This is a genomic window from Listeria kieliensis (genome assembly GCF_003369925.1).
Classification (GTDB): domain Bacteria; phylum Bacillota; class Bacilli; order Lactobacillales; family Listeriaceae; genus Listeria; species Listeria kieliensis_A.
The window spans coordinates 980415-1095757 of sequence record NZ_LARY01000002.1 but is presented as its reverse complement, the minus strand read 5'-3'; the positions used below and the strand labels follow the sequence as shown (position 1 = coordinate 1095757).

Sequence of the window (115343 nt, the reverse complement as noted above, 5' to 3'; positions counted from 1 at the left end):
AGGACTCACTCGATTTTCTTCGATAAACTTTAATCTTTTTTTCCGACCAAACACTAACAACTCCTCCTTCTCTTTTTATCTTTTTCATGAATATATGCTATTCACATTCATAATTTTAGCACCCACTTGCTGCATATCAATCAGTCATTTAAACGTAAATTAATTCCGGGCAGCTACTTTTTGTCTATTTTTTGTCTGTTTTTTATTTATTGTACAAAGTTTCCTCATCTTCAGAACTTAAACGTCAGTAGAAAATTTTTAGATAGTTATCTTTTTGTTATAAAAACTAATTTTATAATAAAAAGATATTAGTTTTTATTGTTAAATCATCATATAATTTTCGGTCGGATCCACATCAAAAAGCCGCCCAAAGTTAGCTTACCAAGCTAGCTTTGAGCGGTTTTTTAAAATTAATATCCTCGCAAAAAAATGAGTACTGCCGTAAGCACTACAAATATAACCAAAGCAATTAAGTCTATCCAATGCCAGTGCAACAATCTGAATTTGGTGCGCCCTTTGCCACCATCATAACCGCGAACTTCCATCGCATCTGCTAAATCTTCCGCACGATTGAATGAACTAACGAACAGCGGAATGAAAATCGGAACAACCACTTTCATTTGCTCGAACAGATTGCCTTCTCCGAACTCTATGCCACGCGCTCGTTGCGCTTTCATGATTTTATCTGTTTCTTCCATGAGCGTCGGGATAAAGCGAAGCGCAACGGTAATCATTAAAGCAATGTCTGCGACCGGAACTTTGAGATACTTGAGTGGCCGCAATAAATATTCAATGGCATCTGTTAAATCCATTGGCGTTGTCGTTAATGTAATGACTGTAGATAGGATGATAATAAGCGTGAAGCGGATGAACACGTAGATGCCATTTATAATTCCAAAAGATGAAATCCGGAAGGGGCCAAATTCAAAATAAATGACGCCTCCGCTTGTAAATAGCATTTGCATGATGACGGTGAACAATATTAGCCAAAGCAGCGGCCGCACGCCTTTGATGAACACTTTGACTTTGATTCCTGTTAGGAAGATGACGCCGAAAGTAAAAGCAATCATGAGCGCATAGGCATAAGGATTGTTCGCTAAAAATAGGATCGCAATAAAGTAGAAGCCGCCAAGCAGTTTTGTACGTGCGTCTAATGCATGGATCCAGGATTCTCCCGGGACAAAACGGCCAAATATGAGTTTATCAATCATTTGAATGGTCCTCCCTTCCAATTAAAATAGATATTTAACAAGGATGCTCGCCGCAAGTAGTACGACAAGCGACGCATTGATGAGTACAAAATTTTGGATCGCTACTACGAAGGTTTTTGATTTAACTTGTTCTTGGTTGAATTTTTTGAGATTGCGATAAACGAGTGGGATCGTAAGTAACACAAGGAGCATAATTGGACTTAGGTAGCTCAAAATGACTGCAGCAACCACGGCCGCAAACGAAGCGTAATAAAGCGTGTTGAAAAGGAGTACCCCCATTTTCCTGCCAATATAATACGGTAGCGTATAGCGGTGGTTACGGATATCTTCATCGAGATCGCAAAGGTTATTTGCCAGCATGATGTTCGCAATCGTGAAAATGCACGGAAGCGACACAACACCAATTTCAATGATTCGAAGCAGGTTGAAGCGAATATCGATCCACTCCCCTCGCCACAATAAGTTAGCAACGCCCGCATCATATGCGCTCATGTAAACAGCTAAAAAGAAAATGCCAAATCCCATTGTTACGCCTGAAAATACTTCGCCAAGTGGCATGCGTGATAGCGGAACTGGCCCAAATGTATATAAAATGCCGATGCAAAAACAAACAAAACCAATTAGAAGCACTAGCAAATCCGTTCGGAATACGAGCCAAACGCCAAGTCCTGTCGCAATGAAAAACATGGTGAAAATTAATATAAGCACATTTTTTTGCGGAATGTTCATTTTGCCGATCACGTTACTTTCAACCCGAAAATCGTAATCATGATTGTCTGTTGCTTTGCGGTAGTCCATATAATTGTTGATCGCTGTTGTGGTTAAATCAAAAATCAGCATGGCTACAAAGAAAATAAGCGTGTTCTGTAGGTTGATCGTCTGTAACTGATAAAAGACAAACAATGTGCCAAGAACAAACGGGTAGACACTTGCAATTTTTGTTCTGATTTCGACCAGCTCTAAAAATGCCTTGATAGACACTGGATTCCCTCCCCTTTTACTCCTTAAAATTGATCTTTTTCCACTATAACTTAAAAACCACCGAAACGCTATCCCTTCCGAACGAAAAACCCCTAGAGTTAGACGCCTAACTCTAGGGGTTTTTTGTTATTCCAACTCGGAAAGAATCTTATTTTTCTACTTTGTTGTAAACTTTGATTGTTGCTGTGTTTCCATTTTGTGCTGCGTTGATAAGTTGTTCAGCGTAAATCTTGAATTGTTCAGAAGAGTGAGTAGCTCCAGAAACTGTATCTACTTCTCCTGCTTCTTGCTTGTCAACTAAAGATTTGTTAAGCGCTGGGATGTATTCTTTCGGACCAGTGCCTTCTTTGTCTTTCATCGCTTTTTCATAATCAGCATCATCTGTTTTCTTTTGACCGTCTTTGTTTACATAGTTGTAATCTGATTTAGAGATTTTACCATCTTTAACAGTCATTGAGAACACTGTGCGGTAACCATTCGAATAGTTTTGTTCTTCTAATTTGTATGTTCCGTCTTGCATTTTTTCACCGTTATTGATCTTGATTGTTGTTGTGTCACCACGTTGTGCTGCTTGGATCAATTGGTTTGCATAGTTGATGAATGTATCTGAAGAATGTGTTGCGCCAGAGACTACTTCTACTGCTCCAGCCGCTTGGTTTTTCACAAGAGAATCGTTAAGTTCTTTCAAGTATTCTTTCGGACCAGTTTTTACTTTAGCTTTCATTGCTTTTTCGTAATCTGCATCTTCAGATTTCAACTTGCCATCTTTATTTTTATAGTCATAATTTGCATCCGTAATTTTACCATCTTTTACTTTGATGGACATGAAGCCTTTCCAGCCTTTATCATCATAGTTTTGTTCTTCTAGTTTGTATGTTCCATCTGTCATTGTTCCGTCAGTTTTAGCATCTGCGGATTTCTTTTGTTCTTGTTTTGTATCGTTGCTTGATTTCTTGTCAGAAGAATTGTTGTCATTTCCACAAGCTACTAACAACATGCTGGATGCCACTACAGCAGTAAGCCCCATTGCAACTTTTTTCAATTCCATAATTTGCTCCCACCTTATACTAATAAAGTTTGTGATAACGCGAGCAAGAAAACCTAATTTGAAAGCGTTTATCACGATTACAATCAAATCATACCATCATAGGCAGGTCTTTGTCTATACACAATAAAATAATCTAATTTATAGAATTTTATGGAGAATAAACCAAATGAAAGGAAAAAGCTTTTGTTTCTTGAAAATCATGGTAAATAATAAACAAAACAGCCATTATACCTATTGACTTTAAGGTATTTGCTCCCATAAAAAATGACTTATTTCCAACAAAGAACTATTTTTTTGTTTTTATGATCTTTTCTAAAAAACGGTCTAGACAAGCGTCTATGGAATCTGTTACACTATGTTAGGCTATTATTATACTTTTACATTGCACTAATTTGTTTGTTTGTGAATAAAATAACAAGGAGTTGAGAACGCATATGCCTGAAAAAAATATTGTTCTTATAGGGGCAGGGTATGCAGGTGTACACGCAGCGAAAAAGTACAAAAGAGATCAAGATGTGAAAATCACTTTGATCGACCGTCATTCTTACCATACAATGATGACGGAACTTCACGAAGTTGCTGGTGGACGCGTTGAACCAACAGCCATTCAATATGACTTACGCCGTTTGTTCAATCGCACGAAAGTAAATCTGGTGACGGACAATGTCACAAACGTAGATCACGACAAAAAGGTTGTTACAACTGAACACGGAAGCTATCCTTATGACTATCTCGTGCTTGGTATGGGTGGAGAACCAAATGACTTTGGTACGCCGGGCGTAAAAGAAAACGGATTCACACTATGGTCTTGGGAAGATTCGGTTCGCTTGAGAAAGCATATTGAAGAAATCGTAACGAAAGCAAGCCGCGAACAAGACGTCGAAAAACGCAAAAGCTATGCTTCGTTTTGTAGTTTGTGGTTCTGGTTTCACTGGAATCGAAATGGTCGGCGAATTGCTTGAATGGAAAGATCGTCTTGCAAAAGATAATAAGATCGACAAAGACGAAATTGAATTGATCGTCGTTGAAGCGGCTCCAACAATTCTAAACATGTTAGAACGTCGCGATGCTGACAAGGCTGAGAAATACATGGTGAAAAAAGGCATTAAAATCCTTAAAAGCGCTGCGATCGTTGAAGTTAAGCCAGAAAGCATTGTTTTAAAATCTGGCGAAGAGCTTCCAACACACACTCTCATTTGGACTGCTGGTGTTCGTGCTAATTCGGATACTAAAGATTACGGAATGGAATCGGCACGTGCTGGACGTCTTAAAGTCAACCAATACATGGAAGCTGAAAAATACGATAACACTTATGTAATCGGGGATTTAGCTTACTTTGAGGAAGAAGAAGGCAAACCCACTCCACAAATCGTTGAAGCTGCTGAACAAACTGGGATGACTGCTGCAAAAAGTATCATCGCTGAAATTAGTGGCGGAGACAAAACGCCTTTCCAAGGAAAATATCATGGCGTGATGGTTTCAATCGGTGCTAAGTACGGAGTGGCGAACCTTTCTGGAATGCATCTTTCTGGCTGGTTTGCGATCTTCATGAAACATATGGTCAACTTGTACTACTTCTTCGGAATCCGGAGCGGTTATTACATGTGGCAATATATCATGCACGAATTCTTCCACATTAAAGATCGTCGCAATATTTTCCGCGGCTGGACTTCTCGTTATGGAAATGTCATTTGGAGCTTGCCGCTACGTGTTTATCTAGGTTGGTTCTGGATTGATGAAGCGCTTGCGAAGATCTACGGTGAAGGAACTTGGGATAAAGTTAGCTTAACAAACCTTAAACCGATGTTCCAAGGCCTTGGACCTGATTCTTGGCTAACAGCAACCACTTCGAAAATGCCTTTTGATTGGTTGAAAGCTGCCGCTACATCAGGCGCGAGCCAAGCTGCTGGTGACGCTGCCGGAGATGCTGCGCAAAATGTGACAACGCCTATTTTGAGTCACATGTGGGGCTGGTTCGAATGGATTATAAAGCTTGTAATGCCAAACCAAGATGTTGCTGTGTTCATGCAAAAGGTTGTTCCTTTCATCGAACTTGCAATCGGCCTTGCTCTTGTAGCTGGATTATTCACTTGGCTTGCAAGCGTTGGAAGCATGGGCTTCCTAGTCATGTTTACACTGAGCGCTATGCTTGGATGGGACAAATTCTGGGCGCTTCCTGCTTCGTTCGCAATGCTAAATGGTGCAGGTCGCACATTTGGATTAGATTATTGGGTTGTTCCTTGGTTCCAAAAACACCTTGGCAACTTCTGGTACGGTAAACCTCGTGCTGTTTACCGGGATTCAGACAGGAAATAACGGATAACTTTGAACAAGGAGCGAAGTCCCATTGGTGGATTTCGCTCCTCTTATTTTCTTCATAGATTTAAAATAAAAACGGTATATTTTTCCGCTTAAATCCTATACAATGAGAGGGATAGGAAAATGATTGGAGGAGGGAAGCAAGTGAAACCTTATTTAAAAATGATTCGCCGTTTTGATATTGTTCTTGTCGTTTTGCTTACATTGCTTTCTTTTTTACCTCTAGCTATTTTCTCATACGTTAAAGCAAACGAGCCGAAAAGCATAGCGAATCAAGGACTTACTGCTGTCATTACGGTAGATGGCAAGGAATATAAAAAAGTGGCTTTAACTGGGCATACTGGTACAGAATCCTTCACCATTACACAAGCGGATGGTGATTCAAACACGATCGAAGTCAAAGATGAACAAATTCGAATTTCTAAAGCTACTTGCGGCGACCAAGTTTGTGTTCGAACGGGCGCTATTACTAAACGTGGGGAAACGATTGTTTGTCTGCCTCACAAACTTGTCATCGAAGTGAAGGCAACGGATGGCGATTCAAACAACAACAATGATGACGACGATATGATTATTTCTTCTTGATTGTTTAGGAAGAAAAAAGGAAAGTGAACTTTATGACGAAAAATAAGCGCCTTGTTTATATTGCACTGCTCGCAGCACAAGCTGTTGTTATTAGCTTACTAGAACGAGCTATTCCCTTCCCCTTTGCATTTGCACCAGGAGCAAAACTCGGACTCGCTAATATTATTACTTGTATTTCGCTCTACACACTCTCAACGAAAGATACTTTTATGATTATTATTATTCGCCTCGTGCTTTCCACTTTACTCGGCGGAACTATTTCTACGTTTTTGTACAGCGCAGCTGGAGCTCTACTTAGCTTTATCGGCATGTGGGCGGTACAAAAATTAGGCCCTAAAAATGTCAGCATCATTGGGGTCAGCACGACCGGAGGAATCCTGCACAACGTTGGTCAACTAGTTGTCGCAAGCTGGATCGCGGGTTCTTGGAGCGTTATGCTTTACTTACCTGTCCTTTCCTTTATCGGTATTCTTTCGGGAATCGCGGTGGGAATCGCGGCTAATTATTTGCTGCAAAACGTTGAAACCCTGCGCGTATTTTTAAGTGCTAAACAAGAACAGCGCACACTCGAATAAATAGAAAAAAGGAGTTTCGCTATGCAACTTCATTCCATGTGGGAACATTATCCAGAACTAAAAACCGATCTTGCCGACGTGCTTCAAACAATCGAGGAAAATATTCAAATTCGTGATAAACGCGTTGAGGAAAACATCAAAGCACTGATTCACGCTGGTGGCAAACTACTTCGACCGGCTTTTGCCTTGCTTTCAGCGAACCTCGGTCCGGATTACGACCGGGATCGCGCTATCTCTGTTGCGGCTGCTCTCGAAGTTCTACATATGGCAACGCTCATTCACGATGATGTGGTGGATGAGTCTTCGATTCGGCGTGGCAAGCCAACTATTAATTCAAAATATGGCAATCATTATGCCGTTTACACGGGCGACTATTTATTCACCATTTGTTTTAAGATTTTATCGAAACACTCGGATTCGATTTCGAACATTGAATTCAGCAGTAAAAACATCGAGAAAATTTTGATGGGTGAGCTCGATCAAATGCGCACGCGCTACGATTTAAATGTGTCCGTAAAGGCCTATCTCGCGCGCATTTCAGGGAAAACGGCGCAGCTGTTTGCCCTGAGTTGCTATTCTGGCGCAGTTTCTAGCAAAGCTCCTCGCGCACTTGCGATCAAAGCTTGGAATATCGGGCATTACCTCGGCATGGCGTTTCAAATCATTGACGATGTTCTGGACTATACGAGTACAGACGACGGCCTCGGAAAACCTGTGCTAAACGACGTTCTCCAAGGCGTCTACTCGCTGCCGCTCATCTATGCTATGCGTGGCCATAAGCAGGATTTTGAACCTCTTCTTGGCAAGAAAGCGGAGATGACAGACGCGGACCTCCGCGAACTAACAACACTTATCAACCGCTATCAAGGCACGGCGCAGGCATTTGAGCTCGCAGGTAAATACACGAAAAAGGCCCAAAAAGAAATCGCTAAGTTGCCGGAAGGTGCCTATCGCGATCAACTTTCGGCGCTAACAAACGAAATTTTAACCCGCCAAATTTAGGCGTAAAAAAGGAACTTGGCGGATGCCAAGTTCCTTTTTGTTAGTCCTCGATTTCCTTCAAGCGCTTGAAACGTTCAGCAAGCATCGGATGCGCTTCCACCGTTTTCACGCCATTTGCTTTCGCAGCAAAACTTGCAAAGTTGAGCCCCGCTCCAAATAACTGCAAAGCCGCATTCCCAAGATCGCCTGCTTTCAATGCTTTTATACCGTCATCTAGGAAATGATTACTTTCATCCAGATGGCAATCTGGCAAGTATTTCTCCCCTTTTGCATAGAGTTCAATATTCAAAAGCACTTGATCTGCCGTTTCCTGCGAAATGTCTGCATCTAGTGCAAGTAGCATATCGTTAATAGGTTCAACTAGCTGCGCATAGCCACCGCCAAACTCCGCACATTTTGCTTTGATTTGTAATCTTCTTTCTTCTGCTGTCATCCTTTACCCCTACCTTTCCTTTTCTCTATCAAGCATACGCCTGTCAGAGCCGGAAAAGCAACAAAAAAGCCGGGAAGCATAAATGCTTCACCGACTTTTATAGAACAAATAAAATTATTATTTGTCGATTTTAGCTACAACACCAGCGCCTACTGTACGTCCACCTTCACGGATTGAGAATTTAGTACCTTCTTCAATCGCGATTGGAGCGATAAGTTCAACTGTAATTGTAATGTTGTCTCCAGGCATAACCATTTCAGTACCTGCTGGAAGTTCTACAACACCAGTTACGTCAGTTGTACGGAAGTAGAATTGTGGGCGGTAGTTTGAGAAGAATGGAGTGTGACGTCCACCTTCTTCTTTAGTTAAAACATAAACTTCAGCTTCGAACTTAGTGTGTGGAGTAATCGATCCTGGTTGAGCAAGAACTTGTCCACGTTCGATGTCTTCACGAGCAACCCCACGAAGAAGTGCACCGATGTTGTCTCCAGCTTCAGCATAGTCAAGAAGCTTACGGAACATTTCTACACCAGTAACAGTTGATTTAGAAGTGTCTTTGATACCGATGATTTCAACTTCGTCACCAACTTTAATTTGTCCACGTTCAACACGTCCAGTTGCAACTGTACCACGACCAGTGATCGAGAATACGTCTTCGACTGGCATCATGAATGGTTTGTCATGATCACGTTCTGGAGTTGGAATGTAAGAATCAACAGCATCCATTAATTCATGGATTTTGCCTTCCCATTCAGCGTCTCCTTCAAGAGCTTTAAGTGCAGAACCTTTGATTACAGGAATGTCATCGCCAGGGAAGTCGTATTCGCTTAGAAGTTCACGAACTTCCATTTCAACTAGTTCAAGTAGTTCTTCGTCATCAACCATGTCGCATTTGTTTAGGAATACAACGATGTAAGGAACACCTACTTGACGAGATAGAAGAATGTGTTCACGAGTTTGTGGCATTGGGCCATCAGCAGCAGATACTACTAGGATAGCTCCGTCCATTTGCGCAGCACCAGTGATCATGTTTTTAACATAGTCAGCGTGTCCTGGGCAGTCAACGTGTGCATAGTGACGGTTAGCAGTTTCATACTCTACGTGTGCAGTAGAGATAGTGATACCACGTTCGCGTTCTTCTGGTGCACCATCGATTTGGTCATAAGCAGATGCTTGTGCCATTCCGTCTTTAGATAGAACTGTAGTGATAGCTGCAGTTAGTGTAGTTTTACCATGGTCGACGTGTCCAATTGTTCCAACGTTTACATGGGGTTTTGAGCGGTCAAATTTTTCTTTTGCCATTTTAATAAAATCCTCCTTAATGTTTAAAAAAATGATATTTAATAGCTGCCAAGTGAATTTCACTCGGCAAGTACTTCCTAATTAAAGTTATACTTGATGTCGGTCAGAAATGCAACGATTATTCTTCGCCTTTGTTTCCGCCGTTTTTCTTGATGATTTCTTCAGTAATTGCTTTAGGTGTTTCTTCATAGTGGTCAAATTGCATTGTGTAAGTTCCGCGACCTTGAGTCGATGAACGAAGGTCTGTTGCGTAACCAAACATTTCTGCAAGTGGAACGAAAGCACGAACAACTTGTGCGTTTCCGCGAGCTTCCATGCCATCTACACGACCACGGCGGCTTGTAATGTTACCCATGATATCCCCAAGATATTCCTCTGGGATAACAACTTCAACGCTCATAATTGGTTCAAGAAGAACTGGGTTACATTTCTTAGCAGCGTTACGAAGCGCCATGCTAGCAGCTACTTTGAAGGCCATTTCGTTGGAGTCAACGTCATGGTAAGAACCATCAAATAGTTTTGCTTTAATGTCGATTAGCGGATAACCTGCAAGGACACCATTTTCAAGTGCGCCTTCAAGACCTGCTTGAACAGCTGGAATATATTCACGAGGAACAACCCCACCGACAATCGCATTTTCAAATTCGAAGCCTTTACCTTCTTCGTTAGGTTCGAAGTGAATTACAACGTGACCATATTGTCCACGACCACCAGATTGACGAACAAATTTACCTTCGACGTCAGCTGCAGAGCGGAATGTTTCACGGTAAGATACTTGCGGAGCCCCAACGTTAGCTTCAACGCGGAATTCACGTTTCATACGGTCAACTAAGATATCAAGGTGAAGTTCACCCATACCAGAGATGATCGTTTGACCAGTTTCCGTGTTTGTTTCAGTACGGAAAGTTGGATCTTCTTCTGCAAGTTTTGCAAGAGCTTGACCCATTTTATCTTGGTCTGCTTTCGATTTAGGTTCGATTGCAACCGAGATAACTGGTTCTGGGAATTCCATGGATTCCAAGATAATTTGGTTCTTTTCATCACATAGTGTGTCCCCAGTAGTAGTGTCTTTAAGACCTACAGCTGCAGCGATATCACCAGCGTAAACAATATCAATTTCTTCACGGTGGTTAGCGTGCATTTGTAGGATACGACCTACACGTTCACGTTTACCTTTTGTTGAGTTTTGTACGTAAGAACCAGAGTTCAAAGTACCAGAGTAAACGCGGAAGAAAGTTAGACGGCCAACATAAGGGTCAGTCATAACTTTAAATGCAAGAGATGAGAATGGTTCTTCATCGCTTGCGTGACGTTCAGATTCTTCACCATCAGGTAGAGTACCTTTGATAGCAGGAACGTCAGTTGGAGCTGGAAGGTAGTCAAGAACTGCATCAAGCATTGGTTGAACACCTTTGTTTTTAAATGCAGTACCACAAACGACTGGGTAAAACTCAACAGCTAGTGTTCCTTTACGGATCGCAGCTTTAAGTTCGTCTTTTGTGATTTCTTCACCTTCTAGATATTTCATCATAAGTTCCTCATCAAGTTCAGCAACTGCTTCGATAAGTTTACCATGATATTCTTCAGCAAGATCTTTCATATCTTCAGGAATTTCTTTGATATGTGGATCGTTTCCAAGGTCATCTTCATAGTACAATGCGTGCATATCAATCAAGTCGATGATACCAGTGAAAGTATCTTCTGCACCGATTGGAAGTTGAATCGGATGAGCATTAGCTTGTAAACGTTCATGCAAAGTTCCTACAGAATATAAGAAATCCGCGCCAATTTTGTCCATTTTGTTGACGAATACTACACGAGGAACCCCGTAAGTAGTAGCTTGACGCCAAACAGTTTCTGTTTGCGGTTCAACACCAGATTGTGCATCTAGAACAGCAACCGCACCATCAAGTACACGAAGCGAACGTTCAACTTCAACTGTGAAGTCTACGTGTCCCGGTGTATCAATGATATTTACACGGTAACCTTTCCACTGAGCTGTTGTTGCAGCAGAAGTGATCGTGATACCACGTTCTTGTTCCTGCTCCATCCAGTCCATTTGGGAGGCACCTTCATGCGTTTCACCAATTTTGTGAATACGCCCTGTATAGAAAAGAATACGTTCCGTAGTAGTGGTTTTACCAGCATCAATGTGCGCCATAATCCCAATATTACGTGTCTTTTCTAAGGAGAACTCTCTTGCCATGTTGTCTTTCTCCTTCCATAAAACATTTTTTTAAACGGCTAGCCGAGTTTCAAAAAAGAAAGCAGCAGCCAATTTCTGATTACCAGCGATAGTGAGCGAATGCACGGTTTGCTTCCGCCATTTTGTGTGTATCTTCGCGTTTCTTAACAGATGCACCAGTGTTGTTCGCTGCATCCATGATTTCGCGAGCAAGACGAAGTTCCATCGTTCTTTCTCCACGAAGACGCGCATAGTTTACTAACCAACGAAGACCAAGAGTAGTACGACGATCAGCGCGTACTTCAACTGGAACTTGGTAGTTCGCACCGCCGACACGACGAGCTTTTACTTCAAGAACTGGCATGATGTTTTTGATCGCTTGATCGAAAACTTCCATAGGATCGTTTCCAGTTTCTTCTTTAATGATATCGAAAGCAGCGTATAGAATCGCTTGGGATTTTCCACGTTTACCGTCAACCATCATTTTATTGATTAGACGAGTTACAAGTTTAGAATTGTAAATCGGATCTGGCAAAACGTCACGTTTAGCAACAGGACCTTTACGAGGCATTGGATATCCTCCTTTCATAAATGGAATTTAAAATAAATCTATTATTTTTTAGGTTTTTTCGTACCGTATTTAGAACGGCTTTGAGCTCTATTTTCAACACCAGCTGTATCAAGAGCACCACGTACGATATGGTAACGTACCCCTGGTAAGTCTTTTACACGTCCACCACGAATAAGAACAACGCTGTGCTCTTGCAAGTTGTGTCCGATACCTGGGATATAAGCTGTAACCTCGATTCCGTTACTCAAACGCACACGAGCATATTTACGAAGCGCGGAGTTCGGTTTTTTCGGAGTCATTGTACCAACACGAGTACAAACACCACGTTTTTGCGGAGAATTTACATCAGTAAGTTCACGCTTGAAAGTGTTTAGTCCCTTGTTAAGTGCTGGAGAGTCAGATTTTTTCGATTTAGATTGACGCGGTTTGCGAACTAATTGGTTAATAGTAGGCATTGGATGGGTTCCTCCTTTCCTTTAGTAGTTCCACACATCCAGGTGGTTCATTTTTTCGAAAAAATAAAAGTGCTGTAGATGATCTACAACAATTTTCATTTTCAAGACCTCTATAGAAGAGGCACCTTGATTATGATAGCACTTTGAGCCGTGGGTGTCAAGAGATATTCCCGATCTAAACAAATAGACTTGCCTTGCTCTGAAATCATTTTTAGGTATCGTCTCTAAAATTTATTTTTTTATTGAGAGTTCAAAATATAGACATATTTTGTTTGAAATATGATACTAAGTTCCTTATTTTTTAATACCATCCAATTTTTTTTACTAATACGCCGAAAAACATTTAGACTATATCCGATCTATAAAATATAAACATTTATTTTTTTACTTTTTCAGAAAATTTGCAATGATTGTTTGGATAAGTTATTATGTTGAGGTAAGCGAATTATTATAATGAATCCTCGCACTCTTTTACACTCATGAATAATCATAGACTAGGATAATTTATATGAATATTAAGAAAATTATACCGTTTTTAGTGCTTTCCTTATCACTCCTTGGCTTTGGCTTCGCTACTGATGCTTTAGCCAGCAATCATGGTAATACATCATGGGGAAATGAATATAGAATATGGAGTCCAGATGATCATACCCCCGCACGCAAAAAAGATAATCGCACTGCTTACTACAACAAAACAACCTCTGGATCGACATACATCAATATCTGGGCAGCTTTATATGATGGTCGAGATGTTTCAGGCGGTCGAATATATCGAAGCTATCCAGGAGGGCAAGCAACCTTTCTTTATAATTTAGCCGTCGAAAGATATGGATCTGGCGTCTCTGTGAGAATAGATTCACGTCGATTTGCTAACGCTCATGCTCGAGGAGTATGGAGTCCTGACTCTGTCAGATAAGCACTACTAGAGGACAATCATATAATAATTTGCTTATATAATAAACGAAAGAAGTGAAATCATGTTCAAATTCATCCTTAGACGGATTAACAGACGTTATATTTTTGCTTTATTATTACTCATTTTACTGATTCCCCTTTTACAAATTTATCCTTCCATTCACTTAGCAACAGAAAATAAGTTCTTTGACTCTCCTTATACTAAATGGATGTCAATTGATCCTTTCAATACGATGTCCGCTGTCTTTTTCATCTTACTCCCTTTAATTGCAGCTCTCCCGGCAGGAATACTCTTACGAAAAGATATAGACTCTGGTTTCGTCTATCAAAGCCTTATTAAAGCAAATATTAGGCAAGTGTTGGGAAGCTATCTTAGCATCTCTTTCGGTTTGGGCTTTATTGTCATTCTTATCCCATTGGCTGTTAATTTAGGCTTATATTTTCTTTTATTTCCAAATATCATCCCTGATAACTTGCTTAATTCAAACCTCTTGATCATCCACCAAAACACCTTATTTGTTTCACTTTATTATTCACACCCGCTTCTCCACGCAATACTATCTATCATGTGGTCAGCTTTTTGGGGGGGATTATTCTCTTTATTTGTCACAGCAAGTTTATTATGGATAAAAAATTCATTCATCGCACTCATGTCAGGGCTTATCTTGCAAATTGCTTTGTTAATTATTTCTTCCTTTTTGCCCACACTTGAAATTGGGAGTTTTGCTCCATTTGAGTTCACAAGGGAAACGGCTCTTACCACAAACATTCAATGGCTCCCTATCTTAGTTATTCTTTTCGCCCTCATTTGCTATAGTGCCTATTTTATTTTTCGAGGAGTGAGAAAACGTGTCTTTTGGTAAACTTTGGAAACAGCAAATAACAAAATCCAAACTCTTTACTCCACTCTACATTGGCCTAGGCGTTCTAGTGATTCTCTATTCTTTTTCGTTTATTCCTGTTTATCTAGGTGCAGATGATCTCAGCTCAGCATTCCAGTCTATTTTTAGCCGCTTTTTATTATTTATCGTTTATTTCAATGTTAGTTTAATCGCGAATTTGTCTGTTCTGCATTTGCAAATTAATGATATCGCCTTTACGCAAAGCAGGAAAACTTGGCTACAGCAAGCCTGTCTTCAGCTCTTTCTTGTTAACTTACTTATTTGGATAACTTGGTTATTCTCAACCATTATCAGTTTTATTTTTTCAAGCAGATTTCCCGCACTTACCAGTTTCGCTACAAGCTTTGTCTTGAAAAGTTTAACGCTTTTTCTAAGTCAACTTATTCTAGCCAGTCTTTGCATTTTATTATATTTTGCATTTCGCTCTAAGCTACTTACTTTCATCGCAGCTTTCCTTTTCAACATTATTTGCTTTGCTTTATCGCTTAACGAGCTTCCTTCAGTGATTTACGAATATATCGGAATGAAAAACTTACTGCAAGAAATTGCTACTTTATTTATCACAACAGGCATTATGATCGTTATTTTACTTTGCGCATATGTCACATTAATGAAAAAGGATATTTTATGAAATCACTAATCAAAGTACAATTTTATTATTTTGGGCAGCTTATCCAAAAACGTTTCCTCTACTTGCTGGCAGTTATTATCCTTACAGAAATTATTGTGGCTATTCAGTTAAAAGATAACCCACAAACTTCTATTTTTAGTTTGTTTTTTTATGGGACTTCATTTCACGACGTTGCTTCGAATCGAGTTCAAATCCCAGTTCTTTGGTTCTGCTTCTTCACGATTCCCTTATTTATGATTAGCAATAGCTTGCAAATTCTTTGGGACAAACATTCCATTCAACTGCGAGGCAAGGGATTCAGTCAATTTGAATTTGGGCTAATCAACGTATCCTTTCTTTATTTGATTGCGCTCACCTATGCGGGTATCACTTTTTTTATTTTGGCTTTTTGTCAAAAACTAATAACCGGAACGCATGCTTGGCTACAAATAGCTGAAACTAGTCAACCCTTTTTGTTTTTCTTCATTCTTTTGGGGATACTTTTAGTTTTATTGTTTATCCAGCAAATTTGTTCGTTATTCAGTCCTGTTGTTGGTATTGTTGTTCCGATAATCATTTTGATTGTTTCCATTTATACAGGTACGAAGTGGAACTTACTAAATTTAACTATGTTAGCTCGATTTCCCTACTATTCTAATTTCGATTGTTTCTATATTTATATTGTGCTGTTCATCTTGAACATATCGTATTTAATAATTTACAAAAAGAAGAGTTTATAAGGAGGTTCTTTAATGACCTATATCACACTAAATCATGTTTCAAAAACACTAAAAGGAACACCTTTATTACAGGACATCTCTGTTTCTATCAACAAGGGAGACATTGTGGCACTAGAAGGCATTAATGGTTCTGGCAAAACTTTAATTATCCGTGCAATACTCGGATTGATTAAAACATCTGGAGAAATTAAAGTAGATGGTAAGCCTGTCCATATCGGTGAAAAATATCCTGTAAAAGCTGGTATTCTGATTGAAAACCCTAGTCTCATTGAAGAATTTACCGCTTTGACCAATCTAGAACTACTAGCAGACTTACAAGACAATGTGACACAAGAAGATATCATTTCACTTTTAAAAGAATTTAATCTCCCTTTTCAAGGAAAACAAAAAGTGAAAAAGTTTTCTCTTGGTATGAAGCAAAAACTTGGCATTGCACAAGCTTTAATTGGGAATAGCGAGCTCATTATTCTCGACGAACCTACTAACGCTCTTGATCAGACAAGCATTCAAAACTTAATTCGCTATATAAAAAAATTAAATCAAGAGTTAAATATTACTTTTATTATCGCTTCTCACGATTTACCATTTATTGAAGCTCTAGCTACCAAACATTTCATTGTGAAAGAAGGAACTGTAAGTGAAAAATAAAAAAGGGCTCATTTTTGCTTCTATCCTTCTCGCTATTATCATCTTGAGCCTGGCAGGATATCGTTATCATGTCGTTAATCGGACTTACAAAAGCGCACATTTCGTCACAGAAAAAATCGTTCCTCTCCAACAAGAAATTCAAACTAAAAATGTTCATTTCAAAGTGCTTGATACAAACAAAAAACAAGCAGGCGATCATGTAACCGTTGATGTCCTTGCATCTATTAAGCTGTTGGGGTTAAATGATTACGGCTTTAAGAAAAACAATAAAAATTTTGTTGAAAATATCTGGTTAAATATTCCTTATTTTGATCCGGGAGTGGCAGCAGAAGTGTATACAGAAGATGGGAAACGCTTTGTCAGTAAGGACCTTTCTCTTTTACAAGAAACAAAACTTAAATTTCATTTTGATGTGACTAAGCAAGAAATCAGCCACCAAGATGAGCCTATGCGTTTTAGTTTCCTTGTTCCTGAAAAAGAAAAAACCTTTATAAAGTACTCGGTTCTTGTCCCTTAACGGACATATAAATATTCGGATTTCCATAATTTTGGAGATCATAAAAGGAGGCTTTGTGTATGGTATCATGCACAAAGCCTCCTTTTTTCGCCTATCTAGCTAGATTATTTCTTCTCCTTCAATTTCTTGTACATGATCACGAACAAGAAGATAAGTCCTACTGCGAGTAGTATGTGGCCTAGGCCGGCTATGCCGGAAACCGCCGCTCCTGTTTCTTGCCCAAGTACTGTCATTGTGCCATGGAAAGTTAGTAAGCCCACAGTAAGTAGCAAGCCTGCATTGTAAATGTAATAGAAGGCATTGAATTTTTTGCTCGACATGATTCCGAAATTTTTCTCAAGTAGTAGCACGATTAAAAACATGAACATGCCAAGCATCAGTAAATGTGTGTGCAAAACAGAGAGTTGCGTTTCTCCCGTGAAACCCGTATATTTCGTGATTTCTCGGTAGTAAATCCCTGAGATAAGGCCTAGAATACAATAGAAAAGCGATGTTGTTAGCAGTTTTTTCATAAATTAGTTGCTCCTTTTTGTTTAGCGTAATCCTCTTAGTTTTTGATATAAATCTTTGGCGTAATTATCCGTCATTCCGCAAATAAAGTCTGTGATAAGCAGCAAACGCAGATACAACTTCACGGTTTCGTCTTGGTCCGCTGCGTTTTTACGATAGCAGCCTAAATAGTTATCCGAAATGAGTGAAATTAACCGCTTATCTTTTGCCGTTTGTTTGCCTTCTTCACTATCAAAATATAAAACGGCTGGAATGTAACTGTCAAGTAGCGCCGAGATGATTTCACTTCCCGCAATTTCCGACTCGACAACGCCTTGATTCGTGTAAATATACGTACGAGATAGATATTGTAAGACTTGAACGAGCTGAGAAGCTTCAGACGCATCTAACAAGGAGTCATCAAATTCACCTTTCATGATGGCTTCGTAGTTTTCATAAAAGACTTCGAGCGCGCGGTTAATAAGTTGACCACGCACATTCGAGGCCAGCCATTGTTGCGCAATAAAAGCTTCTTCTTGACCCTCGTAGCGATCTGCTTTTTTCTTAAGCTCATTAAAGCAGGCTGACGTGACCCAGTTATGCTCATCAAATTCTTCAAAGCCCCGTAAAATTTGCTGAATCGTCACCGTCCCTTTTTTCACACCATCTTCCAAATCGGCGTTCAGGTAGGCGATATCATCGGCTACTTCTAGCAAGAACGTGAGCGGGTGGCGCTTGTTAAAGGCGCCCGTTGCGGCTGTCACCTCTTTAAATATGGATTCGTCCGCGTAAAAGTATCCTAGTTTTTTACTGCGAGTTCGTTTTTTATTAATTTTGAGCGAAGAAACCGGGTATTTGATTACACCGTTCAGCGTGGCATGTGTCAAGTTAAGTCCATATTCGTCAAATAAGTAGTGAAGCTTGGAAACAACACGCAAAACCTGTGCATTCCCTTCAAAATGATAGAAATCTTCCTTCATTTGCTTGGTCAAAATGGTTGTTAACTTCTTCCCGCCATATTCGAGGCGCTCCAAGTTTTCTTTGAACCATTCGCGGATGGATTCTTCACCAAAGTGACCGAACGGCGGGTTTCCCATATCATGCAGCAATCCCGTGCAGGCTAGGATATCCGCAATTTTTTCGGCGTGTTCAGGCTTAAAACTCGGATCTAGCTCATCTTCCACAATTTTATGTGAGACCATATTTCCCATCGATTTAGCAATCGTTGCGACTTCAATCGAATGCGTTAAACGCGTCCGCACAAAGTCACTTTTTTCAAGCGGGAAAATTTGTGTTTTATCTTGCAAACGCCTAAACGAAGCACTCATTACGATTCGTTGATAGTCATTTTCAAAAGCATTTCGAATATCCGTGCTTTTACTGCGTGTAACAGAGGATTCACGCCGGCGTTTATCATTTAAAAGTGTATCCCAATCCATTTAGCATCCCTCACTTTTCAAGGTTTCTCTCTTACTATAACAGAAAAAGTAAGATTTTGCGCTCCACATAAAATCTCGTTTTCACCCCACATTTTGAGAAACCATCAGAAAATTTGCTATACTTGTCCTATAAAAGGCTAAAACATGAGGTGATTTTTTTGACAGAAGCTTTAAAAATTATTATTGGCGCTGGCGAAACGCGCTACCCAGGCTGGATCGCAACACAGGAAAATGAACTTGACTTACTCGACGTAGCAAGCTGGAACCGGCAGTTTTCTGCGAGCAGTATTGATGCCCTTCTGGCCGAGTACGTCTTTGAACATCTGGATGTCGAAGAGGGCATTCGCGCTGCCAAAAATTGTTTTCATTTCTTAAAGCCTGGCGGATACCTCCGTGTGGCTGTTCCTGATCGAAATTTTCGGAATCAAGCTTATCAAGAACTTGTCCAAATCGGCGGACCCGGACCCGCCGATCACCCGGCCGCTAGTCATAAAATTGTTTACAACGCTGAACAATTGACAGCCGTTTTTGAAGCCGCCGGATTTGTTACTCATTTATTAGAATACTGCGATTCGGATGGAGACTTTCACTTCCATTATTGGAATCCAGATGATGGCTTAGTCGGACGCTCATTTCGTTATGATACGCGAAATAGTGCCGAAAAACTTGGGATGGTATCGATCATTTTGGATGCACATAAACCGCTCGTTATAAAACCCTAAATTTTACAAATCAACTGTGTCTATAGCGAGCAAAAGCGGGTATAGGAGAGAAAAAGGCACATCTGAAAGGATGAGAAAAATGACGACTTATAGCCGCATTTTAGTTGGTGTTGATGGTTCCAACGAGGCCGAGGCGGCTTTCCGCCGTGCAGCAAAAATGGCTGCTAGCGATGAAGCCGTGCTTGGAATCGCTTTTGTCGCAGATATCCGCCGTATTGTCCCGCTAATTGACTATGAGCAAACCTTTGTTCACAAGGCAAGAAGTTACGGGGAAGAGCTTGTCGGAATTTATGAGAATGAAGCAAAAAAAGCTGGAGTCAAACAAATTGAAACCTTTGTTCAATTTGGCACTCCAAAAAGTACATTCGTGAAAAAAATTCTAGCTGATTTCCATGCCGACCTTGTACTTGTTGGCGCAACTGGGCTGAGTTCAACGGAACGAATGATACTTGGAAGCGTCACGGAATATGTTGCCGAAAACGCGCCTTGTGATGTAATTGTGGTTCGCAGCGAAGCTTGGAATGAAAAAAAGAAAACTATATAAAAATACTGAGCGAATAGTGGATCTTTATGGAACGTTACTTAAAATCTGCTAGCATCGCTCAGTGTTTTTGTATGCCCATAAAATGTCCCAAGCCCCCTCCCTATTTCTTGCGGAAAAGGTTATAATAGAGAGGAAAATAAGATTACGCGAGGAGGATTTTGATTTATGTCTGCTTTAACTGTTGCTATTGCCTCTGATCACGGCGGAATTGAGCTCCGCAAATCGATCGTTCATCTACTGGAATCGCTCGGAATCACTTATCAGGAATTTGGCCCGGAAACGCCGGAATCTGTGGATTATCCTGAACTTGCTTTTACGGTTTCCGAAAAGGTCAAAAGTGGCGAAGTCGATCGTGGTATCCTCATCTGCGGGACTGGCGTTGGTATGAGTATCGCTGCAAACAAAGTGCCGGGAATTCGCTGCGCTCTCGTCGGAGATACATTTACCGCACACGCGACTCGGGAACACAATGATTCAAATGTAATCGCACTCGGAGCCCGCGTCATCGGACCTGGCCTCGCTTCTGATATTGTAAAAATTTGGCTGCATACTGAATATGAAGGTGGCAGACACGCAAATCGAATCGACCAAATTAAAGCGTTCGAGCGCGAGCATCTCTAAATTCATTCGAGATATCCACAAGTTATCAACAGGATCAAATTCTGTGAATAATTTGTGGATATTTCTTTTTCATACGTTCCAAAAGCAGGTATTTCCCTCAATAAAGCCATTTCTCTCTGTATATTTTTGTATAAAAATACCTATTTGCACGCTAAAAAGCCAATCGTTTACTCACAAGTTATCCACATTTTCCACAACTACCATCCACAATCCCTTTCTCAGCCATCTTTTTAGTTTGTGGATAACTTTTTCAGATTCACTTCTTTTGCTTCATTTTCATAAAAAAAGTCGCCCAATCAAATTTACGATTGGGCGGCTGTTTTTCTTAACTACTTATTTTTCTTTTCGAACACGAACTTGTAGTAAAATACGTAATGCAAGTAAAACGAGAGCAAGACCAATTGATCCATAGAGGATAGTATCCCAAAGCATATCACCTGTTGAAGGCATTTTGCCCTTGTTTCTTGCCGCTTTAGTTGGTTTCGTTTGTGTCACAGTGTATTGCGGTGCTTGTTTCACTGGTTTTTCTTTCACAGTTCCATTTTTTTCCGGCTGAGGTTTTGAAGGATCAGCTGGTTTTGAAGGTAGGACGGCTGCTTCTTTTGGTTTCACCGTTACGTTTACCTCTACTTGAACACCGTCAAAGCTGTAAACGACTGGATAAACTCCTGCTGTTGTTGTGTCCACTTCGCCAGTTACCGTCACTTCTGCAAACGAAACTTCTTTTCCGTCTTTATCAAGGGCGCCGTCGAAGTTATCTGCTGCTGCCCACAAATCACCTACATAAATCTCAGAATCGTGCGCGTTCACTTCTGTAAGATCATCTTTGACTGTTATAACCGCCGTCGCGCTCCGCCCATTGGCACTATAAGTCACTCGGTATTCGCCGCTTTTTGTCGTATCTACCGATCCACTGACTTTAATTTTTTCGGGGGAAAACACTGGATCGAGCTTTCCGTCTTTGTCAGCTGTAGATTCAAAATTATCCTCAGCATTCCAAGTATCTCCTACATAAAGAACCGAATCTTTAACGTGCACAGCGCTTTGATCTGGCTTCACCGTTACAGTAATCGTCTTCGAAGCATCTGCCACGCTATAAGTGATTTCATAAGTTCCTGGTGTTGTTGTATCCACTTGGCCAGTAACTTTCACAGAATCAAAGTTCGGAACTTCATTTCCATCTTGATCTGTTGCTGAAATAAAATTATCTTGCGGGCTCCAACTGTCGCCCTCATAAATTTCAGAATCCTTAGCCTCAACAGAAGCATAACTTGTACGCCATTTTGCATAAAGCGTTTTGTTCAGTGCTACATCTTGTGAGAAATCAAACGGTGTCGTTCCTTCTTTATCCACATACCAACCATCAAACGCGTAGCCAGGTCGAATGTTTGGCTCGATATTTTCGATTTTCGCATAGGGATCATAGTTGCGAGTGTGTTTAGCGCCGCCTTCATAGTTTTCATCATAAGTAATGACAGTCCCTACAGGCATAACCCCATAAGCAGAAATAGTCTTACCATTTCCTAGTGTTACCACAAATGGAACAGCTGTCCCACGAATTTTAATATCATTCTCTCCTGTTTTCCAGTTATACACATTAACATTGGCAAGGCTTGTCATTTTCAGCGTCACATCTAGTGACCCAACCTCGCTTTGCTTAGCTGATACAAAATCATAATTCTGGAAAGCGGTAAATTTTTGAACAGTGACAGAAGAAAGTCCAACTTCGCCAACCTTAATGATATCTTTAATCGTAACTAAGTTATCACCTTTTGTTGGGTCATCATACATAAATTGGGTATCTAGAATATAATTATTGGAACTTGTATTTTGGAAATAGCCTTTCCCCGCTACAGCAGAATAATCTCTAATGGCATTGTCACTAACATTTAAGAACTCCAAATTAGGCAAATTTTTCAGACCTGCTACACTGCTCAGCGCCGTATCTGTTGCAGAAAACGACGTCAACTTCGTTAAATTCTTAAGCCAAGCAGCACTTGGATCATCCAAGTCACCCATCTGTCCAATAGTCAATTTTTCTAAATTTGATAATTTCCCAAGCCCAGTCAGGCCTGCACGAAGTCGATTGTAGGATTGATAATTAGCCGTACGTGTATTAATAAAAGTCAGCGATAAACTTTTAAGTGTCGTTACATTACCAATCGGTGAAAAGTCTACATCTTGTTGAATTTCCACTCTCTCGCCAGAACTGGTTGTAAGGATATCATCTGTCCCTGTAAAAAAGACTGTATTTAGTTTTAAATCTTGCAAACTAGACAATTTCCCAATTTGCGTTAAAAAGTCTGCCGCTGTGGTTAAATATGTCACTTGCAACGTCTCAAGTCCTGTTAGATACTCCAATCCTTCAAAAGAATTAATTTTTAATTGCTTCGTTCTTGTTCCTTGTACATTTAGGAATTTAATACTGGCAAGTTCTTCCTTTGTTGCTGAATAGCCGCCCAGTTTCCCTAAACTTTTATTAACGACTTTACGGAACTCTACATCTGGAATCAAATAATCATTGTTGACTTCCTTTGTTTCTGGCTTTTGTTCCGCTTTTGGCTTAGCAGTCGCATCTTCTTTTATTTCCGATTTAACATTTGGCTTTGCTGGTTCTTTTTCTTGTGTTTTCTTCGGAACAGATACATTCGCTTCCTTTAAATTCGCTTGTTCGCTAATTGTATCTTTTTGTTCTACTGCAGTTTCAAGAGCTGAACTTTCATTTTTTTGTGTTTCTATAGGTTGTTCTTGAACTTCTTCAGCTTTTACTTGCCCTTGCAGCGAAAACGGAAAGAGAAGCAATACACATAAACTTAAGATGACTACCTTTTTCATTTACCCTCAACCCTTTTCCTTTATTTTAAAATTCCAAATACATAGAAAAAAACTCATTCAGTATTTACCTGAGTGACGTCCACATTCCCCCAATATTGATGTCCCAAAAATTCTCAAAGAACATACTCATATTTGATTATCTTGCTCCCCTCACTCTATCAACTCGTTTCTTTAAAGTCTATCTCATTTGCTCAAAATATTTTTATTCGACACATTTTAGACAAATTTTGTTCACCATTTAGACACAATTAAAAAATTAAGTATTTTATTTTACGAACGTTTATTCAAGAAACAAAAAACAGAAACCAACTGAATTGATTTCTGCTTCCGCTCTTATTCTTCTTCTGTCATTCGATAGCCTACGCCCACTTCCGTTCGAATATAGCGTGGCTCTGCCGGGTTTTCTTCAATTTTCCGGCGAATATTACTCATATTGACTCGTAAGGCTTGATTTTCATTCGCGTAAGGACCCCAAATTTCACGCATGATGAAATCGTGCGTTAAGACTTTTCCTGCGTGAGAAGCAAGCAAGGCAACAATCTTATACTCAATCGGCGTAAAGTGAACTTCCTTATTCCTTAAAGTAACTTGCCGCTTCAAAAAATCAATCCGTAAATCCGCCAGCTGAAAGGTCGTCACTTCCCCATCTTGTCCGCTTGCAGGATGGTTACTGCGATGACGAAGCGCTGTTCGGATTCGCGCAAGCAGTTCGGAAGTTCCAAAGGGCTTCGTAATGTAGTCATCAGCGCCTAAATCAAGTGCCTCTACTTTTTCTCGCTCATGAAGCCGAGCCGACACTACGATCACGGGGATGCTTGACCAAGCACGAAGGGATTTTAATAGCTCAAGCCCATCCATATCAGGCAATCCCAAGTCTAGCAAGATGATATCTGGCGTGTGTGATGCCGCCATACTCAATGCCTCTTTCCCCGTTTTCGCACTCAAAACTTTATAGTCGCTCGCTTCTAATACAGCTTGAATAAATCGGCTAATGCCTTCTTCGTCTTCAACTACGAGTACGAATTGATTAGTCCCCATCCGCGTTTCCTCCTAAGGGCAGTGTGAAACGGAAAATCGTTCCGCCGCCTGGATTTTCTAGTGCTTCCATTTTACCACCATGCGCTTGAATAATCGACATGCAAAGCGAAAGCCCAATTCCAAGTCCGCGTGACTGATCCACTCGGCTCGCTTCTAGCGCAGAAACTCCGTCAAAAAGATGCGTCCTTTTTTTAGGCGGGATTCCTTTTCCATCATCTTTCACCGTAAACTGCACCTCATTTTTAGCAAGCATCGTCGTGACCCAAACGCGCGCCGCTTCCCCGCCATGCCGCAGTGCATTTTCCATTAAGTTAATTAAAACTTGCTCAATCAGTGTGCCATCCATGCGTACAAAAATGACTTCATTTGGAACTTGTACGTTGATTTCGCGTCCAGGAAACCTTGCGCGCACACGCTCGACCGCTTCGCCTACAATTTCTTCAACCGCTTCATTTTCGGGTTTTAACGTAAATTCTTCATCACTAATGCGCGTGACTGACAGCAAATTTTCCACCATCCGAATCAGCCACTCGGAATCTTCTTTGATATCTCGCACCAGTTTCGTCTTCATTTCCCCATCTAGCTTCGTTTCGTTTTCAAGTAGCGCCGAGCTCGCACCAAGAATGCCCGTAAGCGGTGTACGTAAGTCATGTGACACGGCTCGCAACAAGTTGCCACGCATTTTTTCTTTTTCCGCCGCAACTAAAATTTCATTTTGCTCATCCGAAAGTTTTTGTTTGAGCAACGCTAGCGCAATTTGCGATCCGATCATTCGCAAGAAATTCCGATCCTCCTGCGAAATGGCGTCTTTTTCACGACTGACGTATAAGCCGATGACGCCAAGCACCTGACCTTGCGCAATGACTGGCATATAGTAACCCGCCGCACCACTTAGCGTATCCGTCGATTTCCCAGCCGCTTTTCCGTTATGAAACACCCAGTGAACAACCGCTTTCTCCGATTCCGTAAGCAGTTCCCCAGCTTTCGCTTCATCTTCTGCCTGCAAGAAAACTGCATTTGACTCGTTTTCAGGATCTTTTGGGTAAAAAACAACAGATCGCGCGAACAACCGCATCATGTAATTAGTCGACAGCTCGAGGATGGCTTGTATATTTTGCGCGGCTAGCAGCTTACGATTTAATTCGTATAAAATCTCGGTGTGCTTCTCTCGGATGACCGCTTGTTTGGCCAAGTTTTTGATTCGAACGGTAAGTGCGCTCGTTGTGAGCGCTACGATCAGCATGATGCCATATGTGACGGGATAGCCGGCTTGGATGGTATCGAAGGTGTAAAGCGGTCGCATGAAGAAAAAGTTGAACATCAAAACGGCAAAAAACGATCCGATGATGCCATAAAGGTAGCCGGTCGTTATACGTGAAAGGATGACAATCGCTAAAAGGTAGACCATGATGATATTTTGGTCGCCGATCCCGAGGCGTAGCAAGACTTCAGATACGAGCGTTGCTAGGACGAGCGCAAATAGCATCTTGAAGGTATCGCTCCAACTAATTGTGTCACGCAAAGAAAACCGCGTCCCCCGTTTAGTTTTTTCTGGCGCAGTTTTCACCATATGAATTTCGGTTTTATCTAGCAAACGAAACAGTGTATCTTCCAGCTCTTCACCCAAAATCCGGTTGTGCTTTTTCGACTTGCCAATCACGATGTTTGTTACCCCGGATAGCTTCGCGTATTCGGAAATCGCGGTCGCAAGCTCGCTGCCTGTTATGGTAACGGCTTCTGCCGAAAGTTCTTCTGCAAGTTCCATGTTTTCGCGTAGCCGCTCTATTTCTTCTTTCGAAAGTGATTTGCCACTTGCAACGTGTAAAGCGGTGAAGGAACCATGGAAAGCTTCTGCGGCACGCGCTGTCCAGCGAATGAGTTTTTTGGCGGACAAAGAGGCATCAACGCATACGAGCCAGTTGGTTTCGCCGCGGCATGCTTCTTTTTGATTGGAAGAACTAATTCGGTCGGCTGCCTTGCGTGTTGCCATTTCCCGTAAGATGCGTAAATTAGGCTTCGTGAAAAAATGCGTGAGCGCCACTTGGATGCTATCTTTGAAATAAATTTTCCCTTCTTCAAGCCGCTTAATGAGTTCATCCGGCTCAATATCGATCAAACGAATTTGGTCTGCTCGGTCAAAAAACCAATCCGGGATGGTTTCTGTCATTTCACTATCCGTTACGCCCGAAACAAGGTCGTTCAAGCTTTCAATATGCTGCACGTTGACGGTCGTATACACGCTGATGCCCGCATCTAAGAGTTCACTCACATCTTGATACCGCTTGCGATTTCGCATGCCTTCGGGATTGTTATGCGCCAGTTCATCCACAAGTACAACATCCGGATGCTCATCCAAGATGCCATCCAAATCAAGCTCCGCTAAGTCGATGTCGCGGTGGCGAATCGACTTGAGCGGGATTTGAGGAAGCCCTGCTGCAAGCTCGGCTGTTTCTTTCCGCATATGCGGTTCCAGATAGCCAATCCGGATGTCCACACCGCGCGCGAGTTCCTCGCGCGCATCGTTTAGCATCGCGTAAGTCTTGCCAACGCCTGCTGCATAGCCAAAATAAATTTTTAGCTTGCCACGTTTTTCATTTTGCCCATCCCGGTTTCCTGATTCCAAAGCGGGCTCCCCTCCTTTATCCATTTTGATCGAGTTCTAAATTAACAGCCAGTACATTCACGACTGGTTCACCGATAAAGCCAAGCAAACGCTTCGTCGTGTGCTTCCGGATAATTTCTTCGACTTGCTTAGTGGAAATCCCGCGTTCATTCGCAATCCGCTTCGCTTGATATTCCGCCGCCTCAACTGAAATGTGCGGATCAACCCCACTCGCAGAACCCATTACTAAATCGGCAGGGACCGGAGCGTCTTGGTTTGGATCAAGCTGTTGCCATTTTTTCGCACGCTCTTCCCGCTCAAGTTTAGCTTCTTGGCTAGTTGGATTCAAATTCGAAGCTTCTTCATTTGGCCGGCCAAGCAAGTATTTAGGATCCGTGAAGGTCTGACCTATTAATGTTGAACCTTTGTTTCCTTCTATTATACTTCCATTTGCTGAATCATGGAAAGCAGCTTGCGCGATCAAAGTCACAACCGCCGGATATGCCACACCGCAAACCAGTGCCAAAAACAAAAATGCCAACAAAGCCTGTTTCATCAAAACTTTCATTTTCTCGCCTCCTAAGAAATCCCGATCGCCGTAAGTAGCATGTCAATCGCTTTAATCGCTATAAATGGTGCAATAATGCCACCTAGTCCGTAAATTAAAATATTCCGTCCCAGTAATTTTTGTGCTGGAAGTTCGCGATATTTCACACCCCTTAACGACAACGGAATCAAGCAGACAATGATAAATGCATTGTAGATCACAGCTGATAAGAGCGCTGTCACTGGGCTCGTTAGTTGCATCAAATTGAGCACTTCGAGTTCAGGATAAATCCCGTAAAAAAGCACGGGGATGATCGCAAAATATTTAGCGATATCATTTGCGACACTAAATGTCGTAAGCGCACCACGTGTCATCAAAAGCTGCTTCCCGATTCTCACAATATCAATCAATTTCGTTGGACTAGAATCAAGATCGACCATATTCCCTGCTTCTTTTGCCGCTTGCGTGCCCGAATTCATCGCCACCGCCACATCCGCCTGCGCAAGTGCCGGCGCATCATTCGTGCCATCACCCGTCATCGCGACTAGGTGGCCTTCCTTTTGATATGAACGAATCAAATCCAGTTTCGCTTCTGGAGTCGCCTCCGCCAAAAAGTCATCCACACCAGCTTCTGCCGCAATCGCTGCCGCTGTCATGGGATTATCCCCCGTAATCATGATCGTTTTAATCCCCATGGCGCGCAAATCTTGAAACTTCTCCTTGACGCCATTTTTCACGATATCTTTTAAGTAAACCACGCCGAGCACCTGCTTATTCTTCACAACAACAAGCGGCGTCCCACCAGCCTGCGCAACTTTCGCAACGAGTTTCTCACACTCTGCCGGATAAACCGATCCAACCGATTCGACATATTGTTTCACCGCATCCGCGGCACCTTTCCTAACTTCATCGCCGCCAAAATTCGTGCCGCTCATCCGCGTTTTCGCCGTAAAAGGAATAAACTCCGCTTCCGACTGTGAAAGCTCCCGCCCGCGAATATCAAAGCGTTCCTTGGCAAGCACCACGATGCTCCTTCCCTCAGCCGTTTAATCAGCTAATGAGGAAAGCTGCGCCGCGTCTGCTAATTCGCGCTCCGAAACATCCTCTACGGGCAAAAATTCACTTGCTCGCCGGTTTCCGAGTGTAATCGTACCCGTCTTATCCAGCAAGAGAACATCCACATCTCCAGCCGCTTCAATCGCCCGACCACTCATCGCGAGAACATTTGCTTCATTCAAACGACTCATCCCCGCGATCCCAATCGAAGAAAGCAACGCACCAATCGTTGTTGGGGCGAGACAAACAAGTAGCGCAATAACATTGGTGAGTGAAATCGCTTCGCCCTTCCCAGCAAGCTTACTTGAAAACTCCGTAAATGGAATGAGTGTCGCTGAAACCGCCAGAAAAATAATCGTCAGTGTGACAAGTAAAATTTGCAAAGCGATTTCATTCGGCGTTTTCTTTCTTGCAGCACCTTCTACCATCGCAATCATCTTATCAAGAAAACTTTCCCCCGCTTCAGCCGTAATCCGAATCACGAGCCAATCCGAAACGAGCGTTGTCCCTCCAGTGACAGCACTTCTATCTCCACCCGACTCACGAATCACAGGAGCCGATTCCCCGGTGATTGCACTTTCATCGACCGAAGCCGCTCCCGTAATGACCTCACCGTCCATCGGGATTTGTTCTCTCATCTTCACTAATACTACGTCATTTTTCTTGAGTTCATTTGAAAGCACTTCCGTATAAAGATCGTGATTTTCCGGATCTTGCAATTTCCGCGCTGAAACGTCTTTCCTTGCCCCGCGCAAACTTCCTGCTTGCGCCCGGCCGCGTCCTTCTGCAATCGCCTCCGCAAAATTTGCGAAAAGAACCGTAAACCATAAAAGAAGTGCAATCACAAATGTATACCAGCGCGCCCCATCTTGAATGCCGAAAAAACCAAGGAAGTAGAGAATTGTCGTTAAGACTGCTCCTAAATACACCACAAACATAACTGGGTTTTTAATTTGAATTCTTGGCGACAGCTTAAAGAAAGACTGTGCCGCTGCATCCGTATAAATTTCTTTTTTCTTCATCTTCAAGTCCTCCTACTTACCAGCCGTGAAAAAATCAGCAATTGGTCCAAGCGCCAAACTCGGCAAGAAACTAAGGGCGCCTACTAGTAAAATAACGCCAATCAAAAGTCCTGCAAACATCCCATTTTTTGTCGAAAGCGTCCCGCTACTTTCAGGAACCACTTTTTTCTGTGCCAGATTTCCTGCCAAGAATAAAGTCGCAATCAGTGGCAAGAACCTTGCAAGAATCATAATGATTCCGCCAATCCAGTTGGTAAAAGCGGTGTTTGCAGAAAATCCCGCAAAGGCGCTCCCGTTATTGTTTCCCATAGACGTAAAGGCATATAGGATTTCGGAAAAACCATGGGCTCCTGAATTGGTTAGCCAGCTCGTTGCGGCTGGTAAAAGCACGGCTGCAGCAGTCCCAAACAACGTGAGAAGCGGTGGTCCTAAAATGATTAAGCAGACCATCTTCATATCAAATGGCTCGATTTTTTTGCCTAGGTATTCGGGGGTCCGCCCAATTAAGAGTCCCGCAATAAAGACCGTTAAAATGACAAAGGCGATCATGCCGTAAAGTCCGCTTCCGACGCCACCGAAGACAATTTCCCCAAGTTGCATCATAAAGAGTGGCACAGCTCCGCCAAGCGGCGTTAAACTGTCATGCATGGCGTTTACCGAGCCATTCGAGGCAGCGGTCGTGGCGACACCAAATAGTGTCGAGCCTGAAACACCAAAACGCGCTTCTTTCCCTTCCAGATTCCCAGCTGAATCTGCTACACCTGCCGTGTTAGGCAAACTAAATTGTTCAGCGGCTGTCATGGCAACGAGTCCTACTGAAAATAAAATCAGCATTACTGTAAAGAGCACGCGTCCTTGTTTCGCATCTTTCACGGCACGTCCGAATGCAACAACAAGCGCTACCGGAATCAAAAGAATCGCAAGGATTTCTAATAAGTTGCTAAAAGCGGTTGGGTTTTCAAATGGAAACGCCGAATTTGCTCCGAAAAAGCCGCCGCCATTGGTCCCAAGTTGTTTAATTGCAATTTGACTTGCGGCTGGCCCAAGTGGAATCAGTTGTTTCGCTCCTTCTTGGAGTGTTTCCGTCGTCACATATGGTGCGAAACTTTGCACAACCCCTTGCGAAACAAGAAGAATAGCCAAAACGAGCGACAGCGGAACGAGCAAGTACAATGTGACTCGAATCAAGTCCTGCCAAAAGTTCCCGACCGAATGTGTTTTTTTCAAAATAAAACCGCGCACAAGCGCAAACAATACGGCGATCCCTATTCCCGCCGAGACAAAGTTTTGCACCGTGAGTCCGAGCGTTTGCGAGAGGTACGAAAGCGTGCTTTCCCCAGAATAAGCTTGCCAGTTTGTGTTTGTGACAAAACTTGCTGCCGTGTTAAAAGCAAGCCCGAGCGACATCCCTTTTTGATGCTCGGGATTAAGCGGCAGCACACCTTGAAGCATGAGTATCGCCATTAAAAAAAGCAAACCCACTCCGCTGAATAAAACGACGGATGCGGCGTATCTTTTTGCACTCATTTCTTCTTCCGCATTTTTCCCAATCATTTTGTACGCCAACTTCTCAAGTGGAGCGATTACTTTCGTTAAAAATACAGGCTTAAATGTTAGAATCCGGTAAATATAAATCCCAACTGGTATCGCAAGCGCTATTAATAGTAGAAGAAAAACGATATCTTGCATCACAATCCTGCTCATATGTCTTCACCTCGAAACAGGATATAAAATAAATAAACCATCAAACCTACAGTGATGCAGATCATGATTCCAGTTAAAACAGCCACTTTTCCCACTCCTTTAAATCCACACTTTTTCTACGTATCCATCCTAACAAAAAGCATATAAAGACAGTGTTAAGGTCTTTTGCAATGGTATAAAGATTTCGTTAAGACATCCGTGTAACTTTTACACAGTTGTTTTTGTATGTGTAATGCAAAAACATTTTTGAAAACGCTATTATTAAAGCCATTTCAGGGTTTTTAAAAGTTGGCACGGAAGTTGCATATATAGTTAATATAAAATGAAATTTTAGGAGGTTTTGATTTTGAAAACCATTATGTTAGTTTGTTCCGCTGGAATGTCAACAAGTCTTCTGGTAACCAAAATGCAAAAAGCAGCTGAGGCAGAAGGTCTTGAAGCAAATATTTTCGCTGTCGCTGAAGCAGAAGCAGCAAATCACTTTGATGAGATTGATGTCTTAATGCTTGGACCACAAGTTCGTTTCCTTGAAGGGAAAATGAAAGAAAAACTTGAACCAAAAGGTGTACCAGTTGGCGTTATCGATATGACGGATTACGGTACAATGAATGGCGAAAAAGTTCTTGCATCAGCTAAAGAATTAATGAAGTAATTTTTGTTAGCAAACAACGTCTTTTGACGAGTTGTTTCTATAAATAATAAATAACGATCCAAGTTGGATCACAAAAAAGGAGAGTATTAAAATGAATGGTTTTATCGCTTTTATGGAAAAACACTTTATTCCATACGCAGCTAAAATCGGTGGGCAACGTCACTTAGTTGCTGTCCGTGACGGATTCATCGCGACAATGCCGCTAATGATTCTAGGATCATTCGCAGTACTAATTAACAACTTACCAATTCCTGGTTATTTAGATTTCATGAATAATATTTTCGGCGAAGGAAAATGGCAAAACTTCGGCGGAAACATCTGGAATGGTACATTTGCGATTCTTGCACTTTTAATTGCTTTTACAGTAGCTTATAACCTTGCCAAATCTTATGATAAAGATGCGTTGTCTTCTGGTGTCATCTCAGTTGCCACTTTCTTCACGATTGGCGCAATTGCTCCTGATGATAAAGGGATCCCAGGAGTTGGCGGACTTGGTTCTATCGGTCTTTTCTTAGCTCTTATCGTTGCTATTTTATCTACTGAAATTTTCACACGTTTAAGCGGAAATCCAAAATTAATCATCAAAATGCCTGACGGTGTTCCGCCAGCAGTGTCTCGTTCATTCGCAGCACTATTCCCATCGATGATTACAGTTTCAATCTTTGCTTTAATTACAGCTCTTTTCCAAGCAATTGGAATTACAAACCTTGTAAATGAATTCTATAAACTTATTCAAGAACCGTTCATGGGACTTGCAAACTCATGGGGCGTAGCACTTCTACTTGCGTTTATCTCTGCATTCCTATGGTTCTTCGGCTTGCACGGTGCGAACATCATCGACCCGTTCATGCAAACAATCAATGCTCCAGCAATTACAGCTAACCAAGAAGCACTTAAAGCTGGTAAAGAACTTCCTTACATCGTTAACAAACCTTTCTTCGATTCATTCGTTAACATGGGTGGAACAGGGGCAACAATCGGTTTGATCATCGCGATCTTCATCGTTGCTCGTAAACACAAAGCTTACATGACGGTATCAAAACTTTCGGCAGCACCAGGTGTGTTCAATATCAATGAACCAATGATGTTCGGTCTTCCAATCGTACTGAACCCCATCATGTTCATTCCGTATATCTTAACGCCAATGGTTCTTGTAACAATTGCTTACTTTGCAACAAAATTCGGACTTGTTCCAGCAGCAACAATCATTACACCTTGGACAATGCCGCCAGTTATCGGTGGCGCGCTCGCAACGCAAAGTGTTGCAGGTGGTATTCTTGCAGCCATTAACTTGATTATAGCTGTCTTGATTTATCTTCCATTCGCGAAAATGGCTCAAATCCAAGAGCTTCGTCGTGAAAAAGGAGAAGCAGAAGCTTAATCACCTTGTATATAGTATTAAAGAATTAAGGACGTGTTAAAATGGATACAGAAAATCTAGAACAAACAATTATGGGACTCATTGTTAATGGTGGAAATGCGAAAAGTAATGCAATGCTTGCTATTCAGGCCGCTAAAGAAGGGAATTTCGAAGAAGCGGATAAGTATCTTGATGAAGCAGATAAAGCACTTCTTGAAGCTCACCATTCGCAAACAGCCCTTATCCAAGGTGAAGCGCGCGGTGAAAGAACACCTGTATCATTATTATTAGTTCACGCGCAAGATCACTTGATGAACGGTATTACATTCAAAGACCTAGCAAAAGAAATCGTTGAATTGTATCGCGTTCGTTAAAACCAAAAGCCCGCTTAGTTCAGCTAATCTGAACTAAGCGGGCTTTTTTGTGTTTATTTTACTCCTCCACTTGTATTTCGCTTTTCAAGTGGTAACATGCCATAACGTTTCTTATAAAGCGTGTAAAAATAGGTTTTGTTTTGGAAGCCGACTTGCTCAATGACTTCGCTGATCGGTAAACTCGTTGATTCAATCAAAAGATCGGCCGCCAGTAACTTTTGTTTGTTCACAAGCTCAGTAAACGTTTTTCCTGTTTTTTGTTTGATTACATTACTTAAATAATTTTTATTATACCCGAGTGCTTCTGCTGCAACACTTAGAGTTAGTTCGCGGTACTCTTTTTCAATTAACTGCAGCGTGTTTAAAGCAATATTATTCGTTTCCGAATACAAATTTTTCACTTCATCTGATAAATACGTATCGCACTTCCGTACCAGTTCAGTAAATAATATCGGCAAATAAAGTGTTATTATTTTTGTTGAAAACTCTTCATCTAAAAAATATTCCACAATAATTTGTTCCAAGACTCGTTTAATATGTGGGATATTGGCGCTTTTAAAGATAATATATTTTTTCATTCGCTGGCCGTCCACCGCTGAGTTTAACAAAAAGTCATAAACTAAACTATTTTTCTTTTTAATTCCCGTGAGCCACTCTAGATTGATATTTTGATCGCGAAACAGAATGTTGATCAAAATATCATTTTCTCCCGTCGCTTTGATCGAGTGATGGCAGCCAATATCAAGCAGCAGTAACTCCCCCTCTTGCAAAGTTTCCTCTTTCCCTTCAATCACCTGCTTACACTCACCTCGCAACATGTAATTTAGTTCCAAAAACTGATGTGAGTGCGCCGGATAATCCGCAAATCGGTTGTGCTTGCTTACATAAATATCCTTGTTACGAAAAAAATATTCATTTAACAAATTCATCGTGCCGTTTTTCTCGGAAAAAGAATTTTTCGGGTAATCCATCGAAAATTGTCCGGTTTCTTTTTGCCATTTTTCCTTGGCATTTAAACGATATAGCTGCTTTTCAACACGTTCTTCCATAAAATCTCCACCTGTATATTTGATACTATTATCATAACTCCCCGATATTGTAAGCGCAACCATTTAATCATATATTATAAGTAAGCGCTTAACAAAATACGTAGGAGGGTTAATTGTGAGTAGTGTTGCAAATGGTAGTAGTAAAAAAGGAACTATCGCAGTATCATTAACGAATTATCTAGACTCAGGTTGTATTGTTGCAGGTGCTAGTGGACTTACTTTATGGGCACAACAATTTGGACTTAGTAGTTTTGCCGTTGGACTTTTAGGAGCGATCAGCGCAAATGCGTTTGGATCCGCTTTCGGTGCCCTGATCGGCGGGCATTTGGCCGATAAATATGGTCGTAAATTTATCTATACTTATAATATGCTCGTTTACATTCTTGGCGTTGCCATCATCATGTTTTCGATGAACTTCGCCATGCTTTTGGCAGGATTTTTAATTACCGGCCTCTCAGTCGGCGCGGGCGTTCCCGCTTCTTGGACTTATATTTCGGAAATGGCAGACCCTAAAACTCGGGCAAGAAACATCGGGATTTCCCAGTTCGCCTGGTCTTGCGGTCCAGCCATCATTTTCACCCTTGGCATTTTACTTTCACCACTTGGCCTTCTTGGAAACCGCTTACTTTTCTTATCTCTTTTGATCGTCGCAGTTGTGGCTTGGAACTTACAGCGCAAACTCGATGAATCGAAAGACTGGGAAGCGGAGCAGGCGAAAATAAAGGCATCCGGAGCAAAGCCTGCTCATCCAATGAAAAATGCTTTTTCAAACTTAGTGAACATCAAATCGATTTTATTCCTTGTTGGGGTTTACATGTTCTGGAACCTCGTTGCCGGAGCAATGGGCTTCTTCATGCCATTCGTTTATGAAACCGTTGGCGGACTGACTAACACGCAAGCCAATCTGCTACAAGCGGTACTTTGGATTCTAACAGCTGCTGGAACATATTTCGGCTTCGCCAAACTTGGCGACCGCGTAAGCCATCGCCTTTTATTCTTTGTCGGCGCAGCAATGGCAGTTGCTTCTTGGGTCGTCCTTACTTATGTGGGTATGAGCTGGCTTGGACTTTGGACATTCGTTGTTCTTTGGGGCGTTTCTGCCGGAATCGGCGCGCAAGCTTTTTATGCACTTTGGTCAACGGAACTCTTCCCAACCCAATATCGTGGCGGGGTTCAAGGAATTATGTTCTTCCTCGTTCGCGGTAGCACTGGAATTTGGTCGATCATCTTCCCTGTGATTCTCGCAAATCTTGGTTTCACAGTTGCAGGAACCATTATGATCGGACTTCTTATGGTTTCCCTTCTAATCGGTGTTATTTGGACGCCAAACACACGCGGTCGAACACTTGATGAGATTACAGAAGAACGTTATGGAAATTTAGAGCCTAACCTTGTAAAAAAAGAAGCGGCAGGCGTTTTAAAGGATAGTGAATGATGATGAAAAACTATGTTGCCATTGACATTGGGGCATCAAGTGGGCGACTCCTACTTGGAAATATTCGAGACGGAAAACTGGAACTAAGCGAAATCCACCGTTTTAAAAATGGCTTTACTTTCCGCGACGGGCATGACCGCTGGGATATTGACTCGCTGATTCGCGAAATTTTCGCTGGTCTTGAAAAAGTGAAACAAATGGGGATTTCCGCGTGCACGCTTGGAATCGACACATGGGGCGTAGATTATGTCCTCGTCGATTCGGCGGGAAACAAACTGGGCGACCCGGTAAGCTATCGTGATAGTCGAACGGCGAACAAAATTAGCGAGCTAACAAGCGAATACCCAAAAGATTATATTTACAAGAAAACGGGGATTCAATTTCTCGAATTAAACACACTTTATCAGCTTTATGTGGAGGACAAGGATTTAATTGCGGCGGCAGACAAAATCCTACTGATTCCAGACTACATTGGATTCGTCTTGACCGGCAAGCAAGTTGCCGAAACCACCAATTCATCGACAACGCAGATGCTCAATTTGCGGGAGCAGTTGTTTGATTCGGACTTGCTGGAACACCTCGGGATTGACCCGTGCAAATTTGCGGAGCTTCGTGATGCCGGAACGCACCTTGGCCAATTAAAACCCGAATGGCATGAAAAATTTGACTTGCCGGAAACGGATGTCATCACGGTTGCGACTCATGATACGGCTTCGGCGGTTGTCGGGACACCCGCCAAAGCCGAAAACTGGGCTTTCTTAAGCAGCGGCACTTGGTCACTTCTTGGGATGGAACTTCGGACGCCCATCACAAGTGAGCTTGCCTTTCAGGAAAACTATACAAATGAATGGGGCGCATATGGCACTTACCGGTTTTTAAAAAACATTATGGGACTTTGGATTGTGCAGGAAATCGCGCGCCTCACAGACTATCAGTATAGCTTTGCCGAGATGGCGCAACTGGCCGAAAAAGAAGAATTCTTCACGTCCATCATCGATGTGAATGACGAGCGGTTCAACAATCCAGATAACATGATCGAGGAAATTCAAGCTTATTGCCGAGAAACGGGACAGCCGGTTCCTAAATCAATCGGGGAACTGACCAATTGTGTTTACGGGAGCTTGGCACTTTGTTACGCGCAGGCGCTTCAAAAAATGAAAGAGATTACTTCGAAGGAAATTGATGCGCTTTATATCGTTGGCGGCGGAAGCAATGTGCGAACATTGAATCAACTTACGGCGAATCTAGCAGGTATCAAGGTCTATGCCGGCCCTCAAGAGGCAACAGCTATCGGGAACTTAAGTGTACAACTAATTACAGAAGGCGAAATCGGAAGCGTGCAGGATGCACGCGATTTAATCCGCGAGTCTTTTGAAATAAAAGAATTTATTCCAGAACAAATGCAGGAAACGAAGGCGCTTGAAAGCTACGCGGCGCTGATTCGGAACTAATTAGAGGAGGCTTTTACAATGAGTGAAGTAGAAAAACGTTATTTGGCGGCTAAAGAACGCTATGCAAAAATTGGTGTCGATACAGATGAAGCGCTGAAAAAATTGCAAGAGGTCAAAATTTCGATGCACTGCTGGCAAGGCGACGACGTGAAGGGATTTTTAAATCCAGATGGCGAATTAACGGGCGGCATCATGGCAACGGGAAATTATCCGGGCGCCGCACATACGCCAGAACAGCTTCGTTCCGACTTGGAAAAAGCTTTTGAAATGATCCCTGGGAAGCATAAAGTGAACTTGCATGCGATTTATGTCGATACAGATGAAAAAGTGGATCTCGATACGATTGAGCCCAAACACTTTTCAAAATGGGTAGACTGGGCAAAGGAACAAGGATTGGGGCTTGATTTTAACCCGACTTTCTTCTCGCACCCGATGTTCAAGGACAATTACACACTAGCGTCTCCTGATAAAGAAGTGCGTGATTTCTGGATCGAGCACGGCAAGCGTTCCCGGAAAATCGCGGAGTACTTTGGAAAAGAACTCGGTCAAACTTGCATCAACAACTTCTGGATGCCAGATGGAATGAAAGACAACCCGATTGATCGCCTTTCTCCTCGCAAACGTTTGATGGAAGCACTCGATGAAATTTTTGAAGAAAAACTAGATGAAAACTATACGCAAGAAGCGGTAGAAAGCAAATTGTTCGGATTGGGTGCAGAAGCCTACACAGTTGGCTCCCACGAATTTTATATGGGCTACGGCTTGACTCGTGACAAATTGATTTGCTTAGACGCAGGCCACTTCCACCCTACTGAATTTATCTCGAACAAGCTTTCTTCACTAGCACTGTTTTCTAAAGGCGTTATGTTGCATGTAAGTCGCCCTGTTCGCTGGGATAGCGACCACGTGGTCTTAATGGATGACGAATTAACTGAAATTGGCCGTGAACTAGTTCGTAACGATTTGCTACCAGTCACAAATATCGGACTCGATTTCTTTGATGCAACGATTAACCGTGTTACCGCTTGGGTTGTCGGTACGCGAAACACACAAAAAGCGCTTCTTAAAGCTTTCCTTGAACCAACTGATGATTTGAAGAAAATGGAGCTTGAAAATGACTTCACAACGCGGATGGTATTCACGGAAGAGTTGAAAGACTTCCCATTCGGCGATATTTGGAACAAGTTTTGTGAACAAAATGGGGTTCCGATTGGCCTCGATTGGCTAAAAGAAGTTCGCGAATATGAAAAAAATGTACTTTTAAATAGATAGGAGTCCTTTTTGATGGAAAATATAGAAAATGCCCCTTTTCTTCGGGAAATGATTGAAACTACTTCAAATTTATATCGTTTAGGTTGGGATGAAAGAAATGGCGGCAACATCAGCTACCTTTTAGAGGAAAGCGAAATTACGCCTTATCTTGATCCCGCTAATGTGCTTCGATTGATACCGATGGACTTTGACGGAAAAGCACTCGCTGGAAAATATTTTCTTGTCACAGGTTCTGGGAAATATTTTAAAAATGTGGCTAAAGCGCCTGCTGAAAACTTGGGTATTATTCGGATTGCGGCGGATGGCGCTGGGGTTGAGGTGCTGTGGGGCTACACGGACGGCGGAACGCCAACAAGCGAACTCCCTTCTCACTTGATGAGTCATATTGCTCGGCTTGCTGTGAATCCCAAAAACCGGATTGTGATGCATTGTCACGCGACGCATTTGCTGGCTATGACGTTCACGCATGAACTGGATGAGCGCCTCTTTACGCGGACGCTTTGGCAAATGTGCACGGAATGTCTCGTTGTCTTCCCAGACGGTGTTGGAATTGTTCCTTGGCTAATTCCGGGAACGAATGAAATCGGAATCGCGACTTCTGAGAAAATGAAGGAAACGCGACTTGTAATTTGGCCACATCACGGTATTTATGGTGCTGGAGAAACAATGGATGAAACATTTGGATTGATCGAAACGGCTGAAAAAGCGGCACAAGTGTATACGATTGTTTGCGCGCAAGGTGGCGCCAAGCAAACGATTACCGATGACGAGCTAGCTCAACTAGGCGCAAGATTTGGCGTTACCCCAAAAGTTGGCTATTTGAAGGAGGATTAACTCGTATGGAACGGATCGCTTCAATTATGTATTTATACGAAGGTCAGCAAGAGGAATATAAAAAGCGGCACGATGAGCTTTGGCCTGAGATGGAGCAAGCTTTAAAGGAACATGGTGCATCGAATTACTCCATCTTTTTAGATCCTGCAACAGATATTTTATTCGCTTATTTGGAAGTTGCTGACAAAGCAGCTTATGATAAAATCGCGGAAACTGAGATCTGCAAAAAATGGTGGGCATATATGGCTCCCATCATGAAATCTAACGAAGATAACAGTCCCGTCTCAAATGAAACTTCTTATTTTGGTAAAGGTGCGATTTCCAAAATTGCGGAGGAAGTAGAAAAACGTGCTTTTCAAAAAGGCCTGATTGTAACTGACCAAGGAATTGTGAAGTCAGGACTTTTAGATAAAATTACGGTGATTTTAGAGCAAAATCAATTAAATTTTGAGGTGTTTGATGGGATTAAACCGAATCCTTCTATACAAGATGTGACGGAAGGGGTTCATAAGCTTAAGGACTCTGGCGCGGATTACATTTTGGCGGTGGGCGGAGGCTCCCCTATCGATACGGCGAAGGCAATGGGCATTATCCACACAAATCCGCAACACGCCGATATTTTGAGCCTTGAAGGGGAACCGGGAACGAAAAACCCCAGCTTGCCGATTCTTGCGGTCCCAACGACTTCAGGAACTGCAGCCGAGGTTACGATCAACTACGTCATCACTGATGCTGCGAATAATCGTAAATTTGTTTGTGTAGATCCGCACGACATTCCGGTTTGCGCATTTGTCGACAGCGATATGATGCTCGGAATGCCGAAAGATCTTGCGGCGGCAACAGGGATGGATGCTTTGACTCATGCAATTGAAGGTTATATCACAAAGGGCGCTTGGGCGCTCACTGATGCACTTCACTTAAAGGCAATTGAAATTATCAGCCACGCGCTTGAAGCATCTGTTTCTGGCAGTGAAAAGGCGCGCGAAGAAATGGCACTTGGACAATACATGGCGGGAATGGGATTCTCAAATGTGGGACTTGGACTCGTTCATGGCATGGCTCACCCATTAAGTGCTTGGTACGATGTGCCGCATGGCGTTGCTTGTGCTTCGCTTCTCCCGGTCGTGATGGATTACAATAAAGCGGAAACGGGCGAAAAATACCGGAATATTGCAATCGCGATGGGTGTTCCTAATGCAGCAGCCCTCCCACTTGAAGAAGTCCGTGAAAAAGCAGTAACAGCGGTGAAAAACCTTGGAATTGCGGTGGGGATACCACAAACCATTAGTGAACTGGGCGTTCAGGAAGCAGATCTTAAGGCCATTGCAAGCGACGCGTTAAAAGACGTTTGTACAGGCGGGAACCCGCGGGAAGCCTCTCTCCACGACATTTTGGCGCTTTACAAGACCATGCTTTAACTTATTTTTTAGTCTCCCAAAATCGAAAAAGCCAAAACCCAGCTTTCTTGCCGGATTTTGGCTTTTCTTTTTAATGAATGATTTTTTGAAGGACATTCGCGAGCATTTCGGCATCAATGGAAATTTTAGGTGGTCGTTCGTAAATATCATCATTAACGCGCTCCACCATCGTGAGCAGAATCACGCTATTCAGTACGAGCGAAACCATTTCAGACTGCTCTTTTCGTCCTTTTTGATCCATAAATTTTTTCATTTTAGTATCTACTTTTTCATATAAATATTCAACGATCGTTGGATTAATAAATTCCATATCCTTGCTGCCAATTTCCTTCACAGAAATCACCATGAAGGAGCGGTGCTGATCGTAAAGCTCAAAAATAAATTGGCTCACTTCGCGCAAGAAAATTTCGCTATCTGTGACTTCTTTTGCGAAAAAATCATCAATTTCTTGTTTCATTGCTTCAAACTGAAATTCAAGCGTCATGTGAATCAAATTTTCTTTGTTTTTGAATTTCTTGAAAATCGTCGCTTCGTTGATTCCTGCAGCTTCCGCAAGCTGCCGCGTTGTTGAACCTTTGATTCCATTTTTGGCAACCATTTCTAAAGTGGCTTCCATGATTGATTCATTCGTAATCACAAATTTGCTCCCCTCACTGCTTAAAGCAAGTACTTACTTAATTAGAGTATAGCAGAGCCTTCCAAAATGTTCAAGCTACTTATTTTTTGATCTTGTAGAGGCTTACATTTCAATAAATGTGACAACTTTTTGTATATCTATGAATTGAAACTGAATTGTAATCTTTTTTGGATGGTTATCAGACTAAAAACGTGCGATAATAAAAAGGATGACAAAAGTCTGTAAATTATTGAATAGTAGAGGTGAGCATTCATGAACGTAAGTAGAAAAGAGAGAATCGAAGCCGCTAAACTCCAAGAAAAAGATCAACACAAAAAAGACGCGCTAAAAAAAGGCGTGGCACTGGCTGGCTTCACAGCTGCAGCAAGTTCCGTTATCGTTCCTGCCTATGCAACAACTGTTAGCGCTGATGAAGTGGCAGCAAACAATCAAGATAAGGGAGTTCACACACCGGCAGCAGAAGAGCCATCATCACAACAAAATGTAGAAGCAACTTCTGTGGCACAGCCACTAGCGAGCTATTCCGCTTCTGCAACTTACAGCAACATTCAAAAAACAACGATGCGTTCCACCGCAACGGTCCAAGGTTTCATTAACCAAATTAGCGGCAGTGCATCGCAAATTGCGTCTCAAAACGACTTGTATGCTTCCGTTATGATGGCACAAGCTATTTTAGAAAGTGCTTACGGAACGAGTATGCTGGGTGCAGCACCAAACTATAACTTGTTTGGTATCAAAGGTTCTTACAATGGTCAATCCGTCTTAAAACAAACGATGGAAGATGATGGAAAAGGAAATCTTTACCCCGTAAATGCTTATTTCCGCAAATACCCTTCTTATCATCAATCACTTGAAGACTACGCACGCGTTATCAAAGGCGGACCATCGTGGAATTCAACTTATTATGCTGGCGTGTGGAAAAGCAATACCAGTTCATACCTAGACGCAACAAAAGCGTTGACAGGTACATACGCAACAGATACAAGTTACAGTGTAAAGCTCAATAATTTGATTAAAACGTATAACCTCACGCAGTTTGACACACCAGGAAGTGGAAATGTTGGTTCTTCAGCTGATGTCTTTTATACGGTTAAAAAAGGCGATACTTTGTGGCGTATTGCAACACGTCATAGTATTTCCGTTGCGGCACTAAAATCCATGAACAACTTAAAATCCAACACGATTTATGTAAACCAAAAACTAATCGTGAAAAAAGGAACAGTGATCGCACCACCAGCTCAAGGTGGCTCAAATCCTGGAAACTCAAATGTAGGCAGTGGTTCTTCTGCTCCCGCAAAAACTTATAAAGTAAGCTCTGGCGATACTTTGTGGCGCATTTCGAGCAAATTTGGTGTTTCTCTGGCTAACCTAAAAAGTTGGAACGGCTTAAAATCTGACGTTATCCACGTTGGACAAGTCTTGAAAGTTTCAGCTGGAACAAATGGTAATGTGAGCGCATCAAAACCTGGCAATAATAGTGCTCAAGCTTCTTACTACACCGTAAAAAAAGGAGATACCCTTTGGAGCTTGGCATCCAAAAACAAAACTTCTGTTGCTAAAATTAAATCGCTAAATAAATTAGCTTCCAACACCATCTATGTTGGTCAAAAATTACGCGTAAAATAAAATGTTAAAATAGCCGAGTGAAGCTTTTCCGCTTTACTCGGCTTATTTATGTTCATCTATTACTCCTCTTCCTTTTTCTTGCGTGATTTTCTGCCTAATACATACACGCCGATCAGAAGAAGAAGGACAAGAATCACGCCGCCAATCACATACCACATTGTGTAGTCTCGTTCCAGTTCGACTGCCTTGTCGTTCCACTTGGCTGCTTCATCTCGTTTGATTTCAAAGTTCTTCGTAAACGTCCATTTTTTCCCGCTGCCCCATGCTGTTAAATGAAGCGTATACTTCCCGGGTTTAAATTCCTGATTGTTCCAATTGATCCCGTAATTAAAATTAGAATTGGGTGCAATCCGCATATTTTCTTTCTTTTCTTGGAATAAAACCTGATCCTTACCCCGCTTTGTCACCTTCGCGTCCACTTTAAAATCTTGGATAATCACTGGTTTTGTATTTTGTAAATTCGCCTTTAGTACATTGCGGTAATTAATTTGAGAAGGCTTGATCGCATTCAGTTTTAAATCCGGTTGAACCGTTTTTTTCGTTTCCACTAGCCGCACGCCAATCACGTACGCATAGCGGTTTTCAATTTGTACATTTTCATCCTTCTTCGTTTTTTGTTTCTTGCTTTCTTGTTCCTTAAAATGGAGGCCACCAAGTACAATTCCATCAAAGGATTCCTTTGGCATCGTCACCTTGATCTTCACCGTTTTTTGCCCGTGCGCGGGAATCGTCGTGGTTTGTTCCACGTCCGCGAGCTTCGAAAACGGATATTTCAAAGTTTGATCGAGCTTGGGATTCGCTTGACTGTAATCCACAATCCCATTATCATTTGTAATTGCCGTATTCGCATGATTCTCAATTGTAATGGCTTTGTTTTTCGCATTCGTCAAAACCACACTTAGTTCTTGCACTTGCCCCGGTTTCATCTCTAAATCAAAATACGTTTTCGTTTTATCCACTTGGTTCGCTGGAAGAATCGTATTCACCGAAAAGCCCATTGAACTTTCCGCTTTTGCCCCTGTTGGACCGCTAAACAGCAAAAAGCAGCCTACCAGTAAAAAGGAAATGATCCACCATTTTTTCTTCATTTTTCAAAACTCCTTCCACTTCATAAACAACTTGCGGAGTGCTTTTTCACACTCCGCAATTGCCTATCAGCTTCTTTTTTAAGGCGCCGAACTCAGCGTCCACGTCAGCGTAGACGTATAAGTCTCATCCGCCAGTTTCACCGTCTCAGCCGGCACATGAAGCGTAATCTTCGTATTTTGCGCACCCGCGCTACCTGCCGAATCGCCAAATGCCGCCGTCCAAACCGACATGCCTTCACCCGCCGCAGCTGCTACTAAAAGCTGTGGGCTAGAACCGACGGTAAGGCTTGGCACAATTGTACTCGGCGTATATTTTGAGTCCAACTTGGAACGCAAAGTGGTCCCTGAAAGCGTAAGAGCTGCGCCCGTAAGCTCCGCGCCCGAAGTGGTTGTAAATGGCGTTCCGCTCACTTCCAGGTTCCAGCCTGCATTAAGACCTGTATTGTCCGTTACTTGCACAAATTGCGGGACGTAAAGCGTTGTGCCATCCGAAGTTCGTTTCACTTCTGAAAACGGTGGATGATACGCCATATCCTTCCCGAAAATCTTCTGTTTCCCGAATGAAATCCGCGAAGCAAAATCAATCCGAAGCGCACCAGTTGTTGGCGTCACCGGATCCGTTGGCGTCACGTCTTCCCCCGGGTTAGTCGGATTAACAGGAGGCGTTGTGCCATCCACATCTGCTGTGAATTGAACGCTAGAATCACTCGTATTATCGCTTACCGCCGCATAGGTTGTTGGTGCACCCAGAAAAATGGTTATTCCGAGAACGATTAACAGCGAGAAACCTTTCCCCGTTTTCATCATTTTCACCTTCTAATCAAGCTGGTGTATCTGCAAGTGTCCAAGTTAGTGTTGTTGAATATTTGCCTTCGATTTTAGCAGTATCTCCAGGAACAGATAGTGAGATACTTTTCGCTGCTTCTGTCACATCCTTACCAAATGTATCAAACCAAGTCCCCATCCCTTGATTAGCTTGCGCAACGATTGCATCAGCAGAAGTTGTACCATCTGGGTTAAGTACAATTTCACTTGCTGTTGGTGTATTTGCATCTGTTTTCTTGCTTGACTTTAATGTTGGATTGATTAATTTAAGTTTTGCTCCAGTCAGTTCACTTGATCCATTTTTAAATTGCGCATCTTGTACAACTGTGAGCTTCCAGCCTGCATTTGAACCACGGTTATCCGTAATTTGAACAAAATTTGGCTTTTCATTGATGTCTCCAGTTTCCGTGTCTTTTAACTTATCCAAAGATGCATAATAAACTTCATCATTCCCAGAGATCTTTTGTGTTCCAAAATGGATTGTCGAAACATAATCGATGCTTAGTGGTCCACTTGTTGGCGGTGTGATCTCAGGATCTGTTGGTTCAACTGGTTTGTCTGTATCTGGATCTTTCGGACCACTTGGATCTGTATTTTTTTCAAAAGTGACATCTCCTTTGGAAGTCGTTGAACCACCATCAACCGCAAAAGCGGTATAACCTGTTCCTGATACCCCTAAAATAGTAACGAGTCCTAGTGCTGTGATTTTCAATGTTTTGTTCATGTTTTTCTTCTCCTTTTTTGGTTTAATAGGGTGAATCTATCATTTCCCAAGTCAACGTAGTCCGGTAATGACCAGCTTGTTTTTTCGTTTCCTTGGGGAGGATGACCTGAATACTTTTTTTAGCTTGTTCTGTACTGCTTCCAAATGTGTTGAGCCACGTTCCTGCACCAGTTCCTGCCGGAGCAACGATGACGTCACTAGCACTTTTACCGCTTGCATCTAACACGATTTTTTTTAAATTCCGCGGTGTTTTTTTGTTCGTCGCACTTTTTAATGTGCTGTTTAAAAGAACCATTTCGGCACCTTCTAAAACAGTCTGATCACTTCTTAATTGACCATTTTGTTTCACTGTCAGCCGGTATCCGCCTAAAGTTCCGCGATTATCTGTCACTTGGACATAATTCGCAACTTTTTTAGAAGCACCGCTTGCAAGTACTTTCACAGGTGTTAAGGCTGCATAATAAGTTTCTGTTCGACCTGTGATTTCATGAGACCCAAACTGAATGTTCGAGGCAAAATCAATACTAAGCGGTCCCGGTGTTCCAGGATTTGCTGGTGGAACTGTTTCAGGCACAATTTCCTCTCCAGGATGATCTGGATCCACTGGTTTTGTTCCTCCGGCGTTTTTAGTGTAAGTCAGATCCGCTTTTGATTTTGTTGTCGAACTCCAATCCGCTGAATAAACTAAAGGTTCCGGTGAAAATACAGTTAAGCAAAGCACAGCTAGTAAAAAACAAATGAATTTCTTGCAAAGGCGTTGATTCTTTCGGGTAGCAAGTAAATAGATGCCAAGACCGCCTAGCAGAAGCAATCCACTTAAAATGCTCCACCAATCAGAAACATCTCCAGTATGTGGTAAGAGTCCTGATTGATTTACAGATGCATCTTTCCCAGAAAATACTTTTCCAGAACTAGCCGTATCTGGCTTAACAGGATGACTTGGCTTTTCCTTCTTATCCGGAACCACAGGCGGATCTTTACTCTCGGCTGGCTCTTTTGGCTGTTCACCGGTAAGGGTAAGTCCAACATCTGACTCATAGCTTGCTGCAGAAACCACAAACGGTGTGAAGCTTGACAATACGACCAACGAAAGCAGACAAAACACTAAATATTTTTTCATCGTTAGCCTCCTTTTTATGGCGTATTTTCAAGCGTCCAAACGATTTTTGTTTGATACACTTTACCGCTTCGAATATTTCCCGGGAAAAGATCGAGCATTAGGCCCACATTTCCTGTTGGATTTAAATTAACTTCCGTCAAACCTTCACTGGCAGTTTCTTGATTGAAAACCGGTGTCGTTCCTTGCTCATTGATCGGTTCGTATTTAACTGTCCCATCTGCACCTTTCATCGCGATCACTAAGCTGTCTGGGAGTTCATCGGCTTCATTCGTTTTAAATGGCGATTCGAGCATCGCTGTTAATTGCCAACTTGACGGATCAGACCGATCATCATTCACGACAACCTTTGCTTCATTTTCCGGTTTCAATTGTTGCTCATACGAACGAATTTGCTGCGTTCCGAATTGGATTGTATTCGGAATTTCAGAAATACTGAGTGTTCCCGGCGTCACGATCGCTGTAATTATTTTTTCTGCATCTTTCACCTTAACTTTTATGGTGTAAGTTCCTGCTGCTTTCGCGAAGCCTCCTCGATCTGCAACCGTAATCTCAGCTGACAAATCGGCTCCATCTGGAACTCCCCAAGCCTTTGCTTTTGCTTGGCTAATAATGAACGCATCCCAGTCTGCTTCTGAAGTTGGCACTTGCTTTTCCTTCACAACAAAATCACTCGCTTGAATCATTGCTTGTTCAGCAACCGTTGTGTCGCCATCTTTCACAAAAACCGGAACAACAATAACCACGTGATTCCCTGCTTTATCCGTGATTGTCACTTCCGCCGTTGAGCTACCAACTGCAGTTAAGTCAGGAACCTTGGTGATTACATACGTCAAATTATCGTCTCCTACCCCTGCATTATCTTGCACATTTGTGACAAGAGACTTAGCATCTGTCGTGAACGCCTCATTGAGATTAACAATTTGTTTCACCGCTTCTGCGCTTGGTGGCGTCGTATCTTGAACGACCTTAGTATCTGATTGCTCACTTTTGTTTCCTGCCGCATCCGCTGAAATCGCATAATAGCCCACATAAGGCGCAAGAGGTTTATCCGAATCAGCAAGCACAAGTTCGTAATTTCCCGAAGCATCTGCATTCACTGACCCAAGAACTGCCTTATCTGATGCCCGGTAAACGGTGACAAGACTATTTGCTTCTGCTTTCCCGGTCAGACTGGCATCCACATCCTTAATAGCATTCAAGCTAGGCTTATCTGGCGCCGTTTCATCAGCTACAACGGTTGATGCTGTAGCATCTTTGCCATCCAAATATGCGTAAGCTGAAACTGTGTTTCCTGCCGTTAAGTAATTTCCTTCTGGAAGTACAAAAACAAACTCACCTGTCGCGGAATCTGCTTTAACATGGTATTTTTTCGTATCCGACTCTGCTTGCGCAGCAATCGTTCCCTCTGGAATTGCGCTATCTCCAGATAATAAAACCCAAGCGCCAGGATTTGCAACGCCTCGAATAACGTGACTATTCGTATTCGCCGGATTATCTGCAAGCGGGTCAAGTGAAACTTCTACATCCGCAATGTGTTCAAACAAGACACGTTTAAAATTTTGCGTCCGATAGTTCGCTGCAAAATCTACGGCATTTGCGTTCACAATACTATTACCAGTTGCAGAGGTTACATTGGCTCCCGTGTATTTAACCTGCATATCATACATTGGAAACCAATCATAAGTAGGCGTGTCATTTCCAGCATCTGCTGCTGTCCATGCTTTAACTCGTTGAATGGATGCACTAAATGTCCCACTAGCCATATAAATGACTCGCGTATTCGCATTCGTGTTTCGTCTAGCATCCAAATCAATTTCGCCTGCATCTACAAAATTAAAAGTTGATGTTGTACCAATGGATATTAAATTTTTTGCACCTGAACCATCTGATGAAAGTTTAAACACACCTTTTTTCCCAATGACGAACGAACTGTTACTGCCTGTTTTCACTAGACTTCCCGTACCAGTACCTTGATTATTTGCCATGATCGTCAAGGATGCTCCATCTGCAACATTAAACTCTGCTCCAGTTCCAACGTTAATCGGATTCTTATTATACGCATCTGTAAACGGACCATTCATATCTAGGTTCAGCGATGCTCCATCGTGAACCAACAGTTTCGCATTACTTCCAAGTGCGATCCCACCACGAGTTGAATCCTTCGGTGTCGTGATATTCACTTTTGCATTTTTAGCAATGTCCACATTTCCGTTTGCTTGGATAGTCGTCCATGTCCCCTCACCAGAAAGACCGTTTCCTCCTCCAGTTAGGTTAAGTTCAGCACCTTCTTGAATTGTTGCCGTCCCTGTTGCACCACCTGTCCCAAGCATCAAAACAGTCGCATTTTCGGTCGTTCCAGTATATTTCGAACCTGCTTCAAATGTAATGTTAGTTACTTCTAAATTGGTTTGGTTAACTTGGGTCTTATATTCTACATTGTCAAATGGACTGATATACTGATTGACTGATTTATTAACCACAGTGCCTCCAACAAAGAAGTCTGCTTGATAAGAAGCTGTGAACTGGGCTCCAGTATAATTCAAATTCTGAATCGAAAATGTAGAAGCTGCTCCGATAGTTCCCGTCAAACGGATCGGACCCCAGTAGTTTTGTCCGTACATATCTAAATCCTGCACTTGAACATTGACTTTTTTAGATGCAAAATCCATCCAATAGCTTCGTCTCCTAAAATCTACTTTAACTCCTGGGTTTACCCCACGAACAGTCAAATCTCGTGCAGGAATAGTCTGATTGGATTCCCCAGCAACAGTGCTTGAAAACTGTGTAAATGCAAAGTCATTCATGACAACTACTTCTGTAATAGCTGCATTCGCCATAGCCGCATCCATTTCAGTTGCACTGGTGACATATGCGGTCGAGCCCGCTCTAGCAGTCGCCATTCTAGGCTGAATTAGCGCACTCGTTTTAGCCAAGGTGCCTGGCGGTTCTTGTTGCTTCGGCGTAAGATCTGTTTCTGCTTTTTTATCAATAACTGCAAAATTCAGTGAATTAGAATATACAGTTTTTTGTTCTTGCTGTTTTTTGATCAGCAGATCATATGTCCCACTTTTTTTAGATTTCAATATAAGCTCAGCCTTCTTTTCTTTAAAGGCTTGGTATGGAATTGTAATCTCTCCGCTTGCTTCATCGAACTTAATAGCTTTGTTTTCATTTTCAAGCTGTGTTTCTTGATCCATAAAAACAAGGTTTTTCGGAAGTTCCAAGGTTAATTGATCACCTTCCGCCAAACCCTCATCGCTGACTGTTAATTGAAACGTTTCATCTGTAAAAGCATATTCTTTTTCTGCAGAAAGTGTAATTTTCTTTGATGCATAGGCATGATCCAAGAAACCACCAATTCCATTTACACCAAGTGGTAGTGCTAAACCAAAAATCAAAGCTAAGCAGCCAACCACAAAATAATGAAACCTTCTCCGTTTACCCAAAATCTCACCTCGTTTCTGCAATGTGATTTTGCTTACCCCCTTTTCATCGACAAGTCCAAGATGACAATTTTCAATAGCATTAAAATAAACCAAATCTTCAGTTTAAAACACTAAAAAGCATCTACAAAAGAAAATTGTTAGGACATTTGACTAGAATCGACTTGTGATTTGTGAAAAGAAATAAGATAAACTCATTTCTTGTAAGCAATTCCATTATATCATGAGTTATCCTCAAAAAAAGTAAATTCTTATACATTTAATTGGTGATTTTCTCCAAAATGTGTCGAAAAGTTCACAAAAATAGGACTTGACATCACAATTTTAGCCATTGTTCCGCCAAGTCCTTTTCTTAAAGAAAGATACAAAGTAACGTTTTTAGAAATGATGGAAGCTTTCAACCGGCATTACGAAAACCGTTGCTCCACCTACTTGCACTTCAATCGGGTAAGGAACGTAAGTGTCCACCGTTACACCAAGCGAAGCTGAAGGAGTCATCATTTGTTCCCTTGCTTTACAGTTGTCCCGGATGATGTCAAGTGCATCCTCCACACGATCATCCTCAACCCCGATTAGGAAAGTTGTATTCCCCGCTTTCAAAAAGCCACCAGTTGTTGCCAATTTAGTTGCCCCGAATTTATTTTCCGTTAACGCATCGGAAAGGCGGTTGCTATCTTGATCCTGTACAATTGCAAAAATCAACTTCATCAATATCATCCCCTTAAAAAAGTAAAAATACCTTTTTTCTATTATATCAAAACTTCAAGCGAGACTTTACTAATTTGCATACCTCTCACACCATTTAGTCCCATCTCTTGTCACTTGATAGTTTTTAAAATATCCGCCAAAATCGCATCCGTGATTTCATCAGGTGAACCAGTACCATCGATTCGAACAAAGCGCTCTGGAAACAATTTGATAATTTCCTCATAACCTTGTTGCACCTTGCTATGGAAGGCAATATCTTCCTGATCTAGGCGATTAATCTCGCGTCCCTTATTTGCGGCAATCCGCGCCAAGCCAATCTCCGCCGGCACATCAAAATAATACGTCTTATCAGGAAACGTGTCTTCGATTGCAAACAAATTGATGTCAAGAACCTCCTGAATTCCAATTGAGCGTCCCGCACCTTGATATGCAAGCGAACTATCGACAAAGCGATCACAAAGCACATGTTTCCCGCTCTCAAGTGCTGGACGAATCGTTTCCACCACATGCTGCCGCCGCGCTCCCGCAATAAGTAGCGCTTCCGTCCGCGGGTCCATTTCCTCATTTCCAATCCCGAGCACAATATTTCGCACCTTCTCAGAAATCCGGCTTCCTCCCGGTTCACGCGTTTTAATAAAATCGAGCCCCGCCGCACTCATCTTTTCTTCAAGCAAGGCCGCTGCCGTCGTTTTCCCCGAGCCATCTGGTCCCTCGAGACTGATAAAAATCGCCATTTATTTCCTCTCCTTCAAGCAAATTTCACCCCCTGATTATATCACAAAAAAACCTCGATGAATCCCTCTTTCAACCTTTTTCCCCCGTGAAAATGTCTGCCACGAACTTGCTTCAAATAGTTGATTTGCCTTTCCGACAACTTTTCTCCGCGCAGAACGCCAGGAATCCCCGGTGGATAGAGCGCCACATTTTCTGCTGCGACGGCTCCCGCCGCTTCATCCAGAGGTAAAAACGCTGTCTCCAAATTAGCCATCTGCTGATACGGGACCCAAAGTCGGCTCACATCCGGAACCGCCAAATCCAGCATCCGTGATTCCCCTTGGCGGGCGTCGCCTTCCCCCCATTTTATTCGCCCAAACGGCGTAAAATCCATGCCTTTATTCAAAAGTGGCAAAATCAAAAGCACTTGCTTAGCATCCGCTAGTTCTGGATAGAATCCAGCTTGCTCCAACTGTTCCGCGATTCGATAGCCAGAAAAACCTTTTTTCCGCACAATCAATTTCAGCGGATCATCCGGACAAACCACTTCAAGTTCTTGTTTCTCCAAAAATCGTAGCCATTTCGCGCGCATCTTCCAAAACGCCTTAAAATCTTCATCCGAATAAAGCGCCACATAGCATCGTGCCACATCCAAAGAAGCCATCACCATATAAGACGGACTGCTCGACTGCACCATCTCAAGATAGCGCCGCACATCCAGTTTATCCGTATTCACATGCAAAAAAGCCCCCATCGTAAGTGCCGGAAGCGTCTTATGAGCAGACTGCACAACCGCATCTGCCCCAGCCCGAAGTGCTTCCCTTGGAAATTCATCACTCGCAATAAAATGAGCGCCGTGTGCCTCATCCACAAGCGCAAGCGCCCCGTAACGATGAGCCACCGCTACAATTCGGTCTAGCTGAAAAACGGCTCCATAATAATTCGGATAGGTAACAATAACGGCGCGCACATCCGGATTCGCATCCAAAACTTGCTCCAACAGCACTGGATCTAGTCCAGCGGCCGTCCCAGTCACCGCATCTTTTTTCGGCTCAATAAAAATCGGATTCGCACCAGCTAGTTCAAGCGCATGAATCACTGACTTATGTACATCCCGCGCCACAATCGCCGAATCGCCATGCCGAAGTGAAGCAAGAATCATCGCAAGATTCCCACTCGTTGATCCACCGACTAAAAAGAAGCTCTCCCGTGCCCCGTAAGCATCCCTGAGTAACTCCTCCGACTTCAAGATGACACTTTCAGGATGATGCAGATCATCCATGCCATTAATTTCCGTCAAATCATACCTCAAAATTTCTTGCCAGTCGCCACCGTACAAGGCACCATTTTTGTGTCCTGGAACGTGAAGTGAAACTGGATTTTTTTTAATATGTTGCTCGATCGCCTGAAGAAGCGGTGTTTCCTCTTGACTTATCATCACAACCCCCCCTTTTTTCATGCCCCTATTGTATCACTTCCGAGCCTTTAAAACGAATATTGTAAGCAATTTCAAAAATAACGTTTCAACCTTTTCTTTCTAGGGAATTTTTAAGTGTAAAACCATCTTTTTCAAGGAGGAGTTAGGGCTGATGAAAAAAATAATCAATGGTACAGATCAAGTCGTTGAACAAATGGTGGAAGGCCTCGCAAAGTCACATCCAGATCTGATCGAACGTATTCCTGATACACGAGTTCTTGCACGTATTGATAAACGGCCCGGAAAAGTCGGTCTCGTAAGCGGAGGCGGATCTGGTCACGAACCCGCGCATGCTGGTTATGTTGGACAGGGAATGCTTTCTGCAGCCGTTTGCGGCGATGTTTTCACTTCACCAACGCCGGACCAAATTTACGAAGGAATCAAAGCTGCCGATCAAGGCAAAGGTGTGCTCTTAATCGTCAAAAATTACACAGGTGACGTGATGAATTTTGATATGGCGAAAGAACTTGCAGAAGGTGATGATATCAAGGTCGACCAAGTGATTGTTGATGATGATATCGCCGTTGAGGACAGCACATTTACAACTGGGCGCCGCGGCGTAGCGGGAACCGTTTTAGTACACAAAATCGTCGGTGCTGCCGCAGAAGCTGGAGCGAGCCTTTCCGAACTGAAAGCGCTTGGCGAAAAAGTAATTCGTTCCATTAAAACAATTGGTGTGGCGCTTTCGCCTTGTACCGTGCCAGAAGTTGGTCACCCCGGATTCGAACTGGGCGCTGATGAAATCGAACTTGGAATCGGCATTCACGGGGAACCAGGATTTAGCCGTGAGAAGATTATGCCGTCGTATGACCTCGCCAAGCAACTACTTGCCCGGATCGACAAGGAACATCAATTCGCTTCTGGTGACAAGGTTGTGGTTCTTGTAAACGGAATGGGTGCAACGCCACTTATGGAACAATATATCTTTTCAAATGATGTCCATGAATTACTAGGCGAAAAAGGAGTAACTATCCAAAAAACCATCGTCGGAGACTACATGACGTCGCTTGAAATGGCTGGTTTGTCGCTCACTGTTTTAAAACTTGAAGATGAAAAATGGCTTGAACTACTTGATTTCCCTGTACAAACGATCGCATGGAAATAATGGAGGAGGATGAAGGATGGCTTTAGATAAAGAATGGGCAATTCAATTTTTAGATGATTTTGCAGATCGCGTTATCGAAAATAAACAGTTACTAAGCGACTTGGACCAAGCGATCGGTGATGGTGACCACGGAGTAAATATGGCGCGAGGCCTTACGGAACTGAAAAAAGCTTTTTCAGAAAAAACGCCCGCTACTTTAAAAGATGTATTTAAGACGACAGCGATGACGCTCCTTAGTAAAGTCGGCGGTGCTTCCGGCCCGCTGTATGGCTCTGCTTTTTTAAATATGAGTAAAAAAATTGATTCGGATACACTCACAAAAGATCAACTCCCTGATATTTTTGAAGCTGGTCTTGAAGGAATTGAAAATAGAGGAAAATCGCATGCTGGTGAAAAAACGATGATTGATGTTTGGGAACCTTCGATCAATGCGATGCGCCAAGATGAATTCACAAGTGATGCCATTGAAGCGGCTCTTCAAAAGACCAAAGATATGAAAGCAACAAAAGGTCGGGCATCTTATCTCGGCGAGCGTTCCATCGGGCATCTCGATCCTGGCGCTTATTCTTCCAGCTTGCTGTTTCAAGCATTATTAAAATCGGAAGGAGCGGAATAACCTATGAAAGAGTATGGCATTGTGATTATTTCTCACTCAAAAGATGTAGCGAAAGGTGTTTCAGATATTATCAGCCAAGTGGCAGCTGATGTTTCGATTACTTATTCAGGCGGCACAGATGATGGCGGCATCGGAACAAGTTTTGACAAAGTAAACGAAGCCTTCGAAAAAAATTCTGCTGAAAAAGTGTATGCTTTTTATGATCTTGGTAGCGCGAAGATGAATATTGAAACGGTTATGGAACTTTTAGATAAGGAAATTATTCTTTTCAATGCGCCAATATTAGAAGGTGCTTATGCGACGGCAGCGCAAGTTCAAATGGACGAGAAGCCGGAAGTCATCAAAGAAAATTTAAAATCCATCGAAATCAAATAGTGGAAGTAATACCGGCGAAGCCTGTTTCACGTGAAACAGGCTTCGCCTTTTCTCGTGCAAGATTTTTCGTTTTTTGGTATTCTGAAATGGAGAATGGAGTGGAGGGAAAATAAATGAAATCTTTTACGGATAAAGTACGTTTGAACAATGGTGTTCTCATGCCACGGCACGGTTTTGGCGCCTATAAACTGGTTGATGAAAACGAACTGCATCGCTCGCTTGAAGCGGCTGCACTGGCAGGTTATCGCTTATTCGATACTGCTCAATTTTATCACAATGAAAAATATATCGGTGATTTTTTCCGCTCCTCAAACTTGAACCGAGAAGACTATTTTATTACAACGAAGGTTTGGAATACGGAGCAAGGTTACGATAAAACGCTAAAGGCATTCGAGAACTCGCTTAAGCGTTTAAAGGTTGATTATATTGATCTTTATCTCGTGCACTGGCCAAAAATCGAACCCTTTTTTGAAACTTGGAAAGCCTTGGAACGTCTTTATGACAAGGGCTTAATTCGCGCAATTGGTGTTTCCAACTTTGAAGCACACCACCTTGACCGCTTGATGACAAAAGCCAATGTGCTTCCTGCCGTTGACCAGCTGGAAACACATCCTTACTTCCCGAATCACTTGCTCCATCGTTATTTAGAAGAGTTGGGTATTGTCCACCAAGCGTGGAGTCCACTTGGCCGGGGCGTTGCTTTAAAAGAACCGGCACTCAAGAAAATCGGGAAAAAATACGGCAAAACGCCGGCCCAAGTTATCCTACGCTGGCACGTTCAAAATGATATCAGTATTATTCCAAAATCAGAAAAACCTGAGCGAATCCGCGAAAATGCTGAGATTTACGATTTCGAACTTTCTCGTGAAGAAATGCTTATCATTCAAAAACTCAATCGCGGAGAACGTGTTAGCCACGCGCCGGATGTCGTTTACGTCCGCACAGAACCCGAAGAATTTTGATCCAAAAAGAGCTTTGTTGCAAGACTTGCAACAAAGCTCTTTTTATAAACGATTTGAATTGGCATCCACAACTTCAAACGTCTGGCATACTAGAATCAAATCCGGCCTGAATGTCATCCCGTATTGTTTTAATTCCCATGTAAAGAATTTTTCATGTTCTGTGTACCAATAATTATAAGTCAAGTCTCCCTCTCCTTCTGATAAAGCAAAAGCTTCTGATACTTCATTCATTGGTACTTCTTCAACCGCCGTATACTTAATGATTGCAACTGGAAACTCATCACCATTTAACACAATATCATATTGCCCAACGGTTGGCATCACTTCATTTTCAAGGTCGTAAACCACTTTAGCTGCACATGTTCCCGTTTTTTTACCAGCAAGAACTAAATCTGCTAATTCATCCCCCATTTTCTTGCTTCCATCTCCAAACATCCAGTAATCTGGCACTTGTAGATTTAAATTATGTTCACTTGCATATTTTAGCCAGTAATTCTCAATTTCCCGGTTCAAAGCAAACACTCCCTTTTTAAAAGTTTAAAGGGCTGCTAGGTAAACCTAACAACCCTCTATGCAAAATAATTTCTTATTTTCTACCGCTAATCTGGCGGTACCTAGCTTCCTTAAACAAATAAAAGTATTTCATTTCTGCTTTTTTTACTTCAAATTCAAGTCTCGGATCATAGCCAAAGCTTCGATCTAACAGTTCTCGTTCTTTTTGCCATTTTTCCTGTGTGACTTCAATTAGTTCGAGCAGATATTCATCATAACTTTTGTGAAGCTTGCCAATCCGCGTTTTTCTTTTCCGTTTGGCATGTCGCTTGTTGCCACTGTGCGTTCTGCTTCTAGATTCCATCGTCAATCACCTCTATTGTCCGTTAAACTTCCCGTCTACCTTCAAGAGCCTTGGATAGTGTCACTTCATCTGCATATTCTAAATCGCCCCCAACTGGTAAACCATGGGCAATACGCGTTACTTTAATTCCGCTTGGTTTCACAAGACGTGAAATATACATCGCAGTCGCTTCTCCTTCAACATTAGGATTCGTAGCGAGAATCACTTCTTCGACTTCTTCATTTTGAAGCCGCTTGATCAAATCAGCAATATTAATATCTTCCGGGCCCACTCCATCCATTGGCGAAATCGTACCATGCAAAACATGATAAAGTCCATTATAGTCTCGCATTTTTTCCATCGCAATCACATCGCGCGGCTCTTCAACCACACAAATGACGCTCCGGTCGCGACTCGTATCCGAACAGATATAGCACGGATCTTGGTCCGTAATGTGTCCACAAACAGAACAAAATGTTAAGTTTCGTTTGGCATCAACAAGTGCCTTTGCGAAGTTAAGGACATCATCTTCTTTCATGTCCAAAACAAAAAAAGCTAAGCGTGCCGCGGATTTTGGACCAATCCCTGGAAGCTTCATAAAACTATCAATTAATTTTGTTATCGGTTCAGGGTAATGCATCTGCATCGCTCACTTTCAAAAAAGCAGGCAGGACGAGCTTTGTCCTGCCGCCGTAAACTTATAGCCCAGGAATGTTCATTCCTTGCGTGAATTTGCCCATTTTTTGTGAAGTCGTTTCTTCGAGTTGCTTAAGCGCATCGTTTGTTGCCGCAAGAACTAAATCTTGTAGCATTTCTACGTCTTCAGGATCAACCACTTCTTCTTTAATAACCACATCAAGCACTTCGCGTTTCCCGCTTACTTTAACGGAAACCATTTCGCCTCCAGCTGTTCCAGTGAACTCAGAAGCCTCTAATTCCGCTTGTGCTTTCGCCATTTCTTTTTGCATTTTCTGCATTTGTTTCATCATACCTTGCATATTACCCATTCCACGCATAAAATATTCTCCTCTTCTAAAAAAATTTATTCTTTTACTTCAAGTAAGTCATCACCGACTAGTTTCGCTGCTTCGGCTACAAACTGATCTTCTGAATTTGTGTCAGCCCCGCTCGCGTTTTCCGCAGACGCACCCTCGCCATCCATTTCCTCGCTGCCATTATTATGCAGCTTGATGAAATTTTCGCGGACATCATGCCACTGATCTTCTGGGATACCAATAAAATGATAATTAGCCTGCGTCAGCCTTGAAATGCTTGTTTCGACCGTTTCGACAAACGAAGCATTTTCCATGGCCATCTGACAGTGAATCTCATGCTTAAATTTTAACACAAAAGTATCGTCCGAAGCAGCTACGGGTTCTGCTTCATTTAAAAGTGCCGCCTGCGAAGCGATCAACATGGATAACAATTCGCTCCACACACTTCGAATCATCTGTAAATCTTTTTTCTTTGCCACGCCAAGCACATGATTAATCTTGCCTACTGGCGCTTTAAAGCCCTTGCTGCTATTCATCGCCGCTTTTTTCGGACGGCTCGCTTTTTCACTTGAAGAAGTTTCACTTGCTTTTACGCCGTTTTTCTTTAGCTCATCCACTTCACGGCGAAGCGCACTCAGTTCAGTTTGGAGTTTCTGAACTTCTTCATTCGAAATTCCCGCTCCAGATTCCCCGCTTGAGTCACTAGTAATAGCGCCTTTCGTTTGCGTAAGTTGAACCACAGCCACCTCGACATAGATTCCCGGATGATTGGAAAAACGCATTTGTTGTTGCGCCTTGTTCAGCAAATCGACGCACTCGTAAATTCGAACAGAATTCGCTTCTGATGCAAGTTCTTGGAAGGCTTCGTCCGCCACAGCTCGCTCAAGTGATTCCTCGAGTTGCGGCGCCTTTTGATAAAGTAAAATATCTCGGAAGAAAACGAGTAGATCCTCTACCAGCCGAACTGGGTCTTTGCCTTCTGCAAGTAGCGCTGATAAATTTCGGATTGCTTGCTCGGCATCGCATTCCATAACACTTTTAACGAGTTCCGTAAGCAAGTTTTGCGAAACAGAACCAGTAATTTCAAGCGCATCTGTTACGCTTACTTCCTCAGAACCATAGGAAATGACTTGGTCGAGCAAACTAAGTGCATCCCGCATGCCGCCCTCAGCCGCCCGCGCAATAATGGCGAGCGCTTTTTCATCAAACGGAATTTTTTCTTCGTTTAAAATATAAGCCATTCGTTCCGTAATATCTTGTGTGGTGATTCGTTTAAAATCAAAACGCTGCACCCGAGAAATAATGGTGAGCGGTAACTTATGTGGTTCTGTTGTAGCCAATATGAAAATCACATGTTTAGGAGGTTCTTCAAGCGTCTTAAGTAGCGCATTAAAGGCTCCTGTTGAAAGCATGTGCACTTCGTCAATAATATATATCTTATACTTAGAAACCGTGGGGGCGTATTTTACTTTTTCGCGAATATCACGAATTTCTTCGACGCCATTGTTACTCGCTGCATCAATTTCGAGGACATCGGGATTTGAGCCTTCTGTAATCGACTTACACGTTTCGCACTCGTTGCAGGGCTCCCCATTGACCGGGTTTTCACAGTTAATTGCTTTGGCAAAAATCTTGGCTGCACTCGTTTTCCCTGTTCCACGGGGTCCACTGAACAAATAGGCATGCGACGTTTTATTTTGGGTAATTGCATTTTGCAGTGTACGCGTCACATGGCTTTGTCCGACAACATCATCAAACGACTGTGGCCGAAACACACGATATAATGCTTGATATGCCATCTTCCACTCTCCCTCTCGATCTTAGTAGTACTATTATAGCTTACTTCCCTTCGTTTGATAAGGAGAAACTTCTACTAAGTGACAAAAAAGCACGCACTAAATTGACTAGTGAATGCTTTCCCTTTTAAAAATCAGTTCCCCGGCTTCACTTCTTGCTCTGAAGCTTTCTTTTTCGCTTTACTTTCATTAATCACAGACATTTCAATAGCTTTTAGTAAATTACGCACACGTCTTTTCCGAAAGAAACCAAACATAAAGCCTACGATCGCATTATTCATCTTGCGCATCGTTTTATCAGCTGCAATTTTTTCAGTATAAGTTGCTTCACAAGTATTTTCACTTGTCGCCGTAATCGTGTAAGTTGTGGTATGTGTATTAGAAAGCGTTTCTGTTGTGAACTGATAGACTTCATCCGGCACAACTTCACTGATGGTCGTTGTCGTTCTCATGCCATTTGACATTGTCCGCTGATAAGAAAAGCCTTGCAGTTGGCGAACTTGTTTCGTTTTTCCCGTTGACTTTTTTATATCATAAATAACTGAATGAATAATGGCTGTAAAACACTCTTTTTGGGAAATATAGAGCTTTTGTGAAACCTTCATTTTTTATCCCCTCCTTGCCCTTTTTTATTTTTAAGACCTTTAAAAACATATATCGCTCCGATTACAACAATAACAAGCCCTGTAACCATCATCGGCATGCTTGCTGCACCGTTTTTTCCAAAAGAAGGACTAAACATGACGATCATCAGTCCGATACAAACTACAAACAGACTATTTGCTAATTTCATCTAACAATCCCTACCGTTTCTTGAAAAGTTTTTGAAGATTTTTTGTACATCTGACTTTTACTTACGAGATTGCAATTTAAAAGTCACTATAAAAATCATCGGAAAAACCTTCTCTTTTCTTATTTTAACGTTAAGCTTATCACCTTGCAATATCAAATCCAGTAGGTGAACATACCTTTACTGATTTAAAATGCAATTTTCATGCCAAGTATTCCGCAGAAAAGTCGCGCACAGGCCCTAGATAGAGCTTTTATTTTACACACGCAAAATGATAAGTGTGTATCCAGCTACACGAACCGGTGATTGTGCTATAATACAAGTAGAATTGAGGTGATTCAATTGGCATTAAAGTCAGATATGCCAGAGGAAAGCAGAAACAGCAAAGTAATCAAACGTGATACTTTTTCGATCGTCTTTCCAGATGATCCAAAACCTGATCAAACTGCTGAATCCGAAGCAAAAAAATCTACTGAATCGAAAAATTCCGAAACGAAATAAACAATTTGAAGTAGAAATCGAGTAAAGCATGGCTTTTCTTGATTTCTACTTTTTTGAATTGGGATGGTGACAAATTTAACCAGCCGCTCTTTCTCGTTTCTTGCTTAAGACGGCTGTTTTTTCTCTTCTGCCATATATTTATAAACGGTATTTCTACTTACTTCACAGCGCCGTGCAATTTCGATAACGGAGTGGCCTTGTTTACTTAACAACTGAATTTTCCGCACCAGCTTCGGTGAAATATTAGGCCGACCTAGCGTTTTCCCCCGCCTTTTCGCAGAAGCAATGCCCGCACGAGTTCTTTCACGGATCATTTCCACTTCCATTTCAGAAATTGCAGCGATAATGGTGAAATAAAAACGGCCAAGCGGCGTGTCTGTATTTAAATTTTCCTGCAAGCTAACTAATGTTACTTGTTTTTCTTGGAGTTTTGAAGATAGTGTGATTAACTGCTTGGTTGTGCGCGCTAATCGATCAAGCTTCCAGATGACGAGTGTGTCACCTGGCTTGATGCGTCTCATCAAATTGCTCAATGCTTTCCTCTTTTCTTTTCGTCCAGATTCTTTCTCAACAACGATAACATCACAACCATACTTCTTTAAAGCATCCTCTTGCAAAAAAACTTTTTGTTCATCTGTTGATACTCTGACGTAACCATATATTATGCCCAAAATAATTCCTCCTTACAAAGTCCACCTCTTAAGTATATAAATATGGCGAATTTGTGACAACTACCCTCGGCAACATTTCTTTTTTTATCCTAGAAAGATTTACTTTCAAAAATTTTTACGGTAAAGTTTAGTTGTTGTTTTAATGAGCGTTTTTTGATCTTCAAAAATTTTTAGATCCATCATCTTCAAAAAGTCTGATTTTTCTAAGCGAAAATCGGTTTTTTAATTCGGTTCAAGGCTTCCATATTGATTGTTTAAAAAACGCTCGATTTCTGAACAATAAAGCCGAAAGAAAGGAAGCGCTTGGAATGCTTTTAGATACTTTGCTTGCTCAGCAAGATTGGCATAAGCCTTTTTGGAAAATGCTTTACTTCCGTGCCAATGAAGTTTGCTATAGTATGGCTCAGCCTTCTGTCGATCAAGTTTTAATCGTAAAAGAAGGAGAACTGCTTGTACAAGTTCAAAGCGGCACAGACAAAATGATCAGCACGGCCCTTCTAAATGAAGGAAATGTCGTTAATATCGAATCTCTAATCGAAAACTCATCAAACGGTAAACTGGAATACTTACTTCCGTATCAAGTAGTTGCTCTTAACGATGCTGAAATCATTCAAATCGATAAAGAATTTCTCTTATCGCATTTACACCTTGATCCGCATAATTACCACCGAACGTTTGAAAAAATCATTACTCAGTTTATCGCGACTTCCTTTGCCACACAAATCGCCGATCGACCTCTAGCTATCAGAATAGCGTGGACCTTATTTCAGATAGCAGGCAAAGCTGGGAAATCTTTAGAAAATGGCTCGTCCATTCTTCTGCCATCTTATGTTACATCTGAATTGATTGCTCAATTGGCGCAAGAAAAAGAAAAAGAAGTTAACTCAACTTTGCAGACATTCCATTTAACCGGGATATTCACACAACTAAAACCACTAATTTTAAATTTCCATCGGTTACAAACCTACTTAGACAATGAGCTTCCTTTTAAAACGAGTGGAGCCACGAAGCCATTTTCAATTTTTTAGGCTGACTAGATTCCAAGTAGTCAAATTTATTGTTGCGCAGTAACTCATTTTCTTGCAAAAAAAGCAAAGACTAGGGAACAAATTCGCTCAAAAAGCGCTTGCCTTAGTCTCTGCTTTTTTATTTTCAAAGTGCTAACTCTTCGCTCAGCACTTTGGCTACATCTGCAATTAGCTGATCGTTATACTGCGCATCTTCCCGGTCCATTTTGGAAAAGACAGCCCAAACCAGTGGTAATCCGTTGCTATTTTCTTTAAAAATAATGGCAATGTCGTTTCGCGTTCCATAAGAGCCTGCGCCCGTTTTGTCACCTACGATATAGCCTTCTGGAACCCCTGCTCGAATAAGTTTATCTCCTGTTGTATTGTCAACCAGAGTTTGTTTAAAGTAACTTAGCGCCTGTGGATCTAGGCATTTAGGGCTTGTCAATCGCTGTAAATCCGTTCCAAACGCTTCGGGAGTCGTTGTATCACGTAAGTCTCCCGGAACCGCTGAGTTCAAATCTGTCTCATAGCGAGAGGAAATCGTTGTATGGTCCCCAATCAATCGCAATTCTTCTTGGAATTTCTTCGTACCACCGATTTCATCAAGTAATAAATTTCCCGCCGTATTATCACTATATGCTACCGCTGCATGAATAATCGCTTTAAGCGTCATGCCCTTATCCACAAATTTTTCTGTAATCGGCGAATAATCAACTAAATCTTCCTTCGAAAAAAAGATCTTTTTTTGCAGTTCTTCTTCCGTACGATTCTTCAAAAGCAAGCCACTAATAATCGCTTTATACGTTGATGTATAGGCAAATCTTTCTTGCGCATTATACTTAACTTTTTCGTTTCCGTTTGCCGCGTACACACCCAGTTTTGCGTGATATTTATTTTCTAGAACCTCCAGTCTTTCATTCACCGAATTTGTTTGCGGAGTCGCTTCCGCTTTTAGTTCCTTCTCTGAACTCCGATTTTCGCTAATTTCCCAGGCTGCAATACTGAATACCAAGACGCTTAAAACCAAAACGCCCCATCTCATAATCGTTTTTTGCTTCATAAAAACCATTTCCCCCATTCAGATTGATAAACTTCATTATACATAGCGAAAACCAAGAAACCTTTAAGGATCCTTAAAAATTCCATTTACTCTTCATTCTTCTACTGTTTACCCTACATGTTTCCTATAAAACTTAGCGGGAATACTACTATTAATTATGAAAATTTATAGTTGAGGAGGATGTATCCTTGGAAAACGAATCTAAAAAAATATCCATCAAACTGATTATCAACATCGTGCTCATTGTACTGATTATCTTATTTATGGTTTTTAACCGTCAACACGTGACCGTCCACTTTTTATTTGGGCAGATGTCCGTCCCATTATTCATGGTCATTGCAATTTCTGCTGTTTTGGGATGGCTAGCAGGTTTTATTATTCCTAAAATCCGTTCAAAATCTAAAAAAAGAAATGGATAGTTGTGAATGAAAAAATATAGATCACTATGTTTAGATAAAGTATTCTTTAAATAGCCATTTTAACTTTTAGTAGAGCCCCAGCCTAACAGGGGATCTACTTTTTTAATCTCTATGCCCATTAAGCAAAAAAGCATCGCAGAACAACAAAAATTCACAATTCAGTCACACAAAACACCTATTTACTTTCTTTAAGAAGACCATTATCCAAATTCCTATACTAAAATGTTATTTACACGCGTGTTAACCATAAGAATTTCTTTCGTTATGATCCACTATGAAAAACATAACTGTTATTACTAGTTAATTAAATGTCCGTTTTCTAGACAGTACACTTTTGCCTATACATCATTATTTAAAACTCCGACATTCCTTGAGAAAACCGGGTTTTTTTATTTGGAATATTCCGTATTATTATTGTTCAGAAAACGGACATTTTCTGAACAAAGTTTTTACGAGTGAAAGGAATATCCATATGTTTTATGAAACTACTGAGTTCAAAGAGTGGCGTTCTATCTTTTGGAATGCCACTCGCTACGAAGCCGGACAAACCTGCTATAAAAGCAGCAACACAGCAAAAGATGACAAAATTCTACTCATTCGTCAAGGTGTTCTACTCGTTCAAGTACCCGATCAAAAAGGGGAAAAAAGTAATGTAGAGATTCTTGTTGAAGGAGATCTTCTGAACCTTGAAACGCTTGTTGATCATCCCACCATCTGGAAAATTCCTAACTTCATTCAATATCAAGTAGTCGCGCTTAGTCCCGTGGTCATTTATGAAATTGAAAAAGAATTTTTATTGTCTCACTTGTATCTAGAACCTCGAAAATATCACCATCTATTTGAACGTAGCATTATACATTTGATTCATATTTCCTTTTCTAATTTCATTTCCATAAAAAACACACAGTTAAAGGTGGCTTGGGCATTATTTCGGATCATAGGAAAAGTGGGTAAGGCTTCTGAGCAAGATCAAGCACTTATTTTTATTCCCTCTTTCGTGACGCAAACGTTTATTGCTCAACTTTCCAATTCAGGCAAGGCTCGTACGAATGAGGCAATCAAAGAACTTTTAGAATTAGGAATCGTAGCCCACTGGAAACCAAAATGTCGACTCATTCACTTAGAAAATTTAACGCAATATTTAAGGCAAGAAATAGCAAGACGCAACTAGACAATAAGTCTCAACGTATTTTTTCGAATACCACTCTAAGTTTTCTTTATCATTTCAATTCATAAAGGAGGATTCCATTGAAAAAGAACCAAATTCACTTTACCATTTTTTCACTCATTCTAGTTTTAATTATTAGCTTGGTGTTCCCATTTGGTGGGCCAACTAAAACACAAGTAGATGCTAGTACGAAAAAGAACGTGAAACCAGCTATTGAAAACACGATTACTGAGGTAACAGATCCGAAGCTATTGGATCGCTTTAATCATCTTCAATTTGGGAAAGGATACTGGCAACCTGTAACTTCTGACAATCAAAGACCGCTGCGTACTGTGTTTGAACAAACTGAAGTAGATGAAAAGGGCTATTTCTCATATTATACTGGAACAAAATACGGAAGAGTTACGCAAAATCAAACTTCTTCCCGTAAAACTATTGAATTTTTAGTTGATGGCATGATGGGGTCTCCAAATGGATCATCCTATGTGGTGGGTGCGATTCAAACTATCCGTACAATAAAAGGACATCGTTACCAACTTTCTTATCAAGGGCTGTCTAGTGAAATTAACAAAGAAGCGGCTAATAAGCGACTGGTCAACCCTCAAATCCCCTTTGAAAACAGCCCTATTGGCTCAATTAGTAGAGGTGGGAGAACCCTTGTTGATCTTTATTTGTCTAAAACAATAGACAACAAACCAGATTTTCGAGAAGCAGATGCTGAATCAAACTTACTCAAAACTATGTCTTTCACTGGAACAGGGGAAGAAGTGACTATTTTAGTCGGCGCAATGCCAGATATGCAGGGAATTTCAAGTGTTTCTTACAGCCATTTAGCTGTCCTTGATCTCGACCAAGGCATTGAAGAAGTACGGACGGGTGTGGATGGTTTATTTACAGATGATACGCACTCGAAACTCCGTTTACCAATCGTTCAAGAAGATCTGGATGCGGTTCAGGATCAAATTGATTTAGATCTCATTTTAGATCCGCTCGTCAAAGATTTTTATCAAAAAGAACTGGATAAGGCCCAAGCGCTTCTTGACGCTGTGGACCCTACGATTCAATTGAGGCACTCGTGGATAATCCAAAAGATGAACACAGCTACACGCTGATCGGGAAATCCTATCCAGACGCTTTAATTCGCTTTGAAGGCGTGGCAACGATTCCCAACCCAACGATGCCAAGCGACAATCCGCGTGTGCAAGCTTCTTACCATGTTCGCACAGATGCCCAAGGGAACTTCCGGATGGCACTTCCGAAAGGAAAGTTCTTTCATGCCGGCGAAGTTGTGACGGGAACGAGTATGATTCACGGGAAAACTGCGACCACACAAGTAACCGTGCAAGATGTTGTGGCGCCAAAAGCACCTACATTAAGTCCAATCCGAGACCAAGATGAAGCCTTTACCGGGCAAGCCGAAGTGGGCACTACGGTGTCCATTTTAGATGCAAAACAAAAAGAAGTGGCAAAAGCGAAAACCGGCACCAATGGTCAATTTTCTGTAGCCATCCCCGCCGACAAGCAGCCACTCACGCCTTATGTGGATTATGTAGCAGTTGCGACAGATGACGCAGGGAACAAGAGCCCGATTTCGAATAAGCAAACGGTACAAGATACAACACCGCCGGAAGCGAAAGCCGTGAAACACACATTCCGGCAAGGAGAAGCTCCGCCAAAAGATCCAAGTCATCTTCTGCAGGATATCTATGACAACGCAGGCGTGGAGCCAGATAACTTAACCGTGACTTACGAAACCAAACCCGATTTCACCCAGTCAGGTTCGCAAGTGGTGACAGTGAAGCTGGAGGATAAAGCCGGCAATCGTACGCTAATCCGCGTTCCAGTCGAAATCATTGCTCGCGAAAACGGCGCCGGAAGCAACACAGGAAGCGGGAACCCGACTGCAGGAACCGGGAATTCGCAGCACATCGGTGGTTTTTCGCTACCGAGCACGGGCGACCGGGGGATGCCTTGGACAGTGGCTTTAGGAGCCTTCCTTCTTTTGGCTACTTCGACTGTATTCATTTTCCGACGAAAAAAACAAAGTTAACTAATAAAAAAGCAGAAATCCCCGTAAAGTCGCATAATAAGGCTCTACAGGGATTTCTGCTTTTTCTGTTTAGTTATCTTTAATCGAAAAAATCACCATGCGCTTGGAATCATCCACACGCACATTTACTTTCTTATTTAGCTTATCTTGGAATAACTTTGTGATATCAAGAAAATCATCGTAACTTGCGATATCACTTTTTTTGTAACCTTGCAAAATCGTCGGCTTGATTCTCGTCACATACTCATCCGTTGAAGTGGTTTCTGGATCATATCGGTAGATTTCTTTCCCCGTCTTGTTGTGGAAAGAATAAACTGCATATCGATCCTTCTTCGTTCGAAAAACGTCTTCTTGGGTCACGTAAGCATTATCTGCCACACGATAATCTAGTTTCCCAGCAAAACTTTTATCCGCAGATGGTTTATTTAACTCAAATTGATTATAAGCAATTCGGAAGAAATACTCGAGATTATAATAGCTATTTACTCGGAAATAAAGATGTTTATTATCTTTCTTCTTGTCGAGCCCAATATCTGTTGATGAAATCGGGAATACATCATATAATTTCCCATCCATTTCATAAGCGACATCATAGTTATCCAACACCTCTTGTCGCTGGAATACACCAAAAATAACTCCTAGAGTTAAGAGTACAGCAGCAAGTACAACTAAAATACTTGTTATTACTATAGTTCTTTTCTTCTTTAAGCGCTGCATAAACTTCATCCTCAACTTCAAAATTCAAATCTATTTCCTATTTTAACAGTTTTAGCGAACAAATTCACTAACTTAAATCAAAAAAAGGATACTTATAATCACATAAGCACCCTTTTTTAATAAACTTATTTTTACACTTGCTTCAAAATAAAATGTTTTCGTCAACTTTTAAAGGCTCCAACTCTATCGAGAAAAAGCAAAGTCAAAGTTTCTTCTTGTTATTTTTTCTCTTTAAATCCTTGATCTTTCAACATTTTTTCTGATTTTTTCATGCTGATACCGTTTTTAGCATCGCCTTCTATCATCATGCCGGAAATGCCAGAGACTTTATCCAAATCCACTTTTTCATAGTCGATTGCAACCGTTTCACTCACTGCATCGTCCCCATAAGTGATGTTTTCCTTCAAGCCTTTGATTCCTTGATACTGCTTAACAGTTGGTTGTAACTTTTCCTTCGCTTGATCTTTTGTTGTTACCCCCATGGCAGAATAAGGAATTTTATTTTTGCTCGTTTGTTTAAGCACTTTATCGCCTTTGTATGTATAAGTGACTTCCATCGTCGCTCCGTTTTGTTCTAATTCAAATGTTTTGGTTTTAGCCTCCTCACCACAAGCAACAACAGTTAAAGCTAAAACAAATACCAATACAAGACTAAGCCCTCTTTTTAAAAATTTCATAATATCCCCCTTATTATTTTTTACAAATATAGTATAAAAGATAAAAAATAAAATAGCGAATATTATTTTTGTGTTTTTCTTCACATTCATACAATTAAACCGTTGGTAAATAGCTTAAAACCAATGCTTTATATTAATTTTTTTACAAACAAAAAAATCTTCTCTATTAAGAGAAGATTTAAGTAAATTCATATTTAACGCCGTGCACCTCAATTCGACATACATCCACCTGCGCTTCTTTGATCGTTAGCTCAGATCAGGCTACCTCGCGGCACATAGAAGAACACTGCTTAATGCTGCTTCCTTCCGGACCTGACATGGTTCACAGGCTTCCATTGCGCAAGACCAAATCGTCAACACCACGTGTCAAAGGCTGACCAAACAGATATAGGCCTCAGTTGAGGACTTCAACCCCGCTAGAGCGGATTGCGGGTTACAGGGCGCCGCTATCTCCCCGTCTAGCACGGCAAATTTGCTACCATAATTTAGGAATCCTTACCAAAAGGACTCAACTAATAGTGTATCTTTTTTAGTACAAAAACACAAGTAAAATCTCTATTTAATTTTCAGCCTGCTAAATACACGCTGACAAGCGTCGCAGCAATAGTTCCAAGCAAGCAAATTCCAATCAAAATCAAGGCTATCCAAACAATTTTTCGGTTCATAAGCTACAACCTCATTTCTAAATTTACTTACCTATCCCCAAAAGCCGCGACAAGTAAACACCTTTAATTTTCATTTAACCATTCAATGATTCGCCGATTGCTTGTCATCAGCGCTTCTGCGGCTTCCACAAAAACTGCATGCCAAGCTAAATAGCGTTCATGCCGCTTGGAATCCGGGAAAAACCGTGCTGCGATTTCTGGTTCACCGTCCAGTTTAAAACCTTGGATTTTCTGAAAGGCTTCGAGCGCGATAATGGCTGCACCAAGACTTGAGCCTTCAACGGTATACGGCACGCGAACTTCATGCCCAAATACATCTGCCAGAAGCTGACACCAAATTTCTTGCCGAGCAATCCCGCCCGTTACGTACAAAACATCACCTTCCGCTTGAATTTCTTGGTAAACACTGTATAAGTTTAACGTGACGCCTTCAATCACTGCGCGAACCATATGCGCGCGCGTGTGACTTTCCGTTAAGCCTAAAAACGCACCCCGAATGTCATCCGTCCAGTACGGTGCTCGTTCCCCTAAAAGATACGGTAAAAACAGCAATCCTTCAGCACCAAGAGGAATTTCTCCCGCTTGCGCCATTAATTTTTCATAGTCGCGCTCATTTCGAATCGCACGCGGTGCAAGCTGTTCAAGCGCCCATTCAACAATTTTTCCGCCATTATTCACAGCGCCGCCACGCACAAAAAATCCGTCCGTCAACCGGTAGCAAAAAGTTCTGCCATGCTCATCTGGCAAGAAAGAATGCCCGATTTTTCGAACCGCTCCGCTCGTTCCAACGGTCACCGTAACATCTGATTCCCCAAGTGCTTGAATACCAAGGTTTGCAAGTGAACCATCATTTGCGCCCACTACAAACGGCGTATCCGCATCAAGATGCAACTTCTCTTGCGACGCTTCCGAAAGCCCTGTAAGCTGCTCACTTTCTACGACGACCTCTGGAAGCTTGCTTTCTGGGATACCCGCTAATTCAAGTGCCATTTGCTCCCACTTCATCGTGACAGGATTAAATAAACCTGAGCCAGATGCAAGTGAGGCATCAATCACCCACTTTCCAAAAAAACGATATAATACATAGCTCTTAATCCCACAAATTCGTTTAGCTTGCTTTAATTTTTCTGGTTCTGTTTCCTGTAGCCAACACAATTTCGCAAACGGGCTCATCGCATGAATCGGCGTCCCCGTTCTTTGATAAAGTTCCTCTAGATCAAATTTTTGTTTCATTCGATTAAGCGCGCTTGAGCTTCTTCCGTCAGCCCACGTGATACATTTCGTAAGCGGTGTTCCCGTTTCATCCACCAGAATCAAACTGTGCATTGCCGCACTGAATGAGACCGCCAAAATTTCATCTTTATTTACCTTACTTTCTAACATAACGCCTCGAATGGCCCCACAAACAGCTTCAAAAACTTGTTCCGGATCGAGTTCCGCTTTCCCGCGCGTATCCGTTTTCATTTGATAAGAAATCGCATGTCGGTGAACCACCTTTCCCTGTTCCGTAAAAAGAACCGCTTTCGTACTAGATGTGCCAATATCGACGCCCATTACAAATTCCTTCATGTCTCATCCCTCGTTTCTGGCACCATTATACCAAAAAAGGAGCTTTTGCATCGAGATAAACTCACTGCAAAAGCTCCACTTCCCCTCTTAATCCAACTTGATTGGCCGATCTAGCTCATAAAGCCTGCGATACCGCGGTTCACTCGCCATAAGTTCCGTGTGCGTCCCTTGCATCAAAATCGAGCCTTCCTCAAGGAAAACGACCGTATCCATTTTTTCAGCACCAACCAAGTGATGCGTCACCCAAATAACAGATTTCCCTTCAAGCGTCTCAAAAATCGTCTGCAAAAGTTCGCGTTCCGTAATCGGATCGAGTCCAACCGTTGGCTCATCCAAAATAACAATCGGCGTATCCTGCAAAAGAATCCGAGCGAGTGCAATCCTTTGACGTTCCCCGCCAGAAAAGCGCGCCCCCATCTCCGTCATTTGCGTATGATAACCATCTGGCATGCTCATAATAAAGTCATGCATCTTAACTTGACGTGCCGCCTCATACACTTCCTCGTCCGTCGCATCCTGATTCCCCATCCGGATATTATTTAGCACCGATGTGCTAAATAAATGCGCCTTCTGATTGAGCATCGAGACCACTTCCGCCATCTGCGGCCGAATTTCTTCCACCTTGACTCCGTTCATCAACACCTCACCACTAGTCGGCGTAAGCGCACCTTGTACAAGTTTCAAAAAGGTAGACTTCCCGGTTCCACTTCGCCCGATCATCGCCACTTTTTGCCCTTGCTCAAGCTTAAAATCAAACTGGTTCAAGACAAACGGACTTTTTTCATTATACTGGAACGAAAGCGCCCGAGCCTCAAGTGCTACGCTCTTCGTTTCGATACGCACATTTTGTTCAAGCTCATGTTCAAAGTCAGGTAAACTTGAATCTTCAATTTTGTCTAGCCGGTCGAGTGAATCTTGATAAAGCGATTTATCACTAACGGCGCTTGAAACCGGCACAAAAGCTTCACCAAGCGACATAATGGCTAGTACGAAGGCAGCAATGAAGGTTCCATTAAATGCGCCATCATGAGCCTGTCCTGCGCTCCAGTAAACCATTACGACAACGGTTGCTCCGACAATCAGCTGGCTGAAAAAGTCCCGCCAATTGACGAAGTGAAATTGTTTGGTTTCCACTTTTAACAGCTCTTTTTCATCTTTTTCATAGCCTTTGATAAAGCTTTTTTCGCGACCGCTAAACATCCAGTCACTTAAGCCAAAAACGGCATCCGTAAACTGGCTATAAAGACCATTTCTCCCTTGCTTCAAATAAGCATTCTTCCCTTTTGCATAAAGCAGCGAAAGCCAAGGTAAAACAAAGACGAGCAAGCCAATCAAAATGAGCATCAAAATCGCGAATGGAATCGAGAAAGCCCCCAGTGCGATGAGAACGCCGGCGTAGAGAACCACGCTCACAACGGCAGGGAACATCGTCGTCAAGTAAAAGTTTTGTAGATGTTCAATGTCATCCGCAAGCAAGCCTAAAATATCCCCGGTCCGGTAGCGCGATTTAATTAGTAGCGCCTGCGGTTCCAGAATGCGGTAGAGTCTGACGCGCATTTTCTCCAAAATCTTTAAAACGAGCGAGTGACTCGAAAGTCGTTCAACATAACGAGAAACGGATCGCATAATCCCGAACGCGCGCACGCCAACGGTTGACACGTAAACGGCCATAATCGACTCCGGCATGAGTGAAGATTTCGAAATCAAATGCCCTGAGGTGAACATCAAAGCGGCACCTGCAGAAAATGTGAGTACACCGAGGAATGTAACGAGAATAAACAGTCTGAGATTTTCTTTGATATAAGGACCGATCCAACTGTTTTTAAGCATTATATCTCCTCCAACTGAGCTTTTACTAGCTTGTAGTAAAACCCTTTTCTCGCAAGCAACTCATCGTGTGTCCCGGTCTCAACAATTTGTCCCTTATCGAGTACAATGATCCGGTCCATTTCGAGCATCCAGTGCAGTCGGTGCGTCGCAAAGAACACAAGCCGATTCTCGAAAAGTTCAAGCATGGGCGCCTTTAGCTCTGCTTCCGTTTCAATATCCAGATGCGCAGTCGGTTCGTCAAGCAAGACTACTTTTCGATTCGACAAAAATGCCCGCGCAAGCGCAACCCGCTGTTCCTGGCCGCCGCTAAGTGTCCGTCCAGCTTCCCCAACAACCGTTCCGTACCCGGCGTCTAAACTAGCTACGACGCTTGCAAGACCTGCCGCACTTGCTGCACGTTCCACTTCTTCTTGTGTGGAATCTGGATGGTAAAACTTGATGTTCCCGGCGATCGTATCATGAAATAAGTATGGATGTTGCGGAATGTAAGTGACCTGCTGTTGCCAAGCTGCATCCGAAAGCATCACTTGCTTTTTAGCATTCATTTCAAAATGCCCTTCTGTCGGCACCAAAAAGCCACTCAAAATGTCAATCATGGTCGATTTGCCGGCGCCGGTTGCACCGATGATGCCAATTTTTTCGTAGCCGTTTACTTCGAAGTTAGCCCCAGCAAGCGATGCGGTCTCACCGCTGTCATGCCGCACGGAGATGCCTTCCATCGCAAAACGAGTCGTTTCACCGTAAGCATCTGCTGGCTCCCCTGGATGCGACGCTTTTTCCTTTTCGCCGCGATCAATGATCGTCTGGATATTCCGACCAGCATCTTGCCCATCAAGTGTGGCGTGATAGTCAGTTCCCAGTTCGCGAACGGGCAGGAAGTATTCTGGCGCTAAAATCAAGATCGCTAGCGCCACATATAGCGTGATTGTGCCATTAATTAAGCCTAGCCCTAAGAACAGCGCCACAATGGCAATCGAAAGCATCGTAAAGAAGTCGAGCGCAAACGAAGAAAGAAAGGCCACGCGAAGTGTTCGCATCGTCGCTCGTCTGTATCTTGCACTCGTGCCTTGGATACTTTTTTCGTGATTGTGGCTTAAGCCTAGATATTTGAGCGTTTCCAGTCCTTTTAGCGAGTCAACAAAGTGATTCGACAAAATCCGGTAAGACTCAAATTGTGAATCGGCTTGTTTTTTGGCGGCTAGCCCCAAAATAATGAGGAAAAGGATGAGGATTGGGAAAGTTACAAATAATATGAAAGCTGACGTCCCATTTTGCGTAAGCACGTAAATCCAGATCATCGCAGGGATGATGGCCATGTTCATAAATTTAGGCAAGAAAAGCTCAATGAAGCGTCTAAAATCTTGTACGCCTTCCATTACCATGGTCACAATTTTCCCTGTTCCTTCGGCACGGGTAAAGCGCGGACCAAGGATAAATAAATTGCTAAGGAGTTCTTCACGCATACGCTTTCCTGTTTCCGCTGCATAGCGGTAGACAATCCCCTTTTTCCAGACATTTAAAAAATGGCGTACAAAATACGCCCCAGTAAAGAGGATCATTTGTAACGCCACAGAGGACAGTGCCTCGCCGTGAAACAGGTCTGTCACTGCATCGGCGAGGGCACGAGCCAAAACGATGATCGCTGCACCTTGAATAAGTGTGAGGACAGCTAAAATCGCTAGTATTTTTTTAATACCTTTATATTTAAATAGATCTTTTCCCATTAATACGTCATTTTCTCCTTACTCGAAACACGTTTACGGAAAACATAGTAACTCCAGATTTGATAGCCGAGCACAAACGGCAACAAGGTTACCGCTACAATCGTCATCACGGTCAAAGAGTAATTTCCCGATGCCGCATTATAGATGGTCAAATCAAATGCTGAATCAATCGAACTGATCATTACACGTGGGAACAAGCCGACGAAAAGTGTTGCAACGGTAATTGCAATACCCAGTCCTCCGAAAGCGAAGGCCAATCCGTCGCGACCTTTCCACAAGAACACTGCTGAAAGCACGTACATCACAACAACGACCGCAATCATTAGTGGAACGAGTACTGGGCGTGCTTGGAAGATATCCGAGAAGAAGAACGCCATCACTACGAAAACAACAAGCACAGGGATTGTAATCCACCAAACTCGTTTAGCCATCCGGCGAGCTCGTTCTTGAATTTCAGCTTCAGTACGAATCGTAATAAACATCAAGCCATGAAGCAAGCACAGCATTGTTACAGTTAGGCCGCCCCAAACAGAGAAGACCGTGATGTAATCAAAGAAACCAGCGTGCATATTCATATCATGATTAATCGGCATTCCTTGAATCAAGCTCGCAAATAAAACGCCGAATAAGAAAGGTGGTAAGATACTGCCAACAAAAACCATCCAATCCCAGAAATTACGCCATGCAGCACTTGCTTTTTGATGACGGAATTCAAATGATACACCACGTGCAATAAGTGCAAGTAATAGAACGACAAACGGAATGTAGTAGCCGCTGAACATTGTCGCATACCAGTTTGGGAAAGCTGCAAAGATTGCGCCCCCTGCTGTTAGTAGCCAAACTTCATTGGCATCCCAGAACGGGCCAATTGTGTTTACAAGAACTCGCCGCTCCAAGTCGTTTCTTGCCATAAAGCGTGTAGACATTCCTACGCCGAAGTCAAACCCTTCAAGGAAGAAAAATCCGACGAACAAAACAGCGATCAACAGAAACCATAGCTCATTCAGTGACAATTTCGTCGCCCCCTTTATCAAATGGATCGACGGAAACTTTTTCTTGTTTCTTCTCACCATAAGGTCCTTTTTTGATTTCGCGAATAAATAGATAAACTAAAACAATCAATAAGATTGAATAAATCGTTGAGAAAGCGATAATCGAGAAGAGCAGTGAGCCTGCCGAAACGTTCGGCGAAACAGCATCTGCCGTCTTTTGATATCCGAAAACAACCCATGGTTGACGTCCGATTTCTGTCATGATCCAACCCATTGAGTTAGCTAAGAATGGGAAGAATAACATTGGAACCATTAGACGCAAATACCATTTAGCATTTTCAAGTTTCTTGCGCCATGCAAGTACAACGCCAATTAGTGCGAAAAGAATCATTAGCATTCCAGCAGCAACCATGATACGGAAGCTCCAGAATGAAGTGCGCACTGGTGGGATGTAATCGCCAGGTCCATATTGTTGTTCATATTGCGCTTGAAGTGTGTTCATTCCTTCTACCGAACCACTTAATGTGGAATAAGATAGGAAGCTAAGCGCATACGGAATTTCAATTGACCAGGTATTTTTACGGTTATCCACGTCAATTCCAGCAATCACTGTCCAAGGCGCTGGATCCGCGGTATCTTTCCAAACACCTTCAGTCGCAGCCATTTTCATTGGTTGTGTTTTAACCAAATATTGTGCTTGCGAGTGTCCGCTGAACGCTGTACCAAATCCACCGATAATAGCAAGTACAAGCGCTACTTGGAAAGAGCGTTTGAAGAAGTTTGTATCTTCTTTTTTAAGCATTTTATAAGCACTGATTCCTGCAACGAAGAAAGCTCCTGTTGCAAATGCACCGAAAATAACGTGCGGGAATTCAACAAGCAATTGACCATTCGTAATGAGTGCCCAGAAATCATTCATTTCAGCACGACCATTTTTAAATTCAAAGCCAACTGGGTGTTGCATAAACGAGTTAGCAGCAAGAATCCAGAAACTTGAAAGAATCGTACCGATCGAAACAAGCCAAATACATGCTAAATGAAGTTTTTTCCCAAGGCGATCCCAACCAAAAATCCACAGACCGATAAATGTCGATTCCATGAAGAAGGCAAGAAGTGCTTCAATAGCTAGCGGAGCACCAAATACGTCCCCTACGAAACGAGAATAATCGGACCAGTTCATCCCAAATTGGAATTCTTGGATGATCCCGGTTACGACACCGACTGCGAAGTTAATTAGAAACAAGTGTCCCCAAAACTTCGACATTCTTTTGTAAACATCTTTTCCTTTCACAACATACAACGTCTGCATGAGCGCAACCATGAACACGAGTCCAATGGATAGCGGCACGAACAGAAAGTGAAAGATCGTTGTTGATGCGAACTGGAAGCGGGCTAGAAACAAAGTATCCACCCTTTTCCCCTCCTTTTTTTGCGTTTTGCATGTCTTTTTCAAGCGCTTGCAAAGATTGTGAAAAAATTCGGCATCAACCACCAGCGGTTGTTCTTCTTTTCACAATCATAGGTAAATTTCACTACAAAATACTTTTTTCGCAAACACTATAAGAAAAATTATTAAACTAGAATTAGTTCTGTACACAGTATATTTTATCCTATTTCGTCTGAAAATCATTTAGTTCTTTAGTAACTTTTTTATAGATCGATGTACACAATTGAAACAGATAAAGTTGAAGCCTTTGCTAGACTTGAGCTAGAGTTTTGCTCGAAATTTCACATACAAAAATAAAAATAGGGATTCCCCTAAAATAGTAAAAAAGACTCACTCGTTTTTTTGGGACTTGTAATTTTTTTTACGCTCCCTTAAATCCTTAAAAAACGAGGTAAGCAATTCTGCCGTTTCTTGCTGAAGAAGACCTTTTTCCACTTCACAGGTGTGGTTGAAACGATCGTCTTCTAGCAGGTTCATCAACGTTCCTGCTGTTCCTGCTTTTGGGTCACTCGCTCCGTAGTAAACTTTATGAATCCGTGAAAGCAAGATGGCGCCGCTACACATGGGACAAGGTTCAAGTGTGACAAATAAATCTGCCCCCGAAAGTCTCCAAGAACCTCGATTGATGCAAGCATCTTGAATGGCTAGAAGCTCCGCGTGCGTAACTGCGTTTTGGGATGTTTCGCGTAAATTATGGCCACGACCAATAATTTCTCCATCCAATACTACAACTGCTCCAATCGGTACTTCTCCAAGCGCTCGTGCTTTTTCAGCTTCTTTTATTGCTTCTCGCATAAACTCCTCTTTTTCCACTTCTGTTCCTCACTTCTCAACCGTTTTTTTCATCTTAGCATAATCTCGCTTTTCTTTACAGTTGCTTTTTAGATTTAAATATATTACCATGTTTTAATATCAGGTACTAATTTTTTAAAAGGAGGAAATCTATTTTGTATTCAGAAAACTTAGTTGCACCCGAACTTTATAATATTACGGACGAAATCACAAAATTTGCCTCTGATAAAACGGCATTGATTTGGAAGTCTCCAAACGAACCTGAAAGAAGCTGGAGCTATAACGAGCTACTTTCTGAAGCACGCAAATTTGCAAATGTCGTTACTCAAGCAGGAATTAAAAAAGGAGATCATGTTATTGTGATCACGCCTCGCTTGCTTGAAACTTATTCGATTTATATGGGGTTATGGATGGCTGGTGCCATTATTATTCCTGCATCTGAACTTTTGAAAGCACACGACCTTGAATATCGCATCCACCAAGCCGGCGTAAAAGGAATCATTGCTTACGCAGGAATCCATCAAGAAGTTAATAAAATTCCAGATATTGCTTCCTTAGTAAAAATGCGCATTCTACTTAATGAAACAGACTCAGAATGGACAAGTTACGAAGCTGTCATGGCAGAGGCTTCTGATACTTTTACACCCGTTGAAACTCACCGAGATGATCCATGTTTACTTGCTTTCACAAGTGGAACAACTGGAAACCCGAAAGGCGTAGTGCACGTTCATGGCTGGGGTTACGCCCATATTCGGATTGCGGCTGATCACTGGCTTGATATTCGTGAAAATGACCGCGTTTGGGCTACAGCTGGCCCTGGATGGCAAAAATGGATTTGGTCACCGTTTCTTTCTGTTCTCGGAAAAGGCGCAACGGGATTCATGTACAGCGGACGTTTCTCACCTGAAAACCAACTGAAATTGCTAGAACAGCAGCAAATTAATGTCCTTTGCTGTACGCCGACCGAGTATCGTTTAATGGTCAAAGTTCCAAACTTGGATAGATTCGATTTATCTCATCTTAGAAGCGCCGTTTCTGCCGGAGAACCGCTCAACCGCGAAGTTATCAATGTTTTCCAAGATACATTCGGAATCAAAGTACGTGATGGTTATGGTCAAACTGAAAGCACACTTCTGATTGGCACGCTGGTTGATACTCCAATCCGCCCAGGTTCGATGGGAAAACCCATCATGCCTGAATATATGGCTATTGTCGATGAAGCTGGCAACTCAGTTCCACAAGGTGAAATTGGTGATATTGCGGTTCAGAAAAATTTCCCGGCGCTCTTTAAAATGTATTATAAAGAGCCTGAACGGCTGGAAAAAGCCATCCGTGGCAATTATTTCGTCACTGGGGACCGGGCTTACGCCGATGAATCTAATTATTACTGGTTTCAAGGACGCAATGACGATATTATTATCAGTTCAGGATACACCATTGGGCCGTTTGAAGTTGAAGACGCGCTCACGCACCACGAAGCCGTAAAAGAAGTTGCGGTTGTGGCAAGCCCAGACGAAATTCGTGGCACCGTCGTGAAAGCCTTCATTGTGCTCAAGGATGGTTACACGGGCAGTGATGAGCTAAAACGAGAACTACAAATGTTTACCAAGAAAATCACCGCCCCGTATAAATATCCGCGCCGAATTGAATTTGTGAATTCGCTCCCTAAAACGGATTCTGGGAAAATTAGACGCGTAGCGCTGCGCGAACAAGAATTTGCGAAACTTAAAAATTAAACAAAAACGATCTCCCTAATAGTTCAGATGGAAACTGGACTTACAAGGGAGATCGTCTTTTTAAAGCAAAAACCGGCAAGAAACAAAACTGCCGGTTTTCACTCAACTATTAATTTCTTTTTCTTAAGTACATGCCTGCTAGTACAGCAAGTAATGTACCTGCTGCTGCAAGTCCGCCTGTTTCTGCATCCCCAGTTTTTGGAAGTGCTGCTGGATCAGCTTTTTTCGCAACTGTTTTTACAACTGGCGCCGCTGGTTTAGCCGGTTTAACTGGTTTTTTCACTGTTTGAAGAGGCTTGATGCCTGTGTTCTCCAAAAGACTTGTATGTCCGTAAGTGTAAATGCCAATGTCACTTATTTCGCCAGTTTCAAGGATAAACGACCAGATAAGGACAACCGAACCACTCTTCAGTGGTGTTGTCAAATGAATGTGGAAGTTTCCGTTTGCATCTGCAATCGCTTCGCCAATAACGCCGCCATTTTCATTTCCTAATTGTACATGAGCGTTTGGTTTTGTTGTTCCATAAACGTCTGTCGCAGTTGATTTCACTGGATCAATTCGTGGTGCTGCATAATCAAACATATCTTCATCATCAATTACCGTATAAGTAAGCGTAACTCGAGATTCATTTCCCGCTGCATCACGTGCTACGATTACCGCAGAAAATGTACCAACTTTTGATGTATTAAGTGTTGTCGATCCATCCGCAAAGAAGACCTCGTAGTCACCAGAGTTATCCGATACGTCTACTAATTCGTCTGCGAACCATTCTTCATCTAGCGAGAATTCAGGATTATTTTCAAATAAGCTCAAAACAGGTGCTTTTGTATCAACTACTGTGTAGCTTACAGTGATTTCTTCTGTTGTTGTGCCATCTGTTGCTTCAATTACAACTGATTTCTTCCCAATTGTTGAAAGAACTGGATTTGTTTTAAAGCTTAGTGCCACACCAGATTTTCCTTCTGCAAAGTATGCAGGTGTAACGCTTGAATTAATTTCTACGCTCACGTTTGCTTTTGCTACAGCAAGTGGTGTTGTAACTTTCGCATCCTTTTCAGCTACAGCTTTTTTGTCGTCTGCTTTTACAGATTCTTTTGGCTTCGCTGCTTCTTGTGGTGCTTTTTCAGCTTGTTTATCTGTTCCTTGTTCTGGTTTCACTTCTGGAACATCTTTTTCAAGCTGTTTTGATTGATTTTCTTGCACGGCATCTTGCTGTTTGACTTCGTTTTGTACCTGACTTTCGCTAACTACCTTTTCGGCTTTGTCTACTTCTGGTGCCTCTACTGCAAGTACAGAACTTGGTAAAAACAAGCCCATCGACAAAGCTAAAACTCCACAACTTACCTTTATAGTCTTTTTCATCTCGATTCTCCCTTTTTCATGAAGTTTTGAATGGCTTAAGCTCCTAATCAGAACCGCTCCATTCCATATAAGTATAGCAACGAAATTCACAAGAAACTAGCAAATCTTTCGCTAAACGGAAGGTTTTTTCATTGTTTGTCACAAAATGTTCACATTCATTTACATTCCAACGGAGCCGGGGCCTTCTTCATAGCAAAGCAACATTTTTAACAGTAGGCAACTAGCCCACCTTTTTATCGTAAAAAGTTCTGAAATCACAATGCTTTTCATTCATGATTAGTAACACTGTCTATGTTAGAATAAAGGCAACTAAACAAGATATCTTTCGATAAGAAAAAGGGGGTAATATTACCATGGATTTTTTGTTTAGTAGAAAGCAAGATGCTTTGTATAAACTACTAACCACCTTATATTCTGACAATCGTTTTTGGACATTAGATGAGCTCGCAGTAAAAACAACCCTTTCTCGCCCAACTGTTCAAACCTACTTACAAATAATCCCTCAATTACTAAAGCCGCTCGGAAAAGATGTTTGCTTGATTAAATCCTTTAAGGGAAGTTATTTATACAAGGTCCCATCTATCAGTTTCAATCGTATTCGTTTATTAATCCTTAAAGATTCTATCCCCTTTAATTTTATTAATTCCGTCGCTTTTAAAAAGCACTCTTCTTTATCTTCTTTTTGCGAAGAAAATTACATTAGCAAGTCTCATTTTTATAAGATCATTCAAGAAAGCAAGGCATTTTTAGAACAATATGATCTTGCTTTTGATTTCACAAACATGCAATTTGTAGGGCGTGAAAAAGATATTCGTTATTTTTTATTTGCTTTTTTATGGGAATGTTATGGGGGGATTGAATGGCCTTTTCACGTTAATAAAAATGATTTTTACTTTGAAAAACAACGTAATGAAGTAAGCAAAGAGTTTAGTATTACTTTTCATTACGTAGAACAATGGCGCCACTCTTTTCTAGCTGCTGTCACTAAACTTCGCCTTGAACAAAGTCACAAAATTGACACAGCCGAGATCTCAACAGTTACAATGATGCCGGCTTTAGCTAAAATTGTTAGAAGCATTATTTCTCAAACAACCGCTCCTTTAAACATCATTGAAAATGAAACTAAATATCTCTATAAAATGATTCGAATTAATATTTGGAAATCTTTAGAGTATGTCGACAAAAAATTGATTATTCAAGAATATAGAGCAGAGTCCCCTCCAAATCACGCTTTCTCTAAACGAATACTAGACCTCATTAAAACCAATTTTGGATTAGATTTATCGCAAAATGAAGAAGCTATCTACTCGTTATTAGTAATCGGCAGCCATTCAGAGTACATGGGCAATGTTGCACGTGAAATGTATATGCAGCAAAAAATTGCTTACTATAAAGAGCGATTTCCTGGTTACAGTCAGCTACTTGATGATACTCTGGCACAATTATCTTCAGAAGAAAAATTCAGCTCTTTCATTCAAGCTAGAGACTTTCTATTTTTACAGCTCACTTATGTCATCGAAACTCACAAAAATTTAGCCACATTTGATCCACAACTTATCGTGTGGGTCACTCATTCAAGTTACAGTAATAAAGTAAAACGAATTGAAGCTATTGTCAAAAAGTATTCACCTTTTCACTTGGAAATCCACACGGGGCATTCTCCACCCAAAAATTGCGATTTAATCCTTAGCGATGTTGAATTGCCGGAATTTAAAAAACAAAACATTTATATATACAGTGATCCACCCATCGTTGGAGAAATCAAACGTATTGAGAGAATATTAAAACAGCTGAACAATAAAAACCAAAAAAAACATAAGCTTTATAAAACTTAACTCATTAGTCTACAGTAAAATAAGCTTCTTACATCATTCTCCACTTTTAGAACTAAAATAATACTTTTTAAAAGAGACTTTTACCATCAAGAAAACTAATTTGAATTATCATATGGTCGATATTTTTTCCGCAAGGAGGGCTGATTATTCGCACGTTCAATTACTTCCACTCGATAATAAAGTACAGCCCCTCCTTTTTTTATTCGTGTTAATTTCTGCCTATTCACTAAGGAATAAAAATTTTGCTTTGAAATTTGCAAAATATTAAGAGCTTCCTCCGTTGATAAAAAATAGCTGTTCAAGAATTCAAGCTGTTCTTGTTTAGAAAAATACTGATCCACTTAACTTCCTCCTTGATTTATTTTTTTGTATAGATGTATCCATTTTTTAAAATTATCATCAATTGAAAACTTATCATTGAGTGTCTGATAAGCTTTATCTGATAGTTGCCGCTGAAGCTCTGGACTTCGCAAGAAAAGTTCTAAAATCCTAGCCATCTTTTGATTCTCTCCTGGTCGAACAGTATAGCCATTCTCTCCATCTTGAATAATCTGTGGAATTCCTCCAACATCTGTTGAAATATTAGGGATGCCATAAGACATTGTTTCCAAAATAGCCATTGGCAAACCTTCTTGATACGATGGTAAAAGGTGAACTGCAGCATGTTTCATCACTTCGCTCTTCATTTTGTCATCTAACCATCCACCCACACTTATATTTGACAATTCCAAATCCTTTATTTTTTGTTGAATCTTATTAACTTCTCCATCACCATACAAGATAAATTTCACATCCGGCATGGTAGTTGCTACTTGCTTCGCAATATTCAAAATATCATAACTGCCCTTTCGCTCACCTATCTTTCCGAATGTAACAATTAATTTCTGATTGGTCGCATAAGGGTTTTTTTTCGGTATAAAAACCGCGTTTTCAATGATTGAAATTTTAGTGTTGGTCAATCCCCAATAGAATTGTGCCCATTCTTGACTTAAAACAACTACTTCATCAACTCTGTTAAAAACTTTACCAATCCATTTCTTCATAAATGTAGGTTGTACTTCATAAAATGTGTCAAATTGAGAAGCGTGCATGTGAAAAAGCGTGTGATATTTCTTTGGGACAGCTGCTAGCAAGAATGCTTTTCGAAAAAAGCTTCCCTTTTGTGCTACATGGAAATGAATTAAATCAATTTGTTGTTGCTTAAGTGTCTTCCGAATTTGAAAAAAACATTTAATAGCTGTCCAAATCCTATGCTTTTCACGCCAACTTGTTAAAAAGATGATTTGACAATCCGTGTAGGTAAAGCTCTTAAAGTTGTTCAGCACTGTTGCCATCCCGCCTTTAGCTTTACTATCTGGTCCTATCATCAAAATTTTCATAAACGTCACTCCCAGTATTACCTTTATTAATCCATTTTTTAAAATAATTTATGATCTCATTAACTACTTGATAATAAATAAGCGTAATAACCACTAGTAGTGTTATTCCAAGCAAAAAACTTACAACACCATCCTTATAAAAAGTGGCATAAAATGCATACATCACTAAACAACTAACAGAAATAGAAAACTTTTTAGTTCCATAATCGACTTTGTAATACCGGGTGGAAAAATAAGTTCTTAGCATATAAAAGAGAATGTACGATAAGCCTGTGGATACCGCAGCTCCTACAGCACCAATAACAGGAACCAGTAGAATATTTCCTAACAAATTTACAGCAAATACAAAGATCGTAATAAAAATATGCCAGCCTGTTTTCTTATAAAAATTTATGCCAATGACACTTATTTCGGAAACTGTGTACATTAATGGAATAAATACTAAGAATGGAACAATATGCTCAGCCTGTTGGTATTCAGCACCAAGTAAAGCTATAATGATCCCTTTACTCATTAAAACTATTACTGCAATCATTAACATGCTGTACGCCACTATTTGATGTGCATTATGGAAAAATTGAGTTTGCTTGGGATTTTTTTTGTATTTCTCATAACTAAGGGGTGTCCAAAACGCAGTAAAATTGATTTGTAGCATATTTAAAAGTGCGATAATTTTAAATGCGGCAAAATATAGCCCTACTTCGTTATATCCCGCCCAAATTCTGATAGTTATTCGATCTACCGACTGAAAAGCCAAAGTCATTAATAAAGTAATCATCAATGGAAAACCATACTTGATTCGCTCATAAAAAGTACTGTCGAGTTTCACGCCTTTTTGTTTGGAAAAATCCCAGAAATGAAACTCTATGCTTATAGCAATAATAGTTACTATGACCATAAATGTAATTTGTGCATAGATAAGGACTTCGTATTGGTCTCCTAATAAATAAGCGAAAACCAAGATTCCAATAAATTCGATTAGTTTATTTAGAACTTGAATTAACGAAAATAGTTTTCCTTTTTGTTGCATTCTAATAACTAGAGACGACCAAGTACTGAATATTCGCAGCAATACGTAAACAAGTAGCAAGCCTATTAAATATAAACTTGATTCTGAAAACAGCAACCGCGAAAAAATTTGATAAAAGCATAAAAAAAGTAATGCAATGCCAGCGTATAGCAATAAAGGCAGATACAAACTTTTTCGCAGCAAAACAGGACGTTTATTAGACTGCTCCTCATAAAAAAAGCGAATAAAGCTTTGATCAGAACCAAATAAAATTATTGCTGTCAACACCTCGACCACCAATAAAAATAACGATACTTTACCAAATTCTTCTGGTGACAAAAGTCGAGTAATCACCGGGGTGCTTAAAAACCCAATTAGCATTGCGATCCAACTTCCTACCGATATAGACAGAAACTTCGATAAGATTTTATTTCCACTATCCTTTTTATTCATTTCACATACGTTTCCATATCTTGTAAAAAAAGCAGAAACGTTACAACTTGATCTTTTTCAATGGTGGCCCCTTTTTGAAAAACAAATTCACAAGCTTTTCTCAATTCCACGTTTTTCACACGATTTATATTTATCTTTAGTTGGTCATTATAAAATTCCTTCAGTTCATTATTATTTTCGTACCAATAATCAAGTGGATTCATATGTTGTTTTGTTTTGTGCAGTCGCCCCGTCTTTTTTCGTAAATATTTTATGATCATTGAAGGAACTCGTATTAGTGGTACAGGCACACCTTTGATATTCATTATTCTGCCATTAATTTTTCCACCAACTTTTTCATACACAAAGTCCGCTGCTTGTGGGTAACATTTTTTTATCCATTTTATATAGATTCGATGACCATACCTGTACTCTAAAGGTAGCGAAAAGCAAAAATTAAGAAAGTCAACATCTAGAAATGGGGACAAAGTTTCTGTGTATTGATACATCGGTTTTAATCCAATATTCACTCCAGTTAATCCTCTATTATAAAACTTAAATAGCTCTTGATCTTCAATTTGAACTGCAACTTGAGATGAATACTTAACCCGTTTGATTAATTTTTGTGAAACAGCACCATCTCCTGGTGAAAATGCCCTCGCCTTGCTACCACTATAATAAGTCCCGAGAATTACATCTCCTAGCTGCCCGGTATGGACGATCCCAAATTTGTTAAAATTTATATTGTTTAACATATTTAGCGTGTGTGTAACACCTGCATTTTGACTACGACCACCTGTCAGTTGCACAGCTTCCCTTGATTTTCGCGATAAATATAAACCATTATCTAGGGCTTGAAACATCCATTCATGTTGTAGCACTTGCGTGATGTCTTTCGGTACAGTTTGATCCCAATAATCGGTTTGCGAAAAGGTGTAGTTGAGAATATCTTTATAACCCAAATCATGAGCTACCCAAGTTGTCATCCTAGAGTCTAGACCACCTCTTAAAGCCACTAAATGTCTATAGCCATACTCAGCATCCTTATCAAAAGCTCTTTTGACCGCTTGACGAAAGTATTGATCTATTTTTTTTATCGCTTCTTGTTCACTAATAGGTACAGGAGTATTTTTAATCAAATAAAACGGCTTCTCTTCTAAACTACCTTCAGAAGTAAATTCTAAATAATGACCTGGCGCTAGACGCTTTATTTCATTAAATAGTGTTTCTCGGCAAAGTGTATGTCCATGTGTTAGTAAACTATAAGCAGCATTTTCATTGATCTCAAAAGTCGTTCCGGTATGTTGATATATAAATTCCACCAATACTCGAAAATCCGTTCCAAAATAAAGAGTTTGGGTAGTAGCCGAAAAATAAATAAAAACTTCCTTATCTCCAATATGGTTCGTAAAAATCGTAAAAGTTGCGCGATCAAAATCAAAAAAGCACCCTGCAAAACTTCCTCTAAGCTTATCAAAAAAAGGGAACTTCTCCTTTTTACAATTTCTATTTATGTTCCGTATAAGAGATAACATATCCGCCTGAGCGTCAAGATTGTATTGCTCCATTAAATTTTTTTTATTAACAACAACGCCATCAAGTACCCAAAAACCTTCAGCATCCTCACTAAACACTTTATCTTTTTGAAATTTCTTATGTGTATGGCTGAAAATTTTACCGAATAAACCCTCTGATTCAATTAACTGCTCTTTATCTAAAAATAAATGTTTGCTTTTATCTTGGATCACTTTTTGCAGTTCAATTTTTTTATTGAGTTCTTTTTGATTTCTCGATATAAACCCAAAAAATCCTGACATTTCCTGCTCTTCCTTTCTACATTGAATTAATTTTAAGCTTAGAAACAATCCCTCCACACACTAATCCAAGCATGGTTGATGATAATGCTGAGAAAAACACATGACCTGCGAAAAAGCTGTACAACAGCACAACAACTAGTATCACACTGTAAACAGACATTAGTTCTTTTTGAAAGGCTAACTTTATAAAGTAACCAATGAATATCAAAAATAAAATAATTCCTCCAAAACCTATTCCAAAAAAAATATCAAAAAAATCCATTTCAATTAAACCTAATCTGCCAAAATTTTCTTGTCGGTAGGTAAACCCTTGCCCTCCAAACAACGTAAAAATCAAGTGATTATCTTGTAAGAAAAAATTCATTCCGCCTTCCAAAAATTCACTTCTTGAACTAGTCAATAATTTAACTAGATTTCCATCATACAGATAGTAAAAATAAACCATTCGATTATAGGTACCTTCGACCATTTGAAGTATCTTGCCAACCCCATGTAAAATCATCCAAAATACAAAGAGGATGCTACTTCCCCACGCTATAATTCGTTTTAAAATAGAAGTGTTTTTCCCAAACATAAGCATGAACATCACATACAGCATAACCACTAGTCCATATATAACTCCTGTTTTCATGCCAATTAAAAGCAGACAGTAAATATCACTAGCAAATAGAAACAAAATAAAAGCAGCTGAAAAATCCCACTTATTTTTTATTTTTTGAATGAGATGATATCCTGTAAACGTAATGAAAATAATAAACGCACAAGATAAATCATTTTGAGCAAAAAAGTACCCCTTATATCCAGCATTCGAAGCTTCATAAGTTTGTGTCCCTACCCCTAAGAAATATGGAACTAGTAAACCGAGGATAAATAAGAAATTAAGAGCATGAAATAGTTTTTCATAATAATAATTTGGGAAATTACTTCTTTGTTGATAAACAAAATAAGAGATTAGTACTCCTAAAAAATATTTAACAAACACACCAAAATCATCAATAATCCAACCTGTCGTATTTTCCAGAAAAATAGACTGCAATAGAAAAATAAGACTATTTCCTATCACAAATACAAACGTAACGAGCGTATAACTTGATTTTGGAATTGGCTTTGACAAAATAGACAAGATAAGAAAGACAAAAAAGAAAAGTCTATAAAGTACTCCCACGGGTAACATCAAGCCCATAGTTAATAAAAAACCATTCGCTATATCAACAATTGGAAAGACAAGGACTAAGCACATGAAAAAAATAACCGAATAGGGCATTCTTTTTTTCATTTTTCCTGTCCTCTTTGTTTTTTCTCAAACCAAACCTTTTTCAAGAATAACCAATTGCCTATAAGATAACGTGTATACATTCGTCTCGGTTCTTGTATAAAACGGTATAACCATTCTAATCCCGTTCGTTGCATCCACTTTGGAGCTCGCTTTGTTTTGCCTGCAATTACATCAAAACTTCCGCCTACTCCCATTGAAAATGGCACTTGTAATACATCTTTGTACGTATAAATCCATTTTTCCTTTTTAGGACTCGAAAAGGCTACAAACAAAATATCCGGTTTGGTATCAGCTATTTCTTTGGCTATTTGCAAAGACTGATTTTCATTAAAGTAGCCATTTCGATAACCAGCTATTTCCATATGAGGATATTTTTTCTGATGAAGGCTCACTACCTTTTTTACGATCGATTCTTCCGCACCAAAATAAAAAATTCGATATTTATTTTGTGCCGCCAATTCTACTAAACGAATAAATAAATCAATCCCAGCAACTCTTTCCGGAACTTTATAACCCAAAAATCGCGCAGCCCATACTATAGACTGTCCATCCGCATTAATTAATGGACACTGATTGACAATCATTTGAAGTTCCATATCCTCGCTCATTAAATTGATCTTCCCAGCATTAACTGCTACATGTTGTATATTTTTCTTTTGCGTAATATATGATCTTATACACTCCAACGTCTCATCCATCGTTAAACAATCAATATTTGTTCCCAACAAAGAAATTCTCTTAGAACTGTCAATACGCATTGTTTGGCACCACCATAACAATAATCGTTTTGCATATAATTTTGACATCTAAATAAAAAGACATATCCCGAATATACTCCAAATCTAATTCAACCATTTGATAAAAGTCTAAGCTATTTCTCCCACTCACTTGCCAGATACCTGTACATCCTGGTTTAACCAATAGCCGTTGTATTTGGTACGGCGTATATTCTGATACTTCACGTAAAAGAGGCGGGCGAGGGCCAACTAAAGACATATCCCCTTTTAATACATTCCATAATTGAGGAAGTTCATCGAGGCTTGACTTACGAAGAAATTTACCAATTTTTGTTACCCTGGGATCTTCCTTCATTTTAAACATCGCCCCTGAGATCTCATTTTTCGCTTTCAATTCCTCCAATTTTGCTTCTGCATCGTGGTGCATGGTTCTAAATTTATACATCCAAAACTCTTCCCCATCTTTTCCCAACCTAATTTGTTTAAACAAGACCTTCCCTTTCCAGTCTGAGCACTTGATCAACGCAGCAATCAAGATCAATAATGGAGACAAAAACAATAGGCCTAACATAGATAAATGAATATCAAATATTCGCTTTAGACTAAGATAAGATTTGTGTTGTTTATCAAGCGTAATCCACATAGGTTTACCCATCCTTCTCTTCCTTTCGGACATTATGATAATTATCGTAATTTGAATTTATTCTTTTTTTCACCACGCCATTTAATATCGTTCCAGTAACAGGTACTTGTGTCAGCGCTATTTTTTCAAGAGCCAACTTAATCTCTGCTTTTTTTGACCTTCCATAGCGCGTAACGAGAATAACTCCATCTGTTCTAGGAGCTAATAACATAGAATCTGAAAATAATGTTATCGGTGGAGTGTCTATAATAATCATGTCAAATTCTTGTTTTAAGTGTTCTAAGATTAATTTCATTTTTTTCGATCCTAGAAGGTCGCTAGGATTAGGGGGAACAGCTCCGCTAGCCAAAACTGATAAATTTTCAATTTTGGTTTTTTGACAAGCTTCAATAACATCTAATTGATCCATCAATACACTAGACAGCCCGACAAAACCATTTACATAAAAAGCTCTATGGACAGTCGGCTTTCTTAGGTCACAGTCGATGAGTAACGTTTTTTTTCCTTGTTGCGCATATGCAATCGATAAATTCGCTGAAATAGTTGATTTTCCGCTACCAGACTCAGATGATGTAATTAAGAGTGTTTGGACATGTCTATCAATTGAGGCAAAGGAAATACTCGTGCGGATTGATTTAAACTGTTCATTAACTAACGGTTCTAGGCTCAGTGCCGCAATAACTTTATCTCTATTTTTATTTCGTTTCATTTTATAAATAACATCCAGTCCTATTGAATTTTGATTTTACTAAAATCCTCAATCGTCCCTAACACAGTCTGTCCAAATTCCATCTGTAATTCTTGTTCTGTTTGAATAGTTTTATCATTCATAGCTTTTATTGTAATTACAATTAACGAGACTAAAACACCAACAATTAAACTAAGCATTAGCATCAAGGCCCTGTTAGGTTTCACTTCAGAATTTTGATTTGTGACACCAGCGTTAGTTAATATTGTCACATTGTTGACCTTCATAATTTTGGGAATTTCTCGCTTGAATACTTTGGCTGTTTGATTGGCAATTTCCGTGGCCACCTTAGAATTCGTGTCTTGTGCAGTAATTGTTAAAACTTGCGAATTCGCGTTGTTTTTCACATTAACAGCATCACTCAGATCTTCTTTCGAATATTTGCCCTTCAAATTCTGCTTAACAAGATCCAAAATTCTTGGACTCGTTATAATCGTGCTATATGTTTCCACCAGTTTAAGATTTGCTTGTACTTCTTGATCTTGTATATTCGTATTTCTTTCTGTTTGGTTGACTAATAACTGAACTTCACTTTGATACACTGGAGTAGCTATAAACCATAAATAAACGGACATACTCGAAACAATCACAATAAAAATTAAAGCTATTTTAAATTTCATCTTATTTGCGATTGCGCAAATTTTAGTAAAATCAATCGTATCTTGCATACTAAGATTTTTCCTTTCTATATCGTTTAGTTCGAATGTTCCCTAAATTGAAATAATTACTGGTTTTCAAGGAGTCTACTAGAATATTTTTGGTGTCAAATATCACCGCTTGTTTCATATATTCTAACCTTGTCTCATCTAAAAGACTAAACTCCTGATGATCCGATAATATCAGTAGTAAATCACTGTCCAGAGTGGCCTCTTTCCAATCGTTGTACGCAGGAATATAAGGATCGTATATGGTTAGCTGATACCGGTTTTCCGCCTCTAACAACTTCAATACTTCAAGTGCTGGACTTTCTCGAATATCGTCGGTGTCCCCTTTATACGTAATTCCTAAAACAGTTATCTTTTTACCATCAATTTGTCGCATTAATTCCTTTGTTTCCTTCAAAACAAAGTCTGGCATTGATTTGTTAATCTCTCTCGCCCTCTGCATTAGTGGTGTAGTATCTGGAGAGCTTGCTATAATAAAATAAGGGTCAACAGCGAGGCAATGACCACCTACTCCTGGCCCAGGAGTATGAATATTAACACGTGGGTGTTTATTTGCAAGCTTCACAACTTCAAGACCATCAATCCCCAAAACGCCAGCTGTTTTGATCAACTCATTAGCCAAAGCTATATTGACATCCCGATAAGTGTTCTCCATTAACTTTGACAATTCAGCCGCAGATGCCGATGTTTCCACGAGTTCTCCTTTTGTAAAAAGGCTATAGATTTTTGCTCCGTGATGCGAACAGGCTTCTGAAACCCCTCCAATGATGCGATTATTATACTCTAATTCATAAAAAATATTCCCCGGTAAGACACGCTCAGGACAATGCGCCAAAAATACATCTTTTCCAACAGCAAATCCAGCATTTTCAATAAGGGGTTTTATCATATTCTCTGTGGAACATGGAGAAATTGTGGATTCTATGATTACAGTATTCCCTTGGCGAAGCACTGGTATGATGGACCTCACTGCTTGTTGAACATAGTCCATATTGCAACTTTTAAAAACGTCATTATTGTTTGGCGTTGGAACAGATACGATAAATGCATCCGCTTCTTCTACCTCCATTTGCGCCCTAAAATTGTTTTTATTTATTGCTAAACGCAAAGCTTCAGATAAACCTGGTTCTTCAATATGCGTACAGCCTTGATTTAAATCATCAACAACCGTTTTATTAATATCTACTCCAATGACTTCTTGATTATGATTGGCAAACATCACTGCCGTAGGTAGACCAATATAGCCTAATCCTAAAACTATAATTTTCATGTTTATCTCCTTTTGTAATAGTCCTTATCGTTAAATAGATACAAAACCCAAATATGGCAAAAAGCATATTCGCACATGCAAAAAACTATTTGTCATATTTGAGTAGCAAAAGCAACAGTATTTCATCTATCAACTATCCTTGGAAACTGTCCACTTTATAAGTTCTTTATTTTTAGGTTTATAGACTAATGCTTTTATTTTTGTTGTTTCAGGAACGGAAAAAGATACAAATCCTTTAAGCGATTTCCCTGGGAAAATATTATCTCCAAACGCCTTCATAGCCGGATCTGGCTCAATTAATTTATTGCTCGTTGTCTTCAAAGCAAAATCGATTGAACCTAAGCCAAGACTAACAGAGGATCTATTTTCGCCTTTGACCGTAAATGTATAAATTTCCTTTTTTGTATTTACATTTTTATTGACTTCAAGATTTTTGATATCTATTTTTAAACCATCAACCATATCACTACCAGCTTTAGCTTTAATTCCTTCTTGCGACGAATCAGAATCCGCCGTTGTCGAACATGCACCAAGCACCACAATGAGACCTAAAATTACACTCAGCCAAACTTTTTTCATACTTCAACCACCTTCTTCATCAAAGATAGCTCCACCCAACTAAAACTTAGAACAAGTTGGGTGAAACCTATCTAATATACTATTGGATTAATTGAACATCTCTCGTGTCGAGTTTTTGTTTATCTGCACTATAGCCTTCAATAGTCACTTTATCGCCTTTTTTAATTTTGTTGCTTCCTAAATAATAAGAAAATGCACCAACATTAAACTCGCCACCCCAGCTTTTAGGGACACCGTTGACATATACTCTAGCAATCACCATATCTCCTGTATAGGTACCTTTAATTACCTCATCACCAAATTTATAGGTGGCAGAAGTAAATTTCCCAGCTACTGCAACTTCTTTAACTTCGACTTTTTTAGTATCTAGTACCTTATCTCGGCTGTTTAAAGCAATCAGTTTCACATCTTGCCCTTTTTTAATTAGGCTAGACTTCACATAGTATTTGAACTTGCCATTACTAAATTCGCCACCCCAAGATACATGCTTACCATCGATTTTCAACTCTGCCTTAGCAACATCTCCAGTATAGTGTCCTTCAATTGCATCACTACCAAGTGTATATGTTGAAGGTGTAATACTTCCTTTTGAAACTTGTAGAGATATAGGTTTACGATCCAATTGTTTACCATTTTTATCTAGTGCAACAATTTCAATCTTATCCCCATCTTTAATCGAGTTTGTTTTCACATAATATGTGAATTTACCATCTTTAAAGGCGCCACCTGTTGATACATATTTTCCATTTATATACAATTGGCCTTGTGCAATATCACCCGTGTATGAACCTGTAATGTTTGCTTGACCTAACACATAGTCATCAGGTGTAATACTTCCTTTTGTAGCAGCCATCACTTGGACTGGTTTACGGTCTAATTGCTTACCATCTTTATCTAGTGCGACGATTTCCACTTTATCGCCAGCTTTAATTGATCCTGCTTTCACATAATATGTGAATTTGCCATCTTTAAAGGTGCCACCTGTTGATACATATTTTCCATTCACATATAGCTGCCCTTGTACGATATCACCACTATATGAACCTGTGATATTGGTTTGACCAAGCACGTATTCATTTGGTGTAATGCTTCCTTTCGAGGCAGCCTTCACTTGAACTGGTTTGCGATCTAACTGTTTACCATTTTTATCTAGTGCAACGATTTCTACTTTGTCACCAGGTTTAATTGAGCCTGCTTTCACGTAATATGTGAACTTACCGCCGGAGAATGTGCCACCTGTCGATACATATTTACCATTCACATATAGTTGCCCTTTTACTACGTCACCTGCATAAGAACCGGTGATATTAGTTTGACCAATTGTGTAGCCATCAGGTGTAATGCTTCCTTGTAAATCATTCATTAGCTGAACCGGTTTACGATCTAATTGTTTACCATCTTTATCCAACGCAATGATTTCTACTTTATCGCCGGCTTTAATCGTACCTGCTTTCACATAATACGTGAATTTACCATTTTTAAAGGTACCGCCTGTCGATACATATTTACCATTCACATATAGTTGGCCTTTTACCACATCACCTGTATAAGAACCCGTAATATTGGTTTGACCAATTGCGTATTGATTAGGTGTAATGCTTCCTTTTGTAGCGCTTTTCACCTGAACAGGTTTACGATCTAACTGTTTGCCATTTTTATCTAGCGCAATAATTTCTACTTTATCGCCGGCTTTAATCGTACCCGCTTTCACATAATACGTGAATTTACCATTTTTAAAGGTACCGCCTGTCGATACATATTTACCATTCACATACAATTGGCCTTTTACTACATCACCAGTGTAAGAACCCGTAATATTATCTTGAGTGGTTTCATATTCATTAGGTGTAATACTTCCTTTTGAATGACCTTTTACTATAGTTTTAGCAACATTGGATTTATCGCTTCCTAAAAAGGCTTGAGCAGTTACTTCAGTTCCTTCCTTTTGTACAGGAATATTAATACGATAGTTTCCGCTCGCATCTGCTGTTCCAGTTCCAATTACTTTATCGCCGACTTTAATTTCGATGTCTGCGCCAGGTTCCGCCGTTCCAGTTACAACCGTTGAAGTCGTAGTTAGCTCATTAATTTTAGTTTCAATCATATTTGAATTGCTTGTCCGTGTTGACAAACGTGAGTAGTCAAAAATGTCAAAACCAGTACTATTTTGCCCTGTCGTTGGACCACCAAAGTAATCGTATCTGATGTCTCCTACTCTATCGACAAAAAGAGTCGTAGATGTTACATCTTTCCAAGAACCAGATGGTGCAGTTCCCCACGCTTGACCGCGATCCCAAGAATGAAGCTCTTTAACACTATCTAAAATTAAACGTGTTTTCGTAACAGTGGAACTATACCCTTTAATTAGTCTGCCTTTACCTGGCTCGAAATGGTTCCCTTGTTTAATGTCTAACAACGAAGGATTAATAAACTCTAGTTGGCTATTAATTCGTCCACTCAAATCAAATACAGAAGTTGACTGATTGGATAAGGTTTGCGCAACAATTTTCGATCCGCTATCAAAGCGAACAATCCCACTAGCTTTAACTGCAGAGAAAGCTCCCACTTGCGCTGCACGGATATTTGCAGATGTATTTTTAGCAAAATTTACAGATCCGTCCGTATATATACCGTGTTGTTCAGTATTATAAATTTGCAAACTAGATCCTGTTTCAAAGCCTAAATTAGAAGCCGGACCAACTTGGTAAATCCCTTGTTTCGCTTGAATTTTTACCAAGCTGTCTTTTGCAAAACTAATTTTTGAAGCATCTGTTGTATTAATTCCATTTCCAGCTAGTGAATTAATATCCAAAATATTGTTTTGACTAAAGGTTAAATTTTTACCAGAAATAATCCCATTTGCCGCGTGCACATGGATTTCAACGGCTTCATTTGCATTTAAGCCATTTCCTTTTTTGCCTAAATTAATCCCGGTTGTTTTAGCTGTAATATAATTAGTTGTCGCTTTTCCAATATTCAGTGTTCCAGTGTTTATCCCCATATCAGTATCGGATTTAATTTTAAATTCACTATAAGAACCTAGGTTTGTAATAACGTCCGATGAAGAATAAGAGCCACCAGCCAACACTGCCGATTTAGATCCAGAAATATTGTATTCTGTATTGTCTCCTAAAGAAATATTTCCTTTAGAATTAATGGCTGATCCATTGCCAGAGTTAATCTCTACTTTGTTTTTTTCTTTCACTTCAATAGGCTGATTGGAGACCTCGCCAATATTCACTCCAGTGGTGTCAGCTATAATCGCATCTTTCAAAGCATTCACTTTGAAGTCAGAACCTTTTCCAACTGTCAACCCCTTGGAGTTAATTCCACTATCACTAGAACTTTGAATATCAATTGTATTATTTTGTCCAAAATCCACAACTGAACTAGTGCCTGTTGTTTTAATTCCTGTTCCTGCACCTTTTACTTTTAAAGTTACATTATTTCCAGATTTAATCCCCGAAACAGATTGCACGCCGGCACCTGAACTACTTGAATTTCCCGAAGAAAGATCTAGTTTCGCATCGTTTGCAATTTGCAAAGCATTTACAGAAATTGCTCCGTATAAAGAATTTGCATTAATCGTCGCACCTTGACCAATAGACAATGTACTTCCTGAAGCTTCAAAAGCGTATGCTTCATTTGAACGAATATTCATTTCTGCATTTTTACCAATCGAAATCGTTCCTGAAGATGCTACTTTTACTGCACTTTTCACAGCTTCCATTTTTTTAATCTGTGCGTTATCTTCTACTTTAAATTCATTCACATTCGCAATCATTGACGACTCAGAGCCCGATAGCGTATTGTTTTTCCCAGCAATAGTCAATGTACCACCAGCAGACGAATTGAATAGATATCCACTGGAAATGACATCTCCTAAAATATTAAGTGTTGGAGTCGCTGAAGAATCCCCATTATCAAACATTGGATTTGATGATCCATTAAACAACGAAACATCTTGAAGATCAACCCGTGCAGTTCCTGACGTCAATAATTTTTTCCCAGAGAATGATAACTTAAAGCCATTCCCTTCAATTCTTACCGACTTATTGAATTTTAGATCCTTGAGTAACGTAATATCATTTTTAAGTCTGATAACATTGACACTGCTTTCACTACTTAGCGCCTGCTCTAGCTCTGATGGTGTCGATACATCAACTGGTACCTCAGTAGCTCTCGGATTAACTGCTAAGACTCTTTGGATAGAAGGTTTAATTTCTTTTAGCGCTCTTGGTACTTCCATTTTATAAGTTGTTTTTATTTCGTTTCCCTTGGTTGCCTGAGCAATTGCTGGTGAGAAAACTGTTAATTGGCTACCAACGAGCGCAGTAGTAACAATTAAAATACTTCCTTTTTTCAATAATTTGTCTTTCATCTTTTGTTTAATTCCTCCTTTAATAAATTGCGTTCATTTACTTCTTCAACTAATCGATTTGCATCCCCCCTCTAAAAGATAAAATGAATGAAATAATTTGCACTAAAAGCACCTATGACCATTTCCAAGGTTGTTTCTAAACTTAAATACCGACTGGGTCATTTTCAACGTTTTACGATAAACTAAACTACAAAAAACGCAGAATAAAATCTTTTAATTCAAAATTTTCAAATCTTTATTTAGTCAATTACTTCCTTAAAACAAAACTAATTTAATTCCAACACTTCAACAATTAACTACTAATAAGGCTATATGTTTTTCGATACGAAGAACTGCTCTCTCTCCTAATAATGCCTCGCTCCTCTAAAGTATAGAGAGTTTGCAATACTTCATTAAACGTATAGATATGTTGTTTTAGATTAATTTGCAGATCCTTATTTAATAAATTAATCTCGTGAAAGTTCTTATTACATATTCTCTTGATAACTTCTTTTTCCAATGGAGTTAATGGAACACTATCCACTTTAAAGCCCCCAATATAACAATTAGTTTATTTTCATAAATTTAGTGATTTTCTTTATGTTTCGGCTTGCGAAGCTTTCATCCACACTCGAAAGTTTACTTAAAATTCTGTTATTCATACCTACTCCACTATTTTGTTTTTGATGAACGATACTCCAACTTAGGCGTTGTTCTCTTGAACCAAGAAAAGCTAGGCTTTGTTCTTCATACTGAAGGTTTTTTAAGGTTACGTACTTAAGTAATGTTTCCATAAAGGAGGGTTTATTAGTGCAATAATTTAGTAGATATTCTTTATCAATGGAAATAATCGATGTTTCGTCTAAAGCTACTAGCTCAAAAGTTAATCCTATCTTTTCATCGCTAATATTTTCCAATGCTACCAGTTCACTTTCAGCAAAAATCTCATAAATCATGTTATTAATCCCTGGAACATCTAGAATCGCACTGGAAGTTATTGTTTTACTTACTAACAAACTCCCTTTTTTGATAAAATAAATTTTTGATGGATCTGTTGAATGGTATCTTTCTCTTTTACTCATGGAAAACTCGGATAGCCACTGTTTGTCTAGACTGTTCTCTTGAATCTCTGCTACAATCTTTTTGATAGATTTTTTAAGTTCCTTTGTCACAATTTCGTCTCCTAATTTAATTTTTATGGCATTCTACTGAAGAACTGTTCACAGTATAGCAAAAAGATTGTGTCATAATGCCGTTCTCTGCAAAACAAAAAAGGTAAATTTTTGAACATTTATTGAACGAAGTTTGAAAATTCCGATTCCAATCCACCTTTTTCCGTGAACAATAAATATTATATATGAAGAAATAACGTTGTTTCTATCACCTTTTTTAAAAGGAAAATAAAAAATATAATAGAAGCGCTCAATTTTTCTTTTCAAAATAATTTGCAAATGTTTAGTATAGTTGTCCCACCTATTAAACAAAAGCACATATTGACTCTCTCTGTTTACTTTGACATAAAATCGGAGTACGATAAAGCAAACAAAGGAGCGATTTTTCTTGGAAGCAAAATTAAATTGGAAACGAAATCTTTATATTTCCTGGCTAGGTTGTTTCCTAACGGGCGTCAGTTTTAACCTAGTCATGCCGTTTATGTCTTTGTATATTTCAGATCTTGGTGTGACAGATCATACGGAGTTAAATGTCTGGTCGGGGCTTGCTGTCAGCGCAACGGCTCTCACATCTGCACTGGTCTCACCATTTTGGGGTCGACTGGCAGACCGAAAAGGCCGCCGTTTGATGCTACTTCGTGCCTCACTTGGCATGGCGATCACAATGGGGTGCCTCGGCCTTGTTCAAAATGTCTATCAACTGGTTCTTTTGCGGGCACTCAACGGGCTTTTATCGGGATACATACCTAACGCAACAGCACTCGTCGCCTCGCAAGCTCCGCAAAATAAAAGCGGCTGGGCACTTGGATTCCTTTCTACTGGAACGATTTCGGGTACTTTGATTGGGCCGTTAATTGGTGGGTTTCTTGCAGATATATTTGGATATCGACCTGTTTTTTTCATCACTGGATTCGTTTTATTACTTACGTTTTTGCTTACTTTATTTTTCTTGAAGGAAGATTTCAAGCCTGTTATTCGCGAAAAGATGCTTACAACACGGCAATTATTTCAGCGGTTACCAAGCAAAAATCTGGTTCTTGGTCTTTTCTTAACAACATTTATCATTCAAATTGCCAATACTTCGATCAGCCCGATTTTACCGCTTTATATTCGTGAACTCCTTGGAAGCGATGATAACATTTCATTAATTAGCGGGATCATCACTTCTGCACCAGGAATCTCCGCCTTGATTGCTTCCCCGTATCTGGGGAAACTGGGCGATAAAATTGGTAATCACAAAGTTTTAATTGGTGGACTTGTCGCTGCCGCCATCATCATGGTGCCAATGGCTTGGGTACAGAGCCCGCTTGAGCTTGGATTGCTTCGGTTCTTGCTTGGATTCACGACTGGCGCGTTAATGCCTTCCATAAACACTTTGATCAACAAAAATTCGCCGCGTGATTCGTTAAGTAGCATCTTTTCGTACAATCAAAGTTCACAAAGTCTTGGTAATGTGGCGGGGCCACTTATTGGATCGAGTGTTTCTGCTGCATTTGGATACCCGATTGTGTTTTATATGACCAGTCTTTTCTTGCTAGGCAATTTATTTTTCACACACAACATGTTCAAGAAGCATTCGAAATAAGCCAATCAAAATGGGCTAGTGCCACTTTATCGCGCTAGCCCATTTTTTATTTATCTAGTCTCTCCTGCGTTTCTTGCCTTATTTATTTTCATGGTTTTCTCCAGCATTTGTTTTGAACACTTCAACTAGATTTTTTAAAACTTTTGGGACCTTCACTCCTAGTTGCATTAGTGTTTCAATCATTGTGAGTAGCTCATTCGCTAGGTAAAAAAAGGCCGTTCCGTCACGCACCATATTCCCGTCTCCAATGACGAGGTCTGTTTGATGAGCGACCGCGACCACTAGAAAAATAGCTAATTTCTTTAAAAGTGCTTGAATCGCAAAGCGCCACGTGATTTTTCTTCGATTAATAGCGAGAAAAAGCTGAAATAGGTAGTTAATGCTTAGAAAGTATAATAAAACTTGGAAAATGACGTTGCTTTCTCCAAAAATCGAATGCAAGTACTGATCCATTTTTTAGCTTCCTCCCTTCAAAATCGATTTTCCCGTATCAATTTTATTTCCTTCCATGTTTTCAATCCCTCCAATTTTTATCTCTGTATGCATTTTAGCACCAAATCGGTTACATGTAAATTAATTGGTGCTAAAAATACCAAATTGTTTCCAAATAGGTTACAGCATGTTATACTGAAGCTATTCTATAAAAGGAGAAGATCGGATATGGAGCTCAACAAATTTGTAGGAAATAAAATCCGCCAGTTTCGTGAAAATAGTCGGATGAGCCAAGGAGCCTTAGCAACCGAGCTTGAAACAACTCGCCAAACGATTAGTCGCTATGAAAACGGCGAGCGCAAAGTGAGCCAAGATGTTCTTTATCAGCTTGCGGGCATTTTTAATCAACCGATTGATGCCTTTTTTCCGCCAAGGGCGAGTGCAAATGACAAGAACGAGCATGTGCTAACGATTGCCGCTCACCTTGATGATGATGTTACGGAGGAAGAGATGCGCGACATTTTGGCGTATATAGATATGAAAAAGAGGCTCCACCGCGGGGAGTGAGCGAATATGTATGAAAAACTCGTGAATGATTACAAAGATTTTATAACTATTAAGGAAGAAAAAATGCCGAATAAGCTTCCGGGGCTTTTTCTGGACGGCACCATTTTTATTGATAGCCGCAAGACACAAGTTGAAAAGCGTTGCCTTCTCACAGAAGAGTTGATGCACTGGAGATACACTTACGGGAATATCGTGGATCAGAATAGTTTACCTAACCGCAAACAAGAAATTTTTGCGCGACGGCGTGCATTCGAGGAACTAGTTCCGATTGATGAAATTATCCGTTGCTTTTACCTTGGCTTGACGGAATATCATGAAGTCGCAGAGCAACTCGAGGTAACTGAGGAATTTTTGCGGAGCACAGTAGATGCTTACCGGGAGAAATACGGGATGATGTACAACTATGGTCGTTACTATATTAATTTTGGCAACACCATTGATGTGTACCGAAAATATTAATTTCAATCTCAAAATGTTTCATGTGAAACAATAAATCCCTCGCTAAGATTTAGTGAGGGATTTTATGGATTTACTTCCCGAACGACCGTTTGAAAATCCAGTGCCCGGCATTTGATGTCCATAAACATTTTCCCGTCTATTAGTCCTACCATTACAACAAGTGCTACTAATAACCAACACCACTTTTTCTTCAACTAACTCCCGACTTTTTGAAGATATCTATTTTATATGAACTTCTCCGTTTAAAAAATCACATCTTCTCTTAAAACAATATGGATGTTATGTAAAAGCTTAATTCAATTAAACAAAAAACCAACAAGCACAATCTTGTTGGCAACCATTTATATTTATTTCTATATGAGGAGGAATTCACCCTCTGCAATTTAATCAAACTGACCCTTAGACGAATAATCGGAACGGTAGGCTCCATTTAGACCTGCTCTTCCTCCTATTTGAGCTAATTTGTTTATTAATTCTTCTTGATTTCTAGTAAATTTGAGTTTTTCCGTAAAAGCTTTAAAATACAAAAAATTTGCGAGTCGATTAATTAGTGGTGCATCATCTTTAACTCTATCCAATTTGTTATAAACTTTTAATAAAACTTCTTTAACTTCTTCCATATCGGTTTCACTGTTCTTAGAAATGTCATTATAAAGCTCGTGAACAATTTCTTTACTTTCCATCATGAATATATCATCCTTTCGTGTAGTGCCAACCTAGTTTGTCTGTTATTGGATTATGACTTTAGAGTGACAGAAATTATTCATAAAAAAAGGAACAGCCTAAACGTTTTCCAAATGCTTTCGCACCAACGTTTACCTGTTCCGTGGGTTTGGCACCCAATGGGTTATGAGGGGTTCGAACCCCCGACCCGCTGATTAAGAGTCAGCTGCTCTACCAACTGAGCTAATAACCCGTAAAAAAATTGCCAACAGAATAATTCTACCACTTTCTTTATTTTTTGCAAGCATTTTTAATCGAAAAAGCCTGAGCCTCTGCTTTCTTGCCCCCATCAGCCCAAGCTTTTCATTTTTTATTCGCTTAGTCCTTCGCGTTCGTTTTTATGCTCAATCCGTGATTTGCGAATGTAATAAGCAATCAACACGCCAACAAACCATAGCGGCGTAATGAATAGTGCTACACGTGTATCTTCAGCAAACGCTAGTACAACAAGCACGAATGCCAAGAACACTAAAACCGCATAATTCGAAAACGGATAAAGTGGCATTTTGAATTTGCTTTTCTTCGCAAGTTCAGGACGTGTTTTCCGATATTTTAAATGAGCTAGCACAGTAATACCCCAAATAAAGATGAAACATACGGTCGATACACTCGTTACAAGTGTAAATACGCCTTCTGGCATGATGTAGTTTAAAATTACTGCGATTAAAATAACTGTTGACGAGAAAAACAATGCGTTAGATGGTACTTTGTGTGAGGTTAGTTTTGTCATTCTTTTTGGCGCGTTTTTCTCTTTCGCGAGCGAGTAAATCATTCGGCTGGTACTAAACACCGCACTGTTACAAGCCGATGCTGCCGATGTTAAAACTACAAAGTTGACAATTCCCGCTGCTGCTACGATTCCTACTGCCGAGAATACTTGTACGAATGGGCTTTTGGCCGGATCAATCGAATTCCATGGGTAAATACTCATGATGACAAGTAGTGCCCCAATGTAGAAAATCAAAATCCGAATGGGGATGTTGTTGATCGCTCTTGGAATAACGTGCTCTGGATCTTCAGTTTCGCCCGCCGTTAAGCCAACTAGTTCAATACCCACAAAGGCGAAGACAACCATTTGGAAGGATAAAATAAAACCATTAGCCCCGTTCGGGAACCAACCCCCGTGACTCCATAAATTAGTGAACGTTGATGCTCCCGCATCTGTTGAGAAGCCTTTGATAATCATGAATATCCCAATTACGATAAGCGCTAAAATCGCAATGATTTTGATGAGCGCAAACCAGAATTCCATTTCACCAAATAATTTTACAGTTGCAAGGTTCATTACAAGCAAGAGAACTAGAGCAATTAGCCCTGGTACCCATTGTGCGACATTTGGGAACCAAAATTGTGTGTAAAGCCCTACTGCTGTCAAATCGGCCATCGCAATTGAAATCCAACAGAACCAATAAGTCCAGCCAGTTACAAATGCTGCCGCGTTTCCAAAATAGTCTTGCACAAAGTCTACAAATGAATGGTAATTTAAGTTTGAGAGCAAAATTTCACCCAGTGCCCGCATGATTAAGAAACAAATCGCTCCCGTAATCATATAAGCAAGTAAAATAGATGGACCAGCTAAATGAATGGATTTACCTGAACCAAGGAATAATCCTGTACCAATTGCTCCCCCAATTGCAATCAGCTGAACGTGCCGGTTTTTTAAACCACGTGATAATTCTTGTTTCTGTTCCATTATGTACTTCCCCCTCATTATTCTTGGGTCTTGCTTAAACTTTTCACTGCCTTACCAATTTTAAAAAAGCTTTGTCAAAACAGTTTTTTCTCTGATTTTATCATAGCGTAAAATAGAGATTTTGCAAAATAGCAAGAGTGTAATAAATTTCCCCTTTCACAATGTAAGCGCTATCAATATAAAAATTCTACCACCTCTGTTCCTTTAATGCAATAAAAACACTTATAATTTTTTCGACTTTTTTCCTTCTGAATATGACAAAATAGCTATTTATTCAGGTTTCAACACTCAAATTTACAATTTAATTTCAAGAATAAAACACATGATCTGAACTGCATCCAGATTGTGAAATTTTTAATTAGTAGCTAGCGAACCCGCTTCTTCATTATTTCCCGAGAAATAATGAAATTCAAAACAATTAGATAGACCAATTTTTATTGAAAAAAAGCGCCCGCAAATTGTTGCGGACGCATCTCTTCAAAAATCAAGCAAGACGCCACACGCTTTTTACAACATGCGTTTGGTTTCGATCCGGACCAACGGAAAACATCGAAACTTGCACGCCAGTAAGTTGCGCGATTCGTTCCATATAATGACGAGCGTTAGCAGGAAGCTCATCTAATGATTTTACACCCGTGATATCTTCTGTCCAACCTGGTAATTCTTCATACACAGGTTCACAACGAGCAAGGTCTTTCAGGCTTGCTGGAAATTCGGTAATCGTTTTTCCATCAAGTTTATATGCCACACAAATTTTAAGTGTTTCAATCCCAGTTAAAACGTCTAGCAAAGTGAGTGATAAATCGGTTAATCCACTCACACGACGAGCATGGCGCACAACAACACTGTCAAACCAGCCCACACGACGAGCACGTCCAGTTGTTGTTCCGTATTCATGACCCACTTCACGAATTCGTTCACCTGTTTCATCAAATAGTTCTGTCGGGAATGGACCGTCACCTACACGAGAAGTATAAGCTTTCGCCACTCCAACAACATGATTGATTTTCGATGGGCCTACGCCGCTTCCGATCGTCACTCCCCCAGCAATCGGGTTGCTTGAAGTAACAAACGGATACGTTCCTTGGTCAATATCTAGCATAACGCCTTGCGCACCTTCAAATAAGACCCGCTTTCCTTCATCTAGCGCATCATTTAAAACAACAGACGTATCGCAAACATATTCTTTGAACTCCTGACCATATTCGTAATACTCATCCAAAATTTCTTCTAGCGAAAAACCATCCAGTTCATAAAAACGTTCCAACAGACGATTTTTCTCTTTCAAGTTTTGCTCCAATTTTTCTTTAAAGGTTTCTTTATCCAGTAAGTCAATCACACGAATCCCAACACGAGCCGCTTTATCCATGTAAGCCGGGCCAATGCCCTTTTTCGTTGTACCGATTTTATTTGCACCTTTTCGCTCTTCGTCCGCTTCATCAATCCGAATATGGTAAGGCAGAATCAAATGCGCACGGTTCGAAATTCGCAAATTCCGAGTATCAATTCCTTTATCATGTAAATACTTCAATTCCGTAACGAGCGCTTTTGGATCAACGACCATCCCGTTTCCGATTACACTGATCTTATCCTTATAGAAGATCCCCGACGGAATCAAGTGAAGTTTATACGTTTCACCATCAAATTTGATCGTGTGACCCGCATTATTCCCACCTTGATAACGTGCAATTGCTTCCGCGTTCTCCGACAAGAAATCCGTAATCTTACCTTTTCCTTCATCGCCCCATTGTGTTCCGACAACAACAACTGAAGACATGCAAACACCTCTTTTAATAATTTAAGCCCGTCAAAGCAAGCTCCTTATTTCCATTCTCCATTGTACCGTCTCCCTTGCTATTCGTCAATCAATATTACGAACGATTTTTTAGGCAAGAAACCTAATGTTCGCGTTTTAAAATTCCAGGCCCCTTAGCGCGCTTCCGTAAGCCTTCCATCTTCAATCCGAACGACGCGGTCGCACAAATCGAGAACCCGCTCATCATGCGTCACCATAACAGCCGCCTTATTTTCGCGTTTAACTTCCCGAGCGATCATCTCGACCACTTTTCGGCCACGCTCCGAATCAAGACTTGCCGTCGGTTCATCCGCCAAAATCACTTCCGGGTCATTCATCAGCGCACGCGCAATCGCTACGCGTTGCCGCTCGCCACCAGAAAGTCGATCCGGATACTGATTTTTCCGATGTGTAAGCCCGAGCTCCGCTAGCAAACTAAGTGCGCGAGCCTTTCCAGCTTTACGCTCACCATTCAAAACTGGAATCACAAGCAGCTGGTCTAGAACCGTCAAGTAAGGAACCAAGTTGGCGCCTTGAAAAATAAAACCAATTTCCTCAAGCCTCGTTCGGGTCAATTTTTTCTTGGACAAATTTGTGACTTCCTTGGTATCAACGAACACTTGCCCCGAGCTTGGCGTAAGCAGCGCTCCTGCGATGGAAAGAAACGTACTTTTGCCAGACCCAGATGGTCCAACAATGGCGACAAATTCACCTTGTTCAACCTCTAAATTCACATTTCGCAACACTTCAATTGTCGTTTCCCCGTCGTGATAAAATTTCGTTACATCTTTAAAACTCAATTTAGTCGTTTGCATATCAGTTTACCCTCCCAATCGCTTCAAGCGCATCGACACGAACAACGCGGCTTAATGATAATATTGAACCTAGCACAGCCATTAAAATGAATAGCCCCGAGCACAGTAGCGCCGTAAGCTGACTTAAATTGAATGGCATGCTATCAGGAAGTGCAAGCGCCATTAAGAACGTAAGCGCGTTACTAATTACTAAACTGACAAAAGCCAGGAAAATAACTTGAAAAACAATACTGCGCGCTAAATAGCTCGTTTTTGCGCCAACCGCTTTCAAGATGCCCAACTGATTCATTTTTTGAATCGTAATGACATAGAAAAAGGCAGCCAAGACGAACGCGGCAATCACAAATAGAAACGCGATCATCATGAGAAGCGAACCTTGCTCCTCTGAATAGCCAGGGATATTTTCAAGCACTTCCTTTGAACTCGCATAAACAAGCCCGCTTTGCGCAAAGTCTTCTCCTGAATCATTTTGAAGTGCAACCGCATTATATGAACTAGCTCCACGTTGTTGTAACTTCTTAAAACTATCAAAACTTGTATAAAGAACAGGCGTATGACTATATGTGGCTTTTTTCGCAAAACCAATGATCTCAAAAACGGCTCCGCTCATCTGGTCTTTCACCTTATCACCAAGTTTGTAGCCGCTCTCCTTCAGTTTCTCGTCCGCAATCACACTATTTTCCTTGCTCCCCGAAAGTGATTCCCCAGAAACCTGTTCCGGTACCAAGAAACGGCTAGGATCAATTCCAAAAAAAGTCACGTCTGTCTTTTTCGCTGCGCTCGGCTTTGTGACCGTTGTCATTTGAACACCCAGCGCCGTAGCGTTCTTCCCGAACTTTTCTTCCGCTCGTTGAACCTTCTCTTCCGAAAGACTCGAACGCGTCAAACGATTATCCGAATCTTTCTCAACTAAAAATCCTGTTGCCTTGCTCGATTCAATCGCCGAACCATTGTCGCTCGCAAGTCCATTTGCAAGCCCCGTCACAAATAACACGAGCCAAGCGATCAAAACCATGATCAAAACGACTAGCGAAAACTTTAATTTTGCATGTTTCAATTCCTTCAATGCTAAAAACATTCCGTTCACTCCTTTACCTTACCCTCTTACTGTAAGATACCAGTGTGAACAGAATGTGAACTTCCGATTACAAATTTGCTTTTTTGAGCCGAACGACAAATTCCGTTCCAAACTCCGCTTCACTTCGAACCGAAATCGACCCGCTAGAAAGCTTGATGATCTTTTCGACAATAGATAAGCCTAAACCGCTAGATTCCCCGCTCCGCAAGCGAGATTCATCTCCCCGGTAAAACCGTTCAAAGATTTTTCCAAGTTTTTCATCTGGGATTGGCGCCCCGGAATTTCGAACGCGAATTTCGACCCAATCTTCCTGCTCTCTGCTTGAAATCTCAATCGAACCCTGTTCCGGCGTATATTTCACCGCATTCGAAAGCAAGTTTTGCCAAATTTGTTCGATCAATTCCGCATCTCCTTGCACCATAGCGTCTGACAAGTCTATCGTCACGCTAAGCTCTTTCTCCTGAATTTTCCACTCGAACATCCGGATGGTCTTTCGAATCGCTGGAGCCAGCTCCACCGTTTCTTGCCCAATATTCCCGGTTTCCTTATCCAAAAACGCCAGCAAAAGCAATTGCTTCGTGAGCCTTGAAAGTCTGGCCGTTTCCTGCGACAACAGCGTCAAATAAGATTTCCGCTCTTCTTCCGAGAGTTCATCCTGAGCGAGAAGCTCCGCAAAGCCGTGCATCGAAGTAAGCGGCGACTGCAACTCATGAGAGACATTCGCGACAAACTCCTGGCGCGCCGCATCAACAGCCGCGAGTTCATCCGTCATCTTCGTGAAAGAAGCGCCAAGTTGCCCAATCTCATCTTTACGCTTCGTATCAAGTTTCACATCAAAATCTCCCGCTGCAATTTTTTCCGTTGCCTTCGTCAGCTTGCGAATCGGCCGTGCGACCATCCGCGTACTAATAAAGACCAAAATAATGCTTATCAGCGCCGTGAGCATCAAAATCAGCGCAAAGAAAAACCGCAACTCACCAAATTGCGCTTCTTGGTCCGGTCGCACAAACAGCGCTTTTTGCCCATCCGGTGTTTTAATCGGAACACCGATCGAATTTTTAAGTTGATTATCAAAAAAGCCCGTCACAAATAAGCCACCATCAAATTGATCAATCCCGTGGTACGTTTCCCCCGCCAAAACTTGCTTGATAATGGATTGATCCAGCTTTTTCACTCGAAAATCCCCGCCAAAATAGTCCTGCTCCGCTTTCCCGTCCGTTAACAGCAGCTGATAGCCCATATCGCCCATTTGGTTCAAATAGCGTTCCAAATCAAGCTCCTCATTCTCCTGATAAAACGCCGCTACCCGCAGAGCGACTTGCGTAACCTTCGCATCATTGACCGGCTTAAGCTTCCACTGGTAATAAACATTTGCGAACAAGAAACCAAGGAAGCTGCTTATAAACATCACTGCAAGCGTGACTGCAACGAACTTGCCGTAAATCGACCTTGTCATTTTAGCTCCTCCAATTTATATCCCAAACCGCGCACTGTCGTAATCAAAATGCCGCTTTCCTGCTTAAAATGGTCACGCAACCGCTTAATATGTACATCCACCGTGCGGTCGGCCCCATCATAATCCTTGCCCCAAATTTGCTCGATCAGTTCCTCGCGCGTAAAAATACGTTCCGGGAAACTGGCAAGTTGATAAAGTAGCTCGAATTCCTTTACCGGAAGTAGCCACTCTTTCTGCCCAGCTTTCACCGCATAACTTCCCTTATCGATCATCAAATGGCCTACTTGGATCGTTTTCGCGCTTGCCTTCTGAAAGCGCCGCAACAATGCACGAATCCGGTAAATCAATTCTTCCGGTTCAAACGGCTTCGTCAAATAATCATCCGTCCCCGCTTCAAAGCCTTTCTCTTTATCCAACAGTTGATTTTTAGCCGTCAACATGATGATCGGAATATCATAAAACGTGCGGATGTGCTTCGCAACCAAATAGCCATCCCGTTTTGGCATCATCAGATCCACGATCGCGAGCTCCGCTGAATTCACTTCAAGCAAATCTAACGCTTCATCTCCATCACTTGCAAAGATTGGCTCAAATCCTTCAGCACGCACATAATGCCCCACAAGTTTTCGAATCGCCTCATCATCATCTGCAATTAACACTTTGACCATTTAAGCCATACGCCCCTTTCTTGCCTATATCTCTCCCCATTATAAACGAAAAAGACAAGAAAGCTCGAGAACTCTTGTCTTTTTCTTCCATTATTTTTTTGAAATCGATTCCCGTTCCACTAATACATCGCAAGGTGCGTGGACGGTTACATAAGAAGCGACACTTCCTAAAAGCATACGCGCGAGCCTCGACTGGCCAACCGCCCCAACCACGATCAGGTCTGGGTGAAAATCATCTTCAGCGATCTCGACGATCCGTGCTTTCGGCGAACCATAAACGACTTCTGCGTTCACTTTGCTAAGCCCCATTTCCTCAGCTCGCTTCCGGTAATCCTCTAGCAGCTGTTTCGAAGTTTCCGTAAATTGATTAACCGTCGCGCCTCCATCTGCTGCCGTCACATTTGCAAAATAAAGCGTATCTACCACGTTGACAATTAACAGTTCCGCGTGATTGCGAAGCGCAACTTGAACTGCCTTGAAAAAAGCCGCTTCCCCACTTTCCGAGCCATCAACCGCCGTTAAAATTCGACCATATTCTTTCATCATCCGCGTTCACCCCTTCAGTTTCTGCATTCCCGCAAAACCCATAAAAAAAACCTACTTGCTTCAAGCACAAAGTCGCGCTTCAAACAAATAGGTTTAAACTAAGCTCCCGGCGGCGCCATTGCGTCATCATAGCGCACTTCGAGATTCACAAACTTATTATATTCCTTCACAAAGGCCAGCTTCACATCCCCAACTGGGCCATTCCGCTGTTTAGCAATGATGATTTCAATCGTCCCATCATTTTCACCCTCGCGATCATAGTAATCCTCACGATATAAAAACGCAACGATATCCGCATCTTGCTCGATCGAACCAGATTCTCGGATATCCGACATCATCGGCCGCTTATCTTGGCGTTGCTCAACGCTCCGCGATAACTGCGAAAGCGCGATAACAGGAACTTCGAGTTCCCGTGCGAGCGCTTTGAGTGACCTTGAGATCTCAGAAACCTCTTGTTGTCTATTTTCCCCACTTCTGCCGCTACCTTGAATAAGCTGTAAGTAGTCGATCACGATCATTCCAAGCCCCGCTTCTTGCTTCAAGCGACGGCATTTCGACCGAATTTCATTCACACGAACTCCAGGCGTATCATCAATAAAAATCCCTGAATTCGAAAGCGTCCCCATCGCAATCGTAAGCTTCTGCCAATCATCATTCGTAAGCGAGCCCGTCCGCAAGTTTTGCGCATTGATATTCCCTTCCGCACAAAGCATCCGCATCACGAGCTGTTCAGCCCCCATTTCGAGACTGAAAATCGCCACATTCTCATCCGTTTTCGTCGCCACATTCTGCGCAATATTTAACGCAAATGCCGTTTTACCAACAGATGGCCGCGCCGCTACAATGATGAGGTCATTACGCTGAAAGCCCGCCGTCATGTTATCAAGCTCATGAAACCCAGTTGGAATCCCAGTAATATCCCCCTTGCGATTGTGCAGCATCTCGATGTCGTCATACGTCTTAACGAGCACATCTTTAATATTCTGGAACGCCCCAACATTTTTCCGTTGCGACACTTCCAAAATACTTTTTTCCGCTTCATCCATGAGCGAATCAAGCTCATCCTCGCGCGAATAACCATCCGTTGCTATCTGCGTTGCCGTTCGAATCAAACGTCGTAAAAGCGCCTTGTCTTCGATAATATGCGCATAATATTCAAGGTTGGCTGCCGTCGGAACAGAACCCGCCAGTTCCGTCAAATAAGGCAACCCGCCCGCATCTTCAATCTGACCACTTGCCGAAAGTGCTTCATAAACCGTTAGCACATCAACCGCTTTCCCGTGGTCATTCAAATTAAGCATCGTCTCAAAGATCAATTGGTGTGACTGCCGATAAAAATCATCCGGCATTAATATTTCAGAAGCCGTAATCAGGGCATTTGGTTCAAGAAAAATGGCACCGAGAACAGCTTTTTCCGCCTCCACATTTTGCGGCGGCGTACGATCTTGAAAAGTATCCACTGACACTACGCTCCCCTTCTAGCTAAATTATTCTTCCCCAACATGCACCTTAAGCGTAGCCGTCACTTCATGATGCAACTTCACCGGCACATTTGTATACCCAAGTGCACGAATCGCGTCAGGAAGCTCCAGTTTGCGCTTGTCGATTTTAATACCTTCATCTTTTTGCAAAGCTTGAGCAATTTGTTTAGACGTAATCGAACCAAACAAACGACCGCCCTCACCAGATTTCGCCTTCAGTTCAACCGTAAGCCCTTCTAGTTTCTCCTTAAGCGCCTTAGCATCATCCAGCTCTTCTTGTGCGACTTTTTCCGCTTTTTTTTGTTGCCCGCGTAGCGCACTCATATTTTGCGAATTCGCTTCAGCTGCGTAACCATTTTTAATCAAAAAGTTTTGCGCATATCCATCCGCAACCTCTTTCATTTCGCCTTTTTTCCCTTTACCTTTTACATCTTTCAAAAAAATAACTTTCATACCTTAAGTCTCTCCTTTCCAATAAGCATCAATCGCTGCAATCAATTCTTTTGTAGCCTCTTCAATTGTAACACCTTTCAGCTGCGTAGCGGCATTTGATAAATGTCCACCACCGCCAAGTTTTTCCATAATCACCTGAACATTAATTTCACCAAGCGATCTGGCGCTAATTCCAATCATCTTGTCCGGTCTAAGCGTCACAACAAACGACGCCTCAACGCCTTCCATCGAAAGCATCGTATCCGCCGCTTGAGCAGCAATCACCGTGCCATAAACTTCATCTTCAGCACCCTTAGCAATTGCCATCCCATCATGATAAATCTCAAGCGCTTCAACTAGACTGCTTCGCTGCGTAAAGGTTGCCAAATCTTCCTTAAGGAAATTTTGCACGAGCACCGTGTCCGCCCCAAGCGAGCGCAAATAACTAGCCGCATCAAACGTCCTTGACCCCGTTCGTAGCGTGAAATTCTTCGTATCCACAACAATTCCCGATAAGAGTGCAGTAGCTTCGATTTTCCCGACTTGTTCGAGATCTGGCTGATATTCAAACAGTTCCGTTACAAGCTCCGCTGTCGAAGAAGCGTACGGTTCAATATAAACTAACACAGGATTCTCGATAAATTCCTCAGAACGTCTGTGATGATCTATTACGACCACATTAGAAGCCGATTCAAGCAATTCCTGATTGATAACCATCGAAGGCTTATGCGTATCGACAATCACGAGCAAACTTTTGTTGGTAATATTTTCATTTGCCACTTGCGGCGTCACAATATTTTTAATCACATTCGGATACTCTTCAATTTCGCTCATCAGCCGCTCCACATCCGGGCTCATCTTACCCGGCTCCACAACCACATACGCGTTACGGTCATTCATTTCAGCAATCCGCATCACGCCAAGGCTTGACCCGATCACATCCATATCCGGAAAACGGTGCCCCATCACGAAAACCTGATCGCTTTGGCTAATCAGCTCTTGAAGCGCTTGCGAAATCACTCGCGCCCGAACCCGAGTCCGTTTTTCCATCGGATTGGTCTTACCGCCGTAGAAGCGCACGTGGCCTTCTGGTTCCTTGATAACCACCTGGTCGCCACCTCGTCCAAGCGCTAAGTCCAAACTCGATTGCGCAAGGTCCGCCAAGTCGATCAAGTCTTCCTCTTTGTGCCCGATTCCGATACTAAGTGTCAGTGGGATGTTTTGTTTCGAAGTTCGCTCACGGATGCGGTCAAGAATTTGAAATTTTTCTTCTTCTAATTTGTCAAGCTTCTCCTCGTTCAAGAAAGCGATGAACCGATCGGCATTAATTCGCTTAAGGTAAATCCGCCTTTCTTGCGCCCAGTTCGTTAACATCGTTGTGACAAGGCTATTCAACCCGCTTCTGCGCCGGTCATCCATCCCCTGCGCCCATTCGTCGTAGTTATCCAGAAAAATAATCGCAAATACAGCTTTTTCTTCACGATATTTGGTGTTGAGTTCATAGTAATCCGTTCGGTCATAAAGATAAAGAATCCGTTCTTCTCGTTTAATAATGGTATCAAAGCGTCGGTCTTTCCAACTGATCGTCTGAATTCCTTCCGTTCCTTCTTCTTTAATGACAGAAAGAAATTCCGGCCCCACTTCCTCGAGAGAATCGCCGATAACACTTTTATTATCAAAATACTTCGTCATGAACGGATTAACCCATTGGATATTATAATTTTCATCATACAGCATAATCCCCATCGGCATCTCAACAAGCGCATCTTCCTCACTGCGCTTAATCCGGTAGGTCAAATTAGAAACATAATTCTGCACATCCTGGTTCAAGCGGTGTTCAAAGTAAAACATCGCTGTAATCAGCACAATACCTGCTACAAAAATAACAATGGAGAGCCACCAAGCATAAAAAAAGGTGATGACACACAGAATAATGGTCGCGGCAATTAAGCCATATAATGGATATTTAAGCATTCTTTTTTCAAAAAAGCTCTGCATGTT

Annotated in this window: 106 protein-coding genes, 1 tRNA gene, 1 other RNA gene and 4 pseudogenes (1 of these 112 only partly in view); 38 read left to right on the top strand and 74 right to left on the bottom strand. The window is 41.1% G+C overall.

The window, feature by feature from the left end; translation table 11 throughout:
- The 4 genes from UR08_RS11145 to pplA all read right to left on the bottom strand — a co-directional run.
- A protein-coding gene (locus UR08_RS11145; protein ID WP_115753698.1) for a DUF1266 domain-containing protein crosses the window boundary here: on the bottom strand, positions 1-54 show its beginning. Its footprint begins 618 nt before the window's first position; 54 of the gene's 672 nt are visible here — the first part of the coding sequence; its start codon is at positions 52-54; its stop codon lies off the left edge, out of view.
- A 356-nt stretch (positions 55-410) separates the two neighbouring features.
- Complete coding sequence (gene fmnA, locus UR08_RS11140) at positions 411-1211, bottom strand: FAD export ECF transporter transmembrane subunit FmnA (protein ID WP_115753697.1); 801 nt, start codon at positions 1209-1211, stop codon at positions 411-413.
- Positions 1212-1232: 21 nt separating this feature from the next.
- A complete protein-coding gene (gene menA / locus UR08_RS11135) occupies positions 1233-2192 on the bottom strand; it encodes a 1,4-dihydroxy-2-naphthoate polyprenyltransferase (protein WP_115753696.1) in 960 nt (319 codons plus the stop codon).
- A 148-nt stretch (positions 2193-2340) separates the two neighbouring features.
- Positions 2341-3240, bottom strand: a complete 900-nt coding sequence (pplA, locus tag UR08_RS11130) for an extracellular electron transfer flavoprotein PplA (RefSeq protein WP_115753695.1) — start codon at positions 3238-3240, stop codon at positions 2341-2343.
- 434 nt (positions 3241-3674) lie between these two features.
- Here pplA and UR08_RS11125 point away from each other — a divergent pair.
- From UR08_RS11125 to UR08_RS11110, 4 genes and pseudogenes are all read left to right on the top strand, one after another.
- Positions 3675-5556, top strand: a pseudogene (locus UR08_RS11125) (FAD-dependent oxidoreductase).
- Between the two features lie 147 nt (positions 5557-5703).
- Positions 5704-6144 carry a NusG domain II-containing protein gene (locus UR08_RS11120; protein ID WP_115753801.1) on the top strand — a complete coding sequence of 147 codons (441 nt, stop codon included), beginning with the start codon at positions 5704-5706 and terminating at the stop codon, positions 6142-6144.
- A gap of 32 nt (positions 6145-6176) precedes the next feature.
- Positions 6177-6719 carry a flavinylation system FAD exporter subunit EetB gene (gene eetB / locus UR08_RS11115; RefSeq protein ID WP_115753694.1) on the top strand — a complete coding sequence of 181 codons (543 nt, stop codon included), beginning with the start codon at positions 6177-6179 and terminating at the stop codon, positions 6717-6719.
- 21 nt (positions 6720-6740) lie between these two features.
- Complete coding sequence (locus UR08_RS11110) at positions 6741-7721, top strand: polyprenyl synthetase family protein (protein WP_115753693.1); 981 nt, start codon at positions 6741-6743, stop codon at positions 7719-7721.
- 40 nt (positions 7722-7761) lie between these two features.
- Here UR08_RS11110 and UR08_RS11105 read toward each other — a convergent pair whose 3' ends face one another.
- The 5 genes from UR08_RS11105 to rpsL form a co-directional block, all read right to left on the bottom strand.
- On the bottom strand, positions 7762-8154 hold the full coding sequence (locus tag UR08_RS11105) for a hypothetical protein (RefSeq protein ID WP_115753692.1): 393 nt from the start codon (positions 8152-8154) through the stop codon (positions 7762-7764).
- 117 nt (positions 8155-8271) lie between these two features.
- Positions 8272-9456, bottom strand: a complete 1185-nt coding sequence (gene tuf, locus UR08_RS11100; protein WP_115753691.1) for an elongation factor Tu — start codon at positions 9454-9456, stop codon at positions 8272-8274.
- Between the two features lie 118 nt (positions 9457-9574).
- Positions 9575-11662 carry an elongation factor G gene (fusA, locus tag UR08_RS11095; protein WP_115753690.1) on the bottom strand — a complete coding sequence of 696 codons (2088 nt, stop codon included), beginning with the start codon at positions 11660-11662 and terminating at the stop codon, positions 9575-9577.
- Between the two features lie 79 nt (positions 11663-11741).
- Positions 11742-12212 carry a 30S ribosomal protein S7 gene (gene rpsG / locus UR08_RS11090; RefSeq protein ID WP_115753689.1) on the bottom strand — a complete coding sequence of 157 codons (471 nt, stop codon included), beginning with the start codon at positions 12210-12212 and terminating at the stop codon, positions 11742-11744.
- 41 nt (positions 12213-12253) lie between these two features.
- Complete coding sequence (gene rpsL / locus UR08_RS11085; RefSeq protein ID WP_115753688.1) at positions 12254-12667, bottom strand: 30S ribosomal protein S12; 414 nt, start codon at positions 12665-12667, stop codon at positions 12254-12256.
- Between the two features lie 508 nt (positions 12668-13175).
- Here rpsL and UR08_RS11080 point away from each other — a divergent pair.
- From UR08_RS11080 to UR08_RS11055, 6 genes are all read left to right on the top strand, one after another.
- Entirely contained in the window at positions 13176-13583 is a 408-nt protein-coding gene (locus UR08_RS11080; protein WP_115753687.1) for a hypothetical protein, read from the top strand.
- A gap of 61 nt (positions 13584-13644) precedes the next feature.
- Positions 13645-14445 carry a hypothetical protein gene (locus UR08_RS11075; RefSeq protein WP_115753686.1) on the top strand — a complete coding sequence of 267 codons (801 nt, stop codon included), beginning with the start codon at positions 13645-13647 and terminating at the stop codon, positions 14443-14445.
- A complete protein-coding gene (locus UR08_RS11070) occupies positions 14432-15115 on the top strand; it encodes a hypothetical protein (RefSeq protein ID WP_115753685.1) in 684 nt (227 codons plus the stop codon). Before UR08_RS11075 ends, UR08_RS11070 begins: the two co-directional genes overlap by 14 nt.
- Positions 15112-15834, top strand: coding sequence for a hypothetical protein (locus tag UR08_RS11065; RefSeq protein ID WP_115753684.1), 723 nt, complete (start codon positions 15112-15114; stop codon positions 15832-15834). Before UR08_RS11070 ends, UR08_RS11065 begins: the two co-directional genes overlap by 4 nt.
- 12 nt (positions 15835-15846) lie before the next feature.
- Positions 15847-16482: an ABC transporter ATP-binding protein gene (locus UR08_RS11060; RefSeq protein WP_115753683.1), complete on the top strand. Its 636-nt coding sequence runs from the start codon at positions 15847-15849 to the stop codon at positions 16480-16482.
- Positions 16472-16999 (top strand): hypothetical protein, encoded by a 528-nt coding sequence (locus UR08_RS11055; RefSeq protein ID WP_115753682.1) that lies wholly within the window; start codon positions 16472-16474, stop codon positions 16997-16999. Before UR08_RS11060 ends, UR08_RS11055 begins: the two co-directional genes overlap by 11 nt.
- Positions 17000-17103: 104 nt before the next feature.
- On the opposite strand, the gene UR08_RS11050 is transcribed toward UR08_RS11055, so the two are convergent.
- Positions 17104-17511 carry a DUF2871 domain-containing protein gene (locus tag UR08_RS11050; protein ID WP_115753681.1) on the bottom strand — a complete coding sequence of 136 codons (408 nt, stop codon included), beginning with the start codon at positions 17509-17511 and terminating at the stop codon, positions 17104-17106.
- Between the two features lie 21 nt (positions 17512-17532).
- On the bottom strand, positions 17533-18927 hold the full coding sequence (locus tag UR08_RS11045; protein ID WP_115753680.1) for a deoxyguanosinetriphosphate triphosphohydrolase: 1395 nt from the start codon (positions 18925-18927) through the stop codon (positions 17533-17535).
- 149 nt (positions 18928-19076) lie between these two features.
- On the opposite strand from UR08_RS11045, the gene UR08_RS11040 reads away from it, so the two are divergent.
- From UR08_RS11040 to rpiB, 3 genes are all read left to right on the top strand, one after another.
- Positions 19077-19649 carry a class I SAM-dependent methyltransferase gene (locus tag UR08_RS11040; protein ID WP_115753679.1) on the top strand — a complete coding sequence of 191 codons (573 nt, stop codon included), beginning with the start codon at positions 19077-19079 and terminating at the stop codon, positions 19647-19649.
- Positions 19650-19728: 79 nt separating this feature from the next.
- A complete protein-coding gene (locus UR08_RS11035; protein ID WP_115753678.1) occupies positions 19729-20193 on the top strand; it encodes a universal stress protein in 465 nt (154 codons plus the stop codon).
- 165 nt (positions 20194-20358) lie between these two features.
- A complete protein-coding gene (gene rpiB / locus UR08_RS11030) occupies positions 20359-20814 on the top strand; it encodes a ribose 5-phosphate isomerase B (RefSeq protein WP_115753677.1) in 456 nt (151 codons plus the stop codon).
- Between the two features lie 333 nt (positions 20815-21147).
- Here rpiB and UR08_RS11025 read toward each other — a convergent pair whose 3' ends face one another.
- The 6 genes and pseudogenes from UR08_RS11025 to kdpA all read right to left on the bottom strand — a co-directional run bounded on the left by UR08_RS11025 (position 21148) and on the right by kdpA (position 31618).
- Positions 21148-23649, bottom strand: coding sequence for a bacterial Ig-like domain-containing protein (locus UR08_RS11025; protein ID WP_115753676.1), 2502 nt, complete (start codon positions 23647-23649; stop codon positions 21148-21150).
- A gap of 333 nt (positions 23650-23982) precedes the next feature.
- Positions 23983-24687 (bottom strand): response regulator, encoded by a 705-nt coding sequence (locus UR08_RS11020; RefSeq protein WP_115753675.1) that lies wholly within the window; start codon positions 24685-24687, stop codon positions 23983-23985.
- Positions 24677-27310 carry a sensor histidine kinase gene (locus UR08_RS11015; protein WP_240616079.1) on the bottom strand — a complete coding sequence of 878 codons (2634 nt, stop codon included), beginning with the start codon at positions 27308-27310 and terminating at the stop codon, positions 24677-24679. Before UR08_RS11015 ends, UR08_RS11020 begins: the two co-directional genes overlap by 11 nt.
- Positions 27311-27326: 16 nt before the next feature.
- A complete protein-coding gene (gene kdpC, locus UR08_RS11010) occupies positions 27327-27857 on the bottom strand; it encodes a K(+)-transporting ATPase subunit C (protein ID WP_115753673.1) in 531 nt (176 codons plus the stop codon).
- Positions 27858-27868: 11 nt separating this feature from the next.
- Positions 27869-29914, bottom strand: a pseudogene (kdpB, locus tag UR08_RS11005) (potassium-transporting ATPase subunit KdpB).
- A 12-nt stretch (positions 29915-29926) separates the two neighbouring features.
- Positions 29927-31618 carry a potassium-transporting ATPase subunit KdpA gene (gene kdpA / locus UR08_RS11000; protein WP_115753672.1) on the bottom strand — a complete coding sequence of 564 codons (1692 nt, stop codon included), beginning with the start codon at positions 31616-31618 and terminating at the stop codon, positions 29927-29929.
- A 346-nt stretch (positions 31619-31964) separates the two neighbouring features.
- Between kdpA and UR08_RS10990 the strand changes: the two genes are divergently transcribed.
- From UR08_RS10990 to UR08_RS10980, 3 genes are all read left to right on the top strand, one after another.
- Positions 31965-32270: a PTS sugar transporter subunit IIB gene (locus UR08_RS10990; protein ID WP_115753670.1), complete on the top strand. Its 306-nt coding sequence runs from the start codon at positions 31965-31967 to the stop codon at positions 32268-32270.
- A 91-nt stretch (positions 32271-32361) separates the two neighbouring features.
- Positions 32362-33651, top strand: a complete 1290-nt coding sequence (gene celB / locus UR08_RS10985; protein ID WP_115753669.1) for a PTS cellobiose transporter subunit IIC — start codon at positions 32362-32364, stop codon at positions 33649-33651.
- 41 nt (positions 33652-33692) lie between these two features.
- Complete coding sequence (locus tag UR08_RS10980; protein WP_115753668.1) at positions 33693-34004, top strand: PTS sugar transporter subunit IIA; 312 nt, start codon at positions 33693-33695, stop codon at positions 34002-34004.
- 53 nt (positions 34005-34057) lie between these two features.
- On the opposite strand, the gene UR08_RS10975 is transcribed toward UR08_RS10980, so the two are convergent.
- Entirely contained in the window at positions 34058-35053 is a 996-nt protein-coding gene (locus tag UR08_RS10975) for a helix-turn-helix domain-containing protein (RefSeq protein WP_115753667.1), read from the bottom strand.
- Between the two features lie 115 nt (positions 35054-35168).
- Between UR08_RS10975 and UR08_RS10970 the strand changes: the two genes are divergently transcribed.
- The 6 genes and pseudogenes from UR08_RS10970 to fucO all read left to right on the top strand — a co-directional run.
- A complete protein-coding gene (locus UR08_RS10970) occupies positions 35169-36488 on the top strand; it encodes an MFS transporter (protein ID WP_115753666.1) in 1320 nt (439 codons plus the stop codon).
- A gap of 2 nt (positions 36489-36490) precedes the next feature.
- Positions 36491-37939: a rhamnulokinase gene (rhaB, locus tag UR08_RS10965; RefSeq protein ID WP_115753800.1), complete on the top strand. Its 1449-nt coding sequence runs from the start codon at positions 36491-36493 to the stop codon at positions 37937-37939.
- An 18-nt stretch (positions 37940-37957) separates the two neighbouring features.
- On the top strand, positions 37958-39211 hold the full coding sequence (rhaA, locus tag UR08_RS10960; protein WP_115753665.1) for an L-rhamnose isomerase: 1254 nt from the start codon (positions 37958-37960) through the stop codon (positions 39209-39211).
- 12 nt (positions 39212-39223) lie between these two features.
- The gene (rhaD, locus tag UR08_RS10955; protein WP_420812330.1) at positions 39224-40045 is read left to right on the top strand and encodes a rhamnulose-1-phosphate aldolase; all 822 of its coding nucleotides are present in this window, start codon (positions 39224-39226) and stop codon (positions 40043-40045) included.
- Between the two features lie 5 nt (positions 40046-40050).
- A pseudogene (gene rhaM, locus UR08_RS13145) lies at positions 40051-40332 on the top strand (L-rhamnose mutarotase); the annotation flags it as partial.
- Between the two features lie 6 nt (positions 40333-40338).
- A pseudogene (gene fucO / locus UR08_RS10950) lies at positions 40339-41463 on the top strand (lactaldehyde reductase); the annotation flags it as partial.
- Between the two features lie 70 nt (positions 41464-41533).
- On the opposite strand, the gene UR08_RS10945 reads toward fucO, so the two are convergent.
- Positions 41534-42100, bottom strand: a complete 567-nt coding sequence (locus tag UR08_RS10945) for a TetR/AcrR family transcriptional regulator (RefSeq protein WP_115753663.1) — start codon at positions 42098-42100, stop codon at positions 41534-41536.
- Between the two features lie 252 nt (positions 42101-42352).
- On the opposite strand from UR08_RS10945, the gene UR08_RS10940 reads away from it, so the two are divergent.
- Positions 42353-43726 (top strand): LysM peptidoglycan-binding domain-containing protein, encoded by a 1374-nt coding sequence (locus UR08_RS10940; RefSeq protein ID WP_115753662.1) that lies wholly within the window; start codon positions 42353-42355, stop codon positions 43724-43726.
- Positions 43727-43785: 59 nt separating this feature from the next.
- Here the strand turns inward: UR08_RS10940 and UR08_RS10935 are convergent, their stop codons facing one another.
- The 8 genes from UR08_RS10935 to UR08_RS10900 form a co-directional block, all read right to left on the bottom strand.
- Positions 43786-44814 carry a WxLIP family cell surface protein gene (locus UR08_RS10935; protein ID WP_115753661.1) on the bottom strand — a complete coding sequence of 343 codons (1029 nt, stop codon included), beginning with the start codon at positions 44812-44814 and terminating at the stop codon, positions 43786-43788.
- Positions 44815-44892: 78 nt separating this feature from the next.
- Entirely contained in the window at positions 44893-45621 is a 729-nt protein-coding gene (locus UR08_RS10930; RefSeq protein ID WP_115753660.1) for a WxL domain-containing protein, read from the bottom strand.
- A gap of 13 nt (positions 45622-45634) precedes the next feature.
- The gene (locus UR08_RS10925) at positions 45635-46363 is read right to left on the bottom strand and encodes a WxL domain-containing protein (RefSeq protein WP_115753659.1); all 729 of its coding nucleotides are present in this window, start codon (positions 46361-46363) and stop codon (positions 45635-45637) included.
- A 22-nt stretch (positions 46364-46385) separates the two neighbouring features.
- A complete protein-coding gene (locus tag UR08_RS10920; RefSeq protein WP_115753658.1) occupies positions 46386-47483 on the bottom strand; it encodes a WxL domain-containing protein in 1098 nt (365 codons plus the stop codon).
- 14 nt (positions 47484-47497) lie between these two features.
- Positions 47498-50929, bottom strand: coding sequence for a pectate lyase-like adhesive domain-containing protein (locus UR08_RS10915; RefSeq protein WP_133296350.1), 3432 nt, complete (start codon positions 50927-50929; stop codon positions 47498-47500).
- A 375-nt stretch (positions 50930-51304) separates the two neighbouring features.
- Positions 51305-51634: a cyclic-di-AMP receptor gene (locus UR08_RS10910; protein ID WP_036074397.1), complete on the bottom strand. Its 330-nt coding sequence runs from the start codon at positions 51632-51634 to the stop codon at positions 51305-51307.
- 110 nt (positions 51635-51744) lie between these two features.
- The gene (tmk, locus tag UR08_RS10905; RefSeq protein ID WP_115753656.1) at positions 51745-52368 is read right to left on the bottom strand and encodes a dTMP kinase; all 624 of its coding nucleotides are present in this window, start codon (positions 52366-52368) and stop codon (positions 51745-51747) included.
- A 41-nt stretch (positions 52369-52409) separates the two neighbouring features.
- Positions 52410-53786: an aminotransferase class I/II-fold pyridoxal phosphate-dependent enzyme gene (locus tag UR08_RS10900; protein ID WP_115753655.1), complete on the bottom strand. Its 1377-nt coding sequence runs from the start codon at positions 53784-53786 to the stop codon at positions 52410-52412.
- Between the two features lie 151 nt (positions 53787-53937).
- Here UR08_RS10900 and dhaK point away from each other — a divergent pair, with 151 nt between their 5' ends.
- From dhaK to UR08_RS10880, 4 genes are all read left to right on the top strand, one after another.
- Positions 53938-54930 carry a dihydroxyacetone kinase subunit DhaK gene (gene dhaK, locus UR08_RS10895; protein WP_115753654.1) on the top strand — a complete coding sequence of 331 codons (993 nt, stop codon included), beginning with the start codon at positions 53938-53940 and terminating at the stop codon, positions 54928-54930.
- A 16-nt stretch (positions 54931-54946) separates the two neighbouring features.
- A complete protein-coding gene (gene dhaL / locus UR08_RS10890; protein WP_115753653.1) occupies positions 54947-55546 on the top strand; it encodes a dihydroxyacetone kinase subunit DhaL in 600 nt (199 codons plus the stop codon).
- 3 nt (positions 55547-55549) lie between these two features.
- Complete coding sequence (gene dhaM, locus UR08_RS10885; RefSeq protein WP_115753652.1) at positions 55550-55921, top strand: dihydroxyacetone kinase phosphoryl donor subunit DhaM; 372 nt, start codon at positions 55550-55552, stop codon at positions 55919-55921.
- Between the two features lie 113 nt (positions 55922-56034).
- On the top strand, positions 56035-56883 hold the full coding sequence (locus UR08_RS10880; protein ID WP_115753651.1) for an aldo/keto reductase: 849 nt from the start codon (positions 56035-56037) through the stop codon (positions 56881-56883).
- A gap of 42 nt (positions 56884-56925) precedes the next feature.
- Here the strand turns inward: UR08_RS10880 and UR08_RS10875 are convergent, their stop codons facing one another.
- The 7 genes from UR08_RS10875 to UR08_RS10845 form a co-directional block, all read right to left on the bottom strand.
- Positions 56926-57396 carry an ASCH domain-containing protein gene (locus tag UR08_RS10875; RefSeq protein ID WP_240616078.1) on the bottom strand — a complete coding sequence of 157 codons (471 nt, stop codon included), beginning with the start codon at positions 57394-57396 and terminating at the stop codon, positions 56926-56928.
- Positions 57397-57469: 73 nt separating this feature from the next.
- Positions 57470-57739: a YaaL family protein gene (locus UR08_RS10870; protein WP_115753650.1), complete on the bottom strand. Its 270-nt coding sequence runs from the start codon at positions 57737-57739 to the stop codon at positions 57470-57472.
- Positions 57740-57761: 22 nt separating this feature from the next.
- A complete protein-coding gene (gene recR, locus UR08_RS10865; protein ID WP_036074400.1) occupies positions 57762-58358 on the bottom strand; it encodes a recombination mediator RecR in 597 nt (198 codons plus the stop codon).
- A gap of 58 nt (positions 58359-58416) precedes the next feature.
- The gene (locus UR08_RS10860) at positions 58417-58734 is read right to left on the bottom strand and encodes a YbaB/EbfC family nucleoid-associated protein (protein ID WP_115753649.1); all 318 of its coding nucleotides are present in this window, start codon (positions 58732-58734) and stop codon (positions 58417-58419) included.
- A gap of 26 nt (positions 58735-58760) precedes the next feature.
- Entirely contained in the window at positions 58761-60512 is a 1752-nt protein-coding gene (gene dnaX / locus UR08_RS10855) for a DNA polymerase III subunit gamma/tau (protein WP_115753648.1), read from the bottom strand.
- 131 nt (positions 60513-60643) lie between these two features.
- A complete protein-coding gene (locus tag UR08_RS10850; RefSeq protein ID WP_115753647.1) occupies positions 60644-61114 on the bottom strand; it encodes a DUF3284 domain-containing protein in 471 nt (156 codons plus the stop codon).
- Positions 61111-61302: a DUF3188 domain-containing protein gene (locus tag UR08_RS10845; RefSeq protein WP_115753646.1), complete on the bottom strand. Its 192-nt coding sequence runs from the start codon at positions 61300-61302 to the stop codon at positions 61111-61113. The genes UR08_RS10850 and UR08_RS10845 overlap by 4 nt, the downstream gene beginning before the upstream one ends.
- A gap of 339 nt (positions 61303-61641) precedes the next feature.
- Between UR08_RS10845 and UR08_RS13040 the strand changes: the two genes are divergently transcribed.
- Positions 61642-61800 (top strand): hypothetical protein, encoded by a 159-nt coding sequence (locus tag UR08_RS13040; RefSeq protein WP_165849989.1) that lies wholly within the window; start codon positions 61642-61644, stop codon positions 61798-61800.
- Between the two features lie 104 nt (positions 61801-61904).
- Here UR08_RS13040 and UR08_RS10840 read toward each other — a convergent pair whose 3' ends face one another.
- Positions 61905-62471: a recombinase family protein gene (locus tag UR08_RS10840; protein WP_122865679.1), complete on the bottom strand. Its 567-nt coding sequence runs from the start codon at positions 62469-62471 to the stop codon at positions 61905-61907.
- Between the two features lie 308 nt (positions 62472-62779).
- Between UR08_RS10840 and UR08_RS10835 the strand changes: the two genes are divergently transcribed.
- Positions 62780-63499, top strand: coding sequence for a cyclic nucleotide-binding domain-containing protein (locus UR08_RS10835; protein WP_115753644.1), 720 nt, complete (start codon positions 62780-62782; stop codon positions 63497-63499).
- 124 nt (positions 63500-63623) lie between these two features.
- On the opposite strand, the gene bla is transcribed toward UR08_RS10835, so the two are convergent.
- Entirely contained in the window at positions 63624-64541 is a 918-nt protein-coding gene (bla, locus tag UR08_RS10830; RefSeq protein WP_165849988.1) for a class A beta-lactamase, read from the bottom strand.
- Positions 64542-64729: 188 nt separating this feature from the next.
- Here bla and UR08_RS10825 point away from each other — a divergent pair, with 188 nt between their 5' ends.
- The 4 genes from UR08_RS10825 to UR08_RS10810 all read left to right on the top strand — a co-directional run bounded on the left by UR08_RS10825 (position 64730) and on the right by UR08_RS10810 (position 68178).
- Positions 64730-64960 carry a lipopolysaccharide assembly protein LapA domain-containing protein gene (locus UR08_RS10825; RefSeq protein ID WP_115753642.1) on the top strand — a complete coding sequence of 77 codons (231 nt, stop codon included), beginning with the start codon at positions 64730-64732 and terminating at the stop codon, positions 64958-64960.
- 472 nt (positions 64961-65432) lie between these two features.
- Positions 65433-66131: a cyclic nucleotide-binding domain-containing protein gene (locus tag UR08_RS10820; protein ID WP_115753641.1), complete on the top strand. Its 699-nt coding sequence runs from the start codon at positions 65433-65435 to the stop codon at positions 66129-66131.
- 77 nt (positions 66132-66208) lie between these two features.
- Positions 66209-67240 (top strand): toxin Cry1Ac domain D-VI-related protein, encoded by a 1032-nt coding sequence (locus tag UR08_RS10815; RefSeq protein ID WP_115753640.1) that lies wholly within the window; start codon positions 66209-66211, stop codon positions 67238-67240.
- Entirely contained in the window at positions 67204-68178 is a 975-nt protein-coding gene (locus UR08_RS10810) for an Ig-like domain-containing protein (RefSeq protein ID WP_115753639.1), read from the top strand. Before UR08_RS10815 ends, UR08_RS10810 begins: the two co-directional genes overlap by 37 nt.
- Positions 68179-68247: 69 nt before the next feature.
- Here UR08_RS10810 and UR08_RS10805 read toward each other — a convergent pair whose 3' ends face one another.
- The 9 genes from UR08_RS10805 to tadA all read right to left on the bottom strand — a co-directional run bounded on the left by UR08_RS10805 (position 68248) and on the right by tadA (position 78612).
- Complete coding sequence (locus UR08_RS10805) at positions 68248-68895, bottom strand: hypothetical protein (protein WP_115753638.1); 648 nt, start codon at positions 68893-68895, stop codon at positions 68248-68250.
- 218 nt (positions 68896-69113) lie between these two features.
- Positions 69114-69572: a YehR family lipoprotein gene (locus UR08_RS10800; protein WP_165849987.1), complete on the bottom strand. Its 459-nt coding sequence runs from the start codon at positions 69570-69572 to the stop codon at positions 69114-69116.
- 200 nt (positions 69573-69772) lie between these two features.
- An RNA gene (ffs, locus tag UR08_RS10795) (signal recognition particle sRNA large type) lies at positions 69773-70039 on the bottom strand.
- Between the two features lie 261 nt (positions 70040-70300).
- Positions 70301-71806, bottom strand: a complete 1506-nt coding sequence (locus UR08_RS10790) for a gluconokinase (RefSeq protein ID WP_115753636.1) — start codon at positions 71804-71806, stop codon at positions 70301-70303.
- 87 nt (positions 71807-71893) lie between these two features.
- Positions 71894-73636 carry a thiol reductant ABC exporter subunit CydC gene (cydC, locus tag UR08_RS10785; protein WP_115753635.1) on the bottom strand — a complete coding sequence of 581 codons (1743 nt, stop codon included), beginning with the start codon at positions 73634-73636 and terminating at the stop codon, positions 71894-71896.
- Positions 73636-75360: a thiol reductant ABC exporter subunit CydD gene (gene cydD, locus UR08_RS10780; RefSeq protein ID WP_115753634.1), complete on the bottom strand. Its 1725-nt coding sequence runs from the start codon at positions 75358-75360 to the stop codon at positions 73636-73638. The genes cydC and cydD overlap by 1 nt, the downstream gene beginning before the upstream one ends.
- Positions 75360-76373 carry a cytochrome d ubiquinol oxidase subunit II gene (gene cydB, locus UR08_RS10775; protein ID WP_115753633.1) on the bottom strand — a complete coding sequence of 338 codons (1014 nt, stop codon included), beginning with the start codon at positions 76371-76373 and terminating at the stop codon, positions 75360-75362. Before cydB ends, cydD begins: the two co-directional genes overlap by 1 nt.
- Positions 76360-77763 carry a cytochrome ubiquinol oxidase subunit I gene (locus UR08_RS10770; RefSeq protein WP_115753632.1) on the bottom strand — a complete coding sequence of 468 codons (1404 nt, stop codon included), beginning with the start codon at positions 77761-77763 and terminating at the stop codon, positions 76360-76362. Before UR08_RS10770 ends, cydB begins: the two co-directional genes overlap by 14 nt.
- A gap of 366 nt (positions 77764-78129) precedes the next feature.
- Positions 78130-78612 (bottom strand): tRNA adenosine(34) deaminase TadA, encoded by a 483-nt coding sequence (gene tadA / locus UR08_RS10765; RefSeq protein WP_115753631.1) that lies wholly within the window; start codon positions 78610-78612, stop codon positions 78130-78132.
- A gap of 134 nt (positions 78613-78746) precedes the next feature.
- Between tadA and UR08_RS10760 the strand changes: the two genes are divergently transcribed.
- Complete coding sequence (locus tag UR08_RS10760) at positions 78747-80327, top strand: acetate--CoA ligase (protein WP_115753630.1); 1581 nt, start codon at positions 78747-78749, stop codon at positions 80325-80327.
- 109 nt (positions 80328-80436) lie between these two features.
- Here UR08_RS10760 and UR08_RS10755 read toward each other — a convergent pair whose 3' ends face one another.
- Positions 80437-81690, bottom strand: a complete 1254-nt coding sequence (locus tag UR08_RS10755) for an LPXTG cell wall anchor domain-containing protein (RefSeq protein ID WP_115753629.1) — start codon at positions 81688-81690, stop codon at positions 80437-80439.
- A gap of 353 nt (positions 81691-82043) precedes the next feature.
- On the opposite strand from UR08_RS10755, the gene UR08_RS10750 reads away from it, so the two are divergent.
- Positions 82044-83525: an AcpB/EbpR/MafR family transcriptional regulator gene (locus UR08_RS10750; protein WP_115753628.1), complete on the top strand. Its 1482-nt coding sequence runs from the start codon at positions 82044-82046 to the stop codon at positions 83523-83525.
- A gap of 95 nt (positions 83526-83620) precedes the next feature.
- Here the strand turns inward: UR08_RS10750 and UR08_RS10745 are convergent, their stop codons facing one another.
- The 14 genes from UR08_RS10745 to UR08_RS10680 all read right to left on the bottom strand — a co-directional run bounded on the left by UR08_RS10745 (position 83621) and on the right by UR08_RS10680 (position 99612).
- Complete coding sequence (locus tag UR08_RS10745; RefSeq protein WP_115753627.1) at positions 83621-83866, bottom strand: helix-turn-helix domain-containing protein; 246 nt, start codon at positions 83864-83866, stop codon at positions 83621-83623.
- Positions 83867-84904, bottom strand: coding sequence for a glycosyltransferase family 4 protein (locus tag UR08_RS10740; protein WP_115753626.1), 1038 nt, complete (start codon positions 84902-84904; stop codon positions 83867-83869).
- Positions 84876-86366: a lipopolysaccharide biosynthesis protein gene (locus tag UR08_RS10735; protein ID WP_115753625.1), complete on the bottom strand. Its 1491-nt coding sequence runs from the start codon at positions 86364-86366 to the stop codon at positions 84876-84878. Before UR08_RS10735 ends, UR08_RS10740 begins: the two co-directional genes overlap by 29 nt.
- On the bottom strand, positions 86363-88162 hold the full coding sequence (locus tag UR08_RS10730) for an asparagine synthetase B family protein (protein ID WP_240616077.1): 1800 nt from the start codon (positions 88160-88162) through the stop codon (positions 86363-86365). Before UR08_RS10730 ends, UR08_RS10735 begins: the two co-directional genes overlap by 4 nt.
- Positions 88163-88178: 16 nt before the next feature.
- The gene (locus tag UR08_RS10725) at positions 88179-89438 is read right to left on the bottom strand and encodes an O-antigen ligase family protein (protein WP_115753624.1); all 1260 of its coding nucleotides are present in this window, start codon (positions 89436-89438) and stop codon (positions 88179-88181) included.
- On the bottom strand, positions 89435-90196 hold the full coding sequence (locus UR08_RS10720; protein WP_205757241.1) for a WecB/TagA/CpsF family glycosyltransferase: 762 nt from the start codon (positions 90194-90196) through the stop codon (positions 89435-89437). Before UR08_RS10720 ends, UR08_RS10725 begins: the two co-directional genes overlap by 4 nt.
- On the bottom strand, positions 90186-90830 hold the full coding sequence (locus tag UR08_RS10715) for a sugar transferase (protein ID WP_240616076.1): 645 nt from the start codon (positions 90828-90830) through the stop codon (positions 90186-90188). Before UR08_RS10715 ends, UR08_RS10720 begins: the two co-directional genes overlap by 11 nt.
- Positions 90823-91527: a CpsD/CapB family tyrosine-protein kinase gene (locus UR08_RS10710; RefSeq protein WP_115753622.1), complete on the bottom strand. Its 705-nt coding sequence runs from the start codon at positions 91525-91527 to the stop codon at positions 90823-90825. The genes UR08_RS10715 and UR08_RS10710 overlap by 8 nt, the downstream gene beginning before the upstream one ends.
- A 20-nt stretch (positions 91528-91547) precedes the next feature.
- Complete coding sequence (locus tag UR08_RS10705; RefSeq protein WP_115753621.1) at positions 91548-92234, bottom strand: YveK family protein; 687 nt, start codon at positions 92232-92234, stop codon at positions 91548-91550.
- 1 nt (position 92235) lies between these two features.
- Positions 92236-93501 (bottom strand): nucleotide sugar dehydrogenase, encoded by a 1266-nt coding sequence (locus UR08_RS10700; protein WP_115753620.1) that lies wholly within the window; start codon positions 93499-93501, stop codon positions 92236-92238.
- Positions 93502-93630: 129 nt separating this feature from the next.
- Positions 93631-94080 carry a DUF4352 domain-containing protein gene (locus tag UR08_RS10695; RefSeq protein ID WP_115753619.1) on the bottom strand — a complete coding sequence of 150 codons (450 nt, stop codon included), beginning with the start codon at positions 94078-94080 and terminating at the stop codon, positions 93631-93633.
- 79 nt (positions 94081-94159) lie between these two features.
- Positions 94160-98077: an immunoglobulin-like domain-containing protein gene (locus UR08_RS10690; RefSeq protein ID WP_133296349.1), complete on the bottom strand. Its 3918-nt coding sequence runs from the start codon at positions 98075-98077 to the stop codon at positions 94160-94162.
- A gap of 676 nt (positions 98078-98753) precedes the next feature.
- Positions 98754-98984: a DUF3116 family protein gene (locus UR08_RS13205; RefSeq protein ID WP_115753617.1), complete on the bottom strand. Its 231-nt coding sequence runs from the start codon at positions 98982-98984 to the stop codon at positions 98754-98756.
- Positions 98985-99006: 22 nt separating this feature from the next.
- Positions 99007-99612 (bottom strand): cyclic nucleotide-binding domain-containing protein, encoded by a 606-nt coding sequence (locus UR08_RS10680; RefSeq protein ID WP_115753616.1) that lies wholly within the window; start codon positions 99610-99612, stop codon positions 99007-99009.
- A 388-nt stretch (positions 99613-100000) separates the two neighbouring features.
- Between UR08_RS10680 and UR08_RS10670 the strand changes: the two genes are divergently transcribed.
- On the top strand, positions 100001-101197 hold the full coding sequence (locus UR08_RS10670; RefSeq protein WP_240616075.1) for a multidrug efflux MFS transporter: 1197 nt from the start codon (positions 100001-100003) through the stop codon (positions 101195-101197).
- Positions 101198-101275: 78 nt separating this feature from the next.
- Here the strand turns inward: UR08_RS10670 and UR08_RS10665 are convergent, their stop codons facing one another.
- Entirely contained in the window at positions 101276-101650 is a 375-nt protein-coding gene (locus UR08_RS10665) for a phage holin family protein (protein WP_115753614.1), read from the bottom strand.
- Positions 101651-101857: 207 nt separating this feature from the next.
- On the opposite strand from UR08_RS10665, the gene UR08_RS10660 reads away from it, so the two are divergent.
- On the top strand, positions 101858-102196 hold the full coding sequence (locus tag UR08_RS10660) for a helix-turn-helix transcriptional regulator (protein WP_115753613.1): 339 nt from the start codon (positions 101858-101860) through the stop codon (positions 102194-102196).
- Positions 102197-102202: 6 nt separating this feature from the next.
- Positions 102203-102655 (top strand): ImmA/IrrE family metallo-endopeptidase, encoded by a 453-nt coding sequence (locus UR08_RS10655; protein ID WP_115753612.1) that lies wholly within the window; start codon positions 102203-102205, stop codon positions 102653-102655.
- Between the two features lie 62 nt (positions 102656-102717).
- On the opposite strand, the gene UR08_RS13170 is transcribed toward UR08_RS10655, so the two are convergent.
- The 13 genes from UR08_RS13170 to UR08_RS10595 all read right to left on the bottom strand — a co-directional run bounded on the left by UR08_RS13170 (position 102718) and on the right by UR08_RS10595 (position 115340).
- Positions 102718-102849: a hypothetical protein gene (locus UR08_RS13170; protein WP_276309267.1), complete on the bottom strand. Its 132-nt coding sequence runs from the start codon at positions 102847-102849 to the stop codon at positions 102718-102720.
- Positions 102850-103038: 189 nt separating this feature from the next.
- Positions 103039-103341 carry a bacteriocin immunity protein gene (locus tag UR08_RS10650; RefSeq protein ID WP_205757240.1) on the bottom strand — a complete coding sequence of 101 codons (303 nt, stop codon included), beginning with the start codon at positions 103339-103341 and terminating at the stop codon, positions 103039-103041.
- 157 nt (positions 103342-103498) lie between these two features.
- Positions 103499-103571, bottom strand: a tRNA-Lys gene (locus UR08_RS10645).
- A 117-nt stretch (positions 103572-103688) separates the two neighbouring features.
- The gene (locus UR08_RS10640; protein ID WP_115753611.1) at positions 103689-105071 is read right to left on the bottom strand and encodes an amino acid permease; all 1383 of its coding nucleotides are present in this window, start codon (positions 105069-105071) and stop codon (positions 103689-103691) included.
- A gap of 484 nt (positions 105072-105555) precedes the next feature.
- Positions 105556-106848, bottom strand: coding sequence for an adenylosuccinate synthase (locus UR08_RS10635; protein ID WP_115753610.1), 1293 nt, complete (start codon positions 106846-106848; stop codon positions 105556-105558).
- Positions 106849-107000: 152 nt separating this feature from the next.
- On the bottom strand, positions 107001-107681 hold the full coding sequence (locus tag UR08_RS10630; RefSeq protein WP_115753609.1) for an ABC transporter ATP-binding protein: 681 nt from the start codon (positions 107679-107681) through the stop codon (positions 107001-107003).
- 1 nt (position 107682) lies between these two features.
- Positions 107683-108759: an ABC transporter permease gene (locus UR08_RS10625; RefSeq protein WP_115753608.1), complete on the bottom strand. Its 1077-nt coding sequence runs from the start codon at positions 108757-108759 to the stop codon at positions 107683-107685.
- A gap of 67 nt (positions 108760-108826) precedes the next feature.
- On the bottom strand, positions 108827-110215 hold the full coding sequence (locus UR08_RS10620; protein ID WP_115753607.1) for a sensor histidine kinase: 1389 nt from the start codon (positions 110213-110215) through the stop codon (positions 108827-108829).
- Positions 110212-110883 carry a response regulator transcription factor gene (locus UR08_RS10615; protein WP_115753606.1) on the bottom strand — a complete coding sequence of 224 codons (672 nt, stop codon included), beginning with the start codon at positions 110881-110883 and terminating at the stop codon, positions 110212-110214. The genes UR08_RS10620 and UR08_RS10615 overlap by 4 nt, the downstream gene beginning before the upstream one ends.
- 90 nt (positions 110884-110973) lie before the next feature.
- Positions 110974-111429, bottom strand: coding sequence for a universal stress protein (locus UR08_RS10610; RefSeq protein WP_240616074.1), 456 nt, complete (start codon positions 111427-111429; stop codon positions 110974-110976).
- A 98-nt stretch (positions 111430-111527) separates the two neighbouring features.
- Positions 111528-112889, bottom strand: a complete 1362-nt coding sequence (gene dnaB, locus UR08_RS10605; RefSeq protein ID WP_115753605.1) for a replicative DNA helicase — start codon at positions 112887-112889, stop codon at positions 111528-111530.
- Between the two features lie 27 nt (positions 112890-112916).
- Positions 112917-113363 carry a 50S ribosomal protein L9 gene (gene rplI, locus UR08_RS10600; protein ID WP_115753604.1) on the bottom strand — a complete coding sequence of 149 codons (447 nt, stop codon included), beginning with the start codon at positions 113361-113363 and terminating at the stop codon, positions 112917-112919.
- Positions 113364-113366: 3 nt separating this feature from the next.
- Positions 113367-115340, bottom strand: coding sequence for a DHH family phosphoesterase (locus UR08_RS10595; RefSeq protein ID WP_115753603.1), 1974 nt, complete (start codon positions 115338-115340; stop codon positions 113367-113369).
- Between the last annotated feature and the right edge of the window lie 3 nt (positions 115341-115343).

Bases quoted from the DNA above. Each gene is read 5' to 3' on its own strand.
- UR08_RS10700 (WP_115753620.1), bottom strand. From the start codon at position 93,501: ATGAAAATTATAGTTTTAGGATTAGGCTATATTGGTCTACCTACGGCA.
- tuf (WP_115753691.1), bottom strand. From the start codon at position 9,456: ATGGCAAAAGAAAAATTTGACCGCTCAAAACCCCATGTAAACGTTGGA.
- UR08_RS10720 (WP_205757241.1), bottom strand. From the start codon at position 90,196: ATGCGTATTGACAGTTCTAAGAGAATTTCTTTGTTGGGAACAAATATT.
- UR08_RS10820 (WP_115753641.1), top strand. From the start codon at position 65,433: ATGTTTTATGAAACTACTGAGTTCAAAGAGTGGCGTTCTATCTTTTGG.
- UR08_RS10845 (WP_115753646.1), bottom strand. From the start codon at position 61,302: ATGAAATTAGCAAATAGTCTGTTTGTAGTTTGTATCGGACTGATGATC.
- UR08_RS10740 (WP_115753626.1), bottom strand. From the start codon at position 84,904: ATGAAAATTTTGATGATAGGACCAGATAGTAAAGCTAAAGGCGGGATG.
- celB (WP_115753669.1), top strand. From the start codon at position 32,362: ATGAATGGTTTTATCGCTTTTATGGAAAAACACTTTATTCCATACGCA.
- pplA (WP_115753695.1), bottom strand. From the start codon at position 3,240: ATGGAATTGAAAAAAGTTGCAATGGGGCTTACTGCTGTAGTGGCATCC.
- recR (WP_036074400.1), bottom strand. From the start codon at position 58,358: ATGCATTACCCTGAACCGATAACAAAATTAATTGATAGTTTTATGAAG.
- UR08_RS10850 (WP_115753647.1), bottom strand. From the start codon at position 61,114: ATGAAGGTTTCACAAAAGCTCTATATTTCCCAAAAAGAGTGTTTTACA.
- UR08_RS11080 (WP_115753687.1), top strand. From the start codon at position 13,176: ATGAATATTAAGAAAATTATACCGTTTTTAGTGCTTTCCTTATCACTC.
- UR08_RS10980 (WP_115753668.1), top strand. From the start codon at position 33,693: ATGGATACAGAAAATCTAGAACAAACAATTATGGGACTCATTGTTAAT.
- UR08_RS10635 (WP_115753610.1), bottom strand. From the start codon at position 106,848: ATGTCTTCAGTTGTTGTTGTCGGAACACAATGGGGCGATGAAGGAAAA.
- bla (WP_165849988.1), bottom strand. From the start codon at position 64,541: ATGAAGCAAAAAACGATTATGAGATGGGGCGTTTTGGTTTTAAGCGTC.
- UR08_RS10665 (WP_115753614.1), bottom strand. From the start codon at position 101,650: ATGGATCAGTACTTGCATTCGATTTTTGGAGAAAGCAACGTCATTTTC.
- UR08_RS10615 (WP_115753606.1), bottom strand. From the start codon at position 110,883: ATGGTCAAAGTGTTAATTGCAGATGATGATGAGGCGATTCGAAAACTT.
- fusA (WP_115753690.1), bottom strand. From the start codon at position 11,662: ATGGCAAGAGAGTTCTCCTTAGAAAAGACACGTAATATTGGGATTATG.
- UR08_RS10730 (WP_240616077.1), bottom strand. From the start codon at position 88,162: ATGTCAGGATTTTTTGGGTTTATATCGAGAAATCAAAAAGAACTCAAT.
- cydC (WP_115753635.1), bottom strand. From the start codon at position 73,636: ATGCTTAAAAACAGTTGGATCGGTCCTTATATCAAAGAAAATCTCAGA.
- dnaX (WP_115753648.1), bottom strand. From the start codon at position 60,512: ATGGCATATCAAGCATTATATCGTGTGTTTCGGCCACAGTCGTTTGAT.
- kdpA (WP_115753672.1), bottom strand. From the start codon at position 31,618: ATGAGCAGGATTGTGATGCAAGATATCGTTTTTCTTCTACTATTAATA.
- UR08_RS10920 (WP_115753658.1), bottom strand. From the start codon at position 47,483: ATGAAAAAATATTTAGTGTTTTGTCTGCTTTCGTTGGTCGTATTGTCA.
- UR08_RS11060 (WP_115753683.1), top strand. From the start codon at position 15,847: ATGACCTATATCACACTAAATCATGTTTCAAAAACACTAAAAGGAACA.
- UR08_RS11025 (WP_115753676.1), bottom strand. From the start codon at position 23,649: ATGAAAAAGGTAGTCATCTTAAGTTTATGTGTATTGCTTCTCTTTCCG.
- UR08_RS10705 (WP_115753621.1), bottom strand. From the start codon at position 92,234: ATGCAAGATACGATTGATTTTACTAAAATTTGCGCAATCGCAAATAAG.
- UR08_RS10625 (WP_115753608.1), bottom strand. From the start codon at position 108,759: ATGTTTTTAGCATTGAAGGAATTGAAACATGCAAAATTAAAGTTTTCG.
- rpiB (WP_115753677.1), top strand. From the start codon at position 20,359: ATGTCTGCTTTAACTGTTGCTATTGCCTCTGATCACGGCGGAATTGAG.
- UR08_RS10725 (WP_115753624.1), bottom strand. From the start codon at position 89,438: ATGAAAAAAAGAATGCCCTATTCGGTTATTTTTTTCATGTGCTTAGTC.
- UR08_RS10735 (WP_115753625.1), bottom strand. From the start codon at position 86,366: ATGAATAAAAAGGATAGTGGAAATAAAATCTTATCGAAGTTTCTGTCT.
- UR08_RS10790 (WP_115753636.1), bottom strand. From the start codon at position 71,806: ATGAAGGAATTTGTAATGGGCGTCGATATTGGCACATCTAGTACGAAA.
- UR08_RS10755 (WP_115753629.1), bottom strand. From the start codon at position 81,690: ATGAAAAAGACTATAAAGGTAAGTTGTGGAGTTTTAGCTTTGTCGATG.
- rplI (WP_115753604.1), bottom strand. From the start codon at position 113,363: ATGAAAGTTATTTTTTTGAAAGATGTAAAAGGTAAAGGGAAAAAAGGC.
- UR08_RS10910 (WP_036074397.1), bottom strand. From the start codon at position 51,634: ATGAAGTTGATTTTTGCAATTGTACAGGATCAAGATAGCAACCGCCTT.
- dhaL (WP_115753653.1), top strand. From the start codon at position 54,947: ATGGCTTTAGATAAAGAATGGGCAATTCAATTTTTAGATGATTTTGCA.
- UR08_RS10870 (WP_115753650.1), bottom strand. From the start codon at position 57,739: ATGGAATCTAGAAGCAGAACGCACAGTGGCAACAAGCGACATGCCAAA.
- UR08_RS10595 (WP_115753603.1), bottom strand. From the start codon at position 115,340: ATGCAGAGCTTTTTTGAAAAAAGAATGCTTAAATATCCATTATATGGC.
- rpsG (WP_115753689.1), bottom strand. From the start codon at position 12,212: ATGCCTCGTAAAGGTCCTGTTGCTAAACGTGACGTTTTGCCAGATCCG.
- UR08_RS11050 (WP_115753681.1), bottom strand. From the start codon at position 17,511: ATGAAAAAACTGCTAACAACATCGCTTTTCTATTGTATTCTAGGCCTT.
- UR08_RS10975 (WP_115753667.1), bottom strand. From the start codon at position 35,053: ATGGAAGAACGTGTTGAAAAGCAGCTATATCGTTTAAATGCCAAGGAA.
- kdpC (WP_115753673.1), bottom strand. From the start codon at position 27,857: ATGAAAGTTTTGATGAAACAGGCTTTGTTGGCATTTTTGTTTTTGGCA.
- eetB (WP_115753694.1), top strand. From the start codon at position 6,177: ATGACGAAAAATAAGCGCCTTGTTTATATTGCACTGCTCGCAGCACAA.
- tmk (WP_115753656.1), bottom strand. From the start codon at position 52,368: ATGGCGATTTTTATCAGTCTCGAGGGACCAGATGGCTCGGGGAAAACG.
- UR08_RS11020 (WP_115753675.1), bottom strand. From the start codon at position 24,687: ATGGGGACTAATCAATTCGTACTCGTAGTTGAAGACGAAGAAGGCATT.
- UR08_RS10860 (WP_115753649.1), bottom strand. From the start codon at position 58,734: ATGCGTGGAATGGGTAATATGCAAGGTATGATGAAACAAATGCAGAAA.
- UR08_RS10715 (WP_240616076.1), bottom strand. From the start codon at position 90,830: ATGGGTAAACCTATGTGGATTACGCTTGATAAACAACACAAATCTTAT.
- rhaB (WP_115753800.1), top strand. From the start codon at position 36,491: ATGAAAAACTATGTTGCCATTGACATTGGGGCATCAAGTGGGCGACTC.
- UR08_RS10750 (WP_115753628.1), top strand. From the start codon at position 82,044: ATGGATTTTTTGTTTAGTAGAAAGCAAGATGCTTTGTATAAACTACTA.
- UR08_RS10935 (WP_115753661.1), bottom strand. From the start codon at position 44,814: ATGAAGAAAAAATGGTGGATCATTTCCTTTTTACTGGTAGGCTGCTTT.
- UR08_RS10655 (WP_115753612.1), top strand. From the start codon at position 102,203: ATGTATGAAAAACTCGTGAATGATTACAAAGATTTTATAACTATTAAG.
- cydD (WP_115753634.1), bottom strand. From the start codon at position 75,360: ATGGGAAAAGATCTATTTAAATATAAAGGTATTAAAAAAATACTAGCG.
- UR08_RS10630 (WP_115753609.1), bottom strand. From the start codon at position 107,681: ATGCAAACGACTAAATTGAGTTTTAAAGATGTAACGAAATTTTATCAC.
- rhaD (WP_420812330.1), top strand. From the start codon at position 39,224: ATGGAAAATATAGAAAATGCCCCTTTTCTTCGGGAAATGATTGAAACT.
- UR08_RS10835 (WP_115753644.1), top strand. From the start codon at position 62,780: ATGCTTTTAGATACTTTGCTTGCTCAGCAAGATTGGCATAAGCCTTTT.
- UR08_RS10805 (WP_115753638.1), bottom strand. From the start codon at position 68,895: ATGCAGCGCTTAAAGAAGAAAAGAACTATAGTAATAACAAGTATTTTA.
- UR08_RS11105 (WP_115753692.1), bottom strand. From the start codon at position 8,154: ATGACAGCAGAAGAAAGAAGATTACAAATCAAAGCAAAATGTGCGGAG.
- UR08_RS10940 (WP_115753662.1), top strand. From the start codon at position 42,353: ATGAACGTAAGTAGAAAAGAGAGAATCGAAGCCGCTAAACTCCAAGAA.
- UR08_RS10710 (WP_115753622.1), bottom strand. From the start codon at position 91,527: ATGAAACGAAATAAAAATAGAGATAAAGTTATTGCGGCACTGAGCCTA.
- UR08_RS10925 (WP_115753659.1), bottom strand. From the start codon at position 46,363: ATGAACAAAACATTGAAAATCACAGCACTAGGACTCGTTACTATTTTA.
- UR08_RS10900 (WP_115753655.1), bottom strand. From the start codon at position 53,786: ATGATAAGTCAAGAGGAAACACCGCTTCTTCAGGCGATCGAGCAACAT.
- UR08_RS10695 (WP_115753619.1), bottom strand. From the start codon at position 94,080: ATGAAAAAAGTTTGGCTGAGTGTAATTTTAGGTCTCATTGTGGTGCTT.
- dhaK (WP_115753654.1), top strand. From the start codon at position 53,938: ATGAAAAAAATAATCAATGGTACAGATCAAGTCGTTGAACAAATGGTG.
- fmnA (WP_115753697.1), bottom strand. From the start codon at position 1,211: ATGATTGATAAACTCATATTTGGCCGTTTTGTCCCGGGAGAATCCTGG.
- UR08_RS11065 (WP_115753684.1), top strand. From the start codon at position 15,112: ATGAAATCACTAATCAAAGTACAATTTTATTATTTTGGGCAGCTTATC.
- UR08_RS10880 (WP_115753651.1), top strand. From the start codon at position 56,035: ATGAAATCTTTTACGGATAAAGTACGTTTGAACAATGGTGTTCTCATG.
- rhaA (WP_115753665.1), top strand. From the start codon at position 37,958: ATGAGTGAAGTAGAAAAACGTTATTTGGCGGCTAAAGAACGCTATGCA.
- dhaM (WP_115753652.1), top strand. From the start codon at position 55,550: ATGAAAGAGTATGGCATTGTGATTATTTCTCACTCAAAAGATGTAGCG.
- UR08_RS10650 (WP_205757240.1), bottom strand. From the start codon at position 103,341: ATGATGGAAAGTAAAGAAATTGTTCACGAGCTTTATAATGACATTTCT.
- rpsL (WP_115753688.1), bottom strand. From the start codon at position 12,667: ATGCCTACTATTAACCAATTAGTTCGCAAACCGCGTCAATCTAAATCG.
- UR08_RS10930 (WP_115753660.1), bottom strand. From the start codon at position 45,621: ATGATGAAAACGGGGAAAGGTTTCTCGCTGTTAATCGTTCTCGGAATA.
- UR08_RS10640 (WP_115753611.1), bottom strand. From the start codon at position 105,071: ATGGAACAGAAACAAGAATTATCACGTGGTTTAAAAAACCGGCACGTT.
- UR08_RS10800 (WP_165849987.1), bottom strand. From the start codon at position 69,572: ATGAAATTTTTAAAAAGAGGGCTTAGTCTTGTATTGGTATTTGTTTTA.
- UR08_RS10620 (WP_115753607.1), bottom strand. From the start codon at position 110,215: ATGACAAGGTCGATTTACGGCAAGTTCGTTGCAGTCACGCTTGCAGTG.
- UR08_RS11045 (WP_115753680.1), bottom strand. From the start codon at position 18,927: ATGGATTGGGATACACTTTTAAATGATAAACGCCGGCGTGAATCCTCT.
- UR08_RS11110 (WP_115753693.1), top strand. From the start codon at position 6,741: ATGCAACTTCATTCCATGTGGGAACATTATCCAGAACTAAAAACCGAT.
- UR08_RS11075 (WP_115753686.1), top strand. From the start codon at position 13,645: ATGTTCAAATTCATCCTTAGACGGATTAACAGACGTTATATTTTTGCT.
- UR08_RS10610 (WP_240616074.1), bottom strand. From the start codon at position 111,429: ATGATGAAAGAATATGGTCGAATTTTAACGGCGGTTGATGGCTCGGAA.
- UR08_RS11035 (WP_115753678.1), top strand. From the start codon at position 19,729: ATGACGACTTATAGCCGCATTTTAGTTGGTGTTGATGGTTCCAACGAG.
- UR08_RS10660 (WP_115753613.1), top strand. From the start codon at position 101,858: ATGGAGCTCAACAAATTTGTAGGAAATAAAATCCGCCAGTTTCGTGAA.